The organism is Mesorhizobium sp. WSM4833 (assembly GCF_055811095.1).
The window spans coordinates 357,204-472,546 of sequence record NZ_JBVVQG010000003.1; the positions used below are offsets into that span (position 1 = coordinate 357,204).

Here is a 115,343-nt window from a genome sequence, read left to right on the forward strand (position 1 = left end):
GGCTCCCCGCCCCCCCCCGGCGGTTGTGGCGGCCCGCGGGCGGCGCCGAAAACACCCCCCCCGTCGCGCCAAGCAAAAAGCCTCACGACAACCTCACCCCCCGCGGCCGCGCTGCATGCAGCGCGGCCTCTTCGTTGGGGCATCGGATTGTGGTCTCAGTTGGTTGCGGATTTCGGCTTGTCCTGGTCCTTGAGCTGGCTCCAGGCGTTCTGTTGGGCCAGCATCTGCCTGAGATAGGCGACATTTGCCTGCGCCTGTTCGGGCGACAGTTCCTGTGAGGCGATCTTCTCGGCCTCGTCGAACCGGCCTTGCAGGCCGACGACCAGCGCCAGGTTCTGGCGGACCCGGCTGTCCGCATTCGGCTGTTGCGCGGCCGAGCGCATATAGGTTTCGGCGGTGCGCAGATCACCTTCCAGCACATACGACATGCCAAGATTGGAGAGCACGGAAGGCTCGTTCGGCTTGAGGTCGAGCGCCTTGCGGTAAAGCTGGCGCGCATCGTCCTTCTGGCCGGTCTGGTCGAGAATGGCCGCTTCCGCCGACACCAGCCTCCAGTCGGGATATTCCGGTGTCTGAGCGCGGCGCACGGCGTCGAGCGCCGCCTCGAACTGGCCATTGGCGGCCAGCGCCTTGCCATAGGAGGCAAGCACGTCACGATCCTTGGGCAAAGCGATGGCGAGTTTGCGCATCACGGCCAGCGACTGGTCGGCGTCGCCATCCATCTGCAACGCCGCCGCATAGTTCGTCGCTATCCGCTTGTCGTTGGGGTTCTTCGCGTAGGATTGGCCAAGTGCGCCGGTGGCATTGTGCAGTTCGCCGGCCGACATGCTTTCAAGCGGTTTGCCGCTGGTGCGTGCGATAGAGCCGGTGGAGAGCTTGTCGGTTCCGCAACCGGCGACGCCCGCCGTCAGCGCCAGCACAAGAGCCATGGTGATGAGCCGTTTTCCCCTGATATTGATCCTGCGGTTGGTCGGCATGGCACCCTAAGCCTCCATTCATGCGCGGCCATTGCGTGGCCGTCTTCCCTCTCGCAGAAATATTCTGTTAACCCTAACGGACGGTTAAGAACGGCGACTCACACGGAGAACATCGCATGCCTGTCGAACTCGTCGGGAAGACATTGCCGGGCGCGTTGCCGGTCCATCTGGTCGCCAGGGACGGTCTGGACGCGGCCGGTCTTGCGCCGGCCGCCATCGCCTGGGCCAGGGTCAACGGCTTTTCCGGCGAGGCAGGCAGGACACTGGTCGTGCCCGGCGAAAACGGGGCGCTCGGCGGCGCCTTGTTCGGTATCGGCGATGGCGAAGGCGCGCTTGCCCTCGGCGCATTGTCGAAAGCCTTGCCGGAAGGCGACTGGCATTTCGCCTTGGCGCCAGCCGAGGCCGAACTCGCGGCGATCGCGCTGCTGCTCGGCGGTTATGTCTTCACCCGCTACGGCAAGAAGCCAGGCAGGGCGCTGCGCTTCGGCCTGCCGGCCGACGTCGATGCCGGGCGCGTTCGCCGCATTGTCGATGGCGTCTTCCTGACACGCGATCTGGTCAACACGCCGACCAGCGATATGGGTCCGGAAGATTTGGAGCAGGCGGTGCGGACCCTGGCCGCCAGGCACAAGGCCGAAGTCTCGGTGATCAAGGGTGACGATCTCCTCGACCGGAACTTCCCGATGATCTATGCGGTCGGCCGTGCGTCGACCAGCGCACCGCGCTTGCTCGACATGCGATGGGGGCAGCAAGACGCACCGAAGGTGACGCTGGTCGGCAAGGGCGTCTGCTTCGACACGGGCGGCCTCGACATCAAGCCATCGTCCGGCATGTTGCTGATGAAGAAGGACATGGGCGGTGCCGCCAATGTCCTTGGCCTCGCCTCGATGATCATGGCTGCCGGGCTGAATGTGCGGCTGCGCGTGCTCATTCCCGCGGTGGAAAATTCGATTGCCGGCAACGCCTTCCGGCCTGGCGACGTGCTGGTGAGCCGCAAGGGCATCACTGTCGAGATCGGCAACACGGATGCCGAGGGACGGCTGGTGCTGGCCGACGCGCTGGCGCTGGCCGACGAGGAGGAGCCGCAGCTTCTGGTCGACATGGCGACGCTGACCGGGGCTGCCCGTGTCGCGCTCGGCCCCGATCTGCCACCGTTCTACACCGGCGACGAAACGCTGGCATCCGATCTGGCGGAGGCTTCCGTCGCGACGGAGGATCCGCTGTGGCGCATGCCGCTGTGGCGGCCCTACGATGCAAAACTGTCGTCGAAGATCGCCGACATCAACAATGTCACCACGGACGGTTTCGCCGGCTCGATCACAGCGGCGTTGTTCCTGAAGCGCTTTGTCGAAAAAACCGCGGGCTGGGCGCATTTCGACATCTTCGCCTGGAACCCGGCTGACCGTCCGCATGGCCCCGCCGGCGGCGAGGCACAGGGCATCCGCGCGCTGGAGCGGATCATCGCGAAACGCTATGGCTGACAGTCGCAGGCGAAAGACGGCAATCGCTTTGACTGAAACGGAACCGAAACAATTTGCCGTCATGCTGGCGCGATGTCGATTGCGATGCGCCCGAGCCAGGCCTTGCGACTGTGGCAGCAGGTGATGCTGTCGCAGGTGCGCGACGACGCGCCCGATCTGACCATGCGCCAGACGGCGATCCTGTTCACCATCTATCTCGATCCGCCGCCGCACACCGTGCGCGGGCTCGCCGCCCGGCTCAATGTGACCAAGCCGGTGATCACCCGCGCCCTTGACACGATGGGCGCTTTGAAACTCGTCTCGCGCCATCGCGACGAGCTCGACAAGCGCAATGTTCTGATCAGGCGCACGGTCGAGGGCGCGCTCTTTGTCGAGCGCTTCGGCGATGGTATCATCGCCAAGGCGCTCGAACTGCCTATGTGAGCGACCTTTTCAACAGAGTGCTCGATTTGACTGCCAGGGATGCCCGCCTTCACGCTTTTCGCTCCGACCTTGCCGATGCACGGCTGAAGGGTGAGGTCGCCGCTGACCGCTTCGTCGCCGGCCGGCCGGCGCGGGTCATCGCGTCAGTGGCCGATATGCGCAAGGCGCCGCGGCCGGATGCCGGCGTCAACACGCAAGCGCTGTTCGGCGACGATGTCCTGGTCTTCGATGTCGCTGAAGGCTGGGCCTGGGTCCAGGCCGAACGCGACGGCTATGTCGGCTACGTCGCTGACACGATGCTGGGCAAACGGGACCATACGCCGACGCACATCGTCTGCGTGCCGCGCACCTTCCTCTACCCCGGGCCGGATCTGCGCTTTCCGATCGCCGGACAATTGTCGATGGGATCGACGGTGACAGTGACGGAGGCGGCCGAGGCGCGCGGTACGCACTATGCGGTCCTGCCGTCCGGCGAGGCGCTGATCGCAGGTCACCTGCGGCCGCTCAGTGAAGCTGTGTCCGACTATGTCGCGGTTGCCGAGGCGTTTCTAGGAACACCCTATCTCTGGGGCGGTACTTCCGGTTTCGGCATCGACTGTTCGGGGCTGGTGCAACTGGCGATGCGTATGGCCGGCAGAGACGTGCTGCGCGATTCCGACATGCAGGCGGTGACACTTGGCGAGACGCTGGAACCGGGACCTGATTTCTCCGGCTTGCGACGCGGCGATCTGGTGTTCTGGAAGGGCCATGTCGCCGTCATGACCGATGCCGACACGATGATCCACGCCAACGGCCACACCATGCTGGTGTCGCGCGAAGGCCTGAAGGATGCGGTTGACCGCATCGGTTATCTCTATGGTGGCCCGACAGGGTTCAGGAGGCCGTAGTGCTGTTTCTTCCTTCTCCCCTTGTGGGAGAAGGTGTCGCCGAAGGCGACGGATGAGGGGTGTTCCAGGGAACGCCAACGTCTCACTCCGCTGGAACACCCCTCATCCGTCTCGGCGCTCCGCGCCGATCCACCTTCTCCCACAAGGGGAGAAGGGAAGGGGGTCACGATCACCTTTTGTTCCGATTTTCCTTGGCGTTCGCGCGCCGTCGCGCTACCTCTGGCGGGTGACAGTTGAGCCGCGCCTTGCCGAACAGAATGCCGCCGTGGCCCTGCCCGAACCATTCCTCAGATGGTTTGGCGAGAAAGGCTGGTCGCCGCGCGCCCATCAGATCGAACTTCTGGCGAAGGCCCAGGCCGGTCAGTCGGTCCTGCTGATCGCGCCGACCGGCGCCGGCAAGACGCTGGCCGGCTTCCTGCCTTCGCTGACCGAACTGGCCAATCGGCCAAAGAGAAAGCCGGGCCAGGCGCAGCGCGGTATCCACACGCTCTACATCTCGCCGTTGAAGGCGCTTGCCGTCGATATCGAGCGCAATCTCGGCAAGCCGGTGGAAGAGATCGGGCTGCCCGTCACCATCGAGACGCGCACCGGCGACACGCCGGCGCACAAGCGCCAGCGCCAGAAACTGGTGCCGCCCGATATCCTGCTGACCACACCCGAACAACTGGCGCTGCTGATCGCGGCCGGCGATGCCAGACGCTTCTTCGAAGATCTGCGCTACGTCGTGCTCGACGAGCTGCATTCGCTGGTGACATCGAAACGCGGGCATCTGCTGGCGCTCGGCCTGGCACGGTTGCGCAGCTTTGTCCCTGGTCTGCAAACCATCGGGCTATCGGCGACGGTGGCCGAACCGGACGAGTTGCGGCGCTGGCTGGTCAGCCAGAATCCACCCAATGGTTCGACAGGCCATGACATGGCCGAACTGATCGTCGTCACCGGGGGTGCGAAACCGGAGATTTCCATCCTCGACTCCGAAGAGCGCGTGCCATGGGCAGGACATTCTGCGCGCTACGCCACGCCGGAAATCTATCGCGAAATCAAGCACCACAAGACGACCCTGCTGTTCGTCAACACGCGCAGCCAGGCGGAGCTGCTTTTCCAGGAATTGTGGCGGGTCAACGAGGACACCCTGCCGATCGCGCTGCATCACGGCTCGCTCGACGTCGCCCAGCGCCGGCGCGTCGAGAAGGCGATGGGCGAAAACGCGCTGCGCGCCATCGTCGCCACCTCGACGCTCGATCTCGGCATCGACTGGGGCGATGTCGATCTGGTCGTGCATGTCGGCGCGCCAAAGGGGGCGAGCCGGCTGGCACAGCGCATCGGCCGTGCCAACCACCGCATGGACGAGCCGTCCAAGGCGATCCTCATCCCCGCCAACCGCTTTGAGGTGCTGGAATGCCGGGCCGCCCTCGACGCCAACTATCTAGGCGCGCAGGACACGCCTCCGTTGATCAATGGCGGGCTCGATGTGCTGGCCCAGCATGTGCTCGGCTGCGCCTGCGGCGCGCCGTTCCGTGCCGATGACCTGTACGAGGAGGTGCGAACGGCAGCACCCTATGTCAGCCTCGACCGGCCGACATTCGACCGCGTCATCGATTTCGTTGCCACCGGCGGCTATGCGCTCAAGAATTACGAACGCTACGCCCGCATCCGTTTGAACAAGGATGGGTTGTGGCGGGTGTCCAATCCGCGCGTCGCCCAGCAATACAGGCTGAATGTCGGCACCATCATCGAGGTGCCGGCGCTGAATGTTCGATATGTGCAGGCCGGCAGCAAAGGCACGGCTTCGCGTGGCGGCCGGGTCCTCGGCAAGATCGAAGAGGCCTTCCTCGAAACGTTGACGCATGGCGACACGTTCATGTTCGCCGGCAAGGTGCTGCGCTTCGAGGGCATCCGCGAGAATGAATGCTTCGTGTCGAACGCGCCGGGCAGCGATGCCAAGGTGCCCTATTATGGAGGCGGCAAGTTTCCGCTTTCGACCTATCTCGCCGAACAGGTCCGCATCATGCTCGATGACCCGCAGCGATGGAAAAAGCTGCCCGAGCAGGTCGCCGACTGGCTGCGCTTCCAGGCCGACAAATCGGTGCTGCCCAAGCGCGACGACCTGCTGATCGAGACCTTTCCACGCGGCAATCGCCACTATCTGGTGGCTTACCCGTTCGAGGGCAGGCTGGCGCACCAGACGCTCGGCATGCTGCTCACCCGCCGCCTCGACAGGGCAGGAGCCAGGCCGCTCGGCTTCGTCGCCACCGATTATGCGCTGGCTATATGGTCACTGGGCGACATGGGCGCGATGTTCAAAGCCAGGAAGCCTTCGCTGAGCGCACTTTTCGACCAGGACATGCTGGGCGACGACCTCGAAGCCTGGCTGGCCGACAGCTGGCTTCTCAAGCGCACCTTCCGCAACTGCGCGCTGATTTCCGGATTGATCGAGAAACGCCACCCTGGCCAGGAGAAGAGCGGCCGCCAGGTCACGGTCTCGACCGACCTGATCTATGATGTGCTGCGCAGCCATGAACCGGACCACATCCTGCTGCAGGCCACACGCGCCGATGCGGCGACCGGCCTGCTCGATGTCAGCAGACTTGCCGACATGCTCTCGCGCATCCAGGGTCGAATCGTGCATAAGGCTCTCGAACAGATATCGCCGCTCGCCGTGCCGATCATGCTCGAGATCGGCAAGATGCCGGTGAACGGCGAAGCCGATGAGACATTGCTGATGGATGCGGCGACGCTGGTCGCAGAGGCCATGGGGCCGGAGATGGTCGAGGAATGAATTTTTCGCTGGCGCGCACATCGCTGATCGCCGAGGCCGACCTTGTCGGCATATCAGGCGAATGCGCCGTCTGCGACCCGCGCGGCGTGCTTTATTTTCCGGATCTGCGGCTTCTGGCCGTGTCCGACCTGCATCTGGAAAAGGGCTCGTCGCTGGCACGCCGCGGCACGCTGATTCCGCCCTACGACACCGGCGCGACCTTGCTGCGGCTTCAGGCCGTCATCGCTGACTACCAGCCGTCGATCGTCATCAGCCTGGGCGACAGCTTTCACGATGGCGGTGGCGCCCAGCGCATGCATGCAAGCTTCCGCGAGCGGCTGGAGGCGTTGATATCAGGCCGGCAATGGTTCTGGGTCGCCGGCAATCATGACCCGGAAGCGCCAGCCGACCTGCCTGGCGAGACGGTGCGTGAACTTGCCATCGGCTCGCTGCTGTTCCGGCATGAGCCGTCGAAGCAGCGTGTCGAAGGCGAAATAGCGGGCCATCTGCATCCCTGCGCCCGCATCGTCCAGCAGGGCCGCTCGGTGCGGCGCCGCTGCTTTGCCGGCGACGGCGGCCGCATGATCATGCCGGCCTTCGGCGCCTATACCGGTTCGCTCAACGTTCTCGACCGCGCCTATGCCGGGCTGTTCCGGCTGGACACGCTGATGGCCTATATGCTGGGCGCCCAACGCATCTTTGCCATTTCCGGCTCGATGCTGCGGCCGGGCTAAACAGCCCTACCTGCCGTAATAAAGCGTAACCGTGTGCTTCGCCTCTGCAAAAAACAGCCAGCGCTCGACCAGCATGCCGGCGAACTGGATTGCAGCAGCGAGTACCGACAGCAACGCTGCCAGCGGCCAGGGCAGGGCGAACACAATGGCGAGCAGCCCCAAGGGCAACGCGAAGGCCAGAAGCTGCGTGATCTGGCGCAGCCGCGCGCCATGCTTGCGCGCGATGCGGAAACCCATTTCCTTGAGCAGGTAATTCTCTTCGGTATGCGGCCATTCCAGCGACCGCACCGTACCTCCCGCCAGCCCGGTCGCGGTGTTGGCGGTGGTCGGGATCTCCAGCCGGTCATTGTAGCGCCAGGTCGCCAGCTTCCAGCCCCAGCCGGTCAAGGTCAGCAGCAGGCAAGCCGCCAGCTGCACCTTCGAACCAAGCGCAAAGCCCTGCAGCAGCGCGTTCAGCAGCACGCTGCCGGTCATTGCCGAGAAGATGAGATAGCCGGGCAGGGTGAAGCGGCTATGCCATTGGGCGATCGGCTTCAGCGACGCATAAATCATGCCGGTGGTGCAGACGGTGATGATTGCGCCGATGGTGGCCAGAGATCCGGCGATGCCGACCCAGCCATCGGTCTTGCCGAAGAATATCCAACCGATGCCGAACAGTCCCGCCGGAATGAAGGTGATGACCGAGGCAACACCTTCGCGCGACAGCCATGAACTGCGCCATTGTGAGAACGCCCGCCAGGCGCGTTCGGGGCGGCCGAGATGACCCGTCGAGGACAACAGGCCGGCTACGATCAGGCCGAGCGCCAGCCCCATGCCGATGAAGCCCAGCCAGAAATCGGGTGGGATGATCTGGAAGCCTCCGAGCGTGCCCAGCAGCGCGAGCAGGCCGTAGCCCGCGCCGGTGGCAGTGGTGAAGAAGACGACGGAGAAGGCTGGATGCATGGGTCAGTTCGAAAGCATGCGGTCGACCCAGCCGAGGAAACCGCCGTCGGCCCGCACCGGTTCCAATGCCGGCGCGGCCACCGATGCGGCGCGCGCGGTGTGGGCGCGTGGCGGCAAATATTTGTTGGTCGGGCGATAGCCGAGCTCCGGCATCAGGTCGACGCCGCCACGCTCGGCCACCAGTTGCGAGACCGCCGACAGGGGATCGCCGAGATCACCGAAATGCCGGGCGCTGGTCGGGCAGGCGGCGACGCAGGCCGGCACGCGGTCTTCTTCGGCCAGATTGTCATTGTAGATGCGGTCGACACACAGCGTGCATTTCTTCATCACCCCGACATCGGTGTCGAATTCGCGTGCTCCATAAGGACAGGCCCAACTGCACAATTTGCAGCCGATGCACTTGTCCTCGTCGATCAGCACGATGCCGTCCGAAGCCCGCTTGTAGGAGGCGCCAGTCGGGCAGACGGTGACGCAGGCCGGCGTCTCGCAATGCAGGCAGGAGCGCGGGAAGTTCACCGTCCGTCCGCCCATCTCGGTGGTGTGCTCATAGCTGTGCACGCGGTTGAACCAGACGCCGTCGACATGGCCGCCATAGGGATCGATGTCGGTCAGCGGCGCCATGTGGCCGCCGGTGTTCCATTCCTTGCAGGCGGTGACACAGGCCTGGCAGCCGACGCAGGTATCGAGGTCGATCACAAGGCCGAGTTTCTTGTCGCTTTGACTTGGCAGACAGGTCATTTGGTCGCCTCTCTCGCCCTGCGGAATTCGGCGCCGAAAGTCAGTCTGTCGGGCGAGGGTTCGAAATGCGGCGGCTGCAGGAAACGCTGGAACTGCGGCTCGGTGAACCCGGCTTCTTCGGCTGCGCATTTGACGATGCGCACGCGCAGGTCGAACCACGCAGCCTGGCCCGTCACCGGATCGGAATTCGAATAGCGTTTGCCCTGCGCGTCAGCCGAGGTCTGGTCGCCGATGATATGGTTGAGCAGGAAGCCGCGATTGCTCTCGGCCGCGTCGTCCTTCAGCCCCCAGCTGCCGCGCCTTTTGCCGATGGCGTTCCAGGTCCAGACCGTGCTTTCGTTCACCCCGTCGATCAGCTTGATCTGCCCCTTCACTCTGCCGTTGATGCTTTCGATCCACACCCAGTCGTCATCGACAAGGCCGAGACCGGCTGCCGTCCGGTGATGCACGAACAGCCGGTTCTGGCTGGTGATCTGCCGCAGCCACGCATTCTGCGAACCCCAGGAGTGGTACATGTGCATCGGCCGCTGCGTCAGCGCATGCAGCGGATATTTTTCGAGGTCGACGACCGCTTCCTCGAAGGGCATGTGCCAGAACGGCAGCGGGTCCATGTAGGTCTCGGTGCGCTGGCGATCGCCTTTCGGCGGCACCACACGGCCATGGCCACGCGCGGCGAGCCTGAAGCGCTGCATAGGCTCCGAGTAGAGCTGGAAAACGATCGGTTCGGCTTTCGGGATAAAACCCATCTGCACCGCGAAGTCGAGATAGGAGCGGTTGGCCATCTTGTAATAGCGCTGGTCGTCCGCGAAATCATGATGCCAGAAGCCGCCATTGTCGATGTAGCGCTGCAACTGGTCCGGGTTGGCCTCACCCCTGCCGGTCGAGGTCCCATCCTTGCCGCGCCAGCCGGCGAGCGGGCCGATGCCGGGCGTGCGCTCATGGTTGACGATGTAGTCGGCATAGTCGCGGTATCTGGGCGAGCCGTCCTCATCGACGAAACCAGGCAGGCCGAGCCGGGCGCCGAGTTCGATCAGCACCGACTGGAACGGCCGGACGTCGCGGTCGGGCTCGATGACGGGATGGCGGATGGCGTCGCCCGGTCCGTCGGCATGACTGATCGGCCGGTCGAGCAGGCTGATGCAGTCGTGGCGCTCAAGATAGGTCGTGTCCGGCAGCACCAGATCGGCGAACGGCACGGTCTCGGAATAATAGGCGTCGGAATAGATGATGAAAGGGATCTTGTAGTTGCCCGCTTCGTCGCTGTCGGTCAGCATCGCCATGGTCTCGACGGTGTTCATCGAGGAATTCCACGCCATGTTCGACATGTACATCATCAGCGTGTCGATCTTGTAGGGATCGCCTGCCCAGGCGTTGCGGATGACGGTGTGCATCAGGCCGTGCGCGGCCAGCGGCGCGTCCCACGAATAGGCCTTGTCGATGCGAAGCGGCGTGCCGGCCTCGTCGACCAGCAAATCGTCCGGCCCGCAGACGAAGCCGAGCGGCATGCCGTCGAGCGGCGTCATCGGCTTGACGGTCTTGCCCGCCGGCTTCGGTCCGGGCGGCGCGGATCGAGGGTAGGGCGGCTTGAAGCGGAAGCCGCCGGGGACATCCACCGTGCCCAACAGCACCTGAAGGAGATGGATGGCGCGGCAGGTGTGAAAACCGTTCGAATGGGCAGAGATGCCGCGCATGGCGTGCATCGAGACAGGCCGCCCCTTGATCGTCTCGTGGCGGCGCCCGGCCCAGTCGGTCCAGGCGATCGGCAATTCGATCGTCTGTTCGAAGGCGACATGGGCGAGTTCGGCGGCGATCCTGCGGATCGTGTCGGCGGCAATGCCGCAGCGCTCGGCGACCGAGTCCGGTGCGTAACTCTCATCGAGGTAGCTGTCGGCGATCAACTGGAACACCGGGACGCAGCGGCGCCCGCCGATCGTGAAGCTGCCGGTCAGCGCCGGTTTCGCACCGGCATCGGCGGCACTGACCGGTGTTTTGGCCACTCTGTTCCAAGCCAGCGGATTTCCGTCGGCGTCGCGCACGAACAGCCCGTCATCGGCAGCACCTGGCTCCTGCACGACGAGAACATGGGCATTGGTGTAGCGCAGCAGATACTCGAGATCGACGCGACCCGCCTTGAGCAATTCGTGGATGAGGGCGAACACGAACAGGCCGTCTGTTCCGGGTCGGATGCCGATCCAGTCATCGGCAATGGCATTGTAGCCGGTGCGGCACGGATTGATCGAGACGACCTTGGCGCCGCGCGCCTTGAGCTTGCCGAGACCGATCTTGATCGGGTTGGAATCGTGATCCTCGGCGACACCGAACAGCATGAAATACCGGGTGTTGTCCCAGTCGGGCTCGCCGAACTCCCAGAACGAACCGCCGATCGTATAGAGGCCGCCGGCCGCCATGTTGACCGAACAGAAGCCGCCATGGGCGGCGAAGTTCGGCGTACCGAACTGGCTCGCCCACCAGCCGGTCAGCGACTGCGACTGGTCGCGGCCGGTGAAGAAGGCGAGTTTCCTGGGGTCGGTCCGGCGGATGTTCGACAGCCGTTCCGTAGCGATAGAAAACGCCTCCTCCCACTCGATCTCGCGGAACTCGCCGGAGCCGCGCGGGCCGGCGCGCAGCAATGGCTTCTTCAGCCTTGCCGGGCTGTAATGCTGCATGATGCCGGAGCTGCCCTTGCCGCAGATCACGCCGCGATTGACCGGGTGGTCCTTGTTGCCGTTGATGTAGCGGACCTTGCCATCCTTGATGTGTACATCGATTCCGCAGCGGCAGGCGCACATGTAGCAGGTCGTCTTGGCGATGCTGTCGGAAACGGCAGGCGAGGTGTCGACGCCGTCGCCTTCGTCGGGCGCTCGCGTGTCGGCAAGCGGGCGTTGCGATGGTGCCGAATTCGCGCCGCGCGGCGGTCCCTGCATCATGATCCGGTGGCGCCTGTACGGCGCATGGATTTGGCCCGCGTCTTCGGTCCGGGGCCGCGCATGTAATGCTCTTCCGGGTGGTAGCGATGACCGGCAAGCCGCCGCCTTATGCCGCGGATCCAATGCGCAAGCAGGGATCTGAAACGCCCGATCATTCTGCTCTCTGCGATCTTTCGGCGAATTTTTTCTAACTTCGCCGGAAAACTTAGAATAAAGCTATCGATCTGTCTAATCAGTTGTTCTTGTAAATTCGATCGATATTGGTTCTTAATACGGACATGACCCTGGACCAGTTGCGGATTTTCGTCGCCGTCGCCGAGCGCGGCCATATGACCAAGGCGGCGGAACTGCTGGGCATTTCGCAGTCGGCGGCATCGGCGGCCATCCGGGCGCTTGAAGAACAGCACGGCGTCCACCTGTTCAACCGCGTCGGCCGCAACATCGAGCTTGCCCAGACCGGCCATCGGTTCCTGCCCGAGGCCAAGGCCGTGCTCGAACGGGCCGCCGCTGCCCGCAATGTGCTGGAGCATGTCTCGCAGACCGTCACCGGCAGCCTCTCGATCGCCGCCAGCCAGACCATCGCCAGCTACTGGCTGCCGCGCCGGCTGGCTTCCTTCCACGAAGCCTATCCGGCCGTCAGGCTGAGCGTCTCCATCGGCAACACCAGGCAGGTCGAGGCCAATGTCCTCGATGGCGCGGCGGATCTGGGCCTGGTCGAAGGCCGCACCGAGTCCGATATCCTGCGCCGCACCAAGGTCGACGTCGACAGGCTGATGCTGGTGGTTGCCAGCGCGCATCCGGAGATCCCCGAAGTCGCGCCCGGCCGCCCTGACATCAAGGGCCTGCGCTGGATCATCCGCGAGGGTGGTTCGGGTACGCGCGAGGTGCTGGAGGATCTGGCACGCCACGAAGGGATTTCGCTCGCCGACCTCCAGATATTCCTGGTGCTGCCGAGCAATGAAGCTATTCGCCAGGCGGTCGAGGCGGGGGCCGGCGCCACCATCATCTCCGAGCTTGTCGCGGCTCGCGCCGTGGCCGAAGGCAGTCTGAGATCGGTGCCGCTCGAACTGCCGAAACGCGACTTCGCCATGATCACCCATCGCGATCGCCAGGCAAGCCTGGCCCAGATGGCGCTCAAGGCGCATCTGGGTACGTCGGACCGACGGTGAGGGTTCGCTGAGATTCAGGTCAGGCCGAGTCGAAAATGGTTGGTTCCGAGAACCGGAACGGAGCGTACGTTCGGGTACGCGAGTACCGGAAGCGCAGAAGACGGCCATTTGCAGGCCGGCATCACCTGAATATCAATGGACCCGGTCAGCCGAACTTGCGTTGCGCATCCAGCGCCAGGCCAAGTCCGACCGAGCCGAACATGTCGCCTTCGATGACGGATGCCTGCGGCACCAGCGACAGGATCTCTCGTTTGGCCAGCGGGATCGCGGTCGATCCGCCGGTCAGGAACACCGCGGTGATGTCGGACGGCTTCACCTCAGCGTCCCTGATAGTCTGCCCGACCGTTGCGGTGACCCGCTCGATGTCCCTGGCAATCGTCGCGTCGAGCCCGCTGCGCGTGATTTCGGCGGTGAACTCCGCACCCGGCAGCTTCACAGCGACCTCTGCGGATGACCTGTCGGTCAGCTCTATCTTGGCCTTCTCGACACGTGCGGCCAGCGCGTGTCCGTAGCGGTGTTCGACGACGTGGATGAAACGGTCGACCAGGTCGGCGCGCTCGGCCTCGTAGCGGATCTGGCGCAGATGCGTCATCGCCTTGGCGGTGTAGACCAGGTTGATGCGCTGCCATGTGGCGAGGTCGATGAAATAGCTTGCCGGCAGGTTGCGCTTGCCGTCCTTGGTCGGCGTCAAATAGCCGAGCTGCGGCATGACATGGGCGATGCTCAGCAGCCGGTCGAAATCCGTACCGCCGATATGGACGCCCCGGCTGGCCAGGATGTCGTCCTTGCGGTCCGGCGAACGGGAGCGCTGCGGCGAGACCCGCACGATCGAGAAGTCCGACGTGCCGCCGCCCATATCGATGATCAGCGCCAGTTCCTCGCGTGTCACCTTCTGCTCGTAGTCGAGCGCCGCCGCGATCGGCTCGAACTGGAAAGCGATGTGCTTGAAGCCCTGGGCACGCGCGGCGTTCTCGAGTTCGCTTTGCGCCTTCGCGTCGGCATCGGCATCGTCATCGACGAATTGCACCGGCCGGCCAAGAACGACGGTCTCGACCGTATCGCCGGCATCGGCTTCCAGCCTCTTCTTGAGATGGCCAAGGAACATGCCGACGATCTCCATGAAGCCGATCGACCGCGATTTGATGCGGGTCTTTTCATGGGCCAGCGAACTGCCGAGCACGCTCTTCAGCGAACGCATCAGCCGGCCTTCGATGCTGTCGGTGTAATTGGCGATGGCCTGGCGGCCAAAGCAGGTGCGGTTGTCCTCGAAGTTGAAGAACACGGCACTGGGCAGCGTGACCTGGCCGTTCTCCAGCGCGACGAGGCGCGGCTGCCCGTTGCGGACCACGCCCACGGTGGAGTTCGAAGTGCCGAAGTCGATGCCGCCGAAGGCTGGTCGCATGACAAGTTCCTGCATTTGTCGTCGGCGAGCCGACAGGCGCCATGAGAAATCGCGCGCTGTCCGGGGACGGGCTGCTCTGCCGAACCGAATTGTTTGTGTCTGCCATTTGGCTGGGGAGCGCGGTCTACCGCATGCCTCGGCAAAGGGAAACCACTTTTCGGGGAAAATCCTAATCTCGCCGGAAGATCAGCCTTCCGAGCCAGCCGGTCAGCATGGCCAGCGATATCGCGAAGACACCGTAGAGGAAGGAATAATTGTGCGCGACACGGAAGATCGACTGCTCGAAACCGGATTTGCGGATTTCGAGCTGGGCCGAGCTTTCCTTGATGAACAGACCGCTCTTGAACAGGAACGCGCGGGCTTTGTGGGTTCCAACCGGCACATTTGGCGCCAGCCTCACTGTGGCGCGGAAAAGGTTCTGCGACAGGAATTGCACGCCGCCGACATTCTCGCTGTAGAGGCCGGTCGCCGACTTGCGCTCCCGCAGTGCTGCCGTGAACTCCTCGATCGTCGCCGGGCTGTCGCCGGCATCGGCGGGCTGCATATAGAGGTTGGAGGCGCCGAGCGACAGCTGCTTGTAGCTGTTGGGTTCGGTGATGTCCTGCAGCGGCCGCGTCGTCGCCACCGAATAGGAGACCGGCACGTTTTCGAAGGTCTCAGAGTCCAGATTGACCCAGACGCCGAGCACCCTGTCCTTGCGGCGCACCACCACCGGTTTGGGCGGACCTTCGAGCACGACGATGACGTCGTAGCGGCCCTGGCGCGCGACGAGTGGATCCGGGTTTTCCAGCGAACCGAAGATGGTCAGATCGGCCCCGGAAAAACCGGCGGTGATCGAGACGTTGTCGGTGGAGAGACCGATCTGGATGCCTTCGGTCAGCGGGATCTGTGCCTTCGCCGGCACGGCGGCCGCAAGCAGCGACAGGACAATGGCGGTTGCGAATGTGCTGCGAGCCTTCATCAGTTGAGGCCCGCGGCAGACAGCGAATAGAGGTTGGGCGGGGTGACGAAAAGATCGATCGCCAATCGTATCGCCACCGCCAGCACCAGCAGTGCCAGCAAGGCCCTGAGCTGCTCGCCGCGCAGCCTCTGGCCGGCCTTGGCACCGTACTGCGCGCCGGCGACGCCGCCCGCCATCAACAGGAAGGCCAGCACGACATCGACTGTCTGGTTGGTGGTGGCGTGGACCAGCGTCGTGTAGGCGGAGGTGAAGATGATCTGGAACAGCGAGGTGCCGATGACGACATTGGTCGGCACTTTCAGCAGATAGATCAGTGCCGGCACCATGATGAAGCCGCCGCCGACACCCATGATCGACGACAGGAAGCCGATGCCGGCGCCAAGCCCAAGGACGGGGATGACGCTGACGAACAGTTTTGACGCCCTGAAGCGCATCTTCAGCGGCAAGCGGTGGATCCAGTTGTGCTGGCCGGATTTCTTCAGCACCGGCGCCGCACCGCTGCGCGTCGCGCGCAGCGCATTGACGCTTTCGACCAGCATCAGCCCGCCGACGGTGCCGAGCAGCACGACGTAGAGCAGCGAGATGAACAGGTCGAGCTGGCCGAGCCTGCGCAGGAAGGCGAAGACGTAGATGCCGCCGGTGGAACCGACAATGCCGCCGGCCAGCAACACCCCGCCGAGCTTGAGGTCGAGCGTCCCTCGCTTCATGTGCGAAAGGACGCCCGAGACGGAGGAGGCGATGACCTGGTTGGCGCCGGTGGCGACAGCGATCGCCGGGGGGATGTTGTAGAAGATCAACAGCGGCGTGATGAGGAAGCCGCCGCCGACGCCGAACATGCCCGACAGGAAACCCACCGCCGCGCCCATGGCCAGCAGGACGAAGATATTGACGGAAATTTCCGCGATCGGGAGATAGATGCCCACCCGTCAGTCTCGATCAGTTCTGCCTGTCGGCGAATGCAACCGTTGCGGGCATCTTGGACCGACAAGCCAATTCGTTCTTGCGCCGGAGGTGCTGCGAAGTCAAACCGCGCTACGCCGCCGAAACAAAAAACATCTCAATCAGTTAACAGGCGAATGTGTGGCAAGGGCGTCGTGGAAGCGACGCCTCTGCCGTTATTTGCGCGCCAGCAGTGCCTTCACCAGGTTTTCGTCGACTTCGCCGGTCGCCGCCATCTTGTTGTCGGTCTGGAAAGCCATGATCGCGGTCTTCGTTTTCTGGCCCATCTTGCCGTCGGCGCCGCCGGCGTCGTAGCCGTTCTTGTTGAGAATGCGCTGGATGTTCTGGACGGCCTTCTTCATGTCGATGCTGGCGGTCGTCTGCGGCGCGCCGTCCTGCCAGGACTCGGGAATGTCGGCCGAGTTGGCTGCCGCATCCAGCGGCTTCGCCTTCCACAGCTCGGTCGCGGCGCGGGCGCGCTCGAGCTGCTCGGGCCGCAGCGCATTGGCGATCTCGTCACGCTTGGCCGCCGCATCCTTGTCGCCGGTCTTGGCGACGAGCGCGAACCATTTGTAGGACTCCTCGAGGTTCTGCTTCATGCCGACGCCCTTGGCGGCGAGGATGCCGAGATTGAACTGGCTGTCCTTGACGCCGACGTCGGCCGCCGCCTGGAACCAGTGCGCGGCCGATTCATTGTCGGTCACGCCGTCAGCCGCCATGGCAAACAGCACGGCCAGATTGTGCATGCCGCTGGCGTTGCCCTGTGCCGCGGAAAGCTGGTACCAGGTCTTCGCCTTCTTGATGTCGCGCGCGACGCCGATGCCCTTTTCGTAGAAATTTCCGATACGGTATTCGGCCGGCGCGAAGCCGAGTTCCGCCGATTTCTCGTACCATTTGGCCGCTGCCGCCATGTCTTCCTTGACGCCGCGCGACTCGGCATAGCGCGAGCCGATTTCGAACAGCGCCTTGGCGTCGCCGCTGGCAGCGGCATCACGCAAGGCGGCCGGGCCGGCGTCAGCAGGAATGTCGAATTTTGCCGTCGTCGCCGGCGAAGCGTCCACCGGCGGAACCGCGCCCGTGGTGTCCTTGGCGGTGGTCGGCTCTGTCGCCACAGGCTGGATGCCGGTGGCGGTATCGGTATCGGCAGGTTCGGCGGCGACCGGAACGGTCGAGGCCGGCGCAACCGAAGCTGTCGTCGTTTCGGACGCCGCTGGGTTCGCATCGGCCGATGTAGCCAAGGCGACGGGGGCGGGAACCGGTTCTGCGATCGGCGCGGCACCCGTCGACGGCTCGGCGCCTGGCGGCGCGGCAATCATGCTTTGCGCGGCCATGTCGTCCTTGGTTGCCGGTGCGGATGGCTCGGCCTGTCTGACGGTGCGGTCAGGCATGCTTTCCACTGCCGCGGGCTGCGCGTCCGTCTTTGGCTGGCTCGCGGCATCGAGCGAGGCGGTTTGTACCGGCTGCGAGGCGACGATCGGCGCAACGTCGTTGCTTGCCACCTGGGCGGGATCGGCGAAGAAGGCCTTGCCCAGTTGCAGGGCGCCCAGCGCCAGCAGGATCGCGGTTGTCCCCATCAGGATCGGCTTGCGCCGTGCCTTGAGCAGGTCGCCGATCCGCAGTGCCTTCACCGGTCCGGTCACCGTCGACTGGCGCTTCAGCGCATCGGCCTCGGCGGCCGCGGCCTGCGCCGCGCGCCGGGCAGCGGCGATGAAATCCGATTTCGCGGCATCGGTGTCGCTGGGCTTGGCCGGCTGGCCGCGCTCGTCACGCACGCGCTTCATGATGGCATTGAGGTCAGGTGCGCCGGAGCCGGGCTCCAGCGGCCGGTTGGCCATTTTCGGATCGAGCGGCTCGTCGAGATCGACGCTCGGTATTGGGGCACTCGGCGCTGAGCCGGCCAGTGGCGGGATATCCGCCTCCTTCTTGCCCTTGAAGGCGCGGGCCAGCCCGCCGAACAACGATTTGCGGCCGCCGGCCTGTCCGCCTTTCTCGGCGATCGTGTCCGAACCGAGCGCGGCCATGGCCGCCGCCGCGGCAGCCTCGGCCGGCGTGCGCGTGCCAATGCCAATACCCAGGTCGCTACGCATACCCAGGTCGCCGCGTGCACCCGGCTCATTGCGCAGGATGGCGGCGGCACGGCCATCGAGATCTGCCATGTCCCCAGTCAATGGCAGGGGCTGATCGATATCCATCGACGGCGCGTCGACGGCCATTTTGGGTCGGCGCACGCCGCGCCAGTTGCTCGGCTCGGCCGGTGCCGCATCCAGCAATTCGCTCATCGCCTCGACCGGCTCGCCGGGTTCGAGCGAACCCAGCCGGTCGACGATCTTGAGCAACGTATCGTGGATGGCCTCGAACGTTCTCGAATTGCGTTCGTCGGAGCGCCGCGTCAGTGTTTCAAGCGTCTTCAAATCCTGGGCGAGGCCGGAAACCGCGGTCGCATTGGCGCTCGAACCGGCCAGCGATTGCACTGCGTTCTCGGCCGCTTCGCGCGCCGCGCCGAGAATGGAATCGCGGGTTCCTGCGAGCGACTTTTCAATTTCGTTGAGACGCGGGCTGATGTCCTCGAATTCCGGCAGCGGGGTGCTGGGCTTGGAAAGATGAGCCGACAGGCCGGCAACCTGTGCTTCCAGGCTGCGGATCAGCGCCGGATCGATGCCGGCGACCTGTGCGGCCGACGCGTCCAGCCGGCTTGAAATGTCTTCGAGCCGGCTCTCCAGTCCGCGGATCGCCGCTTCGCCCGCGGGATCGGGCACACGCGTTTCAAGGCGCTTGGCGAGCGCCGTAAAGCGGGCATCGATGGCTTCCATGATGCCGACGCTGTCGACCTGCGGCATGCGCTGGTCGAGCCTGTCAGCAACCTCGTCCAGCCTGCGCTCGAGATCGCGGAACAGCATGTTGCCCTGTTCGATGGCGTCACCCTGGCGGCGTTCCATCATGCTCGACAGCACGTCGAAGCGTTGCTCCAGCCCATGGAAGATGTAGTCGGCGTCAGGCATGGCGGGTGCCTGGTCGATCTTGTCGGCGATGAATGCGATCTGCTTGGCCAGGCGCTCCATCGCCTGCTCCGGCAGATTGGCGCGGCCGGCGAGTTCGTCGACCCGGCCCGACAGCGTGCTCAACCGGTCCATGACCGCGTTGCCGGGACGATCCTGCGCCACTTCCTGGATCTGGCCGGCAAGCGAGTCGATCCGTCTCTCTATGCGCTCGAAAGCCTCGTGGTCGAATGAATTGGCTTGCGCGGCGACCGTCGATGCCACGATGGCGCGGGAAATCTCGTCCAGCCGCTCGTCGATCATGCCAAGCGTGTCGCTGCCGCGATTGTCTTGCTGGCTGGCGAAATGGTCGACAGCGCCGGCAAGCGTGCGCACCTTCTCCTCCAGCGAGCGCAGCGACAACGATTCCGGCAAATTGTTGACGGCATTGCTGATCTGCTCGAGCCGGGCGGTGAGAGCAGACAGGCCCGGGTCGTCCGAGCGCTTGCGCTGGTCGGCGTCGACGCGGTCTTCGAACGCCGTCCAGCGGCGATCGAAATCGTCCCAGCGGCGGTCGACCTTCTGCACGCTCTCTTCGCGTGCCAGCGTTTCGAGTGCGGCTTTGACCTGTTCGAGCTCGAGCCGCAGCATGTTGACGCTTCTGTCGTCGCTCTTCTCGGCCAGGGTCTGGATGGCGCCCGAAAGACGCTCGAACTCAAGGCCGAGTTCAGCACTGCCCTTGGCCGAAGCACCGGGCCTTGCGCCTGACTGGAAGGCCCGCTCGATGTCCTTGCGCAGCGCTTCGAATTCCCGCTGCAGGCCTGCGGTCATCTGGTGGCGCAATTCCTCGCGCATGCCGCGCAATTCGCCGGCGATCTTGCCGACCATGGCAACGCCATCCTCCTGGCCGCGCACGCGATCGATATCGCGGGCAATGGCCTGGTAATTCTGCTCGAAAGCGGCGGCTCCCTGCATCGGGCTCTTCGGACGCGACGCGGGCTGCGGGTCCTCATACCAGCGCTGCTGGCCAGAGGGCCGGGCGGCGGGGTAGCGCGCATCGGCACCATATTGGCGGGGATCGGGTTGGCGGAGTTCGGGACGTGCCATCGGATCCTCGCGCGTCCGCTCCAGCCGCTGCTCCAGTGTCTCCAGCGACTGGTTCAACTGATCGAGCGTGGTCTGCGGCCTGCGCTGCCTGCCGGCATTGAGTGTATCGAGATAGGACCGCTTGCTGTTCATCGGTGCGTCCGTCTTTCAGAATGGCTGGCTCGCGGCCAGTTCCCCCAGGTCCCTATCGGAACGAAGGCGACCGGCGGCGATGCCGCGGCGGAAGACGAGCTTCCCGGGCTCTCGCCCGCGCTCCGAAAAACCGTGAAAAATTCGATACAGGATAAACACGGGTAGCCGACGCGCCCACATTTCCCCCAACGTGGTAAACAACGCGTTAACCAAACTTAAGAAATCGAAAGGATGTTGGCTGCCGGCCTGACGGTGCGGCATAAAGGGCGGGGCGCAGAACGCCCTTGCGTCATCCTGCGGCAATCGGTATAGAATTGACGTAAACGTAAAAGGCGCATTGAGCGCATGTTTGCGATTTGTTTGTTGAAACCACGACTGGAAGCAGGCCCCCGCTTCCAGTCAGGCGACGCACGGTCCAGGACCGCGACGCCACCAGACGGGGAAAGCCAGTGACCATGAAGCTTATCTCGGCCGGCGAGACCGCGGCCAATACCAATATGTCTGCCGAAGCCGGCGAGGACCTCGTCCGCATCGGCGAGATGGCGAAGAAATATGGAGTGACGCTGCGCACGCTGCGTTTCTACGAAGACAAGGGCCTGCTCAACCCGCAGCGCGACGGTTCGACCCGTCTCTACACGCGCCGCGACAAGGCCCGCCTCAAGCTGATCCTGCTTGGCCGCAAGGTCGGATTCTCGCTGCGCGACGTCAAGCAGATGATGGATCTCTACGATCCCACCGGTTCAAACACCAAGCAGCTCAAGCTTGCGCTGGACAAGTCGGAAAAGCAGCTTGCCCGCCTGCAGAAGCAACGGGCGCTGATCGACGACGCCATCAACGAGCTCAGCGGCTCGATGTCGGCGGTGCGCCAGATGCTGAGCGAGCGTTCGGCGCCGCAGGCGAGCGCCGCCAGCTGAAGCAATTCCGTCAGGAATTGCGCCAGACACCAAGTCGTCTGCTGATTGTCCGAGTTCTGTCTAGCCGCATGGCCTGCCACGCGGCTTTTCGTTGTCCTGGCCCACTCTTATGGCCTTTCGGCGCTGGCTTGCGCAACGTCGCGCCGCTACGCTCATTGCTCCAGGGGGCGGGGAATCTTGTCGCATCGAGAAAATTGACGTTTACGCAAACGTCAATTTTTGCTATCCCGCTCCCAATATGGGTCCGCATGCCGCCCTGGCTTGTCTTCGGGGCATTCGGACCGGGTTTGCAGGGTGGAGAAAAAGCATGCCGACATACAGGGCTCCGGTCCAGGATACGCTGTTCGTGCTCAACGAGGTTCTGGGTTATCAGCGTTATTCGAACCTTCCCGGATTTGCCGACGCCACGCCCGATGTGCTCGAGGCGATCCTCGCCGAAGGCGCCAAGCTCGCCGAAAACGTCATGCATCCGCTGAACCGTGTCGGCGACATGGAAGGCTGTGTGCGTCACGACGATGGCTCGGTGACCACGCCGAAAGGCTTCAGGGAGGCCTTCGACCAGTACCGCGAGGGCGGCTGGATGGGATTGGCCGCACCCGTCGAGTTCGGCGGCCAGGGCCTGCCCTATGCCGTGCACACCGCCGTCGCCGAATATATGGTCTCGGCCAATATGTCCTTGATGATGTATCCGGGCCTGACGCAAGGCGCGATCGCGGCAATCATCACCCACGGCACCGACGAGCAGAAGGCGACATGGTTGCCGAGGATGATCGAGGGTGCCTGGACCGGCACCATGAACCTGACCGAGCCGCATTGCGGCACGGATCTCGGCCTGTTGCGGACCAAAGCGGTGCCGAACGGCGATGGCACCTATAAGATTTCAGGCCAGAAGATCTTCATCTCGGCCGGCGAACACGACATGTCGGACAACATCGTCCATCTGGTGCTGGCCCGCATCGAGGGTGCGCCGGAAGGCGTCAAGGGCATCTCGCTGTTCATCGTGCCGAAGCTCAAGCTCGACCCGTCGGGCAATCCGGGCAACAGGAACACCGTCTCCTGCGGCTCGATCGAGGAGAAGATGGGCATCCACGGCAATTCGACCTGCGTCATGAACTATGACGAGGCTGAGGGCACGCTGCTCGGCGAGCCCAATGGCGGCCTGAAGGCGATGTTCACGATGATGAACGAGGCGCGCCTCGGTGTCGGCCTGCAGGGGTTGTCGCTGTCGGAGATCGCCTATCAGAACGCTGTCGGCTACGCCAAGGACCGTTTGCAGGGCCGCTCATTGTCTGGGCCGAAGGCGCCGGACAAGAAGGCCGATCCAATCATCGTCCATCCCGACATCCGCCGCAGCCTGATGACCATGAAAGCCTTCAACGAGGCCGGCCGCGCGCTGGCGCTGTGGACGGCGATCAAGTCCGACATCGCCCACCGCTCCGGCGATGACAAGGATCGCCAGGCCGCCGACGACTACACCGGCCTGATGACGCCGGTGGTCAAGGGCGTGCTCACCGACAAAGGGTTCGACCACGCCGTCATGGCGCAGCAGGTGTTCGGCGGTCACGGTTATATCGAAGAGTACGGCATGAGCCAGTTCGTGCGCGATGCCCGCATCGCCATGATCTATGAAGGCGCCAATGGCATCCAGGCGCTCGACCTCGTCGGCCGCAAGCTTGGTTTGCATGGCGGCCGCGCCGTGCAGGCCTTCTTCAAGGAGGTTGGCGAATTCTGCGAGGAGAACCGCGCTAACGAGAAGATGGCGCCGTTCACCAAGGCGTTGAAGAAAGGTCTCAACGATTTGCAGGCGGCGACCATGTGGCTGGTGCAGAACGGCATGGCCAAGCCCGACAATGCGGGTGCCGCCTCGACCGACTACATGCATCTCTTCGGCCTGGTCGCTCTGGGCTATATGTGGGCGCAGATGGCCAAGGTGGCACTTGGTAAGACGGACGCCAATGGCGCGCAATCTTTCTACGACAACAAGGTCGTGACGGGGCGCTTCTTCATGGAGCGGATCATGCCGGAGACATCGGCTCATCTCGCCCGCATTTCGAGCGGCGCCGACACATTGATGGCACTGCCGGCGGAAGCGTTCTAAGCTCGACCTCACTGGCCTTTCTGTCTGTCGATACGCGGAGGAAATCGTGGCGACAAATCCCGCCGAAGTGCTCTCTTTGCCGAAGCCCGCCTGGGCGGCGGACGAAGTCGGCATGCTCTACGACATGGCGCATCGTTTCATGTCGGAGGAGATCGCGCCGCGCTACGACGAGTTCGAGAAGAACGAGATGGTCGATCGCGAAAGCTGGCTGAAGGCAGGTTCCGCCGGCCTGCTCTGCGCTTCTATGCCGGAGGAATATGGCGGCTCCGGCGGCACCTTCGCGCATGAGAGCGCCATCATCGAGGCCATCGGCCATGTCGGCGTCGACGGGTTCGGCATCGGCCTGCACAATTCGATCGTCGCCCCTTACATCCTCCACTACGGCTCCGAGGAGCAGAAAAAGAAATGGCTGCCGAAGCTGGCGACCGGCGAGCTGATCGGGGCCATCGCCATGACCGAGCCCGGCGCCGGCTCCGATCTGCAGGGCGTCAAGACGCGGGCGCAGAAGGATGGCAACCAATACAAGATCAATGGTTCCAAGACCTTCATCACCAACGGCCAGCTTGCGAACTTCATCATCGTCGTTACCAAGACCGATCCGGAGAAGGGGGCCAAGGGAACCTCGCTGATCGTCGTCGAGACCGACGAGGTGGAAGGTTTCCAGCGCGGCCGTAACCTCGACAAGATCGGGCTCAAGGCCAACGACACGTCGGAGCTGTTCTTCAACGACATGCGCGTGCCGACCTCCAACCTGCTCGGCCACGAGGAAGGTCAGGGCTTCGTCCAGTTGATGCAGCAACTGCCGCAGGAGCGGCTGCAGATCGGCACGGGCGCCATCGCCATGATCGAGCGGGCGCTGGCGCTGACCATCGACTACGTCAAGGAGCGCAAGGCGTTCGGCAAGGCGATCATCGATTTCCAGAACACCCAGTTCAAGCTGGCCGAACTCAAGACCGAGGCCACCATCGGCCGCGTCTTCTACAATGATTGCGTCACCCGCCACATCGCGGGCGGCCTCGATCCCGTGACAGCGTCGATGGCCAAGTACTGGCTCAGCGACCTGCAGGGAAAAGTCGTCGACGAATGCCTTCAACTGCATGGCGGCTATGGCTACATGAATGAATACCCGATCGCCCGCATGTTCCGCGACGCCCGCGTCCAGCGCATCTACGGCGGCACCAACGAGATCATGAAATTGCTGATCGGACGCTCTCTCTGAAGGCGACATCAGGCAAACCCAAGGAGCAAGCAAATGGCTGAAGCTTATGTCTATGACGCCGTGCGCACACCGCGCGGCAAGGGCAAGAAAGACGGATCGCTGCACGAGGTGCCGGCGGTGCGGCTTGCCGCCAAGACGCTCGAAGCGCTGCGCGACCGCAATGGGCTGGACACTGCAAACGTCGACGACATCATCTTCGGCTGCGTCGATCCGGTCGGCGAGGCGGGTTCGGTCATTCCGCGCGCCGCCGCCTTCGAGGCCGGCTACGACACCAAGGCGCCCGGCATGCAGATCTCACGCTTCTGCGCTTCCGGGCTCGACGCCATCAATTTCGGTGCCGCCAAGATCGCGCAGGGAGCGGACGAGATCGTCATTGCCGGCGGTGTTGAATCGATGTCGCGCGTCGGCATGGGCGCCTCGGGCGGTGCCTGGTTCATGGATCCTTCGGTCGGCCTGCCCGGCTGGTTCGTGCCGCAAGGCATCTCGGCCGACCTGATCGCCACCAAATACGGCTTCAGCAGAGACGACGTCGACGCCTATGCGGTCGAGAGCCAGAAGCGCGCCGCCAAATCCTGGGCGGATGGCCGCTTCAAGAAATCCGTCATCCCGATCAAGGACCAGAACGGCCTGACCATCCTCGACCATGACGAGCATATGCGCCCGTCGACCGACATGCAGTCGCTGGCCTCGCTCAACCCGTCCTTCGTCATGCCCGGCGAAATGGGCGGCTTCGATGCGGTCGCGGTGCAGAAGCATCCCGAAGTGGAAGAGGTCAACCATGTCCATCATGCCGGCAATTCGTCCGGCATCGTCGATGGTGCGGCGGCCGTGCTGCTCGGTTCGAAGAAGGCCGGCAAGGCGATGGGGCTGAAGCCCCGCGCGCGTATCCGCACCTTCGCCAACATCGGCTCCGAGCCTGTGCTGATGCTGACCGGTCCGGTCGACGTCACCGAGAAGCTGTTGAAGCGCGCCAAGATGAAGCTCTCGGACATCGACCTGTTCGAACTCAACGAAGCCTTCGCTTCGGTGGTGCTGCGCTACATGCAGGCTTTCGACATTCCGCATGACAAGATCAACGTCAATGGCGGTGCCATCGCCATGGGTCATCCGCTCGGCGCCACCGGCGCGATGATCTTCGGCACGGTGCTGGACGAACTCGAGCGGCGCGATCTCAACACCGCTCTGGTGACGCTGTGCATCGGCGCCGGCATGGGCACCGCAACCATCATCGAACGCGTCTGACGGGGAGAGAAACGATGAGCTACACCAATTTCACCCTCGACACCGACGCCGACGGCATTGCGCTGGTCACCTGGGACATGCCCGGCCGTTCGATGAACGTCTTCACCGAAGAGGCGATGCGGGAATTGAACGCCATTGTCGACAAGGTGGCTGGTGACGCCGCCATCAAGGGCGCCGTGATCACCTCCGGCAAGGATACCTTCTCCGGCGGTGCCGATATCTCTTTGCTGCAGAAGATGCTGACGACCTTCGCCGCGGAAAAGGGCAAGGACGCCGAAAAGGCGACCAAGGCGCTGTTCGACAATGCCGGCATGATGACCGGCCTGTTCCGCAAGCTGGAAACTTGCGGAAAGCCGTGGGTGTCGGCGATCAACGGCACCTGCATGGGCGGCGCCTTCGAATTGTCGCTCGCCTGCCACGGCCGTGTCGCCGCCGATAGCGACAAGGTGAAGATGGCGCTTCCCGAGGTGAAGATCGGCATCTTCCCGGGCGCCGGCGGCACCCAGCGCGTGCCGCGGCTGACCGATCAGCAGCAGGCGTTGCAGATGCTGACCTCCGGCCAGACGCTGTCGCCGCAGAAGGCCAAGTCGATGGGCCTGATCCATGAGATCGCCGAGCCGGCCAGGTTGATCGAGACCGCCAAGGCGATGATCAGGAATGGGCTGAAGCCGGTGGCGCCATGGGACGAGAAAGGTTTCAAGCTGCCCGGCGGCCAGATCTATTCGCCGGCCGGTTTCAATCTGTGGCCGCCGGCGATCGCCATCCTGCGTCGCGAGACCTATGGCAACTATCCGGCCGCCGCCGCGATCCTCAAATGCGTCTATGAAGGCCTGCTGGTGCCGTTCGACACCGCCTTGCGCATCGAGCAGCGCTATTTCACCGAGATCATGCAGACCAGGGAAGCGGCGGCGATGATCCGCTCGTTGTTTGTGTCGCTACAGGAACTGAACAAGGGCGCCCGCCGCCCGGCCGGCGTGCCCGAAACCAAGTTCAAGAAGATCGGCATTCTCGGCGCTGGCTTCATGGGCGCCGGCATCGCCTATGTCACCGCCAAGGCCGGCATCCCGGTGGTGCTGCTCGACCGTGATCTGGAGTCGGCCGCCAAGGGCAAGGCGCATTCCGACAGCCTGGTCTCGGATCAGGTCAAGAAGGGCCGCGCCAAGCCGGAGGACAAGGACAAACTGCTGTCGCTGATCACGCCGACGGCGGACTATGCCGACCTTGCCGGCTGCGATCTGGTGGTCGAGGCGGTGTTCGAGGATTCGGGCGTCAAGAAGAGCGCCACCGAACAGGCGGAAGCCGTGTTGAAGCCATCGGCGATCTTCGCGTCGAACACCTCCACCATCCCGATCTCGTCGCTGGCCAAGAATTCGGCGCGGCCGAAGAATTTCATCGGCATCCATTTCTTCTCGCCGGTCGACAAGATGATGCTGGTGGAGATCATTTTGGGCAAGAAGACCGGCGACAAGGCGCTGGCCACCGCGATCGACTTCGTTCGCGCCATCAAGAAGACGCCGATCGTCGTCAACGACACGCGCGGCTTCTACGTCAACCGCTGCGTGCTGCGCTACATGTCGGAAGCCTACAAGATGCTGATCGAAGGTGTGCCCGCGCCGATGATCGAGAACGCGGCGAAGGCAGCCGGCATGCCGGTCGGCCCCCTGGCACTGACCGACGAAACGGCCATCGACCTTGCCCAGAAGATCATGAAGCAGACCATCAGGGATTTGGGCGACAAGGCGGTCGATCCCAAGCAGATGGCGCTGATCAACACCATGGTCGACGATCACGGCCGCTTCGGCCGCAAGAACGGCAAGGGTTTTTACGATTATCCGGCCAAGCCCGCCAAGAAGAAGCTGTGGCCGGGCCTCAGGGATCTCTATCCGCAGCTTGCACCCGAGAAGGTCGATTATGAGGAACTGCAGCAGCGGCTGCTGGTCACCATCGCGCTCGAAGCGGCCCGGGTGATGGAAGAAGGCATCGTCACCGACCCGCGCGAGGCCGATGTCGGCTCGATCCTCGCCTTCGGCTTCGCTCCCTATACCGGCGGTGCGCTGTCCTACATCGACGGCATCGGCGCCAAGGCGTTCGTCAAGATCGCCAGAAACCTGCAGAAGAAATACGGCGCCGAGTTCAAGGCGCCCAAGCTGCTGCTCGACATGGCCGAGAAGGGTGAGAGCTTCTATCAGCGCTTCGATCCCTATGCGAAAGGCGAGACCAGGAAAGCGGCGTGAGTAAGCCTTGCACTGTGGACAAGATGGCGGTCCGGGGTTAGAACAGGGAAGGTATTTTTTCCTGTTCAAAGGAGAGCGACACATGCTCTCGCATGACCGTGTCTGGGCTGCCATTGATGCTCTTGCCGAGCGCTATTCGCTTTCGGCCTCGGGGCTGGCCAAGCGTGCGGGGCTCGATTCCACCGCCTTCAACAAGTCGAAGCGCCTGTCGTCGGATGGCCGGCCGCGCTGGCCCTCGACCGAATCACTGGCAAAGATCATGGAGGCAACGGGCGCTTCCCTCGACGAATTCACCGGTTTGATTGAAGGTCGGGCCGGGGCCAGCCATGCGGCTTCGGTCGCCCGCCGAAGCTCCGTGCCGCTGCTCGGCTTTGCCCAGGCCGGCGCCGGCGGCTTCTTCGACGATGCCGGCTTTCCAGCCGGGCAGGGCTGGGATCTGATCGAACTGCCGACGCAATCGACCGAGAGTTCCTATGCTTTGCAGGTGCAGGGCGATTCCATGCTGCCGCTCTACCGCAATGGCGACGTCCTCATCGTCGAACCGGGCGCCGTTACCCGCAAGGGCGATCGCGTCGTCGTCAAGACCACATCAGGCGAAGTGATGGCCAAGGTGCTCGAGCGCCAGACCGTCAGGTCGATTGCGCTGGTCTCGCTCAATCCCGATCATCCCGACCGCGATATTCCCATGCGCGATGTCGAATGGGTGGCGCGGATTGTCTGGGCAAGCCAATAGGTCAAGCTGGTGCGGCTTCTCCATCATGCGCTGGCGGTTCTGATGGTCCCTGTGATGGCAGCCATTGTCGTCACTGGCGGTCACACTCTGAAAGGTAGTGAAAGCGTCATCACCGTGGACCAGCTTGATCCGGGCGCCGATGCGATGGCGCAGCAGGCTGCCGGGACGCTGCCCGAGGAGCCGGCCACATCGGCCATCGCAGCTCCGCAGCCGGCGACGCATTCGAGGGCGATCGATCCCGAAATCGTCGCGCCGCCGGAACTGCCCGCCGACGGGCTTGAACGGATCGAGCCGCGCGAGCCGCTGAGCAAACTCGCGCTGGCCGTGCCGCCCAAGCCGAAAATGCCTGACGACTGGAACGGCACAAAGCTGTTCCAGCCGGTTGCGCCGGCCGCCGGCTTGATCGAGGCGAAGGGCTACTCGGTCGCGGTTTCCGGCATCGACATCGTCAGGCAGGACGAGATTTGCAGCGAGGACGGCAAGTCCTGGCCGTGCGGCGTCCGGGCGAGGACAGCGTTCCGCGCCTTCCTGCGCGGCCGCGCGGTGGTCTGCACGGTGCCGCCGCAGGGCGGCCGCGACCTGATCGCAGCCGAGTGCCGGATCGGCAAGCAGGATGTAGGTCAGTGGCTGGTCGAAAATGGCTGGGCGCGCGCCGCCAAGGGCGGCCCCTATGTCGAGGCCGGCGACAAGGCGCGCATGGGCAAGAAGGGCATTTTCGGATCGGCGCCCGATCTGTCGGGCATGCCGGCGATGCCGGCCGCGCCAGGCCCGGCACCTCAGGCGCCGGGTTCGATCCTGGAAGAGGTCGACGGCGTGCTCAAGCCAGCTGACCAGCCAGCGCCCGCTCAATGAGCGCACGCGTCTCGGCAACGCCGTAGAGTGCTGCGAACGAGCCGAAGCGCGGGCCGCGCTCCTGGCCGATCAGCACCTGGTAGATCATCTGGAAGAAGGCGCCCGATACGCCGGGGCCGCCTTCCGGGCTCTGCTTGGAATGATCCTGATAGCGCTCGATCCTGCGTGCGACGTTGAGCGAGGCGTTCTGGATCGCTTCGCCGCTGGCGTCCGCCGGCAGCGCGCCAAGTGCTTCGTCGAGGGCTGCCAGCGCTTCGCGCTCGACCTCGTCGGCGGGCCGGAAGGTTTTCGTCGGCTTCACGAAATCGTCGAAATAGCGGATCGCATGGCCGACCAGCCGGTCGAGCTCTGGATGCGTCGCCGGCGTCACGCCTTGCGTATGACGTGAAATGAACCCCCACAGCACATCCTTGTTCTGCGCGTTGGAAGCGCTGACCAGATTGAGCAGCAGAGAGAACGGCACCGGCATGTCGATCGCGGGCGGGTTGCCGTCATGCATATGCCAGACCGGGTTGCCCAGCCGCTCCTTCCAGTCCTGGCGGGGATAGGCGGCGAGGAACGTGTAGTATTCATCCACGGCCCGCGGGATGACGTCGAAATACAGCTTCTTGGCCTGCCGCGGCCGTTGGTACATGTAGAGCCCGAGGCTTTCGGTCGGCGCATAGGTCAGCCACTCGTCGATGGTCAGCCCGTTGCCCTTCGACTTCGAGATCTTCTGGCCGTTCTCGTCGAGGAACAGTTCGTAGACGAAATGCTCCGGCGCCCGTCCGCCCAGAATGTTGCAGATACGGTCGTAGACCACCGCATTGGTCTGGTGGTCCTTGCCGAACATTTCGAAATCGACACCAAGCGCTGCCCAGCGCATGCCGAAATCCGGCTTCCACTGCAGCTTCACGCGGCCGCCGGTGATCGAAAGCGTGGTCTCGGTGCCCTCGTCGTCGAAGGTGATGGTGCCGGCTTTGGCGTCGACATGCTTCATCGGCACGTAAAGCACGCGGCCGCTCTTCGGCGAGATCGGCAGGAACGGGCTGTAGGTCGCCTGCCGCTCGGGCCCGAGCGTCGGCAGCATCACCGCCATGATCTGCTCATAGCGCTCGGCAGCGCGCTTGAGCATCGCGTCGAAACGGCCGGCCTTGTAGTATTGGGTCGCGCTGGCGAACTCGTAGTCGAAGCCGAACGTGTCGAGGAAGCGGCAGAGCATCGCATTGTTGTGGTCGGCGAAGCTCGCATAGTCGCCGCCGAAGGGGTTGGGAACCGACGATAGCGGCTTGTGCAGATGCGGCTCGAGTGCGGTGCGGTCCGGCACGCTGTCGGGTATCTTGCGCATGCCGTCCATATCGTCGGAAAAGCACAGCAGCTTGGTCGCGACCTTGTCCTGCGTCAGGACACGGAAGGCATGGCGCACCATCGAGGTGCGCGCCACCTCGCCGAATGTGCCGATATGCGGCAGGCCGGACGGCCCGTAGCCGGTCTCGAACAGGACTGTTTGCGGAAAGTCGGCGCCTTTGTAGCGCTCGATGATCTTTTTGGCTTCCTCGAACGGCCACGCCTTGCTTTCGGTCGCGGCCGCCAGTAGCTCGGGGTTGAGATCGATGATGTTTGATCCCGCCATGTCACAGTTTTCCAAATCATCTGCCGGCCCGAAGGCGGGCCGCAGCAAGGGTTTTTCAACCGGTCTCTAGGCGTGCAGCGCCGGAGCGTCAACGCGTGCGGCGCTTTTTCCTTGCGGTGCAGAACGGGCGTTCCTAACTTCGAGGCCCGGTTCAAGGAGAAAAAATTGCCGACACCTCATGAAGCCCTGATCTATCTGATGGTCATCACCTCGGCCTCCGACCGCGACATGACCGATGTTGAACTGGCGCGGATCGGCGAGGTCGTCCGCTCCTGGCCGGTGTTCGAGGACTTCAACCACGACAGGCTGGTCGGCGTCGCCCAGGACTGCCAGAAGCGCCTGCACGAAAAGGATGGGCTGGAGGGTGTGCTGGCTGAAGTCGCCGAGGTCTTGCCCGAGCGGCTGCGCGACACCGCCTATGCCGCCGCCTTCGAGGTTGCCGCCGTCGACCTCGAAATGCGCATGGAAGAGGTGCGGGTGCTGCAGCTGATCCGGCGTCAGCTAGATCTCGACACGCTGACGGTTGCTGCCATCGGCCGCGCGGCCAAGGCGCGGCTGCGTACCCTGACCTGAAAGTCCTTGGCTTTAGAAAAAACTGACGGGGAAATAGCGCAGATAAAATTCGGCGAACGTGCCTTTCATTGAAATTTCCTGCAGCGCGTAGTCGATCGCTGCGGCCAGCGCCGGATTGTCCGCTTTGGTGGCGATGGCCATGCCCGTGCCCAGATATTCGGGCGCCAGATAGGGCCCGCCGGCAAAGCGGCAGCAGCCCGCCGCGTCCGAGCCACCCAGCCAGAAAGCCAGGCGCATGCCGTCGCCGAAGGCGGCGTCGACCTTGCCGGCCTTGAGATCGGCATACAGTTCTTCCGGCCTGTCGAAAGGGACGACCTGGACCGTGTTGAAATAGTCGCGCAGCATGCGCTCATGCGCCGAGCCTGATATCACGCCGACTCGCTTGCCGTGCAATTTGTCAAAGACGGGCTCGGTCAGCGCCTTGCCCTTCGGCATGATGAAGCGCGCCGGAAACTGCAGATAGGAGCGTGAGAAGGCGTAGGTCGCGCGCGATTCCGGTGTTGCGGCGATGCCGGCGATGATCGCCTCGCCTTCGCCTTTCTGCAGTGCGCCTTCCAGCTCGGCCCAGGGCAGGGCCTGGATCTGGCATTTTTCGACAATGCCAAGCTCGGCGCAGATGGCGCGTGCCAGATCGATGTGGAAGCCGGACAGCTTTCCCGCACCGTCGAGGAAGTTGAAAGGCGGGAAGTCCGTGGTGGTGAGGAATCTCAGCCGGGGCAGCTTCGAAAGGTCTGGCTTGGGCAGCCGCTCCTTGGCATCCCACAGCACCGGAACCTGAGGCGCCGCGGCGCGCGCACCGTCGGCGAACGACAGCAACCCGATCAGCATCGCAAAGGCGAAGGACCTCCACCGGAACGCCAAGATAAAACTCCGCCACAGTCGTGCTCGCACCGGTTTTGGTACGAAAATGGTACAGGCACAATGGTTTTTGATTTCAACACGCCGATTTCAGGATATGATTTAGCCGGTTTGCAAATCAGCTTCGGTCGCCTCGGTGAGAGGGAGCCACAAAATAAGTCTGCGATTTGCAATCCGTGGTCGGTGGCGAAGTGTAAATCAGGCACGCATCATTGGCCGCAATGCACAAGGCAACATGGGGTTGATGTTGCGATGGGTCAGTTCGATCGCACGCTGGAATACATAGACCAACTGCAGCACGCCGCAACGGCGGCGGCGGTCTGCGAAAGGCTGCTGGGCATAACATCGGATTTCGGTCTCACCGCACTGATGGCGGGAACCGTCCCGCAGCCAGGCACGCCGGCCGGCCAGCAAAAGCAGCATGTGCTTCTCTGCGATTGGCCTGGCGAGTGGCTGGAGCGCTATGTCGCGCGCAACTATGTCGATCATGACCCGGTCGTCAGCCATATGAAACAGTTGCAGGCGCCCTTCCAGTGGCACGAAGCGTCCCAAGGCATCCGCATAGACAAAAGCAGCGGCGAGGTGATGGGCGATGCCGGCGCCTTCAAACTGCGCGATGGGTTGGCCTTTCCGCTGATCACGCTCGACGGCCAGATCGTCATGGTGTCGCTGGGCGGCGAGGCCGTGGAATTGTCCGCCGCCGAATTCGGCCAGGTGTCGCTGGTCTCGACCTACGCGGTTGGCCGCGCCATGCAACTCCACACCATGGCGAACAAGACCATCGATCATATCGTGCTGACGCCGCGCGAGCGCGAATGCCTGCAATGGGCCGCCGTCGGCAAGTCCGAATGGGAGATTTCGCAAATCCTCGGCATTTCCGAACACACCTCGGAGAAACATCTTCTTAACGCCAAAAGCAAACTAGGTGCCGTCAACAGGGTGCAGGCCGTCGCGGAAGCGATACGGCGCGGCTACATTAGTTAGGTCGGCCGTGCCGACCTGAAATCCTTGCCTACGCGATCACGCAATTTTCTCATCAAAGCACGGCCGTATCTTCCTCTGAACGCAGGAGACGGCGGAATGCTTTTTTCCCTTACAACCCAGGAATTGATGGAACGTCCCGACCTTTGGGAGGCCGTCCATCGTTTGCGCTACAAGATATTCGTCGAGGAGATGGGGTGGGATGACCTCAGGCGCCCCGACGGGCTCGAACTCGACCAGTTCGATCACGACGAGGCGGTCCATCAGATCGTCATCAGGGGCGGTGAAGTGGCGGGTTATCAGAGGATGTTGCCGACGACGCGGCCACATCTGCTGACCGAGGTCTTGACCGATCTTTCTGAAGGAACGCCGCCGTCGGGTCCAAACATCTGGGAATTGACCCGCTATGCGGTGGCTCCCGGTTTTCGCGATGGCCGTCGCGGCGTTTCGACCGTCGGCACCGAACTGATTGCCGGTTTCGTCGAGTGGGGGCTGAAGCGCGGCGTCGACAAGGTGATCATCGAGTTCGAGCCGATGTGGGTGCTGCGCGCCTTGCAACTGCATTTCCTGGCGACCCCGCTTGGCTATCAGCGCACCTATGGCAACCAGCAGGTGGTCGCCACCTTGCTGACCTTCAACGAGCACACACTCGATGTGGTGCGGTCGCGCCGCAATCATTTTGCTCCCGTGCTGGCCAGGGGATATCCCGACATGCTCGGGCAAAGGCGTGCGTCATGAGATCGGAGACAGTCATGAGCACACATCCGCAACCTGAACTTCGCAACCACACGCTGGTGGTCACCGTGTCGTCGAGTGACGGCCGGCCGGTGCTGGACAGGAGGGCCTATGAAAGCCTGGCAAGGACCTTCCATGAAGCAGCCGACAATGAGGAGGTTCGCGTCGTCGTCTTGCGCGGCCTGGCAGGCTGTTTCTGTCTGGGCGGCGACTTCTCCGAATTCCTCGACGCCACCAAGCACCAGAAACTGATCGCCGCCGTCACCGACCTGTTCCGCACGCTGGCGACGTTTCCAAAGCCCATCCTTGCCTGCGTCGATGGCGATGCCGTCGGTGTCGGCTGCACCATCCTGTTCCATTGCGACATGGTGATTGCGTCCGATGAGAGCACGTTCAGGGTGCCGTTCGTCGATTTCGGCCTGGTGCCGGATGCGGCGACCAGCATCCTGGCGCCGCAAAAGCTCGGCTACGCCGGTGCCTTCCGCTTCTTCTGCCTCGGCGACACGCTTCGCGCCGAAGATGCCAGGGCGCTCGGCCTGGTCGCGGAGATCGTGCCGGGAGGCACCGTCGAGGAGGCGGCCCTTGGTCGGGCAAGACAGCTCGTCAAGAAGCCGGTCGCCGCCCTGCTGCAGACGCGCGGCCTGCTGAAAGGGAACACCGAGGCCCTCTGCGACCGCATCGATCAGGAGATCTCGCTTTTCCAGCAGGCGCTGCAGGATGATACGACGCTGCGGCGATTGCAGCGTATCGCCAGGCTGGCGGCTTAAGCATCATGATTGCGTCGCGCGGTTCCTTGCCGCGCGACGCAAAAAAGCGTCAATCCTGTTTTCCCAGGAATGACGGCCCTTCGCCGATGATCTTCTTGTCTTCCTTGCCGATGATTTCGAGATCGCGCCCCTCATAGGGCAGAGACGACAGGATGCGCCGCATGACCGCAAGCCGCGCGCGCCGCTTGTCATTGGCCCGTACGATGATCCACGGCGCGAATTCCTTGTGGGTGCGCTCGAACATTGTGTCGCGCACCTTGGTGTAGTCGTCCCACTTGGTGATGCCCGCAACGTCGATGGGCGAAAACTTCCAGCTCTTCAGCGGGCTGTAGCGGCGGTCGTGGAAGCGCTCGAGCTGCGTTTCCCGGCCGATGTTCAGCCAGAATTTGAAGAAGTGAATCCCCTCGTTGGAGATCATCCGCTCGAAATGCGGCGTCTCGTCGAGAAACTGCTCGTGCTGCTGCGGCGTGCAGAAACCCATCACCGGCTCGACGCCGGCGCGATTGTACCAGGAGCGGTCGAAGGTGACGAATTCGCCTGAAGTCGGGAAGTGGTCGACATAGCGCTGGTAATACCATTGCCCCAGTTCGGTCGGGGTCGGCTTGGTCAGCGCCACGTTGCGTGCCGTGCGCGGATTGAGGTACTGGCGCACCACGAAGATCGTGCCGCCCTTGCCGGCAGCGTCGCGGCCCTCGAACAGCGCCATCACCCGTTTGCCGGTCGACTGCAGCCAGGCCTGCGCCTTGACCAGCTCGATCTGCAGCTTCTCGAGCGTCTCGTCATACTCATCACTTTTCATCTTCTTGTCGTAGGGATAGCCGCCGGCAGTCAGCTTGTTGTCCTCGACCCAGTCGGGAAGCACGGGGTTTTCGATGTCGAACTCCCGTTCCTTGCCGCCGATCCTGATCTTCAGCGGCCCCGAAGTTGGCGCGGCGGGACTTTCCTTGGCTTTTTTCATCGAGACGAACCCTTTCCAGCTTCCGGACTCATGCTATGGGGAGCCTCCGGAACGGTCTAGTGGAAGTTTTTCCGCCACCGTGGACCGGGTGCGAAGGCATGGGGTGCGGGCCCGCGGGCAGATGGCTGACCTGGACACAGAGCAGAGAGGCACCACGCAAACCATGGCCGCACGGCTGTGGAACAGCCGCTGGCTGCTTGCGGCCGGCGTCGTCGCGGTCGTCGCCGTTTATGCCTTGGCCGAGATTTCATCCTATATCGTCCTCGCGGCGCTGCTGTTGCTGCTTGCAGCGGCAATACTGCCGGCCGCCGGCGCGCGCCAATCCACCGGCAGCGGAGCTGCCATCGAGGCCACCGGCCTGCAGAGGCTCTCGGGTGAGTATCTTGCGGCCGCCGTCGCCGATCCGCTGATCATCTTCGACCGGGCTGCCACCATCGTCCATGCCAACGCCGCCGCCTTCGCCGCTTTCGGCGGCATCGCGCCAGGCATGTCGCTGTCGCTGAAATTCCGGGCGCCGGAAATGCAGACCCTGCTGGATGGCGTGCTATCGGGCGACGTCGCCTCCGATGTCGTCGACTACATGGAGAAGCTGCCGGTCGAACGGGCTTACCGGGTGAGCGTGTCCTCGGTCGGTCACGCCACCGATCTCTATGTGCTGGTGTTCAAGGACCAGAGCGAAACGCGCAGGATCGACCGCATGCGCGCCGACTTCATCGCCAATGCCAGCCACGAACTGCGCACCCCACTTGCCTCCATCGCCGGCTTTATCGAAACGCTGCGCGGGCCAGCCCGCAACGACGCGGCGGCGCGCGACCAGTTTCTGCAGATCATGCAGAGCCAGACCGGCCGCATGGCGCGTCTGATCGACGATTTGTTGTCGCTGTCGCGGCTCGAGATGAAACCCTATCTGAAGCCGGGAACCGAGGTGGACCTGCGCCAGACCGTCGACAGCGTCATCGACTCGCTCGGACCGCTGGCCAGCGAAAACGCCGTTGCCATCGAGCGGCGCTACGCCGACGGACCGGTTCATGTGCCTGGCGATCGCGATGAGCTTTTCCAGGTTTTCGAGAACCTCCTGGAAAACGCCTGCAAATACGGGCAGTCGGGTGGGCGCGTGGTTGTATCCATAGCGCATAGCGATGCCGGACCAGAGCCGGGCATCGACGTGACGATCAGGGACTTTGGCCCTGGCATTCCCGAGGAGCACATTCCGCGCATTACCGAGCGCTTCTACCGCGTCGATGTCGAGACCAGCCGGACCCAGAAAGGCACCGGCCTCGGCCTGTCGATCGTCAAGCATATCCTGACGCGCCACAACGCCCGGCTTTCGATCAAGTCCGAAGTCGGCAACGGCGCGGCATTCTCGGTTCATTTGCCGGCGCACTGATATCGCCCTAATTCAAGGGGACTGTTTCTTTTTTCTGTCATCCGGCTAGCGTATCAGCGGGGATTCGAGGAAACGACTCAAAATCAAAACACCCCGTGGGAAGGCATTTTGCCATGCAGTCCGTGCACATCGTCAGCGCTTATGACGAGGAGTTGAAATATCTGTCGAAGCGCATCGCCGCGATGGGTGGCCATGCCGAGCGCATGGTCGAACAGGCGGTCACCGCTCTCGTCAATGCCGACCCGGGCCTTGCCCAGAAGGTCATCCGCGACGATACCGTACTGGACGAGGGCCAGCGCGAAATCGACGACAAGGCGATCATCATCATTGCCAAGCGTCAGCCGATGGCGGCGGATTTGCGCGAGATCGTCGGGACCATCCGCATCTCCGCCGACCTCGAACGGGTTGGCGATCTCGCCAAGAATGTTGCCAAGCGGGTGGTCGCCGTCACCGACGGACGCCAGCCGACCAGCCTGTTCCGCGGCCTCGAGGCCCTCTCCAACCTGGCGTTGACCCAGCTCAAGGAAGTGCTCGACGTCTACGCGTCCCGTTCGGTGGAGAAGATCGGCTTCGTGCGCGATCGTGACGACCAGATCGACGCCATGTACACATCGCTGTTTCGCGAATTGCTGACCTACATGATGGAAGATCCGCGCAACATCACGCCCTGCACGCATCTGCTGTTTTGCGCCAAGAACATCGAGCGTATCGGTGATCACGCCACCAACATAGCCGAGACCATCTACTACATCGTCACCGGCGATCAGCTGCCGGCTGAGCGGCCCAAGGGCGACAAGACCGACAAAATCAGCCTTTCCGAGACGCAGCCGGTGAAGTGAACGCCGCCTCTCGAACCGTCACCCGATTTACGATAAGCTTTCCGGGCTTTGCCTCTATCCTCGTCCGTGGATTTGCTCCGGGAGGTCGTGATGGAAAATGTTCGGAACCTGACCCCTGCGCCTGCGCCGATATCCGGCATTATCGCTTGCGGCGTTTACACGGCGGGGCGCCGCATCGCCGACATTCCCATCGAGGAAGCCGGCGAATGGGCAAAAAAATCCGGTCACGTCGTCTGGATCGGCCTGTTGGAGCCCGACCGTAACCTGTTGCTGCGCGTCCAGGCGCAGTTTCACCTGCATGAGCTGGCGATCGAGGATGCCGAGCACCCGCACCAGCGGCCGAAGATCGAGCAATATGGCGACGCCTTGTTCATCGTCGCCCGCACCGCGCAGCTGATCGAGGGCCGGGTCACCTTCGGCGAGACCCATTTGTTCGTCGGCTCAGGCTACATAGTCAGCGTCAGGCACGGTCCCTCGACGTCCTATGCCGCCGTTCGTCAGCACTGGGAAAGCTGCCCGCACTCGCTGGCCAAGGGCGAGGATTTCGTCCTCTATGCCATCCTCGATTTCATCGTCGACAATTACATGCCGGTGCTCGAGCAGATCGAGGACGAGGTCGAGGCGATCGAGGACAAGGTTCTGCTGAAGCCGATGACCGCTCCCGACATAGAGCGGCTCTATATGCTGCGCCGCGATCTCCTGCGCCTGCGCAATGCCGCGCTTCCGCTGGTCGAAGTCTGCCGAAGGCTGACCAGCGCCGAGCTGCCGCAGATCCACACCGCCATGCATCCGCTGTTCCGCGACGTCACCGATCACATCCGCACCGTTCAGGAGAAGATCGACAGCCTGCGCGAGGTGCTGGCATTCGCTTTCGAGGCGAGCTTGCTGGTCGGCCAGAGTCAGGAAACGGCCAACACCAAGAAGCTCGCCTCCTGGGCCGCAATCCTGGCGGTGCCGACGGCGCTCGCCGGCATTTACGGCATGAACTTCAGCGACATGCCGGAACTGAAGATGGAATACGGCTATCCGGTGGTTCTGGCCACGATCGCGCTGATCTGCGCGTTTCTGTATTGGCGGTTCAGGAAGAATGGCTGGTTGTGAAGTAGGGCAGTAGGGCAGTAGGGCAGTAGGGCAGTAGGGCAGTAGGGCAGTAGGGCAGTAGGGTGGCATTTCGTGAGCGCGACTTTCCGCGCACATACTGCCCTACTGCCTTACTCCCCTATTCCCTTATCTACCTGCTCCGCCGCCGCTCCGATGCCGGCTGGAATGCCACGCGGGCGTGGTACTTGCAGTAGGGACCGGTTTCGGCGGCATCGTTGCCGCAGAAATGGAAGTCCTCTGAAAGCGGATCGCCGTTCGGCCATTTGCAGGTCCGCTCGGTCAGTTCGACCAGCTGCAGATGCCGCGAGATCGGCAGCACGACATTTTCGACCGGGCGGATGTAATGGCGTGCCACGGGTTCGGCGTCGAACTGCGTCTGCAAAGCAGTGGCGCCGACCGATGTCGTGACATGGCGTGCCGTGGTTGCGGCGCGTGATACCGATTTCTGGACAGTCGATCCTTGCGCTGCCTTCTTCTGGCGTGTCGGCGTGGCGGTCGAGCGACCGCGGCCCGACAGTTTCAGCCGATGCACCTTCCCGATGACCGCATTGCGGCTGACCCCTCCAAGCTGCGCAGCAATCTGGCTTGCGCTCAGACCCTCCGACCACAGTTTTCTCAAGAGTTCTACCCGCTCGTCAGTCCAGTTCATGAGACCGCGCTCCTCTAAGCGTGCGGCAATCGGAATCCTTCTCCCGACCCGGCAACATTTGCCAGGGCAGACACCACATATATCTGGTGATTAGGTCCGCCGCACGAAATCTAGCTATTTCTCGACTACAACTACTCTATGCGCTGACTCGGTGACAAGAGTCCCAAGTGCAACACGAATCGGTTTTTTCGGTTTTCCCCAACTTGCCCGGTCGCTTATGAGCCGGCGTCCCGTTGGGGGGGCTTGCCGCGCGCCACTACGCGACGTTTTCGTTGACTTCATGGCCGAAAAACAGGATAAGCCGCACAGGCCGCCGCTTTGGCGGCTTTTTTGATTTTCCGGTACCGGAGACGCATATAATGAGCGGTTCGGCGCTTTACGAGACCTTTGCTCGCGCACCCCTGGCCTTCGACCACGGGGAAGGCACATGGCTGATTACCGACAAGGGCGAGCGATATCTCGATTTCGCCGGCGGCATCGCCGTCAATTCGCTGGGCCACAGCCATCCGCACCTGGTCGCCGCACTCACCGAGCAGGCAGCCAAGCTGTGGCATGTCTCCAACCTCTACGAGATCCCCGGGCAGAGCCGGCTTGGCGAACGGCTGGCCGACGCCACCTTCGCCGACAAGGTGTTCTTCACCAATTCCGGCGCCGAGGCGCTGGAATGCGCGATCAAGACGGCGCGGCGCTACCATTTCGTCAAAGGCCATCCCGAGCGCTTCCGCATCATCACCTTCGAAGGCGCCTTCCACGGCCGCACGCTGGCGACCATCGCGGCTGGCGGCCAGTACAAGTATCTCGAGGGCTTCGGCCCCAAGGTCGAGGGTTTCGACCAGGTCGGCTTCGACGACATTGACGCCGCCGAAAAGGCGATCACGCCGGAGACGGCCGCGATCCTGATCGAGCCGGTGCAGGGCGAGGGCGGTATCCGCCCGGTGCCGACGCAGTCGCTGAAGCGGCTCAGGCAATTGTGCGAGCAGCACGGCCTGCTGTTGATCTACGACGAGGTCCAGTGCGGCATCGGCCGCACCGGCAAGCTGTTCGCACATGAATGGTCGGGTGTAACGCCCGACATCATGGCGATTGCCAAGGGTATCGGCGGCGGCTTCCCGATGGGCGCCTGCCTTGCCACGGATGAAGCGGCGGTCGGCATGACCGCCGGCGTGCATGGCACCACGTTCGGCGGCAACCCGCTTGCCATGGCGGTCGGCAACGCCGTGCTCGATGTCGTGCTGGAAGACGGCTTCCTCGAAGATGTCCAGCGCAAGGCGCTGCTGATGAAGCAGGGTCTGGCGTCGGTCGCCGACGAGTTTCCCGAAATCATCGAGGACATCAGGGGTGCCGGGCTGATGCTCGGCCTCAAATGCGCCATGCCCAACACCAAGGTGAACATGGCCTTGCGCGACCAGCACCTGTTGACGGTTCCGGCCGGCGACAACGTCATTCGCCTGTTGCCGCCGCTCACCGTCACCGACGCCGAGATCCATGACGCGCTCAACCGCATCCGCGCCGGCGCCAAGGGCCTGGCGGAGGCGATCGCTTCCGCCGCGGCGAAGTAATCCCGGAATCATTGCTGATGTCAGTTCGCCATTTCACCGATCTTTCCACCGTTTCCGAAGGCGACCTGCGCTTGATGCTGGACGACGCGGTGGTGCGAAAGGCGCGGCTCAAGGCCGGCGAGCGCACCAAACCGCTCGAAGGCAAGGTGCTGGCGATGATCTTCGACAAGCCGTCGACGCGCACGCGCGTCTCCTTCGACGTCGGCATGCGGCAGCTCGGCGGCGAGACCATCATGCTGACCGGCACCGAGATGCAGCTCGGCCGTTCCGAGACCATCGCCGACACCGCCAAGGTGCTGTCGCGCTATGTCGATGCGATCATGATCCGCACCACCTCGCATGAGCGGCTGCTGGAATTGACCGAGAACGCCACCGTGCCGGTGATCAACGGACTGACCGACGATACCCATCCCTGCCAGCTGATGGCCGATATCATGACCTTCGAGGAACATCGCGGTCCGGTAGCCGGCAAGACCATCGCCTGGACCGGCGACGGCAACAATGTGCTGCATTCCCTGCTCGAGGCCTCGGCCCGGTTCCGCTTCAACCTCAACGTCGCCGTTCCCGAAGGCAGCGAGCCGGCGCAGAAGCATATCGATTGGTCGCAGGCGCATGGCGGCAAGCTGCACTTCACCCGCTCGCCCGAGGAAGCCGTCGACCAGGCCGACTGCATCGTCACCGATTGCTGGGTGTCGATGGGCCAGGAGCATCGCGCCCGCGGCCACAATGTGTTCTCGCCCTACCAGGTCAATGCCAAGCTGATGGCGAGAGCCAAGCCGGACGCGCTGTTCATGCATTGCCTGCCGGCGCATCGCGGCGAGGAAGTGACAGACGAGGTTATCGACGGACCGCATTCGGTGGTCTTCGACGAAGCCGAGAACCGGCTCCATGCCCAGAAGGCCGTGCTTGCCTGGTGTCTAGGCGCTTGAAGTGTCTGGGCGCTTGATCCCTGGGAGCTTGATCTGCGGGCGTGTGATGCCTATTTGCGCCGCATCACGCAAATCAAGCGCGTTTCGACGCATGCGCCCCGGAGGGCGGCATGGCCGCGCCCTGGAGCTTTGTCATGTTGGAAACCTATCAAGTGACTGAACATCACCCCAAACTCGGCGAATTCGGCTATGCCGGCGACGATCACGTCGTGCCGTTCGAGGTCGGCCCTCTCGACGTGCGCGGCCGCACGGTCCAACTCGGGCCGATGCTGGACGCCATCCTCAGCCGCCACGATTATCCCGAGCCGGTCGCCCGCCTGCTGGCGGAGGCCTGTGTGCTGACCGTGCTGCTCGGCACTTCGCTGAAGTTCGAGGGCAAGTTCATCCTGCAGACCCGCACCGACGGACCCGTCGACATGCTGGTTGCGGATTTTTCCACGCCCTCGGCGCTGCGCGCCTATGCGCGTTTCGATGCCGACCGGCTGGAAGCGCTGGTCGCGGCGGGCGAAACCTCCCAGCAGACGCTGCTCGGCAGTGGCGTGCTGGCGCTGACCATCGACCAGGGCGCCCATACGCAGCGCTATCAGGGTATCGTCCAGCTCGATGGCGAGACCCTGGAAGACGCGGCACGCACCTATTTCCGTCAGTCGGAGCAGATCCCGACGGATATCAGGCTGTCGGTGGCCAAGCTTTTGACGCCCGGTCCCGGCGGCGCCCGCGAGCAATGGCGCGCCGGCGGTATCCTGGCGCAGTTCCTGCCGCAGTCGCCCGAGCGCATGCGCGTCCCGGACCTGCCGGGCGGCGATGGCGATCCGCGTGAGGAGATCCACGATCCGGTCGACAATTCCTGGCAGGAGTTGCTGGCTCTGCTCGGCACCATCGAGCCGACCGAACTGATCGACCCGACGATCGGCGCCGAGCGGCTGCTCTACAGGCTGTTCCACGAGCATGGCGTGCGCGTCTTCGGCGGCGTTCCGGTCGCCGACCAGTGCTCGTGCTCCAGGGACAAGATCCGCGGCATCCTCGAGGGTTTTTCCGCCCAGGAGATCAAGGACAGCACCGAAGACGGCGGCATCCACGTCGCCTGCGAATTCTGTTCGAAGCAATATGATTTCGACCCGGCGGAATTCGCGGCCCAGTAGAGTAGAAACCACGCCTCACCGGTCGCTCCGCGGCCGGTGAGGCGAAATCAATTCACCGTCCGCCGCGTCCCCGGCAAGTCCAGCGAAAACGCCGGAATGGCGATGTCGAACGTCTCGCCCCGCTTGTTGCGCATCGTGTAATGCCCGACCATGATGCCGGACGGTGTCGAGAGCGGGCAACCGGATGTGTACTGGTAGCTGTCGCCGGGATTGAGTTCGGGCTGGTCGCCGACCACGCCGGGGCCGCGCACTTCCTCGACCCGGCCGGTGCCGTCGGTGATGTGCCAATAGCGCGACAGAAGCTGCACGAAATCGTCCGACTGATTGTCGATCGTTATCTGATAGCCCCAGACATAGCGGTTCTCCGAGGGATCCGAACGGTCCTCCAGATAGAACGGCCTGACCTGCACTTCGATGTTGCGCGTGACGGCGCTATACATAAGCGGCTCCAAAAAACGGTTCCAGCGGAACTTTCGGCGCTCCGTGCGGTTAGGTCAACCGATCGAAGCCTCCTCTGGCCGGCCTCGCGGGCAGGTGCCGACAAAGAATGTCATTTAAGTGACATATGACAATGATGGTGTGCGCGGACTGGTGACGCGCGACTCGGGCGCTCTGCTGAACTGTTGAAACCGGCCATCTTGCGGACCGGTTTTCCTGGAGTGACCGGACCTCGATGCAACTCACTCTCATAGCCGCCACGCTTTCAACCGTCCTCATCCTCTCGAATCTCGCCAGCATCGTGCTCGCCGCGTCGCGTCTGAGACGGCGTCGCACCATTGCGCCGCCGGCCGGCAAGCCGCGGCCAGTGTCGATCGTCGTGCCGTCGCGCGGCGTCGAGCCGTTCACGCAGGAGACGCTGGAACGCGCCTTCTCGCTCGACTGGCCGCGCTATGAGCTGATTTTCTGCGTCGCCCATGCCGACGATCCGGTGGTCAAATTGATAAACAGGACGATCGTCCGGTTTCCGAAAGTGCCGGCCCGGCTGCTTGTCGGCGACGACCGCATCAGCGCCAATCCGAAACTCAACAATTGCGTCAAGGGCTGGGAAGCGGCGCGGCACGACTGGGTCGTCCTGGCCGATTCCAACGTGCTGATGTCGAGGGACTACATCCAGCACCTGATGGCTGCCTGGCGGCCCGGCACCGGCCTTGTCTGCTCGACGCCGATCGGCTCGCGGCCGGCCGGCTTCTGGGCCGAGGTCGAATGCGCTTTCCTCAACACGCTGCAGGCGCGCTGGCAATATGCCGGTGAGGCGCTCGGCCTCGGCTTTGCCCAGGGCAAGAGCATGCTCTGGAACAAGCCGATGCTCGACGCCAATGGCGGCATCCGCGTGCTGGCCGCCGAGATCGCCGAGGATGCCGCTGCGACCAAGCTGGTGAACAGTCTCAGCCTGCGCGTCAATCTCGTCGCCGCCCCCTTCGAGCAGCCGCTTGGCCGGCGCTCGTTTGACGAGATCTGGTCGCGTCAGGCCCGTTGGGCGCGCCTGCGCCGCGTCACTTTCCCGCTGTTCTTCGCACCCGAAATCCTGACCGGCGCCGTGGTGCCGCTGGTGCTTGCGCTGATTGCAGCAGCAAGCGCCGGCTTCAGCCTCTGGGCAACCGCCCTTGCCGTGCTGGCGGCCTTCTATCTTCCGGAGTGCGCCCTGGCCTGGTCCAAGGGCTGGTACCTGTCGCCACGCATGGTCGCCGCGATCATGGCGCGCGACCTGATCCTGCCGGCGATGTGGGCGCGCGGCTGGCTCGGCGGCGCCGTCGACTGGCGCGGCAATGCGATGACCATCGGCACCAAGACGGCCGAGCTGGAAGAGACGCCGTCCGGCGCCTGAAGGCCTCCTACCTGGCCTTCAGCGCCTGCGCGATGTCCTCGAGCAGATCGTCGGCATCCTCCAGGCCAACCGACAGCCTGAGCGTGCCCGGCCCGATGCCGAGCTCGGCGCGCGCCTCGTCGCTGAGATTCTTGTGCGTCGTCGTCGCCGGGTGGGTGATCAGGCTCTTGGCGTCACCGAGATTGTTGGAGATCAGGACGATGTCGAGCGCGTTCTGCAAGGCGAAGGCCGCCTGCTTGCCGCCCTTGACGTCCAGGCAGATCAGCGTCGAGCCGCCCGACATCTGCTTCTTGACGATGTCGGCCTGCGGATGGTCGGCGCGGCCGGGATAGATGACGCGCGCGATTTCCGGCCGTTCGGCCAGAAAATCCGCGATCCGGCCGGCACTTTCCGTCTGCTGGCGTACGCGCAGCGGCAGCGTTTCCAGGCCCTTCAGCAGCGTCCAGGCGTTGAAAGGCGAAAGGCTTGGGCCGGTATGGCGGAAATAGTCGTGCAGGTTCTCGTCGATCCACTTCTTGTCCGACAGGATGACGCCGCCGAGACAGCGCCCCTGGCCGTCTATGTGCTTGGTCGCCGAATAGACGACGACATGGGCGCCGAGCTGCAAGGGCTTCTGCTGCAGGGGCGTGGCGAAGACATTGTCGACGATCAGCCTGGCGCCGATCGAATTGGCAAGCGAAGCGACAGCGGCGATATCGACCACTTCCAGCGTCGGATTGGTCGGGCTTTCCAGGAAGAACAGCTTGGTGTTCGGCTTGACCGCCTTTTCCCAGTTGGCGATGTCGGTGCCGTCGACCAGCGTCGCCTCGATGCCGTATCTCGGCGCCAGCGTCTCGACCACCCAGCGGCAGGAGCCGAACAGCGCGCGTGCCGCCACGATATGGTCGCCGGCCTTGGCGCTGCACAGAAGGGCGGCCGTCACCGCGGCCATGCCGGACGCGGTGGCGCGCGCGTCTTCCGCACCTTCCAGCGCGCACATGCGCTTCTCGAACATGTCGACTGTCGGATTGGCGTAGCGCGAATAGATGAAACCCGGCTCTTCGCCCTTGAAACGGGCTTCGGCGGCTTGCGCCGTTTCGTAGACATAGCCTTGGGTGAGATAGATCGCTTCTGACGTTTCGCCGAAACCGGAACGCAGCGTTCCGCTGTGCACGAGTGCCGTCTGAGGCTTCCAGTTGCGCTTCTTGGTGCTCATCGCTTTTCTTCCAGACACAAAAAAACCGGCCGCGAAAGTCGCAACCGGTCCATACGGCCTTGCGGCCCGACGGTCCTTTAGCGACTTGTTTAACGTGGCTGCAAGCCGACCGGCCAAATCACCACGGGATAACGACCCTTTAGACCCGCACCGCGCTTGCGTCAATTGCCGGCTTCATTAAGAGGTTTGTACCAAGCAGGAGTGGAGCCTTGCGGCAGACAGGCATTCTTCCCGACCAGGACATATCGGCGCTGCTCCAGTCCGGCGCGCTGAAGTCGGCGCGTGCGCTCGATGCCGACCAGATCCAGCCGGCCAGCCTCGATCTCAGGCTCGGCGACAAGGCCTGGCGGGTGCGCGCTTCCTTCCTGCCCGGCCCCAACCACAAGGTCTCGGAAAAGCTCGACCGGCTGCAGCTGCACGAGATCAATCTGGCCGAGGGCGCGGTGCTGGAGACCGGCTGCGTCTACATCGTGCCCCTGCTTGAAAGCCTGGCGCTGCCGGCGGACATTTCAGCCTCGGCCAATCCGAAGAGTTCGACCGGACGGCTCGACATCTTCACCCGCGTCATGACCGATCGCGGCCACGAGTTCGACAAGATCGCGGCCGGCTATCATGGCCCGCTCTTTCTGGAAGTCAGCCCGCGCACCTTCCCGATCGTCGTCCGCACCGGGTCGCGCCTGTCGCAGATCCGTTTCCGCACCGGCAATGCGCTGCTCTCCGAAGCCGAGTTGCACGACCTGCATCGCACGCAGATGCTTGTCGCCACCGAGCCGCCGAACATTTCCGGCGGCGGCATCGCGCTGTCGATCGACCTCAACGGCGATCAAAGCGGCTTGGTCGGCTATCGCGGCAAGCATCACACCGGCCTCGTCGATGTCGACAAGCGCGCGGCCCAGGAAGTCGTCGACTTCTGGGAACCGATCCACAAGAGCGGCGCCGGCGAACTGGTGCTCGACCCCGATGAATTCTACATCCTCGTCAGCCAGGAGGCGGTGCATGTGCCGCCGCTCTACGCCGCCGAGATGACGCCCTTCGATCCGCTGGTCGGCGAATTCCGCGTCCATTATGCCGGCTTCTTCGATCCGGGCTTCGGCCATTCCGCATCCGGCGGCACCGGCAGCCGGGCGGTGCTGGAAGTGCGCAGCCATGAAGTGCCGTTCATCCTCGACCACGGCCAGATCGTCGGCCGGCTGGTCTACGAGCATATGCTGAAGCGGCCGCAGGCGCTCTACGGCACCGATCTCGGCTCCAACTACCAGGCGCAGGGCCTGAAGCTGTCCAAGCATTTCCGCGCCGCGCGCTGACCCTCATTGCCCCAAGGCAAAATACTTGCCTGTGCCGGCTCGCCATGCTTGGCTGCCTTGCCGCCCGTCAAGCTGGCGGCGTTCAAGGGGAACCAAGAAAATGCGATTTTCGAAATGGGTCATATCGGCGGCGGGCGCTGCCATGCTGGCAACACTGGCCGGCTCTCTGTCGGTGCAGGCGGCGGAGAAAATCAAGATCGGCACCGAGGGCGCCTATCCGCCGTTCAACACCATTACCGCCGACGGCAAGGTCGAAGGCTTCGACATCGACATCGCCAATGCGCTGTGCGCGCAGATGAAGGTCGAATGCGAGATCGTTACCCAGGACTGGGACGGCATCATTCCCGCTTTGCAGGCCAAGAAATTCGACGCCATCATCGCCTCGATGAGCATCACCGAGGAGCGCAAGAAGCAGGTCGCCTTCACCAACAAATATTATACGACACCGCTGGCTCTGGTGGCGCCGAAGGACACCGATCTCACCTCGACCGAACCGGCGGCCCTTGCCGGCAAGACGATCGGTGCCCAGGCTTCGACCACGCAGGCCGACTATGCCCAGAATGAATATGGCAAGGCGGGCGCGGAGGCCAAACTCTATCCCACCCAGGAAGAGGCGATCACCGACCTGACCAACGGTCGTCTTGACGCTGTGATCTCGGACAAGTTCGTGCTGATGGACTGGCTGAAGAAGGCAAGCGACGGCTGCTGCAAGCTGGTCGGCGACGTCAAAGGCACCGAGACCCAGGCCGGCATCGCCGTGCGCCTGGACGACACGGCCCTGCGCGACAAGCTCAACGCGGCCATCGACGCGATCGTTGCCGACGGCACCTACAAGAAGATCCAGGCCAAGTATTTCGACTTCGATATCTATTGAGGCAGAGGCGCCTTTTTCCTTCTCCCGCAAGGGGAGAAGGACAGGGCGCGCTCTCAAAGCGCCTTCACAGCCACCTTCACCGGCTGCTCGATCTCAAGCGGGTTGCGCAGCGGCAGGCCGAAATCCCCGGCCTCGATCTCGAAGACATCGCCGGCCTCGGTCGTGATGCCGTCGGCGAAGGACAGTGTCGCCGTGCCGAACATGTGCACATGCACGTCTCCCGGCTGGCGGAAGGCCGCGTATTTGAAATGATGATGTTCGAGATTGGCGATGGTGTGCGACATGTTCGCTTCGCCGGACAGGAACGGCTTCTCCCACAGCACCTCGCTGTCGCGCACGATGCGCGAGGTGCCGCGGATGTCGGACGGCAGGTCGCCGATCAGGATCTCCGGCCCGAACGAGGCGTTGCGCAGCTTGGAATGCGCGAGGAACAGATAGTTCACGCGCTCGGTGACGTGGTCGGAAAACTCGTTCGACAGCGTGAAGCCGACGCGGAAAGGTGCGCCGTCGTCGCCGATGACATAGATGCCGGCGACTTCGGGCTCTTCGCCGGCGTCCTTGGCAAAGGCCGGTGACAGGAGTGCGGCGCCTGGCGCCACCGCCATCGTGCCGTTGCCTTTGTAGAACCATTCCGGCTGCACGCCGATCTGGCCTTTCGCCGGCTTGCCGCCCTCCAGCCCCATGCGGAACATCTTCATGGAATCGGTGAGCTGCTCCTCGCCGTCGGCGCTCAGCTTCTTGTGCATGGAATCGCGCGTCGCGGCGGAGCCGAGATGCGTCAGCCCGGTGCCGGTCAGGTGCAGATGCGCCGGATCGGGGTGATTGATCGGCGACAGCAGCCGCCCCTTCTTGTAAGCGGCCTCGAGATCGACCGTCTCGCCAAGCCCCTTGCGTTCGATCAGCGCGACGAGGCCGACGCCGGTGCGGGCGGCCTCCATCGCCAGCGAATAGACGCTGCGGGCGCCATTGATGATCCGGGTCTTGCCGCCATTGCGGGCGACGACGCGGATGGTCTCGGCGTCGTCAAGGATCTGGGAGATCAGCATGATGAATCCTCTCTCATTTGCCTTGGCAGGGCTGCCAAAACGGCAAACCTTGCTCAGCGCGGCCGGGACCTCGTCCATGCCACGGTTTAAATTCTCAGTTCGGATTGCGCTCGCGGGCCTGGTCCCTCAGGGACTTCTGTTACCGGCGGGTTGCCGGCAGCGTCGCGATCGTATGCCTCCTGCTTTCCTCGACCAGAGCAGTTCACCGTTTCACGGAAACGGCGAACCGCTCTAACTCATTGTCTTGGCGCAATTCCGGGCGGAAAACCGTTTCACACTTTTCCTGGAATTGCTCTTAAGTCCGTTCAAGCCTTGTTCTTGTTGTAGACGTCGAAGATCACGGCGCCGAGCAGCACCAGGCCTTTGACCACCTGCTGCCAGTCGACATTGACGCCCATGATCGACATGCCGTTGTTCATCACGCCCATGATGAAGCCGCCGACCACCGCGCCGATGACCTGGCCGACGCCGCCCATCGCCGAGGCGCCGCCGATGAAGACGGCGGCGATGACGTCGAGCTCGCTGCCGAGGCCCGCAGCCGGCACCGCCTGTCCCAGTCGCGCCGCGATGATCAGGCCGCCGAGCGCCGACAGCACGCCCATATTGATGAACACCATCAGCGTCAGCCGCTCGGTGTTGATGCCTGACAGCTGCGCGGCCTTGGCATTGCCGCCCATGGCGTAGATACGGCGGCCGATGGTCATGCGCTTGGTGACGAAGACGAACAGCGAGATCAGCACGCCCATGACGAGCAGCACGACCGGCAGGCCTCTGTAGCTGGCGAACTCATAGACCAGGAACAGCGCCAGGGCGCTGGCGACCAGCGTCTTGACGACGAACAGGGCAAAGGGCTCGGCCTCATAGCCATGGCGTTCGCGCTTGCGACGCGTCCTCACCCCGAAATAGGCATAGGCCAGCACGGCGATCAGGCCGAGCACGACTGTCGTCATGTGCAGGGTCACGCCGCTGCCCAGGATGGTCTTGCCGGCCGCGTTCACCACCGGCGGGACGAGCGTCAGCGGGCCGATCACATCAGGGATGAAGCCGGAGCTGAGCATTTTGAAGTCGTCCGGAAGCGGGCCGACCGAAGAGCCGCCGCCGAGCAGCGCCTGGCAGATGCCGCGGAAGATCAGCATGCCGGCCAGCGTCACAATGAAGCTCGGTATCCGGTGATAGGCGATCCAATAGCCTTGCGCGGCGCCGATCAAGCCACCCGCAACCAAGCAGACGATCGAAACCACCAGCGGATTGCTGAGCGGTCCCAGCTGCCAGATGACCATCATGTTTGCCGCCAGCGCGCCGATGAAGCCGGCGACCGACCCGACGCTGAGGTCGATATAGCCCGATACGATCACCAGCAGCATGCCCAGCGCCATCACGATAATGAAGGAGTTCTGCTGCACCAGATTGCTGAGGTTGACCGGTTTGAACAGCGTTCCCGACGTGGTGAACTGGAAGAACAGCATGATGACGATCAGCGCGATAATCAGACCGTATTCGCGCAGGTTCGTCGCCAGCGCCGAGACGGCGATGCGCGGGCGCTGTTCCTCGGCGACATTGCCCTGCGGGGCGGGGGCGGTTTCGGTGCTCATGCTGCTTTTCCTTCTCCCCGGACGATGGCGCGCATTATTTTTTCCTGGCTTGCTTCCGCCGCCGGCATTTCGCCCACCATGCGCCCTTCGTTCATGACGTAGATGCGGTCGGTAATCCCGAGCAATTCCGGCATTTCCGACGAGATGACCACGATCGCCTTACCCTCCGAGGCAAGGCGCGCGATGATCGTGTAGATTTCATACTTGGCGCCGACATCGATGCCGCGTGTCGGCTCGTCCAGGATCAGCACGTCAGGGTCGGCAAACAGCCATTTCGACAGCACCACCTTCTGCTGGTTGCCGCCGGAAAGATTGCCGGTCATCTGATAGACGCTGGACGCACGGATATTGGTCTTCTTGCGATAGTCGTTGGCGACGGCGAGCTCGCGCATGTCGTCGATCACGCTGTGGCGCGACACGCCGCCGAGATTGGCGAGCGTAATGTTGTGCTTGATATGGTCGATGAGGTTGAGGCCGTAGGTCTTGCGGTCCTCGGTGACGTAGGCAATGCCGTGCTGAACCGCCTTGCTTACCGACGAGACATCGACCGGCTTGCCCTTGAGCATCACCTCGCCGGTGATGCGGCGGCCATAGGAGCGGCCGAACAGGCTCATGGCGAATTCGGTGCGCCCGGCGCCCATCAGCCCGGCAATGCCGACCACCTCGCCCTTGCGCACATTGATGTCGATGCCCTTGATCACCTGCCGCTCGGCATGGAGCGGGTGATAGACCGACCAGTTCTTCACCTCGAACACGATCTCGCCGATCTTGGGCTCACGCGGCGGATAGCGGTCGTCGAGCGAACGGCCGACCATCGAGGTGATGATGCGGTCTTCCGAGATATCTTTCTTGGCCAGCGTCTCGATGGTGCGTCCGTCACGGATGACGGTGACCTTGTCGGCGACCCGGTTGATCTCGTTGAGCTTATGCGAGATCAGGATCGAGGTCATGCCTTGCCGCTTGAATTCGAGCAGCAGGTCGAGCAGCGCCTGGCTGTCCTTCTCGCTGAGCGACGCTGTCGGCTCATCGAGGATCAAAAGCTTGACGTCCTTGCTCAGCGCCTTGGCGATTTCGACCAATTGCTGCTTGCCGACGCCGATATTGGTGATCAGTGTCTTGGGGTCCTCCTTGAGGCCCACCTTCTTCAACAGGGCGGCGGTGCGCGCCTCGTTGGCATCCCAGTCGATGACGCCGAATTTCGCGTGCTCGTTGCCGAGGAAGATGTTTTCGGCGATCGACAGCATCGGCACCAGCGCTAGCTCCTGGTGGATGATGACGATACCCTTGTGTTCGCTGTCCTGGATGCCCTTGAACTGGCATTCCTGGCCTTGGAAGATGATCTGGCCGTCATAGGTGCCGGAGGGATAGACGCCCGACAGCACCTTCATCAGCGTCGACTTGCCGGCGCCGTTTTCGCCGACCACGGCGTGGATCTCGCCTTCCTCGACGCTGAGGTTGACGTTCGACAGCGCCTTCACGCCGGGAAACGTCTTGGTGATGTCGCGCATCTCCAAAATCGTCGGGGCCATGGGGACTACCGCTCCTTGAGAGCTCGGCAAACATTGCCGGCGAGGTCGGTGACAATACCGGGCTCGCTGGTGAACGAAAAGGGGCCCTGCGTTGCGCAGGACCCCCTGACTTTGTAACCGGGATTACTTCAGTTCGTCGGCCTTGATGTAGCCGGAGTCGACGACCAGCGCCTGGTAGTTCGACTTGTCGACTTCATGCGGCGTCAGCAGGATCGAGGGAACGACCTTGACGTCGTTGTTGTAGGTCTTTTCATCGAGGCCGTCCGGCTTGCCGCCCGAGAGCACCTTGTCGACGAGCTGGACGGTGGCCTTGGCCAGTTCGCGGGTGTCCTTGAACACGGTCGAGTACTGCTCGCCCGAGATGATCAGCTTGACCGAAGCGGTCTCGGCGTCCTGACCGGTCACGATTGGCCAAGGCTGAGCTTCGGTGCCGTAGCCGACGGCGCGCAGCGAGGCGGTGATGCCGCGCGACAGGCCGTCATAGGGCGACAGAACGCCATCGACGCGGCTGCCGTCCGAATAGTTGGCCGACAGCAGATTGTCCATGCGCGCCTGGGCGGTGGCGGCGAGCCAACGCAGCGTGCCGACCTTGTCCATGCCGGTCTGGCCGGACTTGATCTTGATCGAGCCGTCGTCGATCAGCGGCTGCAGGACGGAGATGGCGCCATTGTAGAAGAAGAAGGCGTTGTTGTCGTCGGGCGAGCCGCCGAACAGTTCGACGTTCCACGGCTTGGTGTTCGGGAAGCGTTCCTTGAGGCCCTTGACCAGCGAATTCGCCTGGATCACGCCGACGCCGAAATTGTCGAAGGTGGTGTAGTAGTCGACATTGGCGGTCTTCTTGATCAGGCGGTCATAGGCGACGACGACGACGCCCGCGTCAGCGGCCTTCTGCAGAGCATCCGACAGGGTGGTGCCGTCGATCGAAGCGATGATCAGCGCCTTCGGGCCTTTGGTGATTTCGTTTTCCAGCTGGCTGAGCTGGTTGGGGATGTCGTCCTGCGCGTATTGCAGGTCGACGGTGTAGCCGAGAGCCTCGAGCTGGGACTTGACGGCGTCGCCGTCATTGATCCAGCGCTGCGAGGTCTTGGTCGGCATCAGCACGCCGACGAGACCCTTGTCGGCTGCGTGCGCCGAGTAGGTCATGGCAGCGATGCCAAGGGCCGCGACGGCGGCCAGTGTCTTGATGATTTTCACTTTAACTCTCCCTGTTTGATGGACGCGGCACCCCGGGGGTCGCGGGCCGCGCAATCGTGCAGAAGCGCCAAGGCACCGCTGCCGTCATATCGATCTCCGGTATCCTCCCATGGCCCCGAGACGCTGATTCAATCGATACGATTTTTCTCGTCGGCGACCGTCACGTCTTGGAACGCGCGGAGGGTGTGGGTCTTTGCCATAACTGTCAAATGCGATCTTTGATGGTTGCTATATCATGGTTGGTATAAGTATTGCGGCGTGACGGGCTGACCCCGATGTCGGTCGTACACGAGCAGAAGGCAGGGAAAGCGATGGCGCGGCCAGCGAATCCGACAACAGCTTCAGATGGTCACAGAGAAGCACCGGGCGATGGCGAAACCCTGCTGCGCAGCGGTCTCAGTCTGCGTCACATGCGCATGATCGTCGCGCTCGACGACCATGGCCGGGTCAGCGCGGCAGCCCAGGTTCTGAACATTTCGCAGCCGGCGGCCTCGCGCATGATCGCAGAGATGGAGGCGGTGCTGGAGGTCAGGCTGTGCGAGAGGCTGCCGCGCGGCATCACCTTGACGCCATACGGCAAGGCTTTGGCCAGGCGGGCGCGCTCGATCCTGCTGGAGATGCGCGAGGTCGACCGCGAGATTTCCGAGCTCAAGGCGGGCAAGGGTGGTTCGGTTTTCCTGGGTGCCGTGACCGCGCCGGCAATCGAGCTGGCGGTGCCGGCAATTCGTGAAATCCGCCGCATCTATCCGCGCATCGAGATCACCATGCAGGTCGAGACCTCCAATGTGCTGGCACGCGAACTGATCGCCACGCGCCATGACTTCATCATCGCGCGCATTCCTGACGACTTGAACCCACGGCTGTTCGAATCCCGTGTCATCGGCGTCGAGAAGGCCTGCCTGATCGTGCGCCGTGGCCACCCGCTCACCAGGGGCAGCGTGGTGCGGCTGGAAGACACCGCCGCCTATGACTGGGTCTTCCAGTCTGGCGGCTCGCCCTTGCGCCAGGCGATGGAGAGCAACTTCCTCAACCGCAACATCGCTTTGCCGGACCGTATCCTGAACACCAGTTCGCTGCTCCTGACCCTGGTCATGGTCGCGCAATCCGATGCCATCGCACCGGTCTCTGTCCAGGTGGCGAAATTCATCCAGAACCCTGACGGGCTGGCCGGCGCCATCGACGTCGTCCAGACCGAATTCGACATCGAGGTCAGGCCCTACAGCCTGATCACGGTGAGGAATCGCGCGCTGTCGCCGGCCGCCAAGATGCTGCACGACTTCATTCTGAGGGAAGTGGGATGATGGCTGGATCAGGTAAGCTTCTCCGGCGAAAGCGCCGCCAGGCCGAGGCCAGCGAAAGCGAACTGGGAACATTATTTCCCGCCGATGCGTTCATGATCTTGCAAGGGACGATTTCTTCTGGAGGCTGAACATGCGCAGCTTCGAAATCATCGACCTGCTTTGCGTGATCGAGGCCTGCAAGCACGATCGATCGGTCGGCAATTTCGTGTCCATGGCTGAAGGCGTGGAAGAATTGCGGGTGTTGACCGGCGATTTCGTTTCATCGGATGACGCGGCGGCAAACGCCCTCGCAACGGTGGCGCTGGCGAGAGGCTGCTCGGTTGTGTTCGACGAACAGGCAGGCGCTGAAATGGTTCTGACGCCTTAGACTGGAGCGGGTAGCGGGAATCGAACCCGCGCGTTCAGCTTGGGAAGCTGACAAGCTACCATTACATCATACCCGCGTGCGCCCTCGTTAGCATGAGGGTTGGCCTTCGGGCAATCGCAAAGCGGTCCGTTTCGGCACGACGCCGTCGTGCTGCGGATCACGGCGCGCCTGCGGCCGTGAATTGCCGGTTTGCCTTCGCGGCCTTGTCGCTGGTGGCGAAACTTGGCCAGTATTTCGAGATGGCCAGCGTCGCGCCGGCGGAAGAGAAGTGGCCATAGTCGAAGTAGAGAAATTCATTGGTCTTGGCGTCGGCGTATGAACAACCGGCCGAGTCGCACAGATACGTCAGCGGATCTATGAAATCGGCCCCTTTGGTGAACGGCAGAACCCGTGCGTTGATGCCCGGATCCATAGCCATGGGCCAGGATGTGGTTGCGGCATGCTCCCGCTTCACGAAAAAAGCGATCTTCTGGACGTCGGCGATGAATTCCGGAGACTGACCGACGGTATAGATCTTGACCCCCATCTCGCGAAGCCGGTCGATCGTCTTCTGCAGGCCGTCGAAGCCCCTGGCCTGGTAGTCGGTCCATCGGCCGCTCAGGATCACCGCCTGGATGTTTGCGTCGCGAATGATCGACAAGGCCCGTTCGTTGAAGCGGGTGCAGGCGGGCCGAGCATAGGAAAAATAGGTCAGGTCGGGCGGACAGCCGGCATAGGTGTATTGGATGACATTGGCCTGGATTTTCTGGGCGTTGGGCTCAAGTCCCGATACATAATGGGCAGCGAAAGAATCGCCCCACAGCAGCACATTGGTGGCAAAGCCCGTAGTACGGGTGCAGTCGGCGAGATTCCAGTCTTCGATGCGGGTCCCGTTTTCGTTGAAGCAGATGCCGTTGCGCCAGTCGCCGACCCGGATACGTTCGGTCGAGAAGTCCGGGAACCGTTGCGGGAAACCGTTGCCCAGTGCACCGGCCAAACCACCGGCGCACAGCAGCGCGATGGCCGTCGCCGAAAAGGCGAAGATAGGCAGCGGTGCGGTATAGGCTCGTTTCTGGCGGAAGGGCTGCTCGATATATTTCCAGGAGAATGCCGCCAGGGCGAAACTGGCCACCGTCATCGCGACAATCGTTGGCACACCGACGGTCTTCAGCGAGAGATAATGGACGAACGAGTTGATTGGCCAGTGGACGAGGTAAAGCGAATAGAAAATCAGGCCGACCCAGACCAGCGGCGCCAACCGAAGCACGCGAGTGGCGACAGGTGCCGGCCTGTCGGCGTTATCCTGGCCAGCATAGATCAGCAGTGCTGTTCCGATGCAGGGGAATAGGGCATTGTAGCCGGGAAACGGATCGCTGTCCGAAATCATCACAAAGCCAAACGCAATCAGGGCAAAGCCGGCGAGGCCGATCAGTTCCACCGCCAGCCGACCGGCTGGGACCGGAGGCTTCCGCAACATCAGCATGGCGCCCAGCGCCAGCTCCCATATGCGCGTCGGCAAGAGATAGAAGCCTGCCGTCGGTGCCAGCGAGGTTGCTATGACTGCCAGGGCAAAGCTGCCGACGGCCATCGGCAGAAGTACCGTCAGCCAGCGCTTCGAGACGTATCGGTGGATCAGACAAAGCAGGATCGGCGCGAAGATATAATACTGCTCTTCCACCGAAAGCGACCATGTGTGCAGGAGCGGCCGCAGTTCGGCGTCGATGGAGAAATAGTTCGTCGTTTTCCAGAAATAGATGTTCGACCAGAAGGTCGAGGCGGCGATCACGCTAAGGCTGAATTCGTGGAGATCCGAAGGCAGAAGGATGAACCAGGCGGCAATGCTCGCGAGCAGGATGACGAAAGTCAGCGCCGGTAGGATGCGCCGGGCGCGGCGCCAGTAGAAGCGGCCGATCGAGAACTGGCCCCGCTCAAGATCATCGAGCAGGCTGCCGCTGATCAGATAGCCCGATATGACGAAGAAGATGTCGACACCGGTGAAGCCGCCAGGAATGGCGGACACGCCGAAATGGAAGAGCACGACGGGCAGCACCGCAACGGCCCGCAGGCCGTCGATGTCGCGCCGGTAGTTCATCCGACCGGCTCGCGCGCGACCAACATGATCCGTGCGGCCGCACCCGACACGCTCACGCGGCGATGCCTTCGGTCGTGCTGAAAATCCCGCTCGTCGGTCTCACAGGCTTACCCTCAGGCAGCAATTTTGCTGCGCTGCAACATGGGTGCCAAGGCATATATTGGCTGTCGCGAAATCCGCCAGGAACGCACAGGATCAGGCGCCGGGCAGATAGATTACCGCGTAATCGTCCGAGTAGGCCCGTTTCCAGCCCAACTGGTCGAAGAAGGGAATCCGGCTGTCGTCGGCCGACAGCAGCGCCCAATCTATTGCGTATTTCTTCAGGCGGGCTTCGAGGAGCGGCTTGCCGTCTCCGCGTCCGGTGTCGTTGTCGCTCTTTGTGAAGCCGCCCAGGAACAGCTGGTCCGTCCGTCCGTCGATATAGGTCTTGAACCCGTGGAAAATCAGCGTGCCGCCGAAATTGTAGGAATTCAGCACATTACCGGACAGATGATGGCTTTGCGCAAAGGCCAGCGCCCCGCTGGCCGACGTCTTCGGGCTCGGCGTGACCTGATAGGCGCTGCCGAGCACGGCGACCCCGCCGATCAGCAGAACGGCTGCCGTGCCGCAGATGGCGTAGAACCGTCTGGCTAAGAATCTCTCCAGCCCGTCGCGCTTTTCGGCCAGCCATGCGGTGGCTGAAAGCGAGGGATATTGCTGTGCGACTTCGACCGCGATCACCAAGGGGACCAACAGGAAGAACAGATACATGAAACGCACATGGGCGAGATAGACATGCAGGGTGAAGACGACGAACAACGCCTTGGCCCAGCCAATTCGCAACCGGGACACCAGAAGCCCGAAAAGTCCGAGCAGCATCGCCACTTCCTGGACAGGGCTGTCCGGCGGATTGAACGGTTTCCATTCCATGATCAGCGGCACAGCCTCATTGCCGTAGGCCACGGTCAGAGTCGCCAGGATGGCCTGGACGCCATAGGGGTGGATCAGGCTCACCAGCGGGCAAAGCAGACCGAATGCGACCCATTTCGCCAGCAGGGCGGGTTTCGACAGGCCGGTGCGCGCCAGCAGATCGAGACCGGCGAAAGCCGCGATGACGAAGCTTAAGGTGAAGGTGGCGTGCAGGTTCGCCCACAACACGACGAGCACGAGCAGCCACCAGGGCGGCGCCCGTTCTTCCCGCGCCGCACGAAAGAGCATCTCCGTCCAGATGACGATGATCGGGAATGTGAAGACATGCGGACGCGCCGTGAAGATCGGGTTGATCAGGAACACCGCCGCGAAGGCCAGTGTAATCGCCAGGATCGGCTTCAGCCATGCGCTGAGAAACCACCCCATCAGGAAAACCGTCAGGGAGATCGAGGCGATGATCGCGGTGACGACCCCGTTCCAGCCTCCTGTCTGGTAGGCAAGAGCCAGCAGGACCTGCCCCAGCCATTCCTTGGCAATCCATGGCTGACCGGCAAACGTGTAGGAATAAGGATCGACCGTCGGGAATGTCCGGTTTGCCAGGAAATCCAGACCGACCTTGACTTGCCACCAGCTGTCGGGATCCTGCAGGGTGGCGCCTGCCTGGGCACCCAACGCACCCGCCATCGCCAAGGCCGCGAGCAGGCAGAAGATCAGCCTGCTCCGCTCGTTGTATGTCGCGGCCGCCGCACTGGCCTGAGCGTCGTTCATGCTGCGCCGCCTCTAATCGGTTCCGGTGACAGTTGGGTGTTCAAGGTGTTGGATTGGCGGGCTGCCGCCGAGGCTTGTCGGCCACCCGAACTGTGCGGTCGGTGCTGTCGTCCCCACGCCCCACAAACACGAAGCGAGCCGAGCCAAGATAGAAAACAACCGAATAGACGCAGATTCCCGCGAGGTGGACCAGCGGGTTTTCGACGATGCCTGCTGAACGGGCGGCGATTACGACGGCCAGATTGATGCTGTAGGCGACCAGAAAGACACCCCCATAGCGCAGCGCGGTCCCGGGCTTGAAGCCATCGGCTCTGCTGAAGGTCCATTGGCGATTGAGGAAGAAGCCGAGGACAAGGCCGGCGGCATAGCCCGTGGCGTTGGCAAGGATGTCGCCCAGACCCAGCGCAAGCCCGGCCAGAATGACCGCGTATCCCAGCGCCGTGTTCAACAGACCGACGGCGCCAAATCGCAGCATCCTCGGGAAGTCAAACGGCAGGCTTGACCACATGCGCAAAATATTGGGCTCCGACAGGTACCTTGGTGAGGAAGCGCTCGAACGGCCTCAGTCTCGCAAGCATCCGAGGAAAGAAAATCCGGTAGACGATCCTCGTATTGGCAAGGCCCGCCTCGGCCATGCGCCCGCGCATCTCGCGCGAATTTATCAAAACCGCGTTTTCGTCGAAGGCACAGTTCCTCACCGCGTGCGTGGTCAGCGGGTTCCAAGGATTGTGTTCGAAGACGAAGAAGCTGCCGCCATAGGCCAGCACCCTGCCGATCTCGGCGAACAGTCCGATCTGCAGGTTCTCGGGGATATGGTGGAAGACGCAGGCCGCGAAGGCCAGGTCGAAGCTGCCGTCGGCAAAGGGAATTGTCTTGCCGTCGAAATGCGTGAAGGCGGCCTGGCCGGGAAAGCGCTTGCTGGCGATGTCGAGCGATTCCCGCGAAGGATCGAGCAAGGTGATCTCCGCGTCGGGAAACGCGTTGCGCATATGGCCGAGCGAATTGCCGACGCCGGCGCCGAAATCCAGTATTCGTCGCGGTTTGACACCGGCCCGCCGCAGCGTCGCGGCGACGTCGTCGATCTTGTACCTGGCGAAGAAATCCGGGTTTTCGCCGCTCAGCCTTATGCTTGCGGCATGCTGCTCCTGATATTCCCGCGCAAACTGGTCGAATTCCGCCTCAAGCACGTGCGGCCCTCTTTGCCATCTCCTGCAGGCGATGGACCGGCAATTCGCCGTCCTCCACCGCCTGGCTGCGCGAAACGATCTCGTTGACGAAGTAGAGCGGCCGCCGCTTTGTCTCCATGTACATGCGCCCGAGATACTCGCCGAAGATTCCAAGCACCATAAGCTGGACGCTGCCGAGGATCAGCACGATCGCGGCGAGGCTGGTCCAGCCGGGCAACACGTTTCCGACCGACCATTCGAGCAGCGTGTAGCCGAGCACGACCAGCCCCAGAAGCCCGAACATCATTCCGAGCAGCGAGGCGAACCGCAAGGGCACGATGGAGAAGCTGGTCATGGCGTCGACCGCCAGAAGAAGCATTTTCTTCAGCGGATAGTGGGTGGTGCCGGCAAAGCGGCGGTGCCGCTCATAGGGGAAAGCCACCTGTCTCAGCCCGATCCAGCTCACCATGCCGCGAATGAACCTGTAACGTTCTGGCATCGCGTTCAGATGGTCGAGCGCGCGACGGTTCATCAGTCGGAAATCACCGGTATTCGGGGCTATGTCGACGTCGACCATCCGGCGCAGCAAGCGATAGAACATGGATGCGGAGGCGAGCTTGAACCAGCTTTCGCCATCGCGCGTCAGCCTCTGGCCGTAGACCACATCGAAGCCTTCGTTCATCTTCGTCATCATCGCGCCGAGCAGTTCAGGCGGATCCTGCAGGTCGGCATCGAGAATGAGAATGCGCTGGCCGCGACAGAATTCGAGCCCGGCGCTCAACGCGATCTGGTGGCCGTAATTGCGGGCAAGGTCGATGGCGACGATATGGTCGTCCTTTTCGGCCAGCTGCAGAATGGCCTCGCGCGTACCGTCGGTCGCGCCATCGACGACAAGGACGATCTCGTAGGAAGGGCCTTGTCCAAGGCATGCGGCCGTTACCCGCCGATGCAGTTCGGCCACGCCATCCAGCTCATTGTAGCATGGGATGACCACCGACAGCATGACGCCGCGTCGCGCGGTGTTTTTCTCCGTCTCCACCAAAGCCTTGCTCCCGCTATCCGATTGGGAATAGCGGCAATTGGTTAGAAAACAGATAAGCCAGCGGGATCGGCCGCAACCGTGGGCCGGCCATCATTTCTGCCGCACGCGGCCACCGCCCGAACCGGCAACTCCATGCGGATGCGGGCGCCTTGCCAGGAGCCGGCCAATATCCGGATGGAGCCATAGTGCAGCAGTGCGATCTGCCGGGCAAGGTTCAATCCCAGGCCCGCGCCGCGCGATTGCGGCCGCAGTCGGTAGAAGGGCTCGAAAACGTTCTCGTGCTCATCGGCTGGAATGCCTGGGCCTTCGTCGCGGATTTCGACGCCGCCGGTTTCATCGATCGCTATGGTGATCGTGCCGGAACCGCCGCCATGATCGATGGCATTGCGCACGAGATTTGCCAGCGCCCGCTCGATCTGCAGCACGTTGATCTCGACATGGACCTTGTTGGCTGGCGGCTCGAAGGCAAGATCGTAGCCTGCTTCGATGGCGAGCGGGGCGAAGTCGGCCGCGACCCGGCTGACAAGATCGCAGAGGTCGATGATCTGGCGCTGGTCCGCCGGGCGGTCGAGCAGCTGGTGGTCGAGCAGCTGTTGCGCAAGATGCGACAGGCGCTCGATGTCATGCAGCAGGCGCGCGCTTTGCGGCTCCTGCTTCAGCAATTCGGCGCGCGTGCGCAGGATGGCGATCGGCGTGCGCAGTTCGTGCGCCGCGTCGGTGAGGAAGCGGTTGTGCCGGTCATAGCCCTGGGCGAGGCGCGCCAGCGTCTGGTTGAAGGCATGCACCAGCGGCGCGATCTCCTGCGGCACATTCTTGACCGGCAGCTGCATCGCACGGGTGCCGATGTCGATGCGCGCGGCCTGCTGGACGGTGTCGACGAGGCCGGCAAACGACCGGCGCACGACGGCTGGCGTCGTCACCAGGGTCGTGGCTCCCATGACGAGGACGATCGGCAGCAGCAGGATGACGATGATGGCCGCGAGAGCGGGAAGCGCCTTCTCCCAGTTCCTGCTGCCGTCCGGGTTCTTGGCGACGTCGATGGTGGCCGAAATGGTGACTTCGAGGCCATCGGTCTCTTCCCGCGACGATCGCGTCGCGGCAATGATCTGAACCGTGCCAGCCTTGGTCGAAACTTTTTCGAGGTAGGCCTCCGGCCTCAAATCATCTTCGGAAAATCCGATGGTGGCGTGATCGGCCTGGCCCAGCAGATCGCCAAAATTCCTGGTGTAGACGTCGGGTATGCTGCCGAAGCGGATGCTCTGGCCGTTGTTGTCGCGGATGATGTACCAGACATTGGGGAAACCCTCACGAAACGAACGCAACCCATCGGTCTCATGGACGATCAATTTGCCGTTGCCGTCACGATCGACGGCATCCTTGAGGGCGGCGACGGCAGCCTCGTTGTCGACAAGAAGCCGTGGATCGGCGATCCACAGCGCGGCCGCGCACAGCACGATGAAGACAAGAAGCGTCGCCGCCTGCAGCAGGATCATCCGCCGCACCAGCACCCATTGCAGCGATCGCGCGCGCGGCTTCTTCACGAGGCGGCCCGCAAGAGATAACCGAGGTTGCGGATCGCCCTGATCTCGATGCCGGCAGCGACGTCGTCGAGCTTGCGACGCAGCCGCGAAATGTGCGCATCCAATGCATTGGAGCCGATCTCGTCGTCGAGAGCATAGACGGCTTCTTCCAGCGCCCCGCGCATGATCGTCCGCCCCGGCCTGCGGATGAGCGTTTCGAGCACCAGCCGCTCGCGCCGCGGCAGTTCCAGCGCCTGGTCCTCGACAAGCGCCTCGCGATGGCGGAAGTCATAGGTGAGGCGGCCGACCATCACCTGATTGGCACGCGTGGTGAACGAACGCCGGTGCAAGGCATTGAGCCTGGCGACCAGTTCCACCGTGGCGAACGGTTTGACCATGTAGTCGTCGGCGCCGGCGTCGAGCCCCGCCACGCGATCGTCGAGCCCGCTGAGCGCCGTCAACGCGATCACCGGCACGTCCAGATGCAAGGCCCGCAGGCGCGGGATCAGGCTGAGGCCATCGCCATCCGGCAGCCGGCGGTCCAGCACCACCGCGTCATGGTGGCCGAGCCGCGCCACGGCTTCGGCATCCGCCAGTGTCGCGGCATGGTCGACGATGATGTCCTGGCGCTCGAGCGCGGTCTTCAGCACCGAGGCCATTTCCGGCTCGTCCTCGATCAGCAGGATGCGCATGCGCACTCTCCGTCACAGGCAGCCGGCACGCTGTGGCAATTCATTCGCATTCCAGCTTCGGTTGACGAAAATTGGTGATGAACCATCGGCCGCCCGAGGCGCGGGCATAGAACGTATAGAAGCATTCCTGGCGCTCGATATAGCCAGGCGTTTCGGTTTCTTCGTAGACGGTTCCGTGTTTTGTGTGGCGAACTTCGCCGCTGGAGCTTCCGGAAACCGCATTGGTGGATATTTTCCGCCATTGATAGGCCCGCTCGCCCCGGCCGAGATCAACGACGGCGGTCGGCGGCCCGTAGTCCAGAATGACCGATTCGACCGGTTGCCCGATGTAGTTCTTCATGATGTCGGAGGCGCATCCCGTCAGCACCAGCACGATTGCGGCGAAGAACGCCTTGGGCATCCACACCAGATGGTTCGCGTTGCGTTTGGACATATCCGATTCCCGTCATCAAGGTCATCCGCGGCACCGAATGCATGTCGCCCAAAAGCGGTCCCGGTTTTGGGGCAACGACATGCACAAAACAAAACCTGAAGCGGGCCGCATGATCCGTTTCGATGCGACGCGCTTTAGGACGTGAAGATTGCATCGGCATTACGCAGGACCTGGCACACAAATGCGGTCTGCCGACACGCGTCGATGACGGTGCGGATGGAGGCAAAGCAATTGCGCGGCCCCGTTGCATCCGGGCGCCGCGCAAGGTCGTTCAAGCAGAATACAGAACAGGTTCAACGGAACCCATGGCCTGCCCTAGAACCGGTAGTTGATGCCGGCCTTCAGTTCATGGCTGCCGATCGTCGCCTTGGATTTGCCCAGGGCGGACGTCGTTTCGACGCCTGGGGTGCGCACATAGTCATATTCGACCTTGGCCGAGAGGCCGCCGGCAAAACCCTGCTCGATGCCGCCGCCGACCAGATAGCCGAGTTTCCATCCGTCGATATCGTTCACCTTGTCGCCCTTGTCGAATTTGGTCATGGCGACGCCGCCGGTTCCAAACAGCAGCGTCTGGTCGAAGCTCAAGCCGGCCTTGGCCTTGGCGGCACCGCGCCATTTTTCCTTGATCTTGCCGCCCCGGACGTCGTGCTCGGCGCCGCCCAGATAGGAGCCCTCGATCTCGGCACCGAGAACCGCTGGACCCATCTGCTGGTTGTAGCCGGCCTGAAAGCCGCCGCTGAGACCATTCCTGCCGGCAAACGGGTTCGGCATCCCGGTGAACGCCGTGCCGCCATGCACGCCGACATAGGCGCCGCTCCACTGGAACGTGGGGGGATCATTGTAGGCGGGCGAAAGGTCGGCGGCCATCGCCGGCCCCAGGAGGCACATGGCAAGGGCACTTGCCGTCAGGATGATCTTTGCTTGAGAGAACACTGCATTACTCCAACACGCGCGCGCATCCGGCAATCGATGCGCAGGTTTCCCGAAGAACTCGACCGTTGAGGCGGTCGGGCTCCGATTTGGTGTCTTTCAGGGATGGTTGCGCGGTCCTGGGACTGGCTTTCGCCAGTTGTGGTAGGGGGTCAGATCGCCCGCGCGGCCAATCGCCTGAAAGACGCCGACCGTCTCGCAGGCGAAAATTGCACGCACATTGCGGGAAATCAAAAAATGAAGGTTTTTCGCTTTGTTTTCAATAAATTAAAGCGATGTTGTTTACGCAAATTTAACAGTCTGGCGCGGGTTTAGTCCGTTTGGCAGCACAAGCCTGCCATGCAATCGCGCGGTGCAGGCCGTTGGCATCCCGCAAAACTCCCGGCTTGAAGCGGACAAGCCAAGTGCGTATGTCTGGCCGACGCCCTCGAGCCTGGGTGCCTCAATCGGGAGACGAGCCTTGTCCGCACTGACGCGCTTTCTTGGCGACTCGCCGCTCAAGGTGATCCTGAAACTGCTGGTGGTGTCTTTCCTCGTCGGCCTGGTCATGAATGCCTTCGGCTGGTCGCCGATGGATGTGCTCTACGGCATCCGGAAGTTCTTCATGGACCTGTGGAATCTCGGCTTTCATGCCATCGACCGTTTCCTCGGTTATATCCTGCTGGGCGCGGCTATCGTCGTGCCGGCGTTCATCCTGTTGAGGCTCGCCAACTACCGGAAGTAGAGCATGATCCCGAACCGCAGGTCCGCGTCAGCGAACCCTGGCACCGGTTTTTGGACAAGATCGTACTATCGGGCGCAGCCTGCGGCGACCTCGAACAGGATGGCATGGCGCGCGGCAAGGGCGGGCACATCGGTGGAATAGCCACCGCCGATGACGCCGCAGACCGGAACGCCCTGCGCGCGAAAATGGCTGATGACCATGTCGTCACGGGCGCGCAGGCCGTCATCCGACAGCGACAGCCTGCCAAGCCGGTCATCTGCATGGACGTCGACGCCGGCATTGTAGAACACGATGTCCCAATGCGCCTGTGCGGACAGCTCCGGCAGGATGGCGGCGAGCCTCTCGAGATAGGCAGCGTCACCCGTGCCGTCGGGCAGCGCGACATCGAGGTCGGAGGCGATCTTGCGCACTGGGTAGTTGCGGTCGCCATGCATGGAAAAGGTGAACACGCGCGGGTCATCGGCGAGAATATCCGCCGTGCCGTCGCCCTGGTGCACGTCGAGATCGACGACCAGGATGTTTCGTGCCGCGCCTTCGGCCAGCAGCACCAACGCGGCGACGGCGACATCGTTGAAGGTGCAGAAGCCCGCGCCTTGCGCGCGCCGCGCATGGTGGCTGCCGCCGGCAGTGTTGCAGGCGATACCGTGGCGCAAGGCCAGCCGCGCCGCCAGCACCGTGCCGCCGGTGGCAAGCTGCGCACGCAGCGAGACGCGGGGGCCGATTGGAAAACCGATCTCGCGTTCGATCTTTTCGGGCACGCGGCAGTTGACGACCTGGTCGACATAGTCCGCCGCATGGGCAAGCTCCAGCCATGAAGCCGGCGCCGGTTCGGCGGTGCTGAGCGCCTCGGGGCCGGCGAGGCCGCGTGTCCGCAGCGCCTCCATCAGCAGGGGATATTTGCTCATCGGAAAGCGATGGTTGACGGCGAAGCCGGCGTCGTAGTCGGGATGATGGACGATCTGCAGAGGCATGAACTCGTATCCGGCTGGCTCACGCCAGACCGGGATTTCGGTTGGCCGTCAAGGGATAGGTGATTGCGCGGTGGCTGGAAAATGGGGCACATCGACGGTTCCATCAAGCCGCAATCAGCAAGGCAGCAATCCTTGGACAAAGGTGCAACCCCAGCCGACGCCGGATCCCCGATCCTCTCGGGATCGCCGCTTCACTCCGGATCATTTGTCGTCACCAACCGCTCCGTGCTCGCCATCGCGGTGCCGATGACGCTAGCCTATCTGACGACGCCGATGCTCGGCCTGGTCGACACGGCTGTCGTCGGCCAGTTCGGCGATGCCGCCTTGCTCGGCGGCCTGGCTGCCGGCGCATTGATCTTCGACGTCGTCTTCACCTCTTTCAATTTCCTGCGCTCGGGCACCACCGGCCTTGTCGCACAGGCGTTCGGGCGTGGCGATGCCCTGGAGGAACAGGCGGTGTTCTGGCGCGCCGTGCTGATCGCGGTTATCGCCGGCATCGTGCTCGCTGCCCTTGCGCCGCTGGTCGCCATCGCCGGGCAAAAATTCATGGGCGCCGAACCGCGCGTCAGCGAGGCGATGGGCGTCTACATCAGGATCAGGCTGCTTGCAGCCCCCTTTTCGCTGATCAACTACGCCATCCTCGGCTACGTGCTGGGGCGCGGCGAGGGCGGGCTTGGACTGGTGCTGCAATTGGTGCTGAACGGCATCAACATCGCGCTGTGCTTCCTGCTTGGGCTGGAACTTGGCTGGGGCGTCGCCGGCGTTGCCTGGGCGACCGTCACCGGCGAGTTCCTGGCCATGCTGCTCGGCCTGGCCATCGTGATCCGCCGGTTTCGCGCGGCCCCGCCCTTGCCGCGCCATCGCCTGCTCGACATGACCGCCTTCCTGCGCATGCTGTCGCTCAACCGCGACATCATGATCCGTTCGTTCTCGCTGCTCGCCGCCTTTGCATTGTTCACCCGCCAGGGCGCGCAGTTCGGCACGGTGACGCTGGCCGCCAACGCCGTGCTGATGAATTTCTTCCTCGTCGCCGGCTATTTCCTCGATGGCTTTGCCACCGCCGCCGAACAGCTTGCCGGTCGTGCCGTCGGCGCACGTGCCGCCGCACCGTTCCGTCAGGCCGTGCGGCTGACGCTGTTCTGGGGTTTCGGGCTGGCGGGAGCCGCGACGCTGGTAATGCTGTTTGGTGGCACCAATCTGGTCGCCCTCGTGACGACATCGGAGGACGTCCGTTCGGTGGCCGACATCTACCTGCCATGGGCGGCATTCACGGCGCTGAGCGGTGTGCTGGCGTTCCAGATGGATGGCGTCTTCATCGGTGCGACCTGGTCCCGCGACATGCGCAACATGATGCTGCTGTCGTTCCTGGTTTTCGCGGCCGCGCTGCTGACCCTTGCGCCCGCCTTCGGCAACAATGGACTGTGGGCGGCGCTGCACGTCTTCCTGCTGGTGCGAGGCTTCAGCCTGCTGGCGATCCTGCGGCTCAGGGTACGGACGGCGTTTTAGACGTGCCCCCGGAAGGCCCTGCGCCGTTCAGGACACCGAACGCCAGCTCTCGCGATAGGAATTTTTTCTTGACTCGGTGATCTCAGCTATGGTACATTTTTGCCCATGGTGCTGATTTGCGCCAATGACCCGCCGCACTGGCGGGTTTTTTGTTTGATGCGCCGTCAGCCAACGCCCGGCGAAAGCTCCGAAGGAACCCTTTGACCCGAGTTCGTTGCACCATCTGCGAGCGGGCCGTCAGCCGCGACCTGCGCTCCTGAGAGCAGTTCAGAGTTGCCTGGACGCCCAGAAGTCGAGGCGGCTGTCGCGCAACTCGCAAATCGACTTCAGCCGTTCTTTTTCGACGAAACGGGCCATTCCGGAAAGAATACGGCCTGGCAGCGAAGGCCCGGCATAGATCATGCCGGTGTAGAGCTGCACCAGATCGGCACCCGCACGGATCTTGTCCAGCGCCGTATCGGCGGAATCGACGCCGCCGACGCCGACGATGGCAAGCTCCGGCCCGAGCAGTTTGCGCATCTTCGCCAGCACGATGGTCGAACGCTCGAACAGCGGCTTGCCGGAGAGCCCCCCGCTCTCGCGTGCGGTGTCGCCGCTGCGCAGTGGCGGCCGGGAGATGGTGGTGTTGGAGACGATGACGCCGTCCACCCGCTTTTCCGTAACTTCGGCGGCGATGTCCTCCAGCTCTGCCTCGACCAGATCCGGCGCGATCTTCAGGAACACCGGCGGCTGGGCGCTTGCCGCGGCGCGCGCGGCCATGACCCGCGACAAGAGCTCGCCAAGCTGCTCACGCGCCTGCATGTTGCGCAGGCCCGGCGTGTTGGGCGAGGAGATGTTGACGGTCAGATAGCTGGCGTATTGCGCAAACCGGGCGACGCCGCGCTCATAGTCGCCGATGCGGTCGCTGCTGTCCTTGTTGGCGCCGATGTTGACGCCGACGATGCCGCCACGCCCCTTGCGCGCGGCAAGGCGCTTTTCGGCCGCTGCATGGCCTTCATTGTTGAAGCCCAATCGGTTGATCACCGCATCGTCGGCCGTCAGCCGGAAAATGCGCGGCTTCGGATTGCCGGCCTGCGCCAGCGGCGTGATCGTGCCGACCTCGGCAAAGCCGAAGCCCAGGCCAAGCAGCGCGTCGGGCACTTCGGCGTTCTTGTCATAGCCGGCCGCCATGCCGAGCGGATTGGGGAAATCGAGGCCGCAGATGCTGACCGTCAGCCTGTGGTCGCGGATCGCTGGTGCACCAACCGGAACGCCGCATCGCAAGGCCGCGATCGACAGGCCATGCGCGGTTTCCGGATCGAAGGCGAACAGCAGCTTCTGGCCGAGCCAGTCGAGCACGCTCATTGCCCCTCCAGTGCCGGGAACTGGTGCACACCATCGGAGCCAAGCGGCAGTGGCCGGACCCACAGCACAGCCTTGAGGCCGAGCGGACCATAAAGATGCGGAAACAGCGCACCACCGCGCGAGACCTCGTATCTCAGCGCAGCACCCAGGCTGGCGCCGTCGATGGCGACCAGCAGAAGGTCGGTCTGGCCGGCAAAGTGCTTTGCCGCCGTTTCCTTGACCTGCGCCGCCGTGGAGAAGTGGATGAAGCCGTCTGCGACATCAATCGGCGCGCCGGTGAAGCGGCCATGCTTTTCGGCCTCGCGCCAAAGCGCCTGCGGGGTTATCTTGTAGATAATCTGAGACATGGTTGCGCTATAGAGCAGTTCCAGGAAAAGTGTGAAACGGTTTTCCCGGGAAAAGCGCATAGCGCTTTCCCTTGGGAATTGCTTCAAAAGATTCCGAACCAGCCATTCGGGAAAGGCCACGCCAAGGGTCTTCCCCATTTCCGGCGCAAACATGCGATATCTGAGGCCTTTGCCATGGAGGACAACATGCGTCTGCAGCACATCTTGATCCCCGCCGCGCTCGTTTCGCTGGTCGCGGCTTCAGCTTATTCGGAAGAAACCGACCGCTACCGGCTGGAAAAGTCGGCCACCGGCTATATCCGCATGGACACCCAGACCGGCGCCATGTCGATCTGCGACGAACGCTCCGGCCAGCTCGTCTGCAAGATGGCGGCCGACGAACGCGCCGCTTTCCAGGACGAGGTCGACCGCTTGCAGACCTCGATGAAGGCGATGGACGAGCGCGTCACCAAGCTCGAGAATTCGCTCTCCGCCCGCCTCGAATCGAAACTGCCGAGCGAAGAGGATTTCAACAAGACGATGGGCTACATGGAGCGCTTCCTGCGCGGCTTCATGGGCATCGTCAGGGATATGGACAAGGACAACGGCGCCCAGCCCAATTCGCAGAAGACCTGAGCGTTTCAACCACGGGAGGCGGCGCACTGGCTTTGCCGCTTGAAAACAGCGCGCAGCCGCTCATAATCGTCCAGTTGAACCCGAAAAGCCAAAAATCATCGGGGATTCGGGGAGGGACATTTGCCGGCAGGCTATTCTTTCGTCATCGCCGACGATCACCCGCTGTTTCGCGGTGCGCTGCGCGAAGCGCTCGCCGGCATCGGCAATGTCGCCGCCATCCATGAAGCCGGCGATTTCGAGAGCGCCAAGGCGCTGGTCGTGGCCAACGAGGACGTCGACCTGGTGCTGCTCGACCTGTCGATGCCGGGCGCCAGCGGCCTCTCCGGCCTGATCTCGCTGCGTGGCATCCATCCGGCGGTGCCGCTGGTCGTGGTGTCGGCGCATGACGATCCGGCGACCATCAGGCGGGCGCTCGACCTCGGCGCTTCCGGCTTCATCTCCAAATCGGCCAGCATGGAAGAGATCCGCAGCGCCGTGCAATCGGTGCTTGCCGGCGATATTGCAGCACCCGTCGGCGTCGATCTCGGCACCGAGCGCGACCCTGAAATATCCGACCTGATCAAGCGGCTGCAGGCGTTGACGCCGCAGCAGACCCGGGTGCTCGGCATGCTGGCCGAGGGCTTGCTCAACAAGCAGATCGCCTATGAACTCGGCGTCTCCGAGGCCACCATCAAGGCGCATGTCTCCGCCATCCTGCAGAAGCTCGGCGTCGACAGCCGCACCCAGGCGGTGATCCTGCTGTCCAAGATCGGCAGCGACCCGCTGCAGCCGGCGGGTTAGACCCCTATTCCGCCGCCGGCGCCAGCGGCCTGACCCTGGCCATCATCGAGCGCAGTACCGCTGGTTTGAGCGGTTTGTTGATCACCGCAATCTCGAGCCCGCCGGCGGCCGTGCGCACCTCGTTGGAGCGGTCGGCGGTGACCAGCACGGCCGGCAGGGTGTCGCCATGGATCGCACGCAGCCTGACGACGAGTTCGAGGCCGGTTTCGCCGTCGAGATGGTAGTCGGCAAGGACGATGTCCGGGCGATGTATCTTCGCGGTCTCCAGATCCTTTGAACCGGACGCGGTGTCGACGTTGCAACCCCAGCCTTCGAGCAGGAGCCGCATGCCTTCGAGGATGCGGGCGTCGTTGTCGATGCACAGCACGTGCAGACCGGCCAGCGAGGCTGTCGCGCGGGCGGGAGCCCTGGCTTCGATCTCGCGTCGTGCCTGCACGGCCGCGACGGGCAGGATAACGGAGAATCGCGTGCCCTTGCCCGGACTGGAAAAGATGCGGATCTCCAGGCGCAACACCCGGGCGATGCGGTCGACGATGGAGAGGCCGAGACCGAGGCCCTCGGCCTCGCGCGCGCCCTCGTCGAGCCGGGTGAACTCGCGAAAGACGGTGTTCAGCTTGTCACCGGCGATGCCGATGCCGGTGTCGATCACCTGGATCTCGGCCAATTCGCCGCGCCGCCTGACGCCAACCAGCACGCGGCCGCGGCGCGTGTATTTGATGGCGTTGGAGACAAGATTCTGGATCAGGCGGCGCAGCAAATTGCGGTCCGTCGTCACCGTCAACGATGACGGCATGATGGTCAGCTCGAGCTTCTTTTCGGCCGCGAGCGGGCGGAAGTCGTTGCCGATCTGGCGCAGCAATCCGTCGAGGTTGAAGGCGGTGTCATCCGGCTTCATCGCGCCGGCATCGAGGCGGGAGATGTCGAGCACGGCGCCGAGAATCGTCTCGACCGATTCCAGCGAGGATTCGATGTTCACGGCCGCCTTGCCGGCAGGTCCCTTGCCGGCCTTCTCGATCAGCGAGGAGCAATAGAGCCGGGCGGCGTTCAGCGGCTGCAGGATGTCGTGGCCGGCAGCGGCGAGGAAGCGCGTCTTGCCGAGATTGGCCTCCTCGGCCAGCATCTGTGCCTGCGCCAGTTCCTCATTGACCCGGGTCAGCTCGATGGTGCGCGTCTTGACGCGCTGCTCCAGCGATTCATTGGCACGCTTCAGTGCCAGGTCCTGCTCGACGCGCCCGGAAATGTCGGCATAGGTGGCGACGATGCCGCCGTCCGGCATCGGGTTGGAACGCAGTTCCAGGATGCGGCCCGAGGTTTTCAGCTCCATCTGCCATGGGCTGACGAAGCTGGTCAGCCGGTTGAGCATGGCCACACGCTGATCGGCGGGAATGTCGCCGCGCTCGGCGAGATGGCGCAGGATGCGGTCGAGCGAGACGCCGACCTGGCCCATCTCGTCGGGCAGGTCGAACAGCGCCCGGTACTGGCGGTTCCAGCAGATCAGGCGGAAATCGCGATCGAAGACGGTGATGCCCTGTTCCATCTGGTCGAGCGCGATCTGCAAGAGGTCGCGGTTGTGCTGCAGCGCCTCGGTGGCGTCGTCGAGCAAGCGGAAGGCATCTCGGGATTCGCGGTCGTGGCGCCGAAACAGCAGCGACAGGATCAGCCGTGCCGAGGAGGAGCCGACGGCGCTGGCCAGCAGCTGCTCGGAAAAGCGGATGACGTCCATGCTCGCCTGTTCGTTGCCGTGCAGCGAGGTTCCGTTGGTCTTTTCGAACGACTGGAAAGAGCGCTCGGTGCGCTCGACGCCGAGATAGCGCCCGATCGTGTCCTTCAGGTCGTTGACGGTGATGGCGGTGCGGAAACGGCGCAGGCTGGGCATCGGGCCGGCATCGCGCGGCACGAAGATCGACGCCTGGATGCGTTCCAGCGGCACCGACGCGCGCGACAGCGAGCCGAGCACGAAAAACACCGCATTGATCGACAGGCTCCATAACACGCCGTGGTTCAGCGGTTCGGCGACGGTGCCGAACAGGGCCTGCGGCCGCAGCGCCTCGAAGCCGAACAGCCCGTGCACGATGATGCCGGTATCGGCCGCGGCAAGCGACGGCAGGAGCAGTGTGTAGCCCCATACGAGGATGCCGGCGACCATGCCGAGTGCCGCACCCCGGCCGTTGGCGCCGCGCCAGATCAGCCCGCCGATCAGGGCGGGGGCGAACTGGGCGATGGCCGCGAACGACATCAGGCCGATCGACGACAGGCGCGCGCTGTTGGTGCTCTCGCGGTAGTAGAGGAAGGCGATGAACAACAGGATGAAGATCGCCCCGCGCCGCACATTGAGGATCAGCGTCGACCAATCCTCGGTCTCGGAGGTCGAGGTCTTGAGCAGGCGGCGCACGAACAGCGGAATGACGAGATCGTTGGAGATCATGATCGACAGCGCCACGCTTTCGACGATCACCATCGCCGTCGCCGCCGACAGGCCGCCGATGAAAGCCGCCATCGCCAGCACATCATGGCCGCTGAACAGGGGCAGCGACAGCACATAGAGATCGCTGCTGGTTCCGGTGCCGACCAGCGACAGGCCGGCGAAGGCGATCGGCAGCACGAACAGGTTGATCGCCACGAGGTAGAGCGGGAACACCCATGTCGCGGTGCGCAGTTCGGCCTCGCCGCGGTTTTCGACGATGGTGACGTAGAACTGCCGCGGCAGCATGATGATGGCAAAGCCGCTGAGGCACGTCAGCACCAGCCAGGTGGCGAGCGAGGTGTTGTAGCTCATCGCCTGCCGGACCTGCGCGTTCTCGGCGAGCTTGTCGAACATGTCGCCTGGGCCGCCGAAGATCAGGAAGGTGACCATCAGGCCGATCGCCAGGAAGGCGGCGAGCTTGACGACGGTTTCGACCGCCACCGCCAGCACCAGCCCGTCCTGGTGTTCGGTGGCGTCGGCGTGACGGGTTCCAAACAGCACCGCGAACAGCGCCAACAGCATGGCGACGACCAGCGAGATGTCGCTGACGAAGGGATCGAACGAAGGCGGCGATCCCGTATAGTGCTCGACCATCAGGCTGACCGAACCGGATATCGCCTTCAACTGCAGCGCGATATAGGGCACCGCGCCGATGGTGGCGATCAGCGTGGCGATCGCCGCGACGGTGAAACTCTTGCCGTAGCGTGCGCCGAGGAAATCAGCGATCGAGGTGATCTTCTCGGTCTTGGCCAGCCGCACGATACGGTTGAGCAGCGGGAAGCCGAAGACGAAGACGAGCACCGGGCCCGTATAGATGCCGAGGAATTCGAGGCCGCGTTCGGAAGAGAGACCGACCGAGCCGAAGAAAGTCCAGGATGTGCAGTAGATCGCGAGGCTGAGCGCATAGATGAAAGGCCGCCCCCGGCTCGGCTCGGAGATGGCCGAGCGGCGGTCGCCGAGGCTGGCGATGGCAAACAGCAGCGTCACATAGGCGACCGCGATGATGACGATGAACAAGCCCTGCACGCTTGGACTTTCCTCCTCTGCCGTCTTTCTATCCGGCTTGCCCGGACGCAACCACAGCTTGGCGTCCGAGTCCATTGCAGAGCTGTGCAGGACGGCTATCAGGGCGGCGCGTCGGTGTCGTTATGGTGAAGATCGCCGCTGAGCGCCGTGGAAAATACGGCCAATGACGACCTCCTCCAAACCCATGCGATAGAGGATGATGTGCTTGCCGTGGACGAACTGATGGGTCCTGCCTTCATAGAGCCGGCCCATACTCGGATAGTCGCCGAGCAACTCAAACACCGCGTCGAGTTCGCGCAGTTACTTTTCGGCCTGAGTGTGGCCGAAGTTTTCGAAGGTGTGTCGGTAAATGTCTTTCAGATCGCGTTCGGCGCGATGCGTTATCCTATGGCGCATGCGGGAGTTCGGCACGCGCTTTCCGAATAATGTCGTCGATCGACTTTTCGCTGACCGGGCTCTCAAAACCTTCGTTGATCGCCGCCTGAATCGCTTTCCGCTTCTCGTCGGGCGAAAGCGCGTCAAACCAAGCGCGCTGCTCCTTTGTTGGAGCCGCCCACGGATAAACATCAATGCTGATGGTTTCGAGCATGTTCATGAGAACATTATAGGCGAAAACGCCTATAATTTCCAGAAATTCAATGCTGGCTTTGCCGTGCCGTCAATGCGGGAAACCTTGCAAAGAGCGATTGATCGCTCGCGTCAACAACCAGGGGCCCATGCCGTGCTCGGCGGCAATCTGGTCCAGCGTGGTCGTTTTGCAGTGATTCGGCGGCATCTGTGTCGATTTGCATCGCGGGGATATGAAATTTCACGCCCTTGTACGCAACGCGTCAAATTCGGCAGAGCTGCCGCCCAAAGTGCCGTAAGGTAAGGAGAAAGCGGTTGTTTTCTCCCTTTTACCCATGTTGCGTCAGGAGGTTTTTGTTATGTTGCCTCAGGTCGATGCCGCAAGGACGGAAACGGCAGCTCGGCCAGTCACGACAAGGAGGGTCGAATGCTGAAAGAATTCCAGGAATTTATTTCCAAGGGCAATGTGATGGACCTTGCGGTCGGCGTCATCATCGGCGCGGCCTTCGGCAAGATCGTCGATTCCCTAGTTAACGATATCATCATGCCGATCGTCGGCGCGATTTTCGGCGGCTTGGACTTCAACAATTATTTCCTTGGCCTCTCCTCGGCCGTCAACGCCACCTCGCTGGCCGACGCCAAGAAGCAAGGCGCGGTCTTTGCCTACGGCAGCTTCATCACTGTCGCGTTGAACTTCCTCATCCTCGCTTTCATCATTTTCCTGATGGTCAAGGCGGTGAACAACATGCGCAAGCGGCTTGAGCGCGAGAAGCCCGCTGCACCGGCCGCTCCGCCGCCCGCCGATGTCGCGCTGCTCACCGAAATTCGCGATCTGCTCGCCAGGCGCTGACCACGGGCAGCATTTGCTGGACCAAAACCCCGGTCGTTGGCGGCCGGGGTTTTCTGTTTTCGCATCTGGTAAGGACCGCTGACGAAAACCGCAGACCAAAAACGGATCCGCCCATGACACTGATCGACAGCTTGCGCACCGAGGCCCGTGCGGCACCCGAAAGTGGCATTGTCGCCGTCGTCAATTACGGCCGCCTGCGCGAAGGCATGATTCCGCTCTGGGCCGGCGAAGGCGACCTGCCGACGCCAGCCTTCATCACCGATGCCGCGTCGAAGGCGCTGGCCGGCGGCGAGACATTCTACACCTGGCAAAGGGGCATCCCCGATCTCAGGCAGGCACTCTCCCGTTACTATGCCAGGCATTTCGGCAAGAATTTCCCGGAGGAAGAATTCATCGTCACCGGCTCCGGCATGCATGCCATCCAGCTGGCGCTCGACGCGCTCGCCGGCGCTGGCGACGAGGTGGTCTACCTGTCGCCGGCCTGGCCGAATTTCGATGCCGCAGCAGGGATAGCGGGAGCCGTTCCAGTCGCGGTCACGCTCGATCATTCCGGCAATGGCTGGTCCTGCGACGTCGAGAAGATCGCCGCTTCGATCACGCCGCGCACAAAGGCGCTGTTCATCAACACGCCGTCGAATCCGACCGGCTGGACCGCCGATCACGAGACCTTGCAGGCGATCCTCGCTCTGGCGCGCGCGAAAAACCTCTGGATCATCGCCGACGAGATCTATTCACTGTTCCACTACGGCCACGGCCGCGCGCCGTCCTTCCTCGACATAGCGTCGGCGGAAGACCGTATCCTGTACGTCAACTCCTTTTCCAAGAACTGGGCGATGACCGGCTGGCGCGTCGGCTGGATCAAGACGCATCCGAGCTTGCAGCAGGTGTTCGAGAACCTGATCCAGTATTCGAGCTCCGGCGTCGCCCAGTTCATGCAGCGCGGTGCGGTCGCCGCCCTTGACGAGGGCGACGCCTTCGTCGCCGAACAGGTGGAGCGGGCGCGCAAGGCGCGCGACCTTGTCTGCGGCATCCTCGGCGCCGCCGGCCGCGCTGGGTTTACGGTGCCGCAGGGCGCGTTCTATCTGTTTTTCACAGTCGATGGCATCACCGATTCACGCACTGCTGCCTTCGACATCGTTGACAAGGCCAATGTCGGCCTGGCGCCAGGCACCGCTTTCGGCCCCGGCGGCGAGGCGTTTTTGCGGCTGTGCTTCCACCGCCGTCTCGACCAGATCGAGGAAGCGGCGCACCGGCTGGCGAAGTGGATGAAGAACGCCTGAGCCGCTGACGAAGCCCGAATTGAAATCGCTCCGGCGAGCCAGATGGCGGCCGGAGTAGAGTTCCAAACGGCATCAGCCGCCTGACTTGGGCACCAGCAGGGGAATGATGCGGTCGCTCTTGGCCACCGAAGGCCGACCTGCCGAACCATAGGGGATGCCGAGCGCATCCCAGGTCTCGACCAGCGCATCCTGCAATTCGGCGATCAGCGCATCGGAATGGAACGGCGTTGGCGTGATGCGCAGCCGCTCGGTGCCGCGCGGCACGGTCGGGTAGTTGATCGGCTGGATGTAGATGCCGTGCACGCCGAGCAGGCGGTCGCTGGCCATCTTGCAGGCCTCGGGATCGCCGACCAGCAGCGGCACGATGTGCGTCGGCGAATCCATCACCGGCAGGCCGGCGGCCGACAGGATGTGTTTGGTTCTCGCGGCCTGCTGCTGCTGGGCGTCACGCTCGGCCTGCGAGCGCTTGAGATGGCGGATCGACGCGGTCGCGGCGGCAGCGATCGCCGGCGGCAGTGCCGTGGTGAAGATGAAGCCCGGCGCATAGGAGCGCACGGCGTCGATCACAGCGCTGGTGCCGGTGATGTAGCCGCCCAGCGTGCCGAATGCCTTGGCCAGCGTGCCTTCGATGATGTCGATGCGGTCGGCCAGGTCTTCGCGCTCGGTGATGCCGCCGCCGCGCGGCCCGTACATACCGACGGCATGGACCTCGTCGATATAGGTCATGGCGTTGTAGCGCTCGGCGAGTTCGACGATCTCTTTGATCGGCGCGATGTCCCCATCCATCGAATAGACGCTTTCGAAGACGATCAGCTTGGCGCGTTCGCGCCCCGCCGCCTGCAAAAGGCTTTCCAGATGCGCCACGTCATTGTGGCGGAAGATCTTCTTTTCGGCGCCGGAACGCCGCACGCCTTCGATCATCGAGGCGTGGTTCAATTCGTCCGAGATGATCAGGCAGTTGGGCAAAAGCTTCGCGATGGTCGAGATCGAGGCTTCGTTGGAGACGAAACCGGAGGTGAAGACCAGTGCCGCCTCCTTGTCGTGCAGGTCGGCAAGCTCCACCTCGAGCTCTACCAGCGGGTTCGAGGTGCCGGAAATGTTGCGGGTGCCGCCGGCGCCCGAACCCATCTTGCCAGCGGTATTCTGGAACGCGGCGATGACGTCGGGATGCTGGCCCATGCCGAGATAGTCGTTGGAGCACCAGACGGTGATTTCCTCGGCGCGGCCATTGGAACGCCAGATGGCGCGCGGGAACTTGCCCGCGATCCGCTCGAGGTCGGCGAAAACGCGGTAGCGACGCTCGGCATGGAGCTGGTCGATCGCTTCCTCGAAGAACCGCTGATAGTTCATGTCGACTTCCCAATTTTTGCGCGGGATCATAATCATTGGCCTGTTGGTCGTCCACCTGGCCTTTTTGGTCAAAATGCCACGCCCCGGACCTGTTCCTAACGACCGCGGATCGTGGCCTATTCCCTTGATGTGGATGAACTTTGTTTCAGGACAATGCCACTGGCCGGCAATGCCGGTTACCAGGGGTTCCAATGGCCATGCGGCGGGCTTTCCAGTAGAGCGGGGTTGAGACAGTTTCCGATAAATCTTGGATAAGCGAGGACGCGGATGACAGTTTTGGTGACAGGCGGTGCCGGTTACATCGGCAGCCATATGGTCTGGGAGCTGCTGGATGCCGGCGAAAGCGTGGTCGTTCTCGACCGTCTTTCCACCGGTTTCGAATGGGCGGTGGCGCCGGAGGCCAAGCTGGTCGTCGGCGATGTCGCCGACAAGGAATTGGTCGGCGCGGTCATCAGGGAGAACAAGGTCGACGCGATCATTCATTTCGCCGGCTCGATCGTGGTTCCGGAATCGGTCGCCGACCCGCTCGGCTATTATGAGAACAACACCTCGAAGACGCGCACACTGATCGAAACCGCGGTGCGCGAAGGCGTGCCCAATTTCATCTTTTCCTCGACCGCCGCCGTCTATGGCGGCGCCGGGCTGGAGCCGGTGCGCGAGGACGCCCGCCTGGCGCCGGAATCGCCCTATGGCCTGTCCAAGCTGATGAGTGAGTGGATGCTGCGCGACGCATCGATCGCGCATGGCCTGCGCTATACGGCGCTGCGCTACTTCAACGTCGCCGGCGCCGACCCGAAGGGCCGCACCGGCCAGTCGACGCCGGGCGCAACCCATCTGATCAAGGTCGCCTGCGAGACGGCACTTGGCAAGCGGCCGTTCATGCAGGTGTTCGGCACCGATTATCCGACGCCGGACGGCACCTGCATGCGCGACTACATCCATGTCAGCGACCTGGCGGCGGCGCATCGCCTGGCTTTGCAGCGGCTGCGCGCCGGGGGACAGAGCCTCGTCGCCAATTGCGGCTACAGCCATGGCTATTCGGTGCTGGAGGTCATCGAAAGCGTGCGCCGCGCCTTTGGCCATGATTTCGAGGTGAAGATGGGTGATCGCCGCCCTGGCGACGCCGCGGCGGTGGTTGCCAATTCGGATCTCGCCCGCGCCGAGCTCGGCTGGACCCCGCAACGCGACGATCTCGACCAGATCGTCGCCGACGCGCTCGCCTGGGAGCGCATCCTGACCGGCAAGAACTCCGCGCGCGGCTGAGCCGGGTTCTCCCAAGGGCTCGCAAGGCGGGCAGCGAAGCGCTATTGAAGGCGTTCGCGGCAAGGCGCGGAGGCGCGGCGCCGCGAGGAGATCTTGGGGGAATGGCATGAAAATAACGGTGCTCGGGGCCGGTGTCGTCGGTACGGCGGCCGCCTATTATCTGGCCAGCGACGGCCATGAGGTGACGGTGATCGAGCGCCATCCGGCGGCGGCACAAGGCACCAGCCAGTCCAATGCCGGCCTGGTGTCACCGGGTGACGCCACCGCCTGGGCCTCGCCGGCGGCTTTGAAGACCTTCCTGCGCGGGCTCTACAACCATGATCTCGGCATCAAGGTCAGGCTGCGCCTTGATCCCTATTTCCTCGCCTGGAGCCTGCGTTTCCTGCGCCAGTGCACGGTGGCGCGCCTGCGCGCCAACACCGACATCAAGCTCAGGCTCGCGCTCTATTCGCGCGACTGCATCAATGCGCTTTCGGAAGCGACCGGCATCCATTACGACGAGCGCAAGAAGGGCATTCTCTATTTCTTCCGCTCGCAAAAGAGCCTCGACACCGGCACCGACAATTACCGTTATCTTGCCAAGCACGGCCTGCCGATCGAAATCGTCGGCCGCGACCGGCTGGTCGAGCTGGAACCGGGCCTTGCCGGCGTCAAGGACAAGATTGCCGGCGGCGTCTATTCGCCAACCGACCAGACCGGAGATTCCAAGCAGTTTGTCGACAGGCTGGCCGCCTATGCGGCCGAGAAGCTCGGCGTCAAATTCCTGTTCGGCACGACAGTCGAAGGCCTCGACATCGAGGGCGACCGGGTGCGCGCGGTGATGACTTCGGCCGGCCCGGTCGCCGGCGATGCGGTTGTCATCTCGATGGGGCCGGAAAGCGGCCTGCTCGGGCGCCGTTACGGCATAGACCTGCCTGTCTATCCGGTAAAAGGCTATACCGCGACGATTCCCCTGGAGGACGAAAGCAAGGGACCGACCATGGGCGGCGCCGACGAGGACCGGCTGATCGGCTATTCAAGGCTGGGCAACCGCTTGCGGATGTCCTCGACGGCCGAATTCACCGGCTTCGACCGCACTTTCAAGCCCGCCGATTTCAAGACGATCATCAGCACCGGCAAGGATCTTTTCCCGGGTGCCTTCGACGAGAAGAAGGCTGTGTTCTGGGCGGGCCTGCGCCCGATGATGCCGAACTCGGTGCCGGTCATCGGCCAGGCGCGCTACAAGAATCTCTATCTCGACACCGGCCACGGCCACGTCGGCTGGACCATGGCCTGCGGCTCGGGGAAATTCCTTGCCGACCTCGTTTCCGGCCGCAGGCCGGAGATCGACCCGCAGGGGCTGGTCTACGGGGGCTAGTGATGTCGGGACCGCAAGTCGCCATCGACCTTGGCCGCATCGAGCGCAACGCGCGCACCATCGTCGAGCGCTGCGCGCTCTCGGGCATAAAAGTGTTCGGCGTCACCAAGGGCAGTTGCGGCATGCCGCAAGTGGCACGCGCCATGCTGCGCGGCGGCGTCGCCGGCATCGCCGAATCGCGTTTCGAGAACATCCGCCGGCTGCGCGACAGCGGCATCAACGCACCGATCATGCTGCTGCGCAGCCCGCCGATGGCGCGGGTCGAGGAGGTGGTGCGCACCGTCGACATCAGCCTGCAGTCGGAACTCGCCACCATCCGCGAAATTTCGCGCATCGCCGAGCGCATGGGCCGCGTCCACGACATCATGCTGATGATCGATCTCGGCGATCTCCGCGAAGGCATCTGGCCGAACGACCTGATCCCCACGGTTGAGCAGATCCTGCAGTTCAAGGGCGTGCGCATCGCCGGCATCGGCACCAATCTCGGCTGCTTCGGCGCCATCATGCCGACGCCGGAAAACCTTGGGCAGCTCGTCGCCCATGCCTACAAGACCGAGCGCCTGTCCGGCAAAAGCCTCGACGTGATTTCCGGCGGCGCCTCGTCGTCGCTGCCGCTGCTGCTCGAAGGCAGGCTTCCGGCCGGCATCAACAATCTGCGCGTCGGCGAGGCGATCCTGCAAGGTGGCGTCGAAACCTTCCGCGATGTGCCATGGGCCGAGCTCGAGCCCGATGCCTGCCGGCTGACCAGCGACATTATCGAGGTCAAGCTCAAGCCGTCACGGCCGATCGGCCAATCGGGCTACGACGCCTTCGGCAACCAGCCGGTCTTCCCCGACGAAGGCGACAGGCTGCGCGCCATCGCCAATATCGGCCGCGAGGACGTGCTGGTCGAGGGGCTGACGCCGATCGCCAGGGGGATCCGGGTGCTGGGCGCCTCCAGCGACCATCTGCTTTTGGACGTCGCCGATGCCGACCCGCCGCTGGCCGTCGGCGACCGCGTCGCCTTCCGCATGAGCTATGGCGCCATGCTTTTGGCAATGACCTCGGAATATGTCGAGAAGGCCCCGATGCACGACGTCGAGGATTTTTCCGGCCGCAAGATGGTGTCGATCTCCGCCGAACCGGGGGCCGCCGGGATCCTGGCCCGGGAGGGCACGGGGGCGCGGCTGGAGGCGATGAATTTCGATGTCGTGGAACTCGCCGATGTCGAGCGGCCGCCATCGGGGCTGATCCGGCTGGCCGCCGGCACCGACCGTCGCGTCGCGCACAAGGCGCTGACCGCGACGGCGCGAGCCACGCATTCCTTCGGCCTGATCTGGATCGATTCCATCGCCGCCCTGATGCCCGAGGACGAGGACGGCATCGACCTGCCGGAAGGTTCGGTCCTGGCGCGCACCCTCGGCCTCGACCACAAGGCGGGCGCGCTGCAGCCGCAGCTGTCGCCGGAGAATGTCGTCATCGTCGGCTTGCGCCACGCCGATCCGGCCGAGGCGCGGGTGCTGAAGGATTCGCGCGTCTCCGCCTTCACCATGACCGACATCGACGCCATGGGCATGCGCGACCTGATGCATGAAGCAATCCGTATCGCCACATCAGGCACGCAAGGCTTTCATGTCAGCTATTCGCCGACCGCGACCGAATTCGCCGGCTGGGCTGCGGGCTCCGGTGGGCTGACCGTGCGCGAAACACATCAGGCGATGGAGGCGATCGCGCTCTCCGGCGGCTTGCTGTCGATGGATGTTTCGGGCCTGACGGCGGATCTGGAGCCGCGGATCGGCACCGACGCGGTCAACTTCGTCATGTCTGCCTTCGGCAAACGGATTCTCTGATCAGCCCTGCACTTCCACTGCCGCCCGCCATGCGCTGACGTAGTCGACCCAGGCTGGGTCTATAGGCCGTTCTATTCTTTCGCCCTTGCCGTGCGTCGCCGGCCGATCGCATGCCAGCAATGCGGCGCCGATGCTGGTGCCGGTGGCGGCCTCCGACGCAACAACGGCGCGCGCCGTGGCTGCCGCCAGCATGCCGACAAAGAGCCGGTTGCGGGCAAAGGGGCCTTCGACCGTGGTCGGGCCGTCGGCACCGATCAAGTCGAGGCAGGTCGCCGTCATCAGGGCCAGATAGAATGAGATGGCGGCAAAGCGCTGGCCTTTGTTGATGCCGTCGGCGTCGAGCCATGCCGCGGCATGGTGCGGGAACGGCCCCGAACCTTGCTGGGTCGACGGCAGCAGCAGCGTCTTTCGCGCCAGCACAGCGCCGACATCATCCTCGGTCCACTGCTCCGGCTGATCCTTTGTCAGCACCGAAAACTCGCGGCCGCCCATGAAGCGCGCCGAGGGAACGGGATCGCCGAGCGCGTTGACATTGACCAGCGTGTCGCGCGCGGCATCCAGCGCAATCTGTTTGCCGCCGACCGCCATCGATACCACCCAGGTGCCGGTCGAGACGACGGAGAAAGGCGGCTTGTCGGAGAGAAGATGCGGCAGCAGCGAGGCGTTGGAATCATGCAGGCCGCGGAACACCGGCGTGTGCGGATCCAGTCCGGTTCGCACAGCAACGGTGGGCAGGATCGGGCCGAGGCGATCGCTGGCCGGCCGCACCGGCGCCATCAGGCTTCGCCACTCCAGCCTGTCGACCAGGGATGAAAAATCCGCTGTCCACGGGTTCCACAGATCGGTGTGGCAGCCGAGCGAGGTGACCTCGTTGGCGGCGATGCCGGTCAGGCGCAAGGCCCAGTATTGCGGGTACATCAGCAGCGCCGCGGCCCTGGCGAATTCCGCCGGGAAGCTCCTCTGCTGCCAGAAGAATTGTGCTCCGAGATTGAGGCCGAGCGGCAGGCGCGGCGTGCCGGTCTCGGCAAAAGGCGGGCGGATCGCGTCGTAATCCTCGGCCATCCCGTCGGGGCCGTCGAACTCATAGTCGAGCACCGGCAGCACCAGTTCACCCGCCGCGTCGACCAGCACGCCGGTCGCGCCATGGGTGGTGATCGAAATGGCGTCGATGCGCTGTTCGCGGTCGAGGCCGGCAAGGCTTTCGAGGATGAATGCCCACAGTGCCTCGACATCGTGATGTGGGTAAGGCGCCTGCCGCACCGGCGCATTCGCCATGCGGCGCAGCGCCACCTCGCTCAACGTGGCGAGGTCGACCAGCGCCACCTTGGCGTTGGTCTTGCCGATGTCGATGACGGCGATGTGACGCATCGCACTCATGCCATGTGGAACATTGTTTCCAGCTTCACGGCCACCGGCTCGTTGTCCAGCCTGGTCTCCATGATGTCGGCCATGTGGGCCCACCAGCGCTGCATCACCGAATGTCCGGGCAATTCGTCCATGCGGTGGTCGTCTTGCCGCCACAGCACACCGAACAGGATATTGGTCTCCTCGTCGAGATGGATGGAATAATCGGAGACGCCGGCCTGCTTCAGCAGCGCGACCAGCGACGGCCAGATCTCGTCATGGCGCTTATTGTACTCTGCCTTCATGCCGGGCTTCAGCTTCATCTTGAACGCGTATTTCTCGGCCATCAACGCCCTCCGCGCAGCCGCCGCCAGACGATCGGCAAGGCGATGACGATGATCAGCAGCAGGCCGATGAAGATCGACATGACGATGCCCGGCACATTGAGCAGGCCGAGCCCGAAGGTCACCAGCCCCATGATGAAGGCGGCGAGCACGACGCCCAGAATGCTGCCGGCGCCACCGAGGATACTGACGCCGCCGAGCACCACCATGGTGATGACTTCGAGTTCATAACCCTGCGCGATCGAGGGCCGCGTCGAACCGAGGCGCGAGGTGATCAGCACCGAGGCGATGCCCGACATCAGCCCGGTCAGGCAAAACAGGATGAACTTGGTGCGGCCGACGCGCACGCCGGAAAATTGCGCAGCGACCGGATTGTTGCCGATGGCGAAGACGCGTCGGCCGAAACTCGTGCGGTGCAAGAGGAACCAGTAGACGACAGCCGCGATCAGGAACAGCACCAGCTCGAACGACACCACCCACCAGACATAGCCCTGGCCGAAGAAGGCGAAGCTTGAGGGATAGCCTTTGTAGGCCTGGTCGCCGAGGATGATGAAGGCGATGCCGCGAAACAGGCTCATCGTGCCGATGGTGACGACGATCGAGGGCAGGCCGAGCCTTGTCACCAGCAGACCGTTGAAGGCGCCGCAGCCGAGCCCGACAACGATGCCGATTGCCACCAGCACTGGCGTGCCGGCGCCGGCCTGCACCGCCATGCCCATCATGGTCGACGCCAGCGCAATGATGGCGGCCACCGACAGATCGATCTCGCCCGAGATGATCAGCAGCGCCATGGCGAAGGCGATCAGGCCCTTCTCGGTGAAATTGAAGGTCAGATCGGACAGCGAGTACGGGTCGAGGAAATAGGGCGAGGCGAAGCTGTTGATGGCGAAGATGGCGACGGCCACCACGACCAGCAGCGCTTCCCAGGAAAAGATCGCCGAACGCAGCGGCTTGTCGAGCCGGTCGGGAAGGTGGCGCGGGGCAGGGATGTCGGTCACGCCTCCACCTTTCTGAGGATGATGCGGCCTTGCTGGCGCTCGCCGCGCGCATTGAGCACGACGGCCAGAATGATTGCGCTGCCCGAAATCGCCATCTGCCAGAAAGGCGAGATGTTGATGACCGGCAGCGCATTGGAGATGATGCCGAGGAACAGTGCGCCTAATACCGCGCCGCCGACCGAGCCGATGCCGCCGGCGATCGAGATGCCGCCGATGACGCAGGCGGCGATGATGTTGAGCTCATAGCCATTGGCGACCTCGACCGAGGCGATCACGTAGCGCGAGATCCAGAGATAGCCTGACAGGCCGCCAATCATGCCGGAGATGCAGAAGACGATGAATTTCGTCCGGCCGACATCGATGCCGGCATAGACGGACGCCGTCGGGTTGACGCCGATCGCGTAGATCGAGCGGCCGAGCGCGGTGCGTGTCATCACAACGAAGAACAGCGCAATGACCAGGATGGCGATCCACGACAGCACCGGAATGCCGAGGAAGGCCGCGCGCTGGAAGCCGATGAACTCCGGGCTCATCTTGTCGGCATTGACCCAGGCACCGCCGGACAGGACGAAGGTGGCGCCGCGATAGATGGTCAGTGTGCCCAAAGTCACCACGATCGAGGGAATGTTCAGCCGCCAGACCAAAAGGCCGTTGATGGCGCCGAGAACCAGGCCGACGACCAGCGCAATGACGATCAGCAGCGGGATCGGGATCGCCGGATGCGCGGCGTTCAGCATCGCCACCACCATGCCGGTGAAGCAGAGGTTGGACGCCATCGACAGGTCGATCGACCGGGTCAGGATGACCACCATCTGGCCAAGCGCCAGGATCATCAGGATCGAGGTGTCGTTGAACACCTGGCGCAGATTGGCCGAATCGGCGAAGGCCGGAAAACGTGTCGAGATCAGCCCGATCAAGACGATGATGGCAGCAGCCAGCCAGATTTCGCGGTATTTGAGGAAAGCCTTCATGCCGCGATCCCCGCTGCCGTCCGAACCAGCGTCTCGGCGTCCAGCCCCTTGTTGTCGTAGACCGCCGCGACAAGCCCCTCGCGCATGACCACGACACGGTCGGACATGCCGAGGATTTCGGGCAGCTCGGACGACACCATGATCACCGACAGGCCTTGCGCCACCAACTCGGCCATGAAGCCGTGCACGGCGGCCTTCGAGCCGATGTCGATGCCCTTGGTCGGCTCGTCCAGGATGATCACCTTGGGCGACGTCGCCAGCCATTTGGCGATGACGATCTTCTGCTGGTTGCCGCCCGACAGTGTGCCGACATCCTGGCTGAGCGAAGAGGCTCTGAGGTCGAGTCGCTCGGTGTAGGAGCGGGCCAGATCGAACTCCTCCGACAGCCGCAGCAGGCCGGATTTCGACGTGCGCTTGAGCGAAGGCAGCGAGACGTTCTGGAAGATCGGCAGGCCGATCACCACGCCTTGCTTGCCGCGTTCTTCCGGTACGTAGACGATGCCGGCATCGATCGAATCCGCAGCCGATTTCGGCGCGATCGTCTTGCCTTCCAGCGTGATCGTGCCGGCTGAGGTGCGGGTGATGCCCGATATCGCCTGCATCACCTCGCTGCGGCCGGCGCCGACAAGGCCGTAAAAGCCGAGGATCTCGCCCTTGTGCAGTTCGAAGCCGATATCGTTGAATTCGGTCGGATGCGACAGGCCGGAAACGGAGAGCACCGGTGCGCCGATCTCGGCCTTGCGCTGCGGGAAGATGTGATCGACCGCGCGGCCGACCATCAGGCGCACGATTTGGCTCTGGCCGGCATCCTTGATCAGGCCTTCGCCGACCATCTCGCCATCGCGGAACACCGTGTAGCGGTCGGCGATACGGTAGATCTCGTCGAACTTGTGGCTGATGAACAGGATCGCCTTGCCATCGCTCTTGAGGAATTCGATCAGCAAAAAGAGCTCCTCGATCTCCTTCATGGAAAGCGCGGCGGTCGGCTCGTCCATGATGACGATCTGCGCGTCGATCGACATGGCACGCGCAACCGCGACCAGATGCTTGTTGGCGATGCCGAGGTCCTTCAGCCGCGCGTCGGCGTCGATATGGCCGGCATGCATGGTGTCCAGCACTTCGCGCGCGTTCTTGCGCATCGTGCGCCAGTCGATGGTGCCGAAACGCGTGCGTGGCGCGTGGCCGAGAAAGATGTTTTCGGCCACGCTCAGATCGTCGAACAGCACGGTTTCCTGGTGGATGGCGGTGACGCCATGGCCGAAGGCGGCATGCGCGCTGGGCAGGGTGACGGCCTGGCCGTCTATGCTGATCGTGCCCCCGTCGGGCTGGTAGATGCCGGTCATGATCTTGACCAGCGTCGACTTGCCGGCGCCGTTCTCGCCGATCAGCGCTGTCACCTGGCCCGGATAGAGCGACAGGCTGACATTGTGCAACGCGCGCACGCCGGGAAAGCTCTTGGAGATGCCGGACAGCGTCAGGCGTGGAGCCGGGGCCGGAGGCCGCTCCTTCACCGCGCCGTGTTGGGCTGTCGTGTCCATAGTCGTATCAAGCCCTGAAACAAGGTTCGTTTAAAGCCGCGGCGGGACGTGAGCCCCGCCGCGTCAGCTCTAGAGAACTCCAGATCAATAGATCTTGGAGAACTTTTCGATGTTCGACTTGTCGAACTGGAAGGGCGGAGCCATTGCAGCCGAGTTGGTGTCGTCGAGCGTGACCTTGCCGACGCGGCCGATCGACAGCGTGGCGCCGGGCTTTGCCTCTTCCTTCTTCACCGCCAGATCATGGGCGAGGTAGACGGCCGAGTAGCCGAGGTCGATCGGGTTCCACAGCGCAACCGCCTGGCTGGAACCGTTGTCGATGAATTTCTTGAACTCGGACGGCAGTGCGAGACCGGTGACATTGACCTTGCCGATCAGGTTCTCGTCGGTGACGACCTGGGCGGCGGCAACGACGCCGACGGTGGTCGGCGCGATGATCGCCTTCAGGTTCGGATAGGACTTCAACAGGCCCTTGGCTTCGTCGGTGCTCTTGGCCGAATCGTCATCGCCGTAGACGGTGGCGACGAGTTTGATCTTGGGGAACTTCTCCGGCAGGATCTTCTTGGCCGCGTCGATCCAGGCGTTCTGGTTGGTCGCGGTCGAGGAGGCCGACAGGATGGCGACCTCGCCGCCTTCCGGCAGGTGGTCGGCGGCGAGCTTGATGATGGTCTCGCCGATCAGGCCGGTGTCGGACGGGTTGAGGTGAAGCTGGCGACCTTCCTTGGCGACGCCCGAATCCCACGAGATGACGGTGATGCCGCGTTCCATGGCCTTCTTCAGCACCGGCACCAGAGCGTCGGCGTCATTGGCCGAAATGGCGATGGCGTTGACCTTCTGCGCGATCAGCGAATTGACCACTTCGATCTGCGCTTCGGCGGTCGCCTTGGTCGGGCCGGTGTAGATGATGTCGACATCGCCGAGTTCCTTGGCCGCCTCTTCGGCGCCCTTGTTGGCGGCATCGAAGAAGCCGTTGCCGAGCGACTTCACCACCAGCGCGATCTTGACGTTTTCGGCATAGGCGGCATTCACGAACATGGCGGCTGAGAATGCAGCCGTCACCATCAATTTCTTCAAGAAGCTCATCGATTTCCTCCCTTGAGCGTTGCATTCCATCGCCGCTGCGAGCGCGAGTTGGCCTCAGGCCTGCAGTGAAGATTCTTCCTTGTTGGTTGCGGATGTGCGGGCGACGATCAGCGTCACGCCGGCGGTCTCCAGCATCTTGGCTTCACGATCGTCGATGCCGTCATCGGTGATGACGGTGGCGATGCGCGACAGGCCGCACAGGATGAGGCTGGAGCGTTTGCGGAATTTCGAGGAATCGACCAGCACCACCAACTCGTCGGCCTGGTCGATCAGTTTCTGCTCCGCCTGGATCAAGAGCGGATCGCCCTCCATCAGGCCGAGCGGCCCCAGACCCTGCGCACCCATGAACATGCGGCGCGCATAGAAATTGCGCGTCACGTCGTTGTCGAAGGGCGACAGGATGATGTTCTGCTCGCGATAAATGGTGCCGCCCGACAGCATCACCGTATTCTTGGAATGCTTGAGCAAATGCTCGGCGATGGGGAACGAATTGGTGAAGATCGGCATGCGGCGGCCGGTCAGGAAATGCACCATCTGGAAGGTGGTGGTGCCGCCATTGATGATGATCGGTTCGCCGTCGTTGCACAGCTCGACCGCTTCACGCGCAATCGCCCGCTTCTGCGAGGCGTTGATGGTTTCGTTGACGGAAAAGGGCCGGCCGGCCAGCCCGATGAACTGCGGCGGCGAGATTGCCTCGGCGCCGCCGCGCACGCGGCGCAGGCGCTTCTGGACGTGGAGAGCCGCGATATCGCGCCGGATCGTCGCCTCGGAGGACTCCGTCAGGTCGACCATCTCCTGCACCGTCACCACAGGCTTTTCCTGGACGGCGGACAGAATGATCCTGTGGCGCTCTTTTTCGTGCATGGTTCCTCCCTGCCCGGGCATCTAGGCACCCAAAACGCGCAGTGTCAATCATTTCCGATCATATAATTTCATTGTGCAGTGCAATATGATCGATATTGATCGTTTGTGATTGACAAGCCGACCGCTTCCGTGGAAATTCGGGGCCAAATGGCCGCGCCTTCTGCGTGCCTTCGGGAGGATTTCTTATGCTCGACAAGCGCACCGGCGCGCGCCTCGCCAATCTGTGGGACGAGGCCAAGGCTCACGCCATGAGCGGGCCGGAACTTCTGGTCTACCGTTCGAACACACTTGGTTCCGACAAGCGGGTCACCAACTATGGCGGCGGCAACACGTCGTCGAAGATCTGGCAGAAAGACCCGCTCACCGGCGAGGATGTCGAAGTGCTGTGGGTCAAGGGATCGGGCGGCGACAGCGCCTCGATCAAGCTGGACGGCTTTGCCACGCTCTACATGGACAAGCTGCGCGCGCTCAAAGGCCTCTATCGCGGCGTCGAGCACGAAGACGAGATGGTCGGCTTCCTGCCGCACTGCACCTTCAACCTCAATCCGCGCGCGGCCTCTATCGACACGCCGCTGCATGCCTACGTGCCGAAGCCCTTTGTCGACCACATGCATCCCGATGCCATCATCGCCATTGCCGCGGCGAAGGATTCGAAGGCGCTGACCAAAGAAATCTTCGGCGAGGCCATCGGCTGGCTGCCGTGGAAGCGCCCTGGCTTCGAACTTGGCCTGTGGCTGGAGAAATTCTGCCTCGAACACCCGGCCGCCAAGGGCGTCATCCTGGAAAGCCACGGCCTGTTCACCTGGGGCGACACCCCCAGGGAATGCTACGAGACGACGATCTCGGTGATCAACCAGGCGATCGAATGGTTCGAGCGCCGCTCCGAGGGTGTCGCTATCTTCGGCGGTGAAGCGGTCAAGTCGCTCGACGCCACTGAGCGCCGTGCCATCGCGGCCAAACTGATGCCGAGGATTCGCGGCCTGATCTCGGAAAGGAGCCACAAAACAGGCCATTTCGACGATTCCACTGCTGTGCTCGAATTCGTCAACTCCAGGGATCTGCGCCCGCTGGCGGCACTCGGCACCTCATGCCCCGACCATTTCCTGCGCACCAAGATCCGCCCGCTGGTCATCGAATTCGATCCGGCAAAGCCCGATGTCGATGCCGTCATCGCGCGTCTTGCCGACGACATCGCCGAATATCGCGTTGGCTACCAGGCCTATTACGACAGCTGCAAGCATCCGGACTCGCCCGCCATCCGCGATCCCAATGCCGTCGTCTACCTGATGCCCGGCGTCGGCATGTTCACCTTCGCCGGCGACAAGGCGACGGCGCGCATCTCGGGCGAATTCTATGTCAACGCCATCAACGTCATGCGCGGCGCCTCCACCGTGTCGTCTTATGTCGGCCTGCCTGCACCGGAAGCCTTCGACATCGAGTACTGGCTGCTCGAAGACCTGAAGCTGCAGCGTATGCCGAAGCCGAAGTCGCTTGCCGGCCAGATCGCCCTGGTCACGGGTGGCGCCGGCGGCATCGGCCGCGCCACGGCCAACCGCCTGCTGCGCGAAGGCGCCTGCGTGGTGCTGGCCGACATCGACGAGACAGCACTGGCCAGCGCCAATGACGAACTGGCGAAAGTCTACGGCAGGGACTTCGTGCGGCCGGTGCTGATCAATGTCACCTCGGAGGAGCAGGTCATTTCGGGCTTTGCCGAGACAGCGGTCGAGTTCGGCGGCATCGACATTCTGGTATCGAATGCAGGGCTGGCCTCCTCGGCGCCGATCGAGGAGACGACGCTGGCGCTGTGGAACAAGAACATGGACATCCTGTCGACCGGTTATTTCCTGGTCTCGCGGGAAGCGTTCCGGCTGTTCCGCGCGCAGAAGATTGGCGGCAACGTCGTCTTCGTCGCCTCCAAGAACGGCCTTGCCGCATCGCCGAACGCCGCCGCCTATTGCACCGCCAAGGCTGCCGAGATCCATCTCGCCCGCTGCCTGGCGCTGGAGGGCGCGGAGGCGCAGATCAGGGTCAATGTCGTCAACCCGGACGCGGTGCTGCGCGGCTCGAAGATCTGGACCGGCGAGTGGAAGGAACAGCGCGCCGCCGCCTACAAGATGTCGACCGACGATCTGGAGGAGCACTATCGCTCGCGTTCGATGCTGAAGCGCTCGGTCTTCCCGGAAGACATCGCAGAGGCGATCTATTTCCTGGCGTCCGACATGTCGGCCAAATCGACCGGCAACATCATCAATGTCGACGCGGGCAACGCCCAGTCGTTCACGCGCTGAGCGGAGGGGACGATGGAACACATCATCTCCGCCGGCCTCGTCGACAAGGACAACGCCGCGCGCAAGGCCAACCTCGAGCGCGACTATGCCTCGCTCGGCGAGCGGCTCGACCGTCGCGGCATCGCCATCGACGCTGTCAGAGACAAGGTCGAGAAATTCGCGGTGGCGATCCCGTCCTGGGGCGTCGGCACCGGCGGCACGCGTTTTGCCCGCTTTCCCGGTGCCGGCGAGCCACGCGACATCTTCGACAAGATCGAGGATTGCGCCGTCATCCAGCAATTGACGCAGGCGACGCCGACCGTTTCCCTGCACATTCCGTGGGACAAGGCCGATCCGAACCGGCTGAAGCAAGCGGCCTCGCGCTTTGGCCTCGGCTTCGACGCCATGAACTCCAACACCTTTTCCGACGCCAAGGACCAGAAGCTCTCCTACAAATTCGGCTCGCTGTCGCATGCCGACGCCGGCACGCGCCGGCAAGCGGTCGAGCACAATCTCGAATGCATCGAGATCGGCAAGACGCTCGGCTCCAAGGCGCTGACGGTGTGGATCGGCGACGGTTCGAACTTTCCCGGCCAGGTCAATTTCGCCAAGGCATTCGAGCGCTATCTCGACGCCATGAAAGAGGTCTACGCCGGACTGCCCGCCGACTGGAAGCTGTTCAGCGAGCACAAGATGTACGAGCCGGCCTTCTATTCCACCGTCGTGCAGGACTGGGGCACCAACTACATGATCGCGCAGGAGCTGGGCGACAAGGCGTTCTGTCTCGTCGACCTCGGCCACCATGCCCCAAACGTCAACATCGAGATGATCGTGTCGCGGCTGATCCAGTTCAAAAAACTCGGCGGCTTCCACTTCAACGATTCGAAATATGGCGACGACGATCTCGACGCCGGTTCGATCGATCCTTACCGGCTGTTTCTCGTCTTCAACGAACTGGTCGGCGCCGAACTTTCCGGCGCCGAGGGGTTCGACCCGGCCCACATGCTCGACCAGAGCCACAACGTCACCGATCCGATCGAAAGCCTGATGCTGTCGGCAGTCGAGGTGCAGCGCGCCTATGCGCAGGCGCTGCTGGTCGATCGCAAGGCGTTGGAAGGTTTTCAGGATAGCAATGACGCGCTGATGGCGACGCAGACGCTGAAAGCGGCCTACCGCACCGATGTCGAGCCGATCCTCGCCATGGCGCGGCTGAAGACCGGCGGCGCCATCGACCCGGTCGCCGCCTATCGAGCGGCGGGTTACCGCGCCAAGGTTGCAGCGGAACGCCCTGCAGTCGCTGGCGGTTCGGGCGGCATTGTCTGAGGCCGAGCCGGCCCCCTCATCCGGCCGCTTTGCGGCCACCGCTCTCCGGGCGTTCGTTGTTCGAAAAGCCAAGTAGTTGGCTTTTCGCCCGCTGCGCGGACCACGCCTCACCCCCGCAGGGAGAAGAGACTGGCGTCAGCGCTGACACCTCCTCTCCCTCGGGGAGAGGTCGGATTGCCCCGAATTGCCCTTCGCAATTCGGTTGGCAATCCGGGTGAGGGGGCTCTTTCTCGTGCTCCCTTAATTGTTAGTGGACTCGATCCGTCCAACACGGTCTTCTAGGCATCCCCCCGCCCGGAGAACCGCCATGCCTCTCAACCGTCGGACACTGATCGCCGCCAGTCTTTCCATCACCTTTGTCCTGGCGCCGTTGACGAGTGTCTTCGCCGCCTCGCCGGCGCCGGCCAAGGGCGAGCACGGCATGGTGGTGACGGCCCAGCATCTGGCGTCCGAAGTCGGCATCGAGGTGTTGAAGAAGGGCGGCAATGCTGTCGACGCGGCGGTTGCCGTCGGCTATGCGCTCGCCGTCGTCTACCCCAATGCCGGCAATATCGGCGGCGGCGGCTTCATGACCATCCGCTTCAAGGACGGCAAATCGACCTTTCTCGATTTCCGCGAGCGGGCGCCGCTGGCGGCGACAAAAACCATGTATCTCGACAAGGACGGCAACCCGGTGAAGGGCGCCAGCCTCGACGGCTATCTCGCCGTCGGCGTACCGGGCTCTGTGGCTGGCTTCGAGATGGCCCGTGAAAAATACGGCAAATTGTCCCGCCAGGATCTGATGGCGCCGGCAATCGGCTACGCCAAGGACGGGTTCATCCTCAATCAGGGCGACGCTGCCTCGTTTGCCGGCAGTGCCGACAGGCTGGCGAAGGACCCCGCGGCCGCCGCCATATTCCTGAAACCCGACGGCAAGCCCTATGGCATCGGCGAGCGGCTGGTCCAGCCCGACCTCGCCGCCTCGCTCGCCGCCATTTCCGAAAAGGGTACGGATGCCTTCTATAAAGGCGCCATCGCTGACGCCATCATCAAGGCGAGCGGCGCCAAGGGCGGCATTCTCGCCAAGCCGGATTTCGAGCAATATGCGGTGCGTGAGCTCAAGCCCGTGACCTGTACCTATCGTGGCTACGAGATCACCTCTTCGCCGCCGCCCAGCTCCGGCGGCGTCATCATCTGTGAAATCCTCAACGTGCTGGAGGGCTATCCGCTGTCCTATCTCGGCGCCGGTTCGGCCGAGACCGTGCATGTCATGGTCGAGGCCATGCGCCATGCCTATGTCGACCGCAATTCGGCACTTGGCGATCCCGATTTCGTTGACAATCCAGTCTCGAAGCTGCTCGACAAAGGCTACGCCAAGGACATCCGCGGCAAGATCGACCCGTTCCGCGCCGGCGTGTCGCAGGATCTGATGCCGAAGGGCTTTGGCGAGAGCAAGGAGACGACGCATTATTCGATCATCGACGATGCAGGCAATGCGGTCGCGGTCACCTACACGTTGAACGGTTCCTTTGGAGCCGGCGTCGTCGCCGACGGCACCGGCATCCTGCTCAACAACGAAATGGACGATTTCACCCAGAAACCCGGCGTGCCCAACCTCTATGGCCTGGTCCAGGGCGAGGCCAACGCCATCCAGCCGAAGAAGACGCCGCTGTCGTCGATGAGCCCGACCGTGGTCGCCAAGGACGGCAAGCCGTTCATGGTCATCGGCAGCCCCGGCGGCTCCCGCATCATCACCATCACGCTGGAAGCGATCGTCAATGTCATCGACCACGGCATGAACATCCAGGAGGCGATCGACGCGCCGCGCATCCACCATCAATGGCTGCCCGACAAGGTGTATGTCGAGCCGTTCGGCCTGTCGCCGGACACAGAAAAGCTGCTGGCCGGCATGGGATATCACCTCGATCTCGCCGACCAGACCTGGGGTCAGGCCGCCGGCATCCTGGTCGGCGGCAAGAGCCTGGCGGAAATCGAGAAAGGCGGCGGCGCGCGCTACAACGGCGCCATCGACAGCCGCGCGGCCTCTGGCGAGGCGCTCGGATACTGACAGCTCGGAGGAAAAGCTTGGAGCAGCGTGGCGATTCGGGTTGATCGCCCGCTGCTCAAGTGGATCGGCTCACACCGACTTGACCGTCACAAGACCAGCGTGAGGGTGGACGCAACCAGCATCAAGGCGGCAATGCCGACGAACAGCGCATAGATGCGCGGCCGGTCGAGCAGCAGCGCATTTCCGGAGATCCAGGCGGATGTGGCGCCGCCAAGCGCGAAGAGGAAGCCGTTGCGGTGCCCGAAGACCATCGATGCGGCCATCAGCCCGCCGATGATCAGCGCACCGAACACGATGATCACGGCAACGGCATATCTCTCGAAATCATTGCCGCTTCCCATGCTCGGGCCGATTGCGTTCAAGGTTGGCAGGTCGTCCGGATCGAAAGGGTTCGTCGACCCGTATTCGTCTTGACCGGCAGGCTCTCGCATCATTCGTTCTCCGTATAGCGGCAACAAATCATCAAGCCTTGCCGAGTGCAACCCGATCACGCTGCCTTGATGCGTTCGACCGGTCCTTGACGTCTTCAGGTGGCGGCTTGCTGCCGGCTTTTGGTTCTTGGCCGTCTTTGGTCTCTCAGGCAATCCAGGAAACGGCTGCCCAAAGGCGACCGTAGCTCCCTCTATCATGGAATGCATTCGTGGAGGAAAAATGATGCGAAGCGCGGATTGGGCTTCGCAAACCGTGATTCGGACGGTGACGTCGCACAGGGTTGTTGTACGGGCGAATCGCCTTGCGGCCAGTGGGCGTCCGCGCTTGGCATGCGGTCGCGTGAAAGTTGACTGGGCAGGCATCTTAAATGTTGACTAGTAAACTCATGTTTCATAGTCACCGGGCAGTGGTCACTGGAGACCAACCCCCGAAAAGCAGGGCCGGCCGCATTGCAGAGAGACCAAGAGCCCCAGTCGAGAGCCGCGCCCGATCATTTGCGCAGCCGAATGACCCGGCGCCAGGCGCTCGGGCTTTTTACGCTGCCGTTCGCCGGCATGGGGTCCTCCACGGCTGAAGCCCGTCCGTTGCGCATCGTCTGCCTGGATGACGGGTTGACCGAGACCTTGCTCATGCTCGGTGTCAGCCCGGTCGCCATTGCCGATCGGGAGGTCTGGGAGAAATGGGTGGTCGAGCCGCGGCTGCCGCCCGACATTGCCGATCTCGGCACGTTGCTCGAGCCCAATCTCGAATTCCTGCAGCAGCTCAGGCCCGACATCATCCTGTCCATGCCGTATCTCGACGGCATCAAGCCGCTGCTCGAACGCGTGGCTCCAGTGACAACGATCGGGCTCTATACCGAGGCCGGGCAGCCCTATCGGCGCGCGCTCGAGGCGACGCGCCAGCTCGCCGGGCTTGTCGGCAAGGAAAGCGAAGGCGAGGCGCTGATCGCGGCGACAGACGCGTATTTTTTGGAGGTTCGCCAGCAGCTGGCGCCGCTTTCGGCACGGCCGATCTATGTCGTCAGCTTCCTGGACCCGCGCAATGTGCGCGTCTACGGCGCAAAGAGCCTGTTTCAGGAGGTGTTCGACCGCATCGGGCTCAGCAACGCGTGGACGGCCGAGACCAACTATTGGGGGTTTTCGACCGTCGGCATCGACGGGCTGGCGACATCCAGCGATGCGCGCCTCGCCTATCTCGAACCCTTGCCTGAGGGCGCCGGCGGCACGCTGACCGAAAGTCCGGTCTGGAATGCCATGCCCTTCGTGCGCAACCGCTCGATCATGCGCCTTCCTGCCGTCCTGATGTTTGGCGCGCTTCCATCCGCGAGCCGTTTTGCTCGGGTCCTGGCATCGGCGATGACCGCGGAGGCCGCCCATGGCTGAGGATGCCGCTGCCGTTACTCAAGAAGGAAAGCTTGCGGCGTCAGGCCGCGCCTTGCCAAGGAGTTCTCCTGGTACTCAGCCGGTAGGCGCGATCCTGCTTTGCGCGGTGCTGCTCGCGGCTGCGGCAGCGGCAACCGTCTCGAACCTCACCGTGCAACTGCCATCGGCGCTCTGGCTCCAATCGCTCGCCGCCCCCGACATCGCTGACATGCGGCAGGTGCTCGTCCACTATGCCTTCCTGCCCCGTCTTGCGATCAGCCTTTTGTGCGGTGCGGCGCTCGGGCTTGCCGGAACTGTCCTGCAGCAGGTTCTGCGCAACCCGCTCGCCTCGCCTGAAACCGTCGGCGTCTCGGCCGGTGCCTATCTGGCGCTGGCACTGGCGACGCTTCTGTCACCGTCCCTGCTTGCCTTCGGCCGCGAATGGCTGGCGCTGGCCGGCGCATTTATGGCCCTTGCCGCCGTCATCGCTCTGTCCTGGCACAAGGGCCTGTCGCCGCTTTCGGTGGTGCTGGCGGGGCTTGTGGTCAGCCTCTATGCCGGCGCCATCGGTGCCGCTCTCATCGTGCTGCGGCATGAATGGCTGGCCAGCCTGTTCATCTGGGGCGCCGGTTCGCTCGGCCAGCAGGACTGGTCGACGACGCTGTGGCTTTTGCCACGCGTCGGCACTGCTGCGCTTGCGATCTTCTTCATGGTGCGGCCCCTGACCCTGCTTGGCCTCGACGATGAAGGCGCGCGCAGCCTTGGCGTGCCGCTCGGCGCCTATCGCTTCGCCGGACTGGCGGCCGCCGTCGCGCTGATCGCCTTTGTCGTTGCCGCTGTCGGCGTCATCGGCTTCGTCGGCCTGGCCGCGGCGACGCTCGCGCGCATCGGCGGTGGCCGGCGGCTTGGCCAACAGCTGGTGATGGCGCCGCTGATCGGCGGCGCGTTGCTGTGGGCCGCCGATCAAGGCGTGCAGATCGCCACCGGGCCGCAAGGCGACCTGCTGCCGACCGGAGCGATCACAGCACTTCTCGGTGCGCCGCTGCTGCTCTGGCTGCTGCCGCGCCTTGCGCTTGGCTCGGAAGCCCCGACCTTGATGGCCGTGCGCCTGCCGCGCGCAAGCCGGCCCGGCCTTGTTCTGATGGCACTCGGCCTGGCTCTGCTTCTGCTGCTCGGGCTGGCCCTGCTCTATGGACCGGGTCCGCATGGCTGGACCTTCGCCTTCGGCGACGAGCTGCAGCCTTTGCTGTCGTGGCGGTGGCCCCGCGTGCTTGCCGCGCTGAGTGCCGGGGCGATGCTGGCGCTTGCCGGGCTGATGATGCAGCGGCTGACCGGCAATCCGATGGCCAGCCCCGAAATGCTGGGCATCAGTGCCGGTGCCGCCCTTGGCATGATGGTGGCGCTGTTTGCGCTCGTCGATGCCGGGCGCCCGGTTCAGACGGCGGCGGCAACGATCGGCGCCTTCGCCACTTTGCTGGTGACGCTGGCGATCGGCCGTCGTGCCGCCTATGCGCCGGAGCGGCTGCTGCTTGCCGGCGTTGCCCTGACGGCCTTGTTCGACGCGCTGATCCTGGTGCTCACCGCGACCGGCGATCCTCGCGCCATGCTGCTGCTCAACTGGCTGACCGGTTCGACCTATGGCGTCGATGTCGGTGACGCCCTGCTGACCGGTGGTATCGCGGTCTGCCTCTTCGCGCTCGCGCCTTTCTTCGTGCGCTGGCTCGACATCCTGCCGCTCGGCTCCGCCGCCGTTCAGGGCCTTGGCATCAACCTGAAGAGGGCGCGGCTTCTCGTGCTGCTGGCCGTCGCGGCACTCACCGCGGCTTCGACGCTGATCGTCGGTCCGCTGACCTTCATCGGCCTTATGGCGCCGCATCTTGCTCGTCGCCTTGGCCTTTCCCGTGCGCTGCCGCAGGCCATTGGCGCGGTGCTCGCCGGCGCGCTGATCATGGTCGCCGCCGACTGGGTGGGCCGGATCGCCATCTTCCCGCGCCAGATCCCGGCCGGTCTCGTCGCCACGTTGATCGGCGGCCCGGTGCTGATGTGGCTGCTGCGCCGCCGCTGACCGTTTTGCCCCTGGAGATATCCATGTCCAAGATATCCATGTCCAACGCGACGCCAGCCCTGATCGCCAACACGGCGGTCCACGATCTTGTTCCGGCGCAGGGCGGCGCGCCCTGGCGGATATTCCTGCATGTGCCGTCCGGGCCGGTGCCCGAGGCCGGCTGGCCGGTCCTCTACATGACCGACGGCAACGCCGTCATCGGCACGGCGGTCGACGCCATGCGCGCGCAGGCCTTCTATCCCACGGGCACCAATGTCGGCTGGGGCGTCATCGTCGCCATCGGCTATCCCGTCGACGGCGCCTATGATCCGCTGCGCCGCTCATGGGATCTCGGCCCGCCGCCAGGCAAGACCTACCCGCCCTTCTACGAGGGTACGTCCGAAGTCCGGACCGGTGGGGCAGGGAAATTCCTTGCTTTCATGGAGGATGAGCTGAAGCCGTGGGTCGCCAGCCGGGTCACGGTCGATGCCAGCCGCCAGGCGCTTTACGGCCATTCTTTCGGTGGCCTGTTTGCGCTCTACGCCCTGTTCACGCGGCCTTCTTCCTTTCAGACCTGGATCGCGGCGAGCCCCGCCATCTATTGGGAAGAGCGTGCCATCGACCGCTTTCTCGAAGCCTTCGAGGCCGCCATTCCCGATGGTTTGGCGGCGACCATGATCCTGTCGGCCGGCGAGTACGAGACCGAGAAGCTGGCGCCGTTCCAGATTGGCGCCGAGGACGAGGAAAAGCGCCTGAAGCAGAAAAAGGTGACACGCACCGACGCATTCGCGCGGGCAATGGCGCAGCGTCTTGACGCTCTCCCGGGCGTGCGCGCCAGTTTCGAACTGCATGCCGGCGAGAACCACATGTCGATCCTGCCGGTCACCGTCAATCGCGCGGTGCAGGCGGCGTTTGCGGTGAGGAGGGACACCGCCCTTTGCTGAACGCCGCAGCAAGACGGTCGGCGCTGTCATTCCTGTGAAGGGGAGGCGCTCAATCGGCGGTAGGAGACGCCGCCGAAGTTTGCCGTCACAAAATCCGTGACGGACATCTTGCGCTTGCCTCCGTCGCTGCAGGCGTAAACCGGCCAACCGGCATCGCTGCATTCGCTGGCAGCGCAGATGCGCGCCAGGCAGTTGCCGATAGTCAGCCGGAAGCCGCCCTTGCCGGCGAAGCCTTGCAACAGGCTGCCGTCCGCCGAGCGCCATGTCCGCGCACGGAATTCCGCCCGCAAAAGCAGTGGTTCGAGAGGGACCGCAAGGTTGTTTTCGCCGGCACGCCCTGCGAGCTGCAGACGGAAGCGCGCCATTGCGGTCGCGTATGCAGTCACAAGATCGGCTTGGCGAAAATAGGCGGTTGCCAGGCTTGGGCGGTCAAGCAGATGAGACGTCCACTCGCCTGCCCCTACCGGCCTCACCAGGGCAACAAAGGCAAGAAAGGCGAAGCAAGCTCGTGACATTTCCAGCAGCCATATCTGTCTCGGCGTGCCGGTTTGCCCCCCGGTTGCCCTCCCATAACATCCCGCCAATCGGCGCCCGGCGCAAGCCGCTTGCTAAGGCAGTTCAGAAGGCCGCCGAGCAAGGGATCCTGGAGCCGAAGACGGTGACCCGCATCGACGAACCTGTGCGGGCGATCGCGAGAGGGTGGCGGTGTTTGCGGCAAGGGATCTTGACCAGCCCAGGGTTTCCTAGCCGATGCGAGCCGGCGGCAGCTCGAACAAAGTGGCGCCGTTCTCCCGGCCGCGCTCGACATAGCCGATGACGCCGAACCATCTTGCGACATCCGGCCCCTGGAGCCAACTGCGCGAATGGATGGCGAGGTTGCCGGCGAGCGCCTGGATATGCCTGATATGCCGCTTGCAGAAACGGACGGTCGTGGCCCGGAAGAAGTCCTCCCGTGCGGCGAACAGCGTGTCGGCGGCGTCGCTGTTCTCATGCCAGGCGATGATCGCCACGGCCTTGTCACCCTCGACAAGCGCGTGCGCGCGGCCCTCCTTCAAATTCATCATAAGGTTGTCGTAGGCGATCTTGCTGTCCTTGCCGGCCGCGACGTATTCGTCCGACATCCGTTTGGACAGCCCCCGAAAGACATCCTCCAGATCCCCAAGCGTTGCTGCGCGTGCTCTCATTTCACCTCCTGCAGCCCCAACGGGCAGTTTGCCCTAGGGTTGAGGGGTGGCCAAGCAAATTAAATCCGCCGGCGGGCTAATGTGCGCAAAGTGATTCCACTTGGCGATGCAGGCGGCGACGCGACGGGGGTGCCCAGAACGGACCAGGAGGGGATGGTGCCAGAGGCGGAATCCAAGCGACGGAAAACTCGCTCTGTTCCCAAATTGTTAGGCCTACGCTATAGCCGGGCTGGCCAACAAAAATACCAACAAAATATTTCTGTGGATTGGTTCGGTGTTCTGGACACGATCTGTTCGCGCAATTGCTCTTTCACACTCCTTGCAACAGAATTTGTTACGCGGCTACAAGGCGATCGGATGCGGCGGCGACAGGCACTCGGGAAGCACCTGCCGGTCGAGCTAGGCGCGACCCCGACTGTTGATCAGATCGGCATGCGGGCACTTCGCACGAGGTGCGCCGGCAGTAGCCCATGCACCTCGTTTTTTCAGACGTACTCGCGTTCAGAACTGCAAATTGGGCGGCGCGATGCCCAGCTGAAGAGAATTGCGTCGAAGTAATCTGAAGGCCGGCTCGAGGGCTCTCCGATGGCCGGAGCGCAAGGGAGCTTTGCTGCGCCCATGCGGGTTCACACTCCGCGTATTCGGCGACATCCGACAATTGTGTCGGCTTTGTCGTTTTGACGACACAGCCTTTGTTCGGCGGGCGCCTGGACGTTTGGCTAAGCCGCTGAAAGCAAACATACAACACTGTTCCTGGCGCGCTATCGTCTAGATTGGCATGAAGTTTGCGCCTGGTCGAGAGAGCGGGAGCTGCTTGACTCGGCAAAAAGTGAACTACGGGAGATCACAGATTTGTTGCGAATGAACACCTTGGCCGCTGGCGGCCATGCGTCTGCCGCTAGAGCCACCGTATGGTTTGAAAATGCTGCGAGGGACTGCAGTACGCGTGTCGATCGCACATGATTTGCTGGCGGCTCCAACAATGGGCGTTGCAGATGTACATACGGTGGGCGGCCGGTTACGTCCTGTTCGTGATGGCATTCTTCGTAAGCGCTATGGCTGCGAACGGACAGGAGACCAGCCTTGTCGGCATTTACCAGGGTTCGGAGCTAACCGCGGCCGCCAACCATCTGGGACAAGGCGGATACGAGCTGTCGGGTGGAACCAAAGTGTCTTTCGACAAGTGGTACCATAGCAAATGGATCGACATGCGATTTGAAATGTTGACGCAGCTGTCGGATGATTTCGGTCTCCTGTGGGGCGCGAGCACCGGCCAACGTGCCGAAAAGGTCCGAATCGACCCAGGTGTGAAACTCGGCTTTATTCTGCAAAAGCGACCGACGCCATCCACGACGCTTTCTCTCACCGTCAGTTCGATTTTGGGCGGGAACCTGACGGAACGACCTTGCACGGCTGACTATGGCGCCATCGGCGGTTTCCAGACAGTGAATTGCCGTCTGGCCACGTCGCAACTCCGGCCTGCGGACACGTTGAAATATATGGCAAAAATTAATCCAAGCCGCTTGAAAGTCGATCTCCGGTTCAGGAGTAAATTCTAGCGATAGGAGCATAGAAGGTACATTTCGTCATGAAGAACAATCCAGACAGGAAGTTTATTATGCACAAAACACACTTCTTCCCGGTAGGACTCGTTGCCGGTCTTTTCATGTGCCTGCTGACGGCACCCGGTTTTGCTGGCGATCTCGATACGGGGGTCAGCGGCAAGGGGAGGGCCGGAACGCCAACCACGGAAAGCAGTAGCTCGGACTGCCGACAAAATGCCGACGGGACCTTTTGCTGGATGAGCCCGGATATTGGTGAAGCATGGGCATCGGGCCATACCGGTTCTGGGGTATCGGTGACTGTCGTAGATGACTTCACGGGACAGCGCCGAGTCGATGGAGATCTCGGTCGCGGTACGCAGAGGCAGCGACATGGGGAATGGGTCGCGGAAATTGCCGGCATGGTGGCCCCTGGTGCATACATGTTCAAGCATGACTTTTCCGACAAGTCCTCGATCAGGCTGCAGGAGGGCCTCAATGTCATTAATCTGAGCTACAGCGTTCCGCAGCCCCTGAGCCAGCATACGCTCGAGCAGTCGATTGTCGATGCGGCTCGGGCGGGTGCTGCGGTCTTCACAAAGTCAGCCGGAAACAAGTCCGTACCGGTAGGTACCCCGACCGAAGGGCATATTGATTTCCTAGCTCTTGAGCTGATGGGGACGCAATCGACAATCTTTGTGGGTGCGCTCGAGCACAATGGCACTCCCGAAAACAAGGCAAAGCTGGCCTCCTATTCGAATTACGCCGGTTCAGATTCGGAGGTGCAGAACCACTTCCTCACGGTGGGGGTCGAAAGTGACAAGATTGGGCTATCCGGGACGTCTGTCGCGGCACCTGTGGTTGCAGGCTATGCCGCCATCCTTGGCAGCAAGTTCACGTTAGCAACACCGACACAGATTGCTAATCAGTTGCTGGATACGGCTAGGACCGACATGCTCGTCAACTACAATCCGGCGACTTACGGCCGCGGCGAGGCCAGCCTTTCGAGGGCATTGGCACCAGTTTCGATAAGGTAGACGAGCACTTCGATCGAGCAACTGATTCTGTGAGGCGTTGAGAGCCACACAAATCGCCTCCCAGAATTCAGCAGCTGTGCCGTTGTCCGATCCAGTCATAAACAAGAGCCACTGCGTTCTTATCGAAGTCCATTGCCGGTAAACAAGGCCGAATAGCGCTTTCCCATCTCATGTATGAAGGCAGAGCCATGTCCTTCCGCTCAATCACCGCCGCATCACCTTCTTCTCCTGCAGGGCCAGTTCTGACCAAAGAAGAGCGGAGCGCCGGCGGCACCTCTGCGTCATGGTCTTCCCAGCCTGGTGCTCGAACGGCGAGAGCGCCCGAACTCGAATGTGACATCCCTGGAAAGAGGCATCAAGCCGCAGCAGCTGATGTCGGTCGAATATTCCAAGGTCCTATCAGCGCCTGTCGCGAGGTTTTCTGGGCGTGAATTTTCGATTGGGCGATGCGTTCGCGCTGAGTGGGGTCTTGGCGGAGCAGGTCGGGGAGCAGTTCGACTGTGTCATAGGGTTGCTGGCCCGCATCCCTGCTGGAAGACCCGTGATGCAAATCACCTAACGATCCTTTGTCACATATTAGAGGCGCCCCTACTTCGTATGCTCTTTCACTCGCCGCTCCACTGGCAGCCCCGTGCAAATCCGACGGCCAGCATGTTTCAGGTACGATTAGGCGGGCGCTGGATGACTAGGCTGGGGTGGCTTCTGGCCGCTGCAATCTTGACGGAGGGTTTATAGAATAGGCAATGACGCGGGATTTAGAGTTGGTGATCCGCTCGGCCTCTTCGAAAGGTGTCGCGGAAGCCGGTCGCCGTGACCAACTCCAGGTACCGCGATAGTCGCGACGAGAAGACGGGGACGTGAGTGGCTGCACCGAACCGCCGTGCGGGTGTCCGAAGAGCAATGTTAGACGGCTAACCTGCGGCAAGTGAGAGCAATAGAGCTAAGCGACTGATAATGCAACATTATCATTCGTTATTTATGAGCGACGGGCTGTGCGTTTTGGCGCGAAAATGATGGCGCAAACCGCACGGTCGCTTTACCCTCGAAACCATGATTCGCCTCGATCCCGTCACCGCCAGCTCCTCTGCGCCGCCGACCGTTCCGGCTTGGGCGCTTGCAAGCGCCGGCGCGCTGAGCGACGCCGACGCCGCTTTCCGGGCCGGCGCTGCCTTGGGCGCGCTCGACACGCTCGCCCGCGCGCAGGCCAGCTGGGCCGGCGCCTGGCGCCAGCGGCTGGCGCTGAAATGTGCCGCCGCCAGCATGCGGCTGGCCGGCCGCGCCGAGGATGAAGCCGGCTTGCGCGACGCCTGGCAGCTTCGCCCGGCCGGCGCCGATCCCGGTCCCGCCGGAGCCGTCTATAGCGCCTGGCGGCAGCTGGCCGCGCAGCCGCCCGCCGCCCGCGCCAATCGGCTCGAAAACATCGTCGAGCAGCTCGGGCTCCATTGGGACGACGCGGCGCTCGCCGCGCTTTCCGCGGAGATCGAAAAACTGGCGGGATCGCAGGGGCCGGCGCCGTTCGCCGCCGCGGCAATCGCCGCTCACGTCGTCACCATGCGCCCTGACTCCGAGCTTTTTGCCTGGTGGCTCGCCGACCTGGTGCTGGCAAAAAGCCTGCGCTGGCCGCGGCCGCTGCCGCTGCTGATGGCGCAGGTCTTTGCTCCGGCTTTTCGCGCCGGCGGCGGCAAGCGCATCCGACCCGGGGAAGACGGATTCGAACGCGCGGTTTGCCTGGCGCTGGTGGCGGCGGCGGCAGAGGCCTGCCGGCTGGCCGCCGAGTTGTCGCGTTGTGCCGAAAAAATCCTGGCGCTGGCGCCAAAACTGCGCGCCAAGGGCGCCGGCGACGTAATCTTTCTTCTGCTCAGTGAAGACGCCGTTTCGGGCTCGCTGACAACCAAAAACCTTTCCCGCTTTGCATCGCGGCGGCTGTTCGACCGGCTGCAGCAATTGGAGGCCGTGCGCGAGCTTTCCGGCCGCACCACTTTCCGGCTGTTCGGGCTGTAGCGATGAGCGAAGCGTCCGCCCGCCGCAAGCCGAACGAACAGCCTGTACTGCTCGACACCGAGCTGGACCACCTGCCGCCAGAGTTGCGCTGGCGCGAGTGGATGGGCCGCGTCGAAGCGGTGATCTTTGCGGCAAATGAACCGGTGACCCGTAGTGTGCTGGCGCGGGTGGTGGGAAAAAACTGCAATCTCGAGCTGATCATCGACGACATTCGCGCCGAGCTCGCCGGCCGCCCTTATGAGCTGGTCGCGGTCGCCGGCGGCTGGCAGCACCGGACCAAGAAAATCTTTGGCGACGCCATCCGCGCCGCCTTCGGCACGGCAGCGGGCGAGCGGCCAAAAGAGCTGACGCAATCGGAGGCGCTGGTGCTGATGTGCATTGCCTATTTCCAGCCGATCACGCGCGGCGAGCTGTCGAGCTTTTTCGGCAAGGAGGTGTCGCGCGATTTGATCGGCGTGCTGCGCGCTGAGCAACTGATCGCCTCGGGGCCGCGCAGCCCGCAGCCGGGTGCGCCTTACACCTATGTGACGACCAAAAATTTTCTGTCGCAGTTCGGGCTCGCCACGCTGCGCCAGCTGCCGGATTTCGAGGCGCTCGAGGACGCCGGGCTGCTGTCGAAGGAAAAGCTGCTGGCCGGCGATATCATGCCCGAGTTTTCATCTCATCATAGAAACGCCGACGTCGAGATCGAGTAGCCCTGTCCATTGCGGGTGTTCGCAGCTGCCTCAATAGGCTGACTGTTTAAGCACAAAAGGGCCAGGATTTCTTGGCGCCGTCGTTGTCCGAAATTTGTAGCATATTTCGGGCAAGAAGCGGTTCATTCGAAACGCTCGTCTCGGCGGCGGTCGCGCTGTGTCTCCCACCGCTGTTCCTCGGCAACCGCTTCCACAAGGCCCTTCTTCGCTTGTTGAACAAAGTCGATCACGGCGGTGTCACCGCCAAAATCCAACTCATCCAGCATACGCGCGTTCGTCTCGATGATCGCAGCGCGCGAGCCCGTCCACGTTCGTGGCCGAAACCGCCGTAGAAATTCGGCCAAGACCTGTACACGGTCAGGTGCCTTTTCCAGCACCAGCCGCGCCGCAGGGGTCCATTGCCGCGGCGTTTTTTCCTCCGGCCGGCGGAACAGCGTGATTGTCGCGGCGGCAACGGGATAGCGAATTGCTGCGTCGGCTTCGCACCATGCAAGGAGGACGTGATCCGGTACAGAATCCATCGGGTTGCCATGCATATGGCTCATGTCTTCAATAGCTCGCACGCCGGATTTGCGCAGCGCCGCATCGCCGCCAAAAAGCCCGTCGAGGGCGGCAACCGGTTGTGCTTTCACAACGCCCTTCACCAGATCGTCGTGATAATAAGCTTGGGTCTTGTGCTCTTTTGTAGCCTCCAGAAGCCTTCCGACGAGATTGCAAGCTATCGAGGCCCCGTCATCGCCAACCAGGCATGACAGCGCAATTCGTCCCAACCGGTGGTCTTCGCGGTCATCCTTGTCGCCGAAGGTGGTACGCCGGAGAAGCTCGCGCCCGGCTTCCAGAAGCTCCGGCGACGGCTCGGACTTTTTTGAGCGATCAGCGTGAAAGCGCATCGAAAGAATTTCAATAGCTACGTCGAAGCCGCCGGCTTTGTCGGCGATCGTCACGATCAGATCGGCCAGCTCGCGTGGGTCGATACCATCGGTCACGCGGCCCCAGGCCAGTACATGAAACTGAGCGATCGGGGCTGTGTTGCTTGCGAGCGATAGTCGGAGACGCGCCATCCCTCGTGAATTGATCGGCACGGCGGATTGCAGGATCGGGAACCACTGCGCCAATGTGTTATGCAGCAAAGCGGCGTCGAGAAGCCCATCAGCTGCGGCCGCATCCTGTTCAGCAATCCTATTTAGAATTCCACGCAGCACCTGAACATTCCGGTTGGATTCCGGTGTCTTCGCCAACTCACCGACAAGCGCGCCCCATAGAGCGCCGCGATCAGGCGCCGCATTGGCCATACCGCGCCCCAGCAGCCATAGCCGCCCTTCGGCGCTAACGAGTTCGGGAAGCAAGACGGCAAAGGCATCCGCGTCACGCGCCAGGTCTTCTCCAAGCTGTAATACGATGCGATCGTTGCGCGCGCTTTCCACCTCGATGTCGTCATCGGGGCCATAGATATCATCGAGGTCAAGGCTGCCGATCCCTCTGCGATTCATGGCGATCGCTCGCACGTGCTCGATGAGATTGGCAGGCCGCAGAATCCTCTCGAGACCGCCCAGGCGCGCGGCGATATCAACGGGCATTGCAGAAGCGTCCAACTTTTGCGTCCGACGGACAGCGATCCACCCCTCGCGCCAAAAGCCTTTGGCTGCGATCGCCTTGGCCGTCCGTTCGAGCGCGTCGAATGCGCTAGCCGACGTCCATAGCCCACGGAACTTCTCCGCCAGTAGGGCGCGGATGGCGGGAGCTGCCGGAGGGTTCGCGACTACAAGCGTTCCGGCAACGTTTAGCGCGGACTCGAACCAATTGAGCACTTCGGCATCCGTTTGCGGATAGTAGCCGTGATCACGCGACCGCGCGCCAAAATCGAAATTGTATGAGGACGCGAAGTGATAGGCCTCGAGCATCGCGCCTAACGCTCGAATGCCTAGCAGCCGCTCGGCCGGATCTGCCGAGCGCAGCCAGGTGTCTACAGCGCGGATGCGTTGATCGATGCCGGCGTGGGTGCCGGAGAGATAGAGGTAGAACAAGGATTCCACGGCGTCGGACACCTCATCGGTCGCGCCATCGGCCCCCGGGCGGGCGAAGCTTGCCAGGAGGGCTACCACCCGATCAAAGAATTCGGCGTCGTAGGCAAGTGAGTGCAGAAGCCGCAGGAGATGCCGGCCGTTTTCTCGCATTGTATCGCTCTGAGTTCCGCGAGCCCCTCGCTCGATAGCATCGAGGGCGGCCGCCGGCGCCGCCGGTGCGATGTTTTCAAGGACTGCCCGTCCGAGCCCAGTCAGGTTGGCGAGGTCAGCCACATAGCCGTCAGGACTAAGCCAGCGCTCAACGATTGCAACCGCTTCCTTGCTGCTGTGAAGGTAGCCGACGCGCCGCGAAAATGATCTGAGCAGCCGTTCCGACGCTCCGTTGACGAGTTGGGCTTCAACGGTTGGCCAAGGAATGTTTTGTAGCGCCAAGGCGGCGAGGCGGTTTGCGATGGCGTGCGGCAGCACTGCTCGCCATATTCCGCGCTGCTGCACGAGATCCCTGCGGCGAAGCTCGGCGATGCCGGCGAAAATCTCGGCAGCGGTCTTGCCGACCAGGCCACCCAGGCGAGCGATCTCGGACTCGTCGCCAGCGACCGATTCGCCATCGAACGAGAAGACCAGCGCACAAGCTTGCGCTACGAGCAGCAACTCGCTGTCGTGCTCGTGCCGTTGTTGAAACAGCCGCCGGAAAAGGCCGTCGTCAGTTAGTCCGGCAAGCGATTCATTCTTGCCCACCGTTGCCGCGAGTGCCAAGGCGATCCGAGCGTTTCCGCCTGAGAATTCGGCGATGGTCTGTGCATCGACATCGGAGATCGACGCAAAGCGCCGGCTGATCAGTTTCTGGACTAGATCGGGCGACGACGGTTCCAGCGCAAAAACTTCGGTGCCCTCGGGTTCGTCCTCCCGGATGTCGTATTCGATTGTGATTACGCTGATCGTGCTGCCGGCGGTACGGATGAGTTCCGAAAGCCGCCGGTGCAGTTCCTGCGGGCAATTGTCTATGACCAAGATCGCCCGCGCGCGTCGGGCGGCCAGATTGCTGGTGAGCGCGATCGGTTGCGGATCAGGGGTGTCTGCCATGTCGGCATAGATGGCTAGCGATGGGTCGAGATTGCCCGCGCCGACAGCTGGATCGAAAAGTGCTTGGACGAAGCGGGTTTTCCCCACACCGGAAAGTCCGACCAAACGCACGACTTTACCGGGTTGACCCAGAAGATCCCGGATTTTCTCGAGGCCAGCGAGCGCGGAGACCCCACCACCATTTTCCGCGCTGTCGGTCTGGATGCGCAATGTGTGATCCAATAGGTAATTATCGTCGCTGCCAGCAGGCGCGTGCGCCCAAGAGCCATAGGGTTGCCATCCTGACAGGGATTTGCCGATGCGATCGCGAACCCATGGGATGAGGCCTGAATGATCGCGTACCCATGTCGCGACGCGCCCGCGATCATAAAAATCGAGAGCGAGCTGATCACGTTGCGGAATGTTCTTGACCGCATCGGCCATCGCCTTGCGCCGGTTGGCGAGCACACCGTCGGCCGTCGATCCGGTCGCGCTGACAATGATGTAGGCGCCCGCTTGCGTCGCCAGTTCCTCAATGACGGGGCGGACCATTCCGGCAGGGCGCATTTCGGCGAGAATTTCGCCGCGGGGCATGTCGGGTTTCTTCACTTGAAAGCCGGTGGCGGCGCGTGGGACGAACCCGTCGATCGGCGTTCCGGCGGGAAGGGAAACGCGGACGTCGAGGCCGCCATCGGCGGCGGTTTGATTGCCGCCCCAGGTCACGGCCGAAGCGGGCAGGCCACGGCGGCGCAATTCCGCTTCGCAAAGAAGAGCGACAAGGGTCCGAAGGTCCTCGTCGTTCAAAAGAGCGATGTCGTCACCGGTGATTTCAAACATGCCAAAACCTAGGCACGCGAGTGATTCCGGTCAAATATCCGCCGAACGGCAGGATTTTGAGCCTGCACAAAGAGAACGGATCTCGTCAAATACTGAAGCTCCGCGCTTCGATAGCAAGCGCCTGAGACTGCGAGTTTGGCCTCCTTGGGAAAGGATTGGCGAAGGTGACGCGTCCGTCCGGCAGTTTCTACTATTCCCAGAATCATGCTCGGGTGTGCAGTACAATTTAATCGCATGTCCTGAAATCACATCGACATAGAAGCCCTCTGAATTACTCTCACCGCAGAAAAAGCTAGTCGGAAGTCGAGTATCGAACCAACCCGGCAGTGTCGCAAACAGTTAGAAAGTGATCGGAATGGGACGCACGGATCGTTTGAAGGAGCTTGGCACCCATGCGCAGCCGGACCACCGGCTGCTCCCAAAGCATGTCCTCGAGCAGATCGAAAAGCTGCCCCGCAACGAGCGCCGCCTGCGCAAGAAGGTGATCAATCGGGCGCTTGGCAGCGCCTACAAGCGCATGATTGCGGATAACCTTCGGGTGCAGGTTATCCGATCGACATGCAAACCAGGGAATTCCTTATGGAGTACAACGACAGGCAATTGGGGCATGGATTGCTGACATTGCCGTCGACCTTTAACGTAATGGAGAGTTTCCTAGAGTTTTGCGCCGAGCCGCCGGTACATTTCTTCGCTCTGCGGCCTGAAAAGGATCATCTCTTTTCGCTCTCGGATTTCTTTGATTTTGCGACCAGTGGGAATCGTAGAGAGGACGCGCTGCGCACGTTAGCGGGCCTGCCAGACGGGCTCATCCTGAATTTCACACCCGTCGGCGACGTCCGCGACCTTGCCTTTTTGCATGCTGATAGCCAGCGCTTCGTCATTGCGGGATTCACGCTCGTGCGCCGCGACGCCCAACTCCGCTGGGCGATGATCGGGGGCCAATCGTCGATCTTGATGAGGAAACCCACAAACTGCGCGAAACACGCACTGGCGCCGTTCGTGGCCGCCCGCCCGAGAAGGCGCACATCGACGTCAATCCGGACCTCGAATATCGCGCCGAACCGCTCAAAGGTACGGACGATGTTTGGAAGACGGTGGTCTATGGGCGTTTCAATCTTCGCACCGAACGCCACGAGGTGCGGGGGATCGCTCGCGACTACGGCAACCAGTACTACAACATTGCCGACCATCCAGACATGTTTGACGCTCCCGATCCGTCGAAGATGTCGGCGCGGGACCGTGAAACCGCAGAGAGCATGATCGCACGCCTGGAGGCCGACCATCTGTTGATCGAACTGGCGGAGACCTGTTTCCTGCTGCCGTCGTACTTCGATTTTCGGATCACCTTGATCATCCCTCGCCAGGGTTGTGGCAGGCATCGTAGAATTCCCGCGACTGAGATTTTGGATTGCCGTCCACTGCTTTTACATAACTGAAGTCTGTAGAGGTCGCTTTTGGTCGAGCAGGTTGGGTAAAGCCTTCGCATGCAACGCACTTTCTCTCAGTCAGCCAGTGCAATATTGTCTACAAATGTCCCATGCAGTGAGCGAGCGCAATGTTCTACCTTGCACAGTATCCGGAAGATCCCCCAGGTTATGCGGAGCCCCTATCCACTGCCGCTGCATGGGAGCCGTGGCTGAACGCAACAATACCCGCGGGCCTCGACGCCGGAGTCCAGAATCGTCTACGTTCCAACCTTAAACACATACTCGTCGGCCTAGAGATGAAAGCTGCCTTGATAGTGCCGCATGCTATGCGGGTTTCAAAGAAGGCGGTACTCTTTGAATCTTACAGTCAGCTGTTGACATTCGAGTTCTGTGTCGGAGTGTTCTCGGTCTGCGAGGGCATCGGTTCAGCGCTTTGGCTTCGTAATCAAAATAACGATGGAGCCGCCGCCCCAGCGATCGCGCCGAACGATTGGATTGGGGCTCTGGTGACGTTGACGGACCCGCATGGCGCGCTCGGCTTCGAAGCCAAGCTGCGCGGCGCAAAAGCCGTTCGGGACAAGATCCATCAGGATAGACTTGGCGCGCGTACGGAAATCGATTGGCACGCTTTCGATTACAACCACGCGTTTGTTCCTGCAAAGGATGCGCTTAGCATCGTGTTGCGCCTGCACGCGGCGAGCCTGCCCGCAAGCACCAATCTGAATTGAAATCGCTGCCGTGCCAGAAACCATAGCTACCGTACGACCAGGCCAGCGTTTCCATGCTTTCGTAGCTAATCTGGAACGCATGCTCGCGCACCGGGATGGTGTGATTGTGGAGTTCTCCCCGCGCTTGCGCGACAAGGACACGGGACGGCTTCGCGAACATGATGTCCTGATTGTCCGCGATACGCATCACGGACCAAGCATAACCGCCATCGAATGCAGGGACCAAGGAAGAAAGGTAGGTGTTCCCCAGATCGAGGCTTTCGCTAAAAAATGCGAAAAGACCGGAATCCACCGCGGGATTGTCGTTTCTGCGAACGGCTTTACGAACACGGCCCGCACAAAGGCTGCTGCATTGAACCTGACGTGTATGGAGTTGTCCGAGGCGAGTCCTTCGAATGGATTGGCAACGTCACGATCGTGGGCCAGTTCTACAATTTCACCGCAATCGAAGTTTTTGTCCGTGTGGTGGAGGATGGCAGAAGGGCCGCTAATCCCTCGAAGGTGTATAGCGCGGACGGCTCGCTTTACACCGGTGAGGACGCTCGATCCCTCATCCTGGATCACTTACCACCCGAAATCCGCAACAGCTCCAACCGCCGTGCGCTGAACGGTGAAATCGTTGTGTCCTTGAAGGAGTTTTCCGTCATAGACGCTTTGGGCCAGCGCTTGCCTGTGGAAGATGTCACGTTCAAATACTCGTTGGAAATCGAGGTCATCGAGCGACCGATCACGCTTCATCGATACGCCGGAGAGAGCGCCGCTTTGGAGATCGCTTCTGGGCAAATGACTTTTCCTAGCGGGCAATCGATGTTGGCTTTCGTCAAATCAAAGGAAGGCGTGATGGGCTACATCGTTTCCACAAACGCCTCGGAACACCGAGTTACGGTCGGCGATCTTCCGGAGAGGCGGTTCACCCAGCCGTTCTGACTGGTGGGCCGGCCCAGCATCAATTAGCTGCCTTGACTGGCATCGGCGTTGTTTCGCTATATTCTCATTTATGTTGAACGGATTCGGAGACTTTGGTGGAAATTCTCGCTTCTGAAGCACTTGTCGCCGGCAAATCACAAGATGTGATCCGCGAAAGCATCTTCATCAGCCACGCGACGCCGGAAGACAATGCGTTCACGCTATGGCTGGGAAATCGCCTCGACGCCATGGGCTATGACGTTTGGGCGGATATATTTCGTCTCAAAGGCGGAGATAACTGGGAGGTTATCCTTGAACGTGCGATCCGTAACCTTGCCGCAAAAGTTCTAGTCGTCTCCAACCCGGTCAGTGTGGCCAAGCA

Annotated in this window: 98 protein-coding genes, 1 tRNA gene, 1 pseudogene and 1 riboswitch (1 of these 101 only partly in view); of the genes and pseudogenes, 53 read left to right on the top strand and 47 right to left on the bottom strand. The window is 63.0% G+C overall.

The window, feature by feature from the left end:
* Nucleotides 1–155 precede the first annotated feature (155 nt).
* On the bottom strand, nt 156–977 hold the full coding sequence (locus tag AC0L2D_RS07625) for a tetratricopeptide repeat protein (RefSeq protein WP_013533677.1): 822 nt from the start codon (nt 975–977) through the stop codon (nt 156–158).
* A 116-nt stretch (nt 978–1,093) separates the two neighbouring features.
* Between AC0L2D_RS07625 and AC0L2D_RS07630 the strand changes: the two genes are divergently transcribed.
* From AC0L2D_RS07630 to pdeM, 5 genes are all read left to right on the top strand, one after another.
* Complete coding sequence (locus AC0L2D_RS07630) at nt 1,094–2,458, top strand: leucyl aminopeptidase family protein (RefSeq protein ID WP_473540693.1); 1,365 nt, start codon at nt 1,094–1,096, stop codon at nt 2,456–2,458.
* 72 nt (nt 2,459–2,530) lie between these two features.
* A complete protein-coding gene (locus AC0L2D_RS07635; protein WP_013533675.1) occupies nt 2,531–2,881 on the top strand; it encodes a MarR family winged helix-turn-helix transcriptional regulator in 351 nt (116 codons plus the stop codon).
* 26 nt (nt 2,882–2,907) lie between these two features.
* Complete coding sequence (locus AC0L2D_RS07640; RefSeq protein ID WP_337123888.1) at nt 2,908–3,768, top strand: C40 family peptidase; 861 nt, start codon at nt 2,908–2,910, stop codon at nt 3,766–3,768.
* Nucleotides 3,769–3,994: 226 nt separating this feature from the next.
* On the top strand, nt 3,995–6,544 hold the full coding sequence (locus AC0L2D_RS07645; RefSeq protein ID WP_337122855.1) for a ligase-associated DNA damage response DEXH box helicase: 2,550 nt from the start codon (nt 3,995–3,997) through the stop codon (nt 6,542–6,544).
* Entirely contained in the window at nt 6,541–7,257 is a 717-nt protein-coding gene (gene pdeM, locus AC0L2D_RS07650; protein ID WP_337122854.1) for a ligase-associated DNA damage response endonuclease PdeM, read from the top strand. The genes AC0L2D_RS07645 and pdeM overlap by 4 nt, the downstream gene beginning before the upstream one ends.
* A 6-nt stretch (nt 7,258–7,263) precedes the next feature.
* Here the strand turns inward: pdeM and AC0L2D_RS07655 are convergent, their stop codons facing one another.
* Genes AC0L2D_RS07655 through AC0L2D_RS07665 form a run of 3 tightly spaced genes read right to left on the bottom strand, consistent with a single transcriptional unit; the run spans nt 7,264 to nt 11,864 of the window.
* The gene (locus AC0L2D_RS07655) at nt 7,264–8,199 is read right to left on the bottom strand and encodes a dimethyl sulfoxide reductase anchor subunit family protein (protein WP_337122853.1); all 936 of its coding nucleotides are present in this window, start codon (nt 8,197–8,199) and stop codon (nt 7,264–7,266) included.
* Between the two features lie 3 nt (nt 8,200–8,202).
* The gene (locus AC0L2D_RS07660; protein ID WP_024503180.1) at nt 8,203–8,937 is read right to left on the bottom strand and encodes a 4Fe-4S dicluster domain-containing protein; all 735 of its coding nucleotides are present in this window, start codon (nt 8,935–8,937) and stop codon (nt 8,203–8,205) included.
* Nucleotides 8,934–11,864, bottom strand: a complete 2,931-nt coding sequence (locus AC0L2D_RS07665) for a molybdopterin oxidoreductase family protein (protein WP_337122852.1) — start codon at nt 11,862–11,864, stop codon at nt 8,934–8,936. Before AC0L2D_RS07665 ends, AC0L2D_RS07660 begins: the two co-directional genes overlap by 4 nt.
* 278 nt (nt 11,865–12,142) lie before the next feature.
* Here AC0L2D_RS07665 and AC0L2D_RS07670 point away from each other — a divergent pair, with 278 nt between their 5' ends.
* The gene (locus tag AC0L2D_RS07670; protein ID WP_473540695.1) at nt 12,143–13,033 is read left to right on the top strand and encodes a LysR substrate-binding domain-containing protein; all 891 of its coding nucleotides are present in this window, start codon (nt 12,143–12,145) and stop codon (nt 13,031–13,033) included.
* Nucleotides 13,034–13,178: 145 nt separating this feature from the next.
* On the opposite strand, the gene AC0L2D_RS07675 is transcribed toward AC0L2D_RS07670, so the two are convergent.
* The 4 genes from AC0L2D_RS07675 to AC0L2D_RS07690 form a co-directional block, all read right to left on the bottom strand.
* Nucleotides 13,179–14,435 carry an Hsp70 family protein gene (locus AC0L2D_RS07675; protein ID WP_473540696.1) on the bottom strand — a complete coding sequence of 419 codons (1,257 nt, stop codon included), beginning with the start codon at nt 14,433–14,435 and terminating at the stop codon, nt 13,179–13,181.
* A gap of 169 nt (nt 14,436–14,604) precedes the next feature.
* The gene (locus tag AC0L2D_RS07680; RefSeq protein ID WP_473540697.1) at nt 14,605–15,396 is read right to left on the bottom strand and encodes a TIGR02186 family protein; all 792 of its coding nucleotides are present in this window, start codon (nt 15,394–15,396) and stop codon (nt 14,605–14,607) included.
* A complete protein-coding gene (locus AC0L2D_RS07685; protein ID WP_013533663.1) occupies nt 15,396–16,319 on the bottom strand; it encodes a sulfite exporter TauE/SafE family protein in 924 nt (307 codons plus the stop codon). The genes AC0L2D_RS07680 and AC0L2D_RS07685 overlap by 1 nt, the downstream gene beginning before the upstream one ends.
* A gap of 192 nt (nt 16,320–16,511) precedes the next feature.
* Complete coding sequence (locus tag AC0L2D_RS07690) at nt 16,512–20,549, bottom strand: peptidoglycan-binding protein (protein WP_473540698.1); 4,038 nt, start codon at nt 20,547–20,549, stop codon at nt 16,512–16,514.
* A gap of 455 nt (nt 20,550–21,004) precedes the next feature.
* Here AC0L2D_RS07690 and AC0L2D_RS07695 point away from each other — a divergent pair, with 455 nt between their 5' ends.
* The 7 genes from AC0L2D_RS07695 to AC0L2D_RS07725 all read left to right on the top strand — a co-directional run bounded on the left by AC0L2D_RS07695 (nt 21,005) and on the right by AC0L2D_RS07725 (nt 29,841).
* Nucleotides 21,005–21,463 carry a MerR family transcriptional regulator gene (locus AC0L2D_RS07695; RefSeq protein ID WP_013533661.1) on the top strand — a complete coding sequence of 153 codons (459 nt, stop codon included), beginning with the start codon at nt 21,005–21,007 and terminating at the stop codon, nt 21,461–21,463.
* 307 nt (nt 21,464–21,770) lie between these two features.
* Nucleotides 21,771–23,561, top strand: a complete 1,791-nt coding sequence (locus tag AC0L2D_RS07700) for an acyl-CoA dehydrogenase (RefSeq protein ID WP_337122847.1) — start codon at nt 21,771–21,773, stop codon at nt 23,559–23,561.
* Nucleotides 23,562–23,607: 46 nt separating this feature from the next.
* Nucleotides 23,608–24,780 (top strand): acyl-CoA dehydrogenase family protein, encoded by a 1,173-nt coding sequence (locus AC0L2D_RS07705; protein ID WP_337122846.1) that lies wholly within the window; start codon nt 23,608–23,610, stop codon nt 24,778–24,780.
* A gap of 33 nt (nt 24,781–24,813) precedes the next feature.
* Nucleotides 24,814–26,022: an acetyl-CoA C-acetyltransferase gene (locus AC0L2D_RS07710; RefSeq protein ID WP_027161729.1), complete on the top strand. Its 1,209-nt coding sequence runs from the start codon at nt 24,814–24,816 to the stop codon at nt 26,020–26,022.
* Between the two features lie 14 nt (nt 26,023–26,036).
* Nucleotides 26,037–28,256, top strand: coding sequence for a 3-hydroxyacyl-CoA dehydrogenase NAD-binding domain-containing protein (locus AC0L2D_RS07715; RefSeq protein ID WP_473540699.1), 2,220 nt, complete (start codon nt 26,037–26,039; stop codon nt 28,254–28,256).
* 82 nt (nt 28,257–28,338) lie between these two features.
* Complete coding sequence (locus tag AC0L2D_RS07720) at nt 28,339–28,989, top strand: S24 family peptidase (RefSeq protein WP_013533656.1); 651 nt, start codon at nt 28,339–28,341, stop codon at nt 28,987–28,989.
* Nucleotides 28,990–28,998: 9 nt separating this feature from the next.
* Nucleotides 28,999–29,841, top strand: a complete 843-nt coding sequence (locus AC0L2D_RS07725; protein WP_348628039.1) for a thermonuclease family protein — start codon at nt 28,999–29,001, stop codon at nt 29,839–29,841.
* Here the strand turns inward: AC0L2D_RS07725 and AC0L2D_RS07730 are convergent.
* Nucleotides 29,807–31,453: a lysine--tRNA ligase gene (locus AC0L2D_RS07730; protein WP_473540701.1), complete on the bottom strand. Its 1,647-nt coding sequence runs from the start codon at nt 31,451–31,453 to the stop codon at nt 29,807–29,809. The two genes, AC0L2D_RS07725 and AC0L2D_RS07730, sit on opposite strands and share 35 nt — an antisense overlap.
* A gap of 165 nt (nt 31,454–31,618) precedes the next feature.
* Here AC0L2D_RS07730 and AC0L2D_RS07735 point away from each other — a divergent pair, with 165 nt between their 5' ends.
* The gene (locus AC0L2D_RS07735; protein ID WP_013533653.1) at nt 31,619–32,026 is read left to right on the top strand and encodes a tellurite resistance TerB family protein; all 408 of its coding nucleotides are present in this window, start codon (nt 31,619–31,621) and stop codon (nt 32,024–32,026) included.
* Between the two features lie 12 nt (nt 32,027–32,038).
* On the opposite strand, the gene AC0L2D_RS07740 is transcribed toward AC0L2D_RS07735, so the two are convergent.
* Nucleotides 32,039–32,887, bottom strand: coding sequence for a transporter substrate-binding domain-containing protein (locus AC0L2D_RS07740; protein WP_337122843.1), 849 nt, complete (start codon nt 32,885–32,887; stop codon nt 32,039–32,041).
* 249 nt (nt 32,888–33,136) lie between these two features.
* Between AC0L2D_RS07740 and AC0L2D_RS07745 the strand changes: the two genes are divergently transcribed.
* The 3 genes from AC0L2D_RS07745 (at nt 33,137) to AC0L2D_RS07755 (ending at nt 35,367) form a co-directional block, all read left to right on the top strand.
* On the top strand, nt 33,137–33,868 hold the full coding sequence (locus tag AC0L2D_RS07745; RefSeq protein WP_024503165.1) for a helix-turn-helix transcriptional regulator: 732 nt from the start codon (nt 33,137–33,139) through the stop codon (nt 33,866–33,868).
* A gap of 96 nt (nt 33,869–33,964) precedes the next feature.
* Entirely contained in the window at nt 33,965–34,603 is a 639-nt protein-coding gene (locus tag AC0L2D_RS07750) for an acyl-homoserine-lactone synthase (RefSeq protein ID WP_013533650.1), read from the top strand.
* A gap of 14 nt (nt 34,604–34,617) precedes the next feature.
* Nucleotides 34,618–35,367, top strand: a complete 750-nt coding sequence (locus AC0L2D_RS07755; RefSeq protein WP_013533649.1) for an enoyl-CoA hydratase-related protein — start codon at nt 34,618–34,620, stop codon at nt 35,365–35,367.
* A gap of 49 nt (nt 35,368–35,416) precedes the next feature.
* Here AC0L2D_RS07755 and ppk2 read toward each other — a convergent pair whose 3' ends face one another.
* Nucleotides 35,417–36,325: a polyphosphate kinase 2 gene (gene ppk2 / locus AC0L2D_RS07760; RefSeq protein WP_013533648.1), complete on the bottom strand. Its 909-nt coding sequence runs from the start codon at nt 36,323–36,325 to the stop codon at nt 35,417–35,419.
* A 121-nt stretch (nt 36,326–36,446) separates the two neighbouring features.
* On the opposite strand from ppk2, the gene AC0L2D_RS07765 reads away from it, so the two are divergent.
* The 3 genes from AC0L2D_RS07765 to AC0L2D_RS07775 all read left to right on the top strand — a co-directional run bounded on the left by AC0L2D_RS07765 (nt 36,447) and on the right by AC0L2D_RS07775 (nt 39,652).
* Nucleotides 36,447–37,712 carry a sensor histidine kinase gene (locus AC0L2D_RS07765; RefSeq protein WP_473540703.1) on the top strand — a complete coding sequence of 422 codons (1,266 nt, stop codon included), beginning with the start codon at nt 36,447–36,449 and terminating at the stop codon, nt 37,710–37,712.
* Nucleotides 37,713–37,825: 113 nt separating this feature from the next.
* On the top strand, nt 37,826–38,551 hold the full coding sequence (gene phoU / locus AC0L2D_RS07770) for a phosphate signaling complex protein PhoU (RefSeq protein WP_013533646.1): 726 nt from the start codon (nt 37,826–37,828) through the stop codon (nt 38,549–38,551).
* Nucleotides 38,552–38,641: 90 nt separating this feature from the next.
* Complete coding sequence (locus AC0L2D_RS07775) at nt 38,642–39,652, top strand: magnesium and cobalt transport protein CorA (RefSeq protein ID WP_013533645.1); 1,011 nt, start codon at nt 38,642–38,644, stop codon at nt 39,650–39,652.
* A gap of 130 nt (nt 39,653–39,782) precedes the next feature.
* Here the strand turns inward: AC0L2D_RS07775 and AC0L2D_RS07780 are convergent, their stop codons facing one another.
* Nucleotides 39,783–40,301, bottom strand: a complete 519-nt coding sequence (locus AC0L2D_RS07780) for a GcrA family cell cycle regulator (RefSeq protein ID WP_063170012.1) — start codon at nt 40,299–40,301, stop codon at nt 39,783–39,785.
* Between the two features lie 359 nt (nt 40,302–40,660).
* On the opposite strand from AC0L2D_RS07780, the gene AC0L2D_RS07785 reads away from it, so the two are divergent.
* The 3 genes from AC0L2D_RS07785 to AC0L2D_RS07795 all read left to right on the top strand — a co-directional run bounded on the left by AC0L2D_RS07785 (nt 40,661) and on the right by AC0L2D_RS07795 (nt 43,931).
* Complete coding sequence (locus AC0L2D_RS07785) at nt 40,661–41,860, top strand: aspartate aminotransferase family protein (protein ID WP_063170013.1); 1,200 nt, start codon at nt 40,661–40,663, stop codon at nt 41,858–41,860.
* Between the two features lie 17 nt (nt 41,861–41,877).
* On the top strand, nt 41,878–42,789 hold the full coding sequence (gene argF, locus AC0L2D_RS07790; RefSeq protein ID WP_013533642.1) for an ornithine carbamoyltransferase: 912 nt from the start codon (nt 41,878–41,880) through the stop codon (nt 42,787–42,789).
* Between the two features lie 110 nt (nt 42,790–42,899).
* The gene (locus AC0L2D_RS07795) at nt 42,900–43,931 is read left to right on the top strand and encodes an Hsp33 family molecular chaperone (protein ID WP_013533641.1); all 1,032 of its coding nucleotides are present in this window, start codon (nt 42,900–42,902) and stop codon (nt 43,929–43,931) included.
* 47 nt (nt 43,932–43,978) lie between these two features.
* Here AC0L2D_RS07795 and apaG read toward each other — a convergent pair whose 3' ends face one another.
* Nucleotides 43,979–44,371: a Co2+/Mg2+ efflux protein ApaG gene (gene apaG, locus AC0L2D_RS07800; protein ID WP_013533640.1), complete on the bottom strand. Its 393-nt coding sequence runs from the start codon at nt 44,369–44,371 to the stop codon at nt 43,979–43,981.
* Nucleotides 44,372–44,604: 233 nt separating this feature from the next.
* Here apaG and AC0L2D_RS07805 point away from each other — a divergent pair, with 233 nt between their 5' ends.
* Nucleotides 44,605–45,756 (top strand): ceramide glucosyltransferase, encoded by a 1,152-nt coding sequence (locus AC0L2D_RS07805; RefSeq protein ID WP_473540704.1) that lies wholly within the window; start codon nt 44,605–44,607, stop codon nt 45,754–45,756.
* A gap of 7 nt (nt 45,757–45,763) precedes the next feature.
* Here the strand turns inward: AC0L2D_RS07805 and AC0L2D_RS07810 are convergent, their stop codons facing one another.
* The gene (locus tag AC0L2D_RS07810; protein ID WP_473540705.1) at nt 45,764–46,951 is read right to left on the bottom strand and encodes an O-succinylhomoserine sulfhydrylase; all 1,188 of its coding nucleotides are present in this window, start codon (nt 46,949–46,951) and stop codon (nt 45,764–45,766) included.
* A gap of 57 nt (nt 46,952–47,008) precedes the next feature.
* Nucleotides 47,009–47,086, bottom strand: a riboswitch (SAM riboswitch).
* 74 nt (nt 47,087–47,160) lie between these two features.
* On the opposite strand from AC0L2D_RS07810, the gene AC0L2D_RS07815 reads away from it, so the two are divergent.
* Both AC0L2D_RS07815 and AC0L2D_RS07820 read left to right on the top strand, forming a co-directional pair.
* On the top strand, nt 47,161–48,255 hold the full coding sequence (locus AC0L2D_RS07815) for a 2'-deoxycytidine 5'-triphosphate deaminase (RefSeq protein WP_127365488.1): 1,095 nt from the start codon (nt 47,161–47,163) through the stop codon (nt 48,253–48,255).
* Between the two features lie 100 nt (nt 48,256–48,355).
* Nucleotides 48,356–49,129 (top strand): ABC transporter substrate-binding protein, encoded by a 774-nt coding sequence (locus AC0L2D_RS07820; protein ID WP_473540706.1) that lies wholly within the window; start codon nt 48,356–48,358, stop codon nt 49,127–49,129.
* Nucleotides 49,130–49,182: 53 nt separating this feature from the next.
* Here AC0L2D_RS07820 and araD1 read toward each other — a convergent pair whose 3' ends face one another.
* The 4 genes from araD1 to chvE form a co-directional block, all read right to left on the bottom strand.
* Nucleotides 49,183–50,175 carry an AraD1 family protein gene (araD1, locus tag AC0L2D_RS07825; protein WP_013533635.1) on the bottom strand — a complete coding sequence of 331 codons (993 nt, stop codon included), beginning with the start codon at nt 50,173–50,175 and terminating at the stop codon, nt 49,183–49,185.
* 305 nt (nt 50,176–50,480) lie between these two features.
* Nucleotides 50,481–51,767, bottom strand: coding sequence for a multiple monosaccharide ABC transporter permease (mmsB, locus tag AC0L2D_RS07830; protein ID WP_027161717.1), 1,287 nt, complete (start codon nt 51,765–51,767; stop codon nt 50,481–50,483).
* Nucleotides 51,764–53,296 (bottom strand): multiple monosaccharide ABC transporter ATP-binding protein, encoded by a 1,533-nt coding sequence (mmsA, locus tag AC0L2D_RS07835; protein WP_224618601.1) that lies wholly within the window; start codon nt 53,294–53,296, stop codon nt 51,764–51,766. The genes mmsB and mmsA overlap by 4 nt, the downstream gene beginning before the upstream one ends.
* Nucleotides 53,297–53,419: 123 nt before the next feature.
* Nucleotides 53,420–54,490, bottom strand: coding sequence for a multiple monosaccharide ABC transporter substrate-binding protein (chvE, locus tag AC0L2D_RS07840; protein WP_024503154.1), 1,071 nt, complete (start codon nt 54,488–54,490; stop codon nt 53,420–53,422).
* 311 nt (nt 54,491–54,801) lie between these two features.
* On the opposite strand from chvE, the gene AC0L2D_RS07845 reads away from it, so the two are divergent.
* Both AC0L2D_RS07845 and AC0L2D_RS07850 read left to right on the top strand, forming a co-directional pair.
* Nucleotides 54,802–55,791: a LysR family transcriptional regulator gene (locus AC0L2D_RS07845; protein WP_224618602.1), complete on the top strand. Its 990-nt coding sequence runs from the start codon at nt 54,802–54,804 to the stop codon at nt 55,789–55,791.
* A 130-nt stretch (nt 55,792–55,921) separates the two neighbouring features.
* Nucleotides 55,922–56,158, top strand: a complete 237-nt coding sequence (locus AC0L2D_RS07850; RefSeq protein WP_024503153.1) for a hypothetical protein — start codon at nt 55,922–55,924, stop codon at nt 56,156–56,158.
* A gap of 2 nt (nt 56,159–56,160) precedes the next feature.
* Here the strand turns inward: AC0L2D_RS07850 and AC0L2D_RS07855 are convergent.
* The 10 genes from AC0L2D_RS07855 to AC0L2D_RS07900 form a co-directional block, all read right to left on the bottom strand.
* Nucleotides 56,161–56,234 (bottom strand) — tRNA-Gly (locus AC0L2D_RS07855).
* A gap of 81 nt (nt 56,235–56,315) precedes the next feature.
* Complete coding sequence (locus tag AC0L2D_RS07860) at nt 56,316–58,229, bottom strand: acyltransferase family protein (RefSeq protein ID WP_473540709.1); 1,914 nt, start codon at nt 58,227–58,229, stop codon at nt 56,316–56,318.
* Between the two features lie 195 nt (nt 58,230–58,424).
* Nucleotides 58,425–59,906 (bottom strand): hypothetical protein, encoded by a 1,482-nt coding sequence (locus AC0L2D_RS07865; RefSeq protein WP_473540710.1) that lies wholly within the window; start codon nt 59,904–59,906, stop codon nt 58,425–58,427.
* A gap of 40 nt (nt 59,907–59,946) precedes the next feature.
* The gene (locus tag AC0L2D_RS07870; RefSeq protein ID WP_063170021.1) at nt 59,947–60,414 is read right to left on the bottom strand and encodes a GtrA family protein; all 468 of its coding nucleotides are present in this window, start codon (nt 60,412–60,414) and stop codon (nt 59,947–59,949) included.
* Nucleotides 60,392–61,093: a class I SAM-dependent methyltransferase gene (locus AC0L2D_RS07875; protein WP_063170022.1), complete on the bottom strand. Its 702-nt coding sequence runs from the start codon at nt 61,091–61,093 to the stop codon at nt 60,392–60,394. The genes AC0L2D_RS07870 and AC0L2D_RS07875 overlap by 23 nt, the downstream gene beginning before the upstream one ends.
* Nucleotides 61,086–62,075, bottom strand: coding sequence for a glycosyltransferase family 2 protein (locus tag AC0L2D_RS07880; protein ID WP_181172679.1), 990 nt, complete (start codon nt 62,073–62,075; stop codon nt 61,086–61,088). The genes AC0L2D_RS07875 and AC0L2D_RS07880 overlap by 8 nt, the downstream gene beginning before the upstream one ends.
* Before the next feature lie 80 nt (nt 62,076–62,155).
* The gene (locus tag AC0L2D_RS07885) at nt 62,156–63,655 is read right to left on the bottom strand and encodes a sensor histidine kinase (RefSeq protein ID WP_473540711.1); all 1,500 of its coding nucleotides are present in this window, start codon (nt 63,653–63,655) and stop codon (nt 62,156–62,158) included.
* Nucleotides 63,652–64,326, bottom strand: coding sequence for a response regulator (locus tag AC0L2D_RS07890; protein WP_013533623.1), 675 nt, complete (start codon nt 64,324–64,326; stop codon nt 63,652–63,654). Before AC0L2D_RS07890 ends, AC0L2D_RS07885 begins: the two co-directional genes overlap by 4 nt.
* 40 nt (nt 64,327–64,366) lie before the next feature.
* Nucleotides 64,367–64,759, bottom strand: a complete 393-nt coding sequence (locus AC0L2D_RS07895; protein WP_473540713.1) for a hypothetical protein — start codon at nt 64,757–64,759, stop codon at nt 64,367–64,369.
* Nucleotides 64,760–65,074: 315 nt separating this feature from the next.
* Nucleotides 65,075–65,692 (bottom strand): outer membrane protein, encoded by a 618-nt coding sequence (locus AC0L2D_RS07900; RefSeq protein WP_473540714.1) that lies wholly within the window; start codon nt 65,690–65,692, stop codon nt 65,075–65,077.
* Nucleotides 65,693–66,149: 457 nt separating this feature from the next.
* On the opposite strand from AC0L2D_RS07900, the gene AC0L2D_RS07905 reads away from it, so the two are divergent.
* Nucleotides 66,150–66,413: a DUF6460 domain-containing protein gene (locus AC0L2D_RS07905; RefSeq protein WP_013533620.1), complete on the top strand. Its 264-nt coding sequence runs from the start codon at nt 66,150–66,152 to the stop codon at nt 66,411–66,413.
* A gap of 65 nt (nt 66,414–66,478) precedes the next feature.
* Here AC0L2D_RS07905 and AC0L2D_RS07910 read toward each other — a convergent pair whose 3' ends face one another.
* Nucleotides 66,479–67,384 carry a histone deacetylase family protein gene (locus AC0L2D_RS07910; RefSeq protein WP_473540715.1) on the bottom strand — a complete coding sequence of 302 codons (906 nt, stop codon included), beginning with the start codon at nt 67,382–67,384 and terminating at the stop codon, nt 66,479–66,481.
* A 132-nt stretch (nt 67,385–67,516) separates the two neighbouring features.
* Here AC0L2D_RS07910 and AC0L2D_RS07915 point away from each other — a divergent pair, with 132 nt between their 5' ends.
* The gene (locus tag AC0L2D_RS07915; protein ID WP_473540716.1) at nt 67,517–68,890 is read left to right on the top strand and encodes an MATE family efflux transporter; all 1,374 of its coding nucleotides are present in this window, start codon (nt 67,517–67,519) and stop codon (nt 68,888–68,890) included.
* A gap of 267 nt (nt 68,891–69,157) precedes the next feature.
* Here the strand turns inward: AC0L2D_RS07915 and AC0L2D_RS07920 are convergent, their stop codons facing one another.
* Complete coding sequence (locus AC0L2D_RS07920; RefSeq protein ID WP_473540717.1) at nt 69,158–70,234, bottom strand: quinone-dependent dihydroorotate dehydrogenase; 1,077 nt, start codon at nt 70,232–70,234, stop codon at nt 69,158–69,160.
* Nucleotides 70,231–70,581 (bottom strand): DUF952 domain-containing protein, encoded by a 351-nt coding sequence (locus AC0L2D_RS07925; RefSeq protein WP_164919984.1) that lies wholly within the window; start codon nt 70,579–70,581, stop codon nt 70,231–70,233. The genes AC0L2D_RS07920 and AC0L2D_RS07925 overlap by 4 nt, the downstream gene beginning before the upstream one ends.
* Before the next feature lie 186 nt (nt 70,582–70,767).
* On the opposite strand from AC0L2D_RS07925, the gene AC0L2D_RS07930 reads away from it, so the two are divergent.
* Nucleotides 70,768–71,196: a hypothetical protein gene (locus AC0L2D_RS07930; protein ID WP_013533615.1), complete on the top strand. Its 429-nt coding sequence runs from the start codon at nt 70,768–70,770 to the stop codon at nt 71,194–71,196.
* 120 nt (nt 71,197–71,316) lie between these two features.
* Nucleotides 71,317–71,976, top strand: coding sequence for a response regulator transcription factor (locus AC0L2D_RS07935; protein ID WP_064995689.1), 660 nt, complete (start codon nt 71,317–71,319; stop codon nt 71,974–71,976).
* Nucleotides 71,977–71,980: 4 nt separating this feature from the next.
* Here the strand turns inward: AC0L2D_RS07935 and AC0L2D_RS07940 are convergent, their stop codons facing one another.
* The 3 genes from AC0L2D_RS07940 to AC0L2D_RS07950 all read right to left on the bottom strand — a co-directional run bounded on the left by AC0L2D_RS07940 (nt 71,981) and on the right by AC0L2D_RS07950 (nt 76,061).
* Nucleotides 71,981–75,466, bottom strand: coding sequence for a PAS domain-containing hybrid sensor histidine kinase/response regulator (locus tag AC0L2D_RS07940; RefSeq protein WP_473540719.1), 3,486 nt, complete (start codon nt 75,464–75,466; stop codon nt 71,981–71,983).
* Nucleotides 75,467–75,586: 120 nt separating this feature from the next.
* Nucleotides 75,587–75,718, bottom strand: coding sequence for a hypothetical protein (locus AC0L2D_RS07945; RefSeq protein ID WP_411970034.1), 132 nt, complete (start codon nt 75,716–75,718; stop codon nt 75,587–75,589).
* Between the two features lie 133 nt (nt 75,719–75,851).
* Nucleotides 75,852–76,061, bottom strand: coding sequence for a hypothetical protein (locus AC0L2D_RS07950; RefSeq protein ID WP_473540720.1), 210 nt, complete (start codon nt 76,059–76,061; stop codon nt 75,852–75,854).
* 399 nt (nt 76,062–76,460) lie between these two features.
* Between AC0L2D_RS07950 and mscL the strand changes: the two genes are divergently transcribed.
* Both mscL and AC0L2D_RS07960 read left to right on the top strand, forming a co-directional pair.
* Complete coding sequence (mscL, locus tag AC0L2D_RS07955) at nt 76,461–76,883, top strand: large conductance mechanosensitive channel protein MscL (RefSeq protein WP_013533610.1); 423 nt, start codon at nt 76,461–76,463, stop codon at nt 76,881–76,883.
* Nucleotides 76,884–76,996: 113 nt separating this feature from the next.
* On the top strand, nt 76,997–78,163 hold the full coding sequence (locus tag AC0L2D_RS07960) for a pyridoxal phosphate-dependent aminotransferase (protein ID WP_473540721.1): 1,167 nt from the start codon (nt 76,997–76,999) through the stop codon (nt 78,161–78,163).
* 72 nt (nt 78,164–78,235) lie between these two features.
* Here the strand turns inward: AC0L2D_RS07960 and hemA are convergent, their stop codons facing one another.
* The gene (hemA, locus tag AC0L2D_RS07965; protein ID WP_473540722.1) at nt 78,236–79,513 is read right to left on the bottom strand and encodes a 5-aminolevulinate synthase; all 1,278 of its coding nucleotides are present in this window, start codon (nt 79,511–79,513) and stop codon (nt 78,236–78,238) included.
* A gap of 267 nt (nt 79,514–79,780) precedes the next feature.
* Here hemA and galE point away from each other — a divergent pair, with 267 nt between their 5' ends.
* The 3 genes from galE (at nt 79,781) to AC0L2D_RS07980 (ending at nt 83,962) form a co-directional block, all read left to right on the top strand.
* Entirely contained in the window at nt 79,781–80,776 is a 996-nt protein-coding gene (gene galE, locus AC0L2D_RS07970) for a UDP-glucose 4-epimerase GalE (protein WP_473540723.1), read from the top strand.
* Between the two features lie 106 nt (nt 80,777–80,882).
* On the top strand, nt 80,883–82,133 hold the full coding sequence (locus tag AC0L2D_RS07975) for a D-amino acid dehydrogenase (protein WP_224618616.1): 1,251 nt from the start codon (nt 80,883–80,885) through the stop codon (nt 82,131–82,133).
* 2 nt (nt 82,134–82,135) lie between these two features.
* On the top strand, nt 82,136–83,962 hold the full coding sequence (locus AC0L2D_RS07980; RefSeq protein WP_473540725.1) for an alanine racemase: 1,827 nt from the start codon (nt 82,136–82,138) through the stop codon (nt 83,960–83,962).
* On the opposite strand, the gene AC0L2D_RS07985 is transcribed toward AC0L2D_RS07980, so the two are convergent.
* The 7 genes from AC0L2D_RS07985 to AC0L2D_RS08015 all read right to left on the bottom strand — a co-directional run bounded on the left by AC0L2D_RS07985 (nt 83,963) and on the right by AC0L2D_RS08015 (nt 91,101).
* The gene (locus AC0L2D_RS07985) at nt 83,963–85,339 is read right to left on the bottom strand and encodes an FGGY-family carbohydrate kinase (RefSeq protein ID WP_473540726.1); all 1,377 of its coding nucleotides are present in this window, start codon (nt 85,337–85,339) and stop codon (nt 83,963–83,965) included.
* Nucleotides 85,336–85,653 (bottom strand): L-rhamnose mutarotase, encoded by a 318-nt coding sequence (gene rhaM, locus AC0L2D_RS07990; RefSeq protein ID WP_473540727.1) that lies wholly within the window; start codon nt 85,651–85,653, stop codon nt 85,336–85,338. The genes AC0L2D_RS07985 and rhaM overlap by 4 nt, the downstream gene beginning before the upstream one ends.
* On the bottom strand, nt 85,653–86,648 hold the full coding sequence (locus tag AC0L2D_RS07995) for an ABC transporter permease (protein WP_337122819.1): 996 nt from the start codon (nt 86,646–86,648) through the stop codon (nt 85,653–85,655). The genes rhaM and AC0L2D_RS07995 overlap by 1 nt, the downstream gene beginning before the upstream one ends.
* Complete coding sequence (locus tag AC0L2D_RS08000) at nt 86,645–87,619, bottom strand: ABC transporter permease (protein WP_337122817.1); 975 nt, start codon at nt 87,617–87,619, stop codon at nt 86,645–86,647. Before AC0L2D_RS08000 ends, AC0L2D_RS07995 begins: the two co-directional genes overlap by 4 nt.
* Entirely contained in the window at nt 87,616–89,157 is a 1,542-nt protein-coding gene (locus tag AC0L2D_RS08005) for a sugar ABC transporter ATP-binding protein (RefSeq protein WP_337122816.1), read from the bottom strand. Before AC0L2D_RS08005 ends, AC0L2D_RS08000 begins: the two co-directional genes overlap by 4 nt.
* 84 nt (nt 89,158–89,241) lie before the next feature.
* Complete coding sequence (gene rhaS, locus AC0L2D_RS08010; RefSeq protein ID WP_013533599.1) at nt 89,242–90,237, bottom strand: rhamnose ABC transporter substrate-binding protein; 996 nt, start codon at nt 90,235–90,237, stop codon at nt 89,242–89,244.
* A gap of 54 nt (nt 90,238–90,291) precedes the next feature.
* Nucleotides 90,292–91,101 (bottom strand): DeoR/GlpR family DNA-binding transcription regulator, encoded by an 810-nt coding sequence (locus AC0L2D_RS08015; protein WP_063170034.1) that lies wholly within the window; start codon nt 91,099–91,101, stop codon nt 90,292–90,294.
* Between the two features lie 185 nt (nt 91,102–91,286).
* Between AC0L2D_RS08015 and AC0L2D_RS08020 the strand changes: the two genes are divergently transcribed.
* From AC0L2D_RS08020 to ggt, 3 genes are all read left to right on the top strand, one after another.
* Entirely contained in the window at nt 91,287–93,389 is a 2,103-nt protein-coding gene (locus tag AC0L2D_RS08020) for a bifunctional rhamnulose-1-phosphate aldolase/short-chain dehydrogenase (protein WP_337122813.1), read from the top strand.
* Nucleotides 93,390–93,401: 12 nt separating this feature from the next.
* Nucleotides 93,402–94,691, top strand: a complete 1,290-nt coding sequence (rhaI, locus tag AC0L2D_RS08025) for an L-rhamnose catabolism isomerase (protein ID WP_473540728.1) — start codon at nt 93,402–93,404, stop codon at nt 94,689–94,691.
* A gap of 307 nt (nt 94,692–94,998) precedes the next feature.
* Entirely contained in the window at nt 94,999–96,738 is a 1,740-nt protein-coding gene (gene ggt / locus AC0L2D_RS08030; RefSeq protein WP_473540729.1) for a gamma-glutamyltransferase, read from the top strand.
* A gap of 86 nt (nt 96,739–96,824) precedes the next feature.
* On the opposite strand, the gene AC0L2D_RS08035 is transcribed toward ggt, so the two are convergent.
* Nucleotides 96,825–97,172 (bottom strand): hypothetical protein, encoded by a 348-nt coding sequence (locus AC0L2D_RS08035; RefSeq protein WP_032808338.1) that lies wholly within the window; start codon nt 97,170–97,172, stop codon nt 96,825–96,827.
* A 504-nt stretch (nt 97,173–97,676) separates the two neighbouring features.
* On the opposite strand from AC0L2D_RS08035, the gene AC0L2D_RS08040 reads away from it, so the two are divergent.
* From AC0L2D_RS08040 to AC0L2D_RS08050, 3 genes are read left to right on the top strand one after another with little or no spacing between them, the layout of a single operon-like run.
* Nucleotides 97,677–98,552, top strand: coding sequence for an ABC transporter substrate-binding protein (locus AC0L2D_RS08040; protein WP_473540730.1), 876 nt, complete (start codon nt 97,677–97,679; stop codon nt 98,550–98,552).
* A complete protein-coding gene (fhuB, locus tag AC0L2D_RS08045) occupies nt 98,545–100,596 on the top strand; it encodes a Fe(3+)-hydroxamate ABC transporter permease FhuB (protein WP_473540731.1) in 2,052 nt (683 codons plus the stop codon). The genes AC0L2D_RS08040 and fhuB overlap by 8 nt, the downstream gene beginning before the upstream one ends.
* 23 nt (nt 100,597–100,619) lie before the next feature.
* Nucleotides 100,620–101,519 (top strand): alpha/beta hydrolase, encoded by a 900-nt coding sequence (locus AC0L2D_RS08050; RefSeq protein ID WP_473540733.1) that lies wholly within the window; start codon nt 100,620–100,622, stop codon nt 101,517–101,519.
* A gap of 26 nt (nt 101,520–101,545) precedes the next feature.
* On the opposite strand, the gene AC0L2D_RS08055 is transcribed toward AC0L2D_RS08050, so the two are convergent.
* A complete protein-coding gene (locus AC0L2D_RS08055) occupies nt 101,546–101,884 on the bottom strand; it encodes a hypothetical protein (protein WP_013533590.1) in 339 nt (112 codons plus the stop codon).
* A 378-nt stretch (nt 101,885–102,262) separates the two neighbouring features.
* Nucleotides 102,263–102,703: a hypothetical protein gene (locus AC0L2D_RS08060; RefSeq protein WP_013533589.1), complete on the bottom strand. Its 441-nt coding sequence runs from the start codon at nt 102,701–102,703 to the stop codon at nt 102,263–102,265.
* 995 nt (nt 102,704–103,698) lie between these two features.
* On the opposite strand from AC0L2D_RS08060, the gene AC0L2D_RS08065 reads away from it, so the two are divergent.
* The 4 genes from AC0L2D_RS08065 (at nt 103,699) to scpB (ending at nt 107,977) form a co-directional block, all read left to right on the top strand.
* Entirely contained in the window at nt 103,699–104,262 is a 564-nt protein-coding gene (locus AC0L2D_RS08065; protein WP_473540735.1) for a hypothetical protein, read from the top strand.
* Nucleotides 104,263–104,291: 29 nt separating this feature from the next.
* Nucleotides 104,292–105,281, top strand: a complete 990-nt coding sequence (locus AC0L2D_RS08070) for a S8/S53 family peptidase (RefSeq protein ID WP_473540736.1) — start codon at nt 104,292–104,294, stop codon at nt 105,279–105,281.
* A gap of 1,050 nt (nt 105,282–106,331) precedes the next feature.
* On the top strand, nt 106,332–107,282 hold the full coding sequence (locus AC0L2D_RS08075; protein WP_473540738.1) for a DUF1403 family protein: 951 nt from the start codon (nt 106,332–106,334) through the stop codon (nt 107,280–107,282).
* A 2-nt stretch (nt 107,283–107,284) separates the two neighbouring features.
* Nucleotides 107,285–107,977, top strand: a complete 693-nt coding sequence (gene scpB / locus AC0L2D_RS08080) for an SMC-Scp complex subunit ScpB (RefSeq protein WP_473540739.1) — start codon at nt 107,285–107,287, stop codon at nt 107,975–107,977.
* 122 nt (nt 107,978–108,099) lie between these two features.
* Here the strand turns inward: scpB and AC0L2D_RS08085 are convergent, their stop codons facing one another.
* A complete protein-coding gene (locus AC0L2D_RS08085) occupies nt 108,100–111,900 on the bottom strand; it encodes a hypothetical protein (RefSeq protein WP_473540740.1) in 3,801 nt (1,266 codons plus the stop codon).
* A 355-nt stretch (nt 111,901–112,255) separates the two neighbouring features.
* Between AC0L2D_RS08085 and AC0L2D_RS08090 the strand changes: the two genes are divergently transcribed.
* Complete coding sequence (locus tag AC0L2D_RS08090; RefSeq protein WP_473540741.1) at nt 112,256–112,519, top strand: hypothetical protein; 264 nt, start codon at nt 112,256–112,258, stop codon at nt 112,517–112,519.
* 164 nt (nt 112,520–112,683) lie between these two features.
* Here AC0L2D_RS08090 and AC0L2D_RS08095 read toward each other — a convergent pair whose 3' ends face one another.
* The gene (locus AC0L2D_RS08095) at nt 112,684–112,842 is read right to left on the bottom strand and encodes a hypothetical protein (RefSeq protein ID WP_473540742.1); all 159 of its coding nucleotides are present in this window, start codon (nt 112,840–112,842) and stop codon (nt 112,684–112,686) included.
* Nucleotides 112,843–112,994: 152 nt separating this feature from the next.
* Here AC0L2D_RS08095 and AC0L2D_RS08100 point away from each other — a divergent pair, with 152 nt between their 5' ends.
* The 5 genes and pseudogenes from AC0L2D_RS08100 to AC0L2D_RS08120 all read left to right on the top strand — a co-directional run.
* Nucleotides 112,995–113,336, top strand: a complete 342-nt coding sequence (locus AC0L2D_RS08100; protein WP_473540743.1) for a hypothetical protein — start codon at nt 112,995–112,997, stop codon at nt 113,334–113,336.
* 119 nt (nt 113,337–113,455) lie between these two features.
* Nucleotides 113,456–114,055, top strand: coding sequence for a hypothetical protein (locus AC0L2D_RS08105; RefSeq protein ID WP_473540744.1), 600 nt, complete (start codon nt 113,456–113,458; stop codon nt 114,053–114,055).
* A gap of 79 nt (nt 114,056–114,134) precedes the next feature.
* A pseudogene (locus AC0L2D_RS08110) lies at nt 114,135–114,398 on the top strand (restriction endonuclease); the annotation flags it as partial.
* Between the two features lie 74 nt (nt 114,399–114,472).
* Nucleotides 114,473–114,982 carry a hypothetical protein gene (locus AC0L2D_RS08115; RefSeq protein WP_473540790.1) on the top strand — a complete coding sequence of 170 codons (510 nt, stop codon included), beginning with the start codon at nt 114,473–114,475 and terminating at the stop codon, nt 114,980–114,982.
* Between the two features lie 95 nt (nt 114,983–115,077).
* Nucleotides 115,078–115,343: the start of a toll/interleukin-1 receptor domain-containing protein gene (locus AC0L2D_RS08120; RefSeq protein ID WP_473540745.1), read on the top strand. Its footprint extends 1,183 nt past the window's final position; the window shows 266 of its 1,449 coding nt (coding positions 1–266); its start codon is at nt 115,078–115,080; its stop codon lies off the right edge, out of view.

Coding starts and splice junctions, on each gene's coding strand:
- AC0L2D_RS08020 (WP_337122813.1), top strand. CDS start 91,287: ATGCTCGACAAGCGCACCGGCGCGCGCCTCGCCAATCTGTGGGACGAG.
- AC0L2D_RS08105 (WP_473540744.1), top strand. CDS start 113,456: ATGTTCTACCTTGCACAGTATCCGGAAGATCCCCCAGGTTATGCGGAG.
- rhaS (WP_013533599.1), bottom strand. CDS start 90,237: ATGAGCTTCTTGAAGAAATTGATGGTGACGGCTGCATTCTCAGCCGCC.
- AC0L2D_RS08085 (WP_473540740.1), bottom strand. CDS start 111,900: ATGTTTGAAATCACCGGTGACGACATCGCTCTTTTGAACGACGAGGAC.
- AC0L2D_RS08040 (WP_473540730.1), top strand. CDS start 97,677: ATGACCCGGCGCCAGGCGCTCGGGCTTTTTACGCTGCCGTTCGCCGGC.
- rhaM (WP_473540727.1), bottom strand. CDS start 85,653: ATGGCCGAGAAATACGCGTTCAAGATGAAGCTGAAGCCCGGCATGAAG.
- AC0L2D_RS07665 (WP_337122852.1), bottom strand. CDS start 11,864: ATGATGCAGGGACCGCCGCGCGGCGCGAATTCGGCACCATCGCAACGC.
- AC0L2D_RS07680 (WP_473540697.1), bottom strand. CDS start 15,396: ATGAAGGCTCGCAGCACATTCGCAACCGCCATTGTCCTGTCGCTGCTT.
- AC0L2D_RS07625 (WP_013533677.1), bottom strand. CDS start 977: ATGCCGACCAACCGCAGGATCAATATCAGGGGAAAACGGCTCATCACC.
- AC0L2D_RS08000 (WP_337122817.1), bottom strand. CDS start 87,619: ATGAAGGCTTTCCTCAAATACCGCGAAATCTGGCTGGCTGCTGCCATC.
- AC0L2D_RS07780 (WP_063170012.1), bottom strand. CDS start 40,301: ATGAACTGGACTGACGAGCGGGTAGAACTCTTGAGAAAACTGTGGTCG.
- AC0L2D_RS07870 (WP_063170021.1), bottom strand. CDS start 60,414: ATGTGGTCAAGCCTGCCGTTTGACTTCCCGAGGATGCTGCGATTTGGC.
- AC0L2D_RS07635 (WP_013533675.1), top strand. CDS start 2,531: ATGTCGATTGCGATGCGCCCGAGCCAGGCCTTGCGACTGTGGCAGCAG.
- fhuB (WP_473540731.1), top strand. CDS start 98,545: ATGGCTGAGGATGCCGCTGCCGTTACTCAAGAAGGAAAGCTTGCGGCG.
- rhaI (WP_473540728.1), top strand. CDS start 93,402: ATGGAACACATCATCTCCGCCGGCCTCGTCGACAAGGACAACGCCGCG.
- AC0L2D_RS08055 (WP_013533590.1), bottom strand. CDS start 101,884: ATGGCGCGCTTCCGTCTGCAGCTCGCAGGGCGTGCCGGCGAAAACAAC.
- araD1 (WP_013533635.1), bottom strand. CDS start 50,175: ATGCTGATCTCCCAGATCCTTGACGACGCCGAGACCATCCGCGTCGTC.
- AC0L2D_RS07975 (WP_224618616.1), top strand. CDS start 80,883: ATGAAAATAACGGTGCTCGGGGCCGGTGTCGTCGGTACGGCGGCCGCC.
- AC0L2D_RS07690 (WP_473540698.1), bottom strand. CDS start 20,549: ATGAACAGCAAGCGGTCCTATCTCGATACACTCAATGCCGGCAGGCAG.
- AC0L2D_RS07880 (WP_181172679.1), bottom strand. CDS start 62,075: ATGCTGTCGGTGGTCATCCCATGCTACAATGAGCTGGATGGCGTGGCC.
- mscL (WP_013533610.1), top strand. CDS start 76,461: ATGCTGAAAGAATTCCAGGAATTTATTTCCAAGGGCAATGTGATGGAC.
- AC0L2D_RS07910 (WP_473540715.1), bottom strand. CDS start 67,384: ATGCCTCTGCAGATCGTCCATCATCCCGACTACGACGCCGGCTTCGCC.
- AC0L2D_RS07660 (WP_024503180.1), bottom strand. CDS start 8,937: ATGACCTGTCTGCCAAGTCAAAGCGACAAGAAACTCGGCCTTGTGATC.
- argF (WP_013533642.1), top strand. CDS start 41,878: ATGTCAGTTCGCCATTTCACCGATCTTTCCACCGTTTCCGAAGGCGAC.
- AC0L2D_RS08070 (WP_473540736.1), top strand. CDS start 104,292: ATGAAGAACAATCCAGACAGGAAGTTTATTATGCACAAAACACACTTC.
- AC0L2D_RS08065 (WP_473540735.1), top strand. CDS start 103,699: ATGTACATACGGTGGGCGGCCGGTTACGTCCTGTTCGTGATGGCATTC.
- AC0L2D_RS07730 (WP_473540701.1), bottom strand. CDS start 31,453: ATGGCGGGATCAAACATCATCGATCTCAACCCCGAGCTACTGGCGGCC.
- AC0L2D_RS07820 (WP_473540706.1), top strand. CDS start 48,356: ATGCGATTTTCGAAATGGGTCATATCGGCGGCGGGCGCTGCCATGCTG.
- AC0L2D_RS07925 (WP_164919984.1), bottom strand. CDS start 70,581: ATGTCTCAGATTATCTACAAGATAACCCCGCAGGCGCTTTGGCGCGAG.
- AC0L2D_RS08005 (WP_337122816.1), bottom strand. CDS start 89,157: ATGGACACGACAGCCCAACACGGCGCGGTGAAGGAGCGGCCTCCGGCC.
- AC0L2D_RS07945 (WP_411970034.1), bottom strand. CDS start 75,718: ATGGGCCGGCTCTATGAAGGCAGGACCCATCAGTTCGTCCACGGCAAG.
- AC0L2D_RS08050 (WP_473540733.1), top strand. CDS start 100,620: ATGTCCAAGATATCCATGTCCAACGCGACGCCAGCCCTGATCGCCAAC.
- ppk2 (WP_013533648.1), bottom strand. CDS start 36,325: ATGAAAAAAGCCAAGGAAAGTCCCGCCGCGCCAACTTCGGGGCCGCTG.
- ggt (WP_473540729.1), top strand. CDS start 94,999: ATGCCTCTCAACCGTCGGACACTGATCGCCGCCAGTCTTTCCATCACC.
- AC0L2D_RS07810 (WP_473540705.1), bottom strand. CDS start 46,951: ATGAGCACCAAGAAGCGCAACTGGAAGCCTCAGACGGCACTCGTGCAC.
- hemA (WP_473540722.1), bottom strand. CDS start 79,513: ATGAACTATCAGCGGTTCTTCGAGGAAGCGATCGACCAGCTCCATGCC.
- AC0L2D_RS07845 (WP_224618602.1), top strand. CDS start 54,802: ATGGCGCGGCCAGCGAATCCGACAACAGCTTCAGATGGTCACAGAGAA.
- AC0L2D_RS08060 (WP_013533589.1), bottom strand. CDS start 102,703: ATGAGAGCACGCGCAGCAACGCTTGGGGATCTGGAGGATGTCTTTCGG.
- AC0L2D_RS07920 (WP_473540717.1), bottom strand. CDS start 70,234: ATGAGCGTGCTCGACTGGCTCGGCCAGAAGCTGCTGTTCGCCTTCGAT.
- AC0L2D_RS07805 (WP_473540704.1), top strand. CDS start 44,605: ATGCAACTCACTCTCATAGCCGCCACGCTTTCAACCGTCCTCATCCTC.
- AC0L2D_RS07755 (WP_013533649.1), top strand. CDS start 34,618: ATGAGCACACATCCGCAACCTGAACTTCGCAACCACACGCTGGTGGTC.
- AC0L2D_RS07715 (WP_473540699.1), top strand. CDS start 26,037: ATGAGCTACACCAATTTCACCCTCGACACCGACGCCGACGGCATTGCG.
- mmsB (WP_027161717.1), bottom strand. CDS start 51,767: ATGAGCACCGAAACCGCCCCCGCCCCGCAGGGCAATGTCGCCGAGGAA.
- AC0L2D_RS08035 (WP_032808338.1), bottom strand. CDS start 97,172: ATGATGCGAGAGCCTGCCGGTCAAGACGAATACGGGTCGACGAACCCT.
- galE (WP_473540723.1), top strand. CDS start 79,781: ATGACAGTTTTGGTGACAGGCGGTGCCGGTTACATCGGCAGCCATATG.
- AC0L2D_RS07695 (WP_013533661.1), top strand. CDS start 21,005: ATGAAGCTTATCTCGGCCGGCGAGACCGCGGCCAATACCAATATGTCT.
- AC0L2D_RS07785 (WP_063170013.1), top strand. CDS start 40,661: ATGAGCGGTTCGGCGCTTTACGAGACCTTTGCTCGCGCACCCCTGGCC.
- AC0L2D_RS07675 (WP_473540696.1), bottom strand. CDS start 14,435: ATGCGACCAGCCTTCGGCGGCATCGACTTCGGCACTTCGAACTCCACC.
- AC0L2D_RS07930 (WP_013533615.1), top strand. CDS start 70,768: ATGCGTCTGCAGCACATCTTGATCCCCGCCGCGCTCGTTTCGCTGGTC.
- apaG (WP_013533640.1), bottom strand. CDS start 44,371: ATGTATAGCGCCGTCACGCGCAACATCGAAGTGCAGGTCAGGCCGTTC.
- AC0L2D_RS07655 (WP_337122853.1), bottom strand. CDS start 8,199: ATGCATCCAGCCTTCTCCGTCGTCTTCTTCACCACTGCCACCGGCGCG.
- mmsA (WP_224618601.1), bottom strand. CDS start 53,296: ATGGCCCCGACGATTTTGGAGATGCGCGACATCACCAAGACGTTTCCC.
- AC0L2D_RS08090 (WP_473540741.1), top strand. CDS start 112,256: ATGGGACGCACGGATCGTTTGAAGGAGCTTGGCACCCATGCGCAGCCG.
- AC0L2D_RS08075 (WP_473540738.1), top strand. CDS start 106,332: ATGATTCGCCTCGATCCCGTCACCGCCAGCTCCTCTGCGCCGCCGACC.
- AC0L2D_RS07710 (WP_027161729.1), top strand. CDS start 24,814: ATGGCTGAAGCTTATGTCTATGACGCCGTGCGCACACCGCGCGGCAAG.
- AC0L2D_RS07670 (WP_473540695.1), top strand. CDS start 12,143: ATGACCCTGGACCAGTTGCGGATTTTCGTCGCCGTCGCCGAGCGCGGC.
- AC0L2D_RS07985 (WP_473540726.1), bottom strand. CDS start 85,339: ATGAGTGCGATGCGTCACATCGCCGTCATCGACATCGGCAAGACCAAC.
- AC0L2D_RS07750 (WP_013533650.1), top strand. CDS start 33,965: ATGCTTTTTTCCCTTACAACCCAGGAATTGATGGAACGTCCCGACCTT.
- AC0L2D_RS07850 (WP_024503153.1), top strand. CDS start 55,922: ATGCGCAGCTTCGAAATCATCGACCTGCTTTGCGTGATCGAGGCCTGC.
- AC0L2D_RS07630 (WP_473540693.1), top strand. CDS start 1,094: ATGCCTGTCGAACTCGTCGGGAAGACATTGCCGGGCGCGTTGCCGGTC.
- AC0L2D_RS07895 (WP_473540713.1), bottom strand. CDS start 64,759: ATGTCCAAACGCAACGCGAACCATCTGGTGTGGATGCCCAAGGCGTTC.
- phoU (WP_013533646.1), top strand. CDS start 37,826: ATGCAGTCCGTGCACATCGTCAGCGCTTATGACGAGGAGTTGAAATAT.
- AC0L2D_RS07775 (WP_013533645.1), top strand. CDS start 38,642: ATGGAAAATGTTCGGAACCTGACCCCTGCGCCTGCGCCGATATCCGGC.
- AC0L2D_RS08015 (WP_063170034.1), bottom strand. CDS start 91,101: ATGCACGAAAAAGAGCGCCACAGGATCATTCTGTCCGCCGTCCAGGAA.
- AC0L2D_RS07745 (WP_024503165.1), top strand. CDS start 33,137: ATGGGTCAGTTCGATCGCACGCTGGAATACATAGACCAACTGCAGCAC.
- AC0L2D_RS07950 (WP_473540720.1), bottom strand. CDS start 76,061: ATGAACATGCTCGAAACCATCAGCATTGATGTTTATCCGTGGGCGGCT.
- AC0L2D_RS07860 (WP_473540709.1), bottom strand. CDS start 58,229: ATGAACTACCGGCGCGACATCGACGGCCTGCGGGCCGTTGCGGTGCTG.
- AC0L2D_RS07795 (WP_013533641.1), top strand. CDS start 42,900: ATGGCCGCGCCCTGGAGCTTTGTCATGTTGGAAACCTATCAAGTGACT.
- AC0L2D_RS07700 (WP_337122847.1), top strand. CDS start 21,771: ATGCCGACATACAGGGCTCCGGTCCAGGATACGCTGTTCGTGCTCAAC.
- AC0L2D_RS07980 (WP_473540725.1), top strand. CDS start 82,136: ATGTCGGGACCGCAAGTCGCCATCGACCTTGGCCGCATCGAGCGCAAC.
- AC0L2D_RS07890 (WP_013533623.1), bottom strand. CDS start 64,326: ATGCGCATCCTGCTGATCGAGGACGAGCCGGAAATGGCCTCGGTGCTG.
- pdeM (WP_337122854.1), top strand. CDS start 6,541: ATGAATTTTTCGCTGGCGCGCACATCGCTGATCGCCGAGGCCGACCTT.
- AC0L2D_RS07765 (WP_473540703.1), top strand. CDS start 36,447: ATGGCTGACCTGGACACAGAGCAGAGAGGCACCACGCAAACCATGGCC.
- AC0L2D_RS07720 (WP_013533656.1), top strand. CDS start 28,339: ATGCTCTCGCATGACCGTGTCTGGGCTGCCATTGATGCTCTTGCCGAG.
- AC0L2D_RS07960 (WP_473540721.1), top strand. CDS start 76,997: ATGACACTGATCGACAGCTTGCGCACCGAGGCCCGTGCGGCACCCGAA.
- scpB (WP_473540739.1), top strand. CDS start 107,285: ATGAGCGAAGCGTCCGCCCGCCGCAAGCCGAACGAACAGCCTGTACTG.
- AC0L2D_RS07865 (WP_473540710.1), bottom strand. CDS start 59,906: ATGAACGACGCTCAGGCCAGTGCGGCGGCCGCGACATACAACGAGCGG.